This is a genomic window from Salinicola salarius, assembly GCF_003206135.1.
Lineage (GTDB): Bacteria > Pseudomonadota > Gammaproteobacteria > Pseudomonadales > Halomonadaceae > Salinicola > Salinicola salarius.
In genome coordinates this window covers 1-115,343 of record NZ_PZJT01000002.1, presented here as the reverse complement: position 1 = coordinate 115,343, position 115,343 = coordinate 1, and the positions used below count along the sequence as shown (strand labels likewise).

Sequence of the window (115,343 nt, the reverse complement as noted above, 5' to 3'; positions counted from 1 at the left end):
TGAAATTGTGACCACGCGCGGCATAGACCCAACTGGTACGAAAGATCACGTGGCGGCAGCCGCTGGCCAGGACTGCTTGATCGCCGGCAAGCTTGGAAGCCCCGTAGACGGAAAGTGGCCCGGGCGCACTACTCTCTTTCCACGCGGCGATACCATCGCCGGGATAGACATAGTCCGTGGAGTAATGCACCAGCGGAATCCCGGCCTGCCGGGCGTAAGTGGCCAGTTGAGCCGGTAGCTCGGCGTTCAGCCGGTTCGCCAGGGTGGGTTCGCTCTCGGCTTTGTCGACGGCTGTGTAAGCGGCGGCGTTGACGATCAGGTCAGGTTTCTGGCTTTGCAGCCAGGTCTCTACTGCGGTTCTCTCAATGAGATCCAACACGTCACGTGTAGGCGCCAACACCTCTCCGAAAATGCAGAGTTGACGTTGAAGCTCGAAACCGACCTGCCCGGAGCCTCCGGTGACGAGAATTTTCATACCAGCGTCCCCAAGCGTTCACCGCGATAGCTGCCATTCTGTACTCGCTGCCACCACTCGCGATTGGCCAGATACCAATCCACCGTTTTAGCCAGGCCGGACTCGAAGGTCTCCGCTGGCGTCCAGCCGAGCTCGCGCGCGATCTTACCGGCGTCAATGGCATAGCGAACGTCATGCCCAGGGCGGTCGGTAACGAAGGTAATCAGATCCGCGTAGCGATCGACACCCTTGGGTTTCTCGGGTACACGCTCTTCGAGCAGCGCACAGAGTGTTTGAACGACTTCAAGGTTAGCCTTTTCGTTGTGCCCGCCGATGTTGTAGGTCTCGCCGATCTTGCCTTCGGTCGCAACCTTGATCAGGGCGCGCGCGTGGTCTTCGACGTACAACCAGTCCCGAATCTGCTGACCGTCGCCATAAACCGGCAGCGGTTCGCCTGCCAGGGCGTTGAGTATCATCAGAGGGATCAACTTCTCAGGGAAGTGATACGGCCCGTAGTTGTTGGAGCAATTGGTAACCAACGTGGGCAGGCCGAAGGTACGTTGCCAGGCTCGGACCAGATGGTCCGATCCCGCCTTACTGGCAGAATAAGGGGAGCTGGGGGCGTATGGTGTCGTCTCGGTGAAGAGATCATCACTACCGTGAAGATCACCATAGACTTCATCGGTGGAGATGTGGTGAAACCGGAAGCCCGTCGCCTGGTCAGGGTCTCGCTGCTTCAACGCTTGCCAATATTCCCGGGCGACCTCAAGTAGCTGGCAAGTTCCTACCACATTGGTTTCGATGAATCTGGCCGGCCCGTCAATGGAGCGATCCACGTGGCTTTCCGCGGCCAGGTGCATCACGATGTCTGGCTGACAGTCGCGAAATATCCGGCGCATACCATCACCATCGACGATATCCGCTTGCACGAAGCGGTAACGTGGGTTGTCCGTGACTTCCGTCAGCGATTCCAGGTTCCCTGCGTAGGTCAATTTATCGACATTGACGACGGTGTGCCCAGTCGAGCGAATCAGCTCACGAACGACAGCGGAACCAATGAAGCCGGCGCCACCCGTGACAAGAAAGGTTTTTTTCATACTCAATACCCGGAGTGCTTTCCAAGCTTTAACACTGCTCAGACCAGGCCCAAAACACAGCCAGAAAGTCTTTACATCATTGAAAGTTACAACTTATTAATCATAAGTCGAATTATGCTCGGCACAAATTCAAGTGTTCACCAAGCACTAAAACCCTGATAACAACCATGCTTGCTTGGAACTAAAACATCGATGCGAATTGGCTTTTAATAGATGGCCTAACTGTTCGCCATTTTTAAAAAAGCCACGCTACCGCCAAGGCAGGTGCTACCAGATCACTGGCCAGCACCACCCGATTCATCTATTTGAATGTTGTCTAAGCCGCAGCATTTTGCCGCTACCGCGCCCTATGCTAGGACGAAAATATTACATTGCTCATGCTTCTGTAACAATGGGATACACTAAGAAATTTTTGTCGGCAATAGCCAATTTCCTACAACGCTTTAGTACAAAAGCCATTGACTCGCCGATAGGGGCAGGCGGTGCCTGTGTATAAGGAATAAGCATATGCAAGCCGGTTTAAAGCAAAAAGGTCGAACAGCAGACATAAAAAAAGCCTTTTCGACTCTTTGTCCGAAAAGGCTTTTGGCACCAGGTTCAGTTCATGCTATTACGTTATATTGCCGTAGCTTAAGCACCAGCTCCTTGACAGTATCTTCCACGCTCAGTTCGCCCGTATTGATCTCGATTTCCGGATTCGTGGGGGCTTCATAAGGCGAGCTGATTCCGGTGAAGTCTTCGATCTCTCCGGCACGGGCCTTTTGGTAGAGACCTTTGGGGTCGCGCTCTTCACAGACTGCCAACGACGTGTTCACGAACACTTCGATGAATTCGTCGCTGTCGACCATGTTGCGGACCAGGTCTCTATCACGCTGGAACGGCGAGATGAACGAGACCAGCGTGATCATGCCGGCATCGACCATCAGCTTGGCGACTTCGCCCACCCGACGAATGTTTTCCTGACGATGATCGTCGCTGAAGCCGAGATCGCCGCACAGGCCATGGCGCACGTTGTCGCCGTCCAGCAGGTAGGTGCTGTAGCCCATGCCGAACAGTTGGCGCTCGAGCGCGTTGGCAGAGGTTGACTTGCCTGCGCCGGAAAGCCCGGTGAACCAGATGATGCACGGCTTCTGATGATTGCGTTCGGCGCGACGCTGCTTGGTCACGGCCATGTCGTGCCAGACGATGTTGCTGGCGCTGAGCGTTTCCACCACCATGCCGGCGCCCACGGTGACGTTGGTCATGCGGTCGATGATGATGAAGTTGCCGGAGTGCGGTGAGCGCGTGTAAGGGTCGAGCCCCAGCGGCTGCTTCACTTCGATCTGGCAGCGCGCGATGCCGTTGAGCGGGATTTCTCTGGCCGGATGGCGCTCGAGCGTATTGACGTCGGTCTGGTGGATGATCCGCGCCACGCGACCGCTGACGACGCTGGTGCCCGCCTTGAGCTCGTACTCGCGTCCCACTTCCAGCGGCGTATCGTGCATCCAGACGATATCCGCGGTGAACGCCGTGGTCGGCTCCAGCTTGCTGTCCGCCGCGACAAGCATGTCGCCACGGGAGATATCGATCTCGTCGGCAAGCGTGACGGTGATTGCCTGATCGGGATAGGCAACCTCGAGTTCGCCATCGTAGGTTACGAGGCTTTCGACGGTGGATGTCCTGCCGGAACCGAGCACGCGAATGGCGTCGCCCGGGCGAAGAATGCCGGCCGCCAGCGTGCCGCAGTAGCCCCGGAAGTCGAGGTTCGGCCGGTTGACGTACTGTACCGGGAAGCGCAGATCCACAAGGTTGCTGTCGTGCTTGACGTCCACGCCTTCCAGCAGGCGCAGCAGCGGTTCGCCATCGCCTTGTGCGTACCAGCTCATGTTCTCGCTGTCGTTGACGACGTTGTCGCCTTCCAGTGCCGATATCGGCACGAAATGCAGATTGATGTCGTCGTTGAGATTCTTCGAGAATTCCTTGTAGTCGGCGACGATCTCGTCGAAGCGATCCTGGGAATAGTCGACCAGATCCATCTTGTTGACGGCGACGATCAGGTGACGGATGCCCAGCAGCGAGCAGATATAGCTGTGACGGCGAGTCTGGGTCTGAATGCCGTAGCGCGCATCGATCAGAATGATCGCCAGGCTCGCGGTCGACGCACCCGTAGCCATGTTGCGGGTGTACTGCTCGTGGCCCGGCGTATCGGCGATGATGAACTTGCGCTTGTCGGTGGAGAAAAACCGGTAGGCGACATCGATGGTGATGCCCTGTTCCCGCTCCGACTGCAAGCCATCGACCAGCAGCGCCAGATCGACCTTGTCGCCGGTCGTCCCGCTGGTCTTGGAAGCCTGGGTGATCGCCGCCAGCTGATCTTCGTAGATCATCTTGGAGTCGTGCAGCAGCCGACCGATCAGGGTCGACTTGCCGTCGTCGACGCTGCCGCAGGTGATGAAGCGCAGCAGATCTTTCTGCTCGTGCTCTTTCAGATACGCTTCGATGTTTTCTGAGATCTTCGGTGAGGCGTGTGACATTGGGCAAACCCCGCTAGCTTTGAGCTGTAAGCTGTAAGCTGTAAGTCACCCCACAGCCTGTCACTTCCAGCTCTAGATTCATTCGTTATCCAGAGTGACTATCAACCCGTTGAGCATCGAAGATATCTCTCGGGTTTCCTGTAACCATCGCTGGCCCTGCTGATGTTCGATATAGCCGATTTCCATGCCGATATAGACCTGAGTACGCAACTCGGCACAAGAGCCTCTGGCAACGATCAGGAAGTGGCGTTTGTCCTTGCTCGTATACCGGCTCATGCCCTCAGCAATATTGCTAGGAATGGAAAGTCCTGAGCGTGTGACCTGGTCTCGAAAGCCAAAATCACGCAGGGCGGAAAAGGTCTTATAGAGCTCAGCTGACAAGCGTGCCGAGCGTTTCCAAACCTGCAATCTTTCAAAATTCATGATTCCACTCCAAGCCGTAAGCCAAAAAACAAGCGCTTTTACCTGTAGAATCGAAAGGTTTTGGCTTTTGATTTTTCTTACAGCTTAAAGCTTATGGCTTACAGCTGGTTTCGCTTCCAGCTTCCCTCTTCCGTCTCGGGCTTCTAACGCTGCGCGTTAGAAGTACCCCTCCCGCTTCTTCTTCTCCATCGAGCCGACCTGGTCGCGGTCGATGGCGCGGCCGGAACGCTCACTGGTGCGGGTGAGCAGCATCTCCTGGATGATCTCGGGCAGCGTGGCGGCTTTCGATTCCACCGCGCCGGTGAGCGGGTAGCAGCCGAGCGTGCGGAAGCGGACCCATTTCTCTTCGGGGACTTCGCCGGGTTCCAGCGGCANNNGGTGCGGAGTAGTACAGCGGGACGATGGGGATCGATTCGAGATAGATGTACTGCCAGATATCCAGCTCGGTCCAGTTGGAGAGCGGGAAGACGCGGATCGATTCGCCCTTGTTGACCTTGCCGTTGTAGAGGTTCCACAGCTCGGGGCGCTGGTTCTTGGGGTCCCAGCGGTGGTGCTTGTCACGGAAGGAGTAGACGCGCTCCTTGGCGCGGGAGGCTTCCTCGTCGCGACGGGCGCCACCGAAGGCGGCATCGAAGCCGTACTTGTCCAGTGCCTGCTTGAGCGACTGGGTCTTCATGATGTCGGTGTACTTGGCGCTGCCGTGGTCGAACGGGTTGATGCCGGCGGCGCGGCCTTCCTCGTTGATATGCTCGATCAACTCCATCCCGACGTCCGCGGCCATCCGGTCGCGGAACTCGATCATTTCCTTGAACTTCCAGGTGGTGTTGACGTGCATCAGCGGGAACGGCGGCGGCCCGGGATAGAACGCCTTGCGTGCGAGGTGCAGCATCACCGAGGAGTCCTTGCCGATGGAGTAAAGCATCACCGGATTGCCGAACTCGGCGGCAACCTCGCGGATGATATGGATGGACTCGGCTTCGAGCTGCTTGAGATGGGTCTGGCGCTGAGCGCTGACGATAGGAGCTGTCATGGTCGATGTCTCACGGTCGCCCTCTGAAATCAGATGGCAAAACAGAATATGGGCTTCTCTGGGAGTCAACCCTAGCGAGACTTCGGTAATAACGTCAAAGAATCAAAGATGATCCAAAAAGCGTTTTTGGTTATAAACAGCTAGAGATCGACGCGTTCGATCCAGGTCGACAACGACTCGCCGCGCAGATCGACGACACGTAAACCGGGCCGCGCCGCCTCGTCGATCGCGAACTCGTGGCTCTTCGGCAGGAACTGATCCGAGGTCGACGGACACCCATAGACGGCCACGACGCCCTGCCAGGCGGCAAACGCCTGATGGATATGACCACAGATCAAGGCCTTGACCTGCGAATAGGGCGAGAGCGTTTGCCACAGCGCGTCCCGGTCCTTCAGACCGATGGCGTCCATCCACACCGAACCGATATCCAGCGGCGGATGATGCAGCGCGACCAGCGTCGGGCGATCGTCCGCCTCGAGCTGCCACGCCAGCCGCTGCAGCTGGTCCTGCCCCAATTCTCCGCCGGGTTGACCGCTGATCCGAGAGTTCAGCAACAACACCCGCCAACCGTCGAGATCGAGCTCTTCGTGAAAAGGCTGGCACTCTTCCATCAGCTCCGGCTGATCGTGGTTGCCGGGGATCCAGAACCACGGGCACCCCACGGCCGCGAAGGCCTGGCTGGCGTGGCGATAGGCAGCAGGTGTCTCATCCTCGGCAATATCGCCGGTGACCAGCAGAATATCGGGCCGCAGCGCCCTGGCGCGCTCGACGACCGCCTGCAACTGGCGCAGCGGAAACCCCTTGCGCGACGTGCCTCGAGGGTCGGCCAACAGGTGACAATCGGTGATCTGGATCAGGCGCATCAAGGCGTTTCCGGTACGTCGACGGCGTGACCGTGCGCCAGCCCATGCTGCAGCCACTCCCCCAGAAAGCGGTTGAGCTGCAATTTTTCATCGGGCTGATGCATCTGCGGGTTGGGATAGCGATAGCGACCCTGGAAATGGCGTTGACGCTGAAAGTCGGTCACTTCCGCCATGTCCGCATCGTGGTAGAGATGCACCGTCATCCGCGGCGAATCGACGAAGCTGTCCAGCACGCCGGTCTGGGAAACCCGCGCAACCGTGGTGTACGGCGCCTGCTCGAGCACCTCGAACCACAGAGTACCGAAGCGTGCGTGTTCGCCCGCCAGCGGCACTTCCTTGATGTCACCCGGCTCCATATCCATGACGAGACGGCACAGCCGCAGATAATTGCTGCTGCATTCCGCCTGAAGCGTCTTGAGATCGGTGACGTAAGCGGTCTTTCTCATGGTGTTCTCCTGGCGCATGACGGCCTCCAGTCAGCTCGAGTGTCCGGCGCAGCCGCAGGTGATCGTCGACGACTTGCCGCCACTGCTGCGCTACCGACTCTCGCTTCAGGCCTTGGCTCTCAGTGTGGCGCGCTCGCGTGCCAGCCAGTGAAAGCCAATCAACGCCATGGCATTGTCCAATTGTCCCGCCATCAGTCGATCCCATGCCTCGGGAAACGACATGACGTGAACCAGAATGTCTTCGTGTTCGTTTTCGACGCCGTGTATGCCGCCGAGCCCCGTGCTGTCGATCAGGCCACAGAACAGCGTGACCTGCTCGGTGCAGGCGCCAGGACTCGGATAATAGCGATGGAGCTCGATCAGTTCACCGATATCGCAACCCGCTTCTTCCTGCGCTTCGCGGCGCGCGACATCCGCCGGTGTCTCGCCGGGCTCCACCAGTCCGGCGACCGGCTCCAGCTTCCACGGCGAGATCGGATCGTCCAAAGCGCCGGCGCGGATCTGCTCGACCAGCACGACATGGTCATGAATCGGATCGTAGAGTAGTACGCCGACCGCATCCCGGCGAACGTGAACTTCTCGATCGATGGCCTCGCCCCACTCGCCATTGAACCGACGATGACGCAGGCGACGCTTCTCCAGGCCAAAGAAGCCCGAGTACAGCGATTGATCTTCGAGTCGCTCGATATCCTTGGCATCGAAACGATTGACCCGGTCGATCTCACGATCCATGTCGCGGCTCCTTGCCTGGGAACAGGAGCCTCATTATTGCGGCACCGCGAACCGATTCCAACCGCTGCCGTCCTGTTTCGCCGGCAGTTGGCATTTCCGGCAGCCATGATGGGGGCTTCAACACTTCCGTGCGATGCGGCAGGTTTCACGCGGAAGCCAGGCTAGCACCTGCTTCAATCAGAACTCACGGAAGTTCGCGCCAATCAGGCGGATCGGCGACGACACCATCGAACAGGAGACGCCACCAGACAGGATCGCTCGGATGAATAGATCAACGAAAGCGCGCGCTGGACTATCGGCCTGGGCCGCTTCTCAAGGCCGCTCTGCACTGGGTAGCGCTTACTGATGCTCGGCCAGCCAGCGCCCGGCCTCTTGCCGCAGCGCCTCGTCGGAGGGACGGCCGGCCCGAGGTTGGCCATCGACGGCGCGTTTGGCGTACGTCAACGCCTCGGCAGCCTCACCCTGCTCCTCGAGGAACTGGGCGTAATAGAAGTTGGTATCGATGCCATCGGGACGAATGCTGACCGCCTTGTGCAGGAGCTCCCGGGCCTTGTCCGAGTCTCCGAAAGCGATCGGCCAGCCCGGGGCATGCTGGTAGAGCGCGCCCAGCGTCACGTAAGCCGAGCCACTTTCCCCCTGTGGGTCGAGGGAGATCGCCTTTTCCAGCACCGTGCGAGCCCGCTTGGCCAGATCCAGCGCCCCCAGCCCGCCCTTCGCCTTGGCGAAAGAGGCCAGGACGACGCCCTGAGCCGTCAAGACATGGGGATTCTCAGGCTGGCTGCGGGCCAACGCATCGGCTTCGTCGGCAAGGTCCTCGAACGCCTTCAACTGCGCATCGCCCTGCATCTGATATTCGACGTTGCCCCACCGCTGCATCAGCGAAAACAGCGTTGAATCCGGCATTTGCGCGACCGCCACCGTTACCCAGATCAAACCGAGCAGCGGTGTCATGACCAGCCATCTCGAAAGCTTCGGGAAATGTCTCCATCGAGAACGAGGAAATAAGGACTGAGGGCCCTGCCGCCACGGCTGTCGCATCGACATCGCTCCATAAAGATCCGTAGCCGCAATCTAACGAACGTTTGAATTTATCTCTATAAGGTTTTAGTCGCAGAACGAAAGGTATGACTGGCACTTGGTTAGGGTTCCATTACAAACCGATGAAACCAAACCCGTGAAAAATCACCAGCGCTATGGATATCGAGACGATCGCCAGGAGAGCTGCCAATATGCTGCTGTGAAATGCGATATCCGAATCTCCATGCACCTGGCTGCTGACGCCATAGGTAATGAAGCCGACCGCCAAAGCAGGTAGGGTAATCGAACCAAGAATCATGGGGTACGAGAGTATCACCCTGTAATCTCCGTAGCCTGACTCTTGATAACCTACCACACCGCGTTATCGATTGGCGCTGCGCCATTCGTCATGGATCGGGTCTTATGAGGCATCAACAAAACATCGCCGAATTGCCGATGCTGGGATATTAGCCATCATGCCTCATAGCTAGTCGCGAGGAAGTTCCGAACCGTCGTAGTCCTGAGTATCGTCCGGCTGTGATCCAGGCTCGCTGGAAGTCTCGCGTTCGTAATTGCGAGCGGCTTCAATAGCTTGCGGCTCGGTCTCATGCCGAGAAATCTCGCGCTTCCCATTGGGATCCGTGACGTCTACCACGCGCCAGCCAGACACGATAATGCTCTCTTGTGTTTCTTCCTTGATGGGTTCGATACGTGCTGTACGAGTCATATGGCCTCCTGCCTGATAAGCAATCTGCCACTCTGTATAGCTCAATAGCTCACAAACTTCCTGGTTGCGATCTTACTTTCCGCGAGGATGGCTATTTCAATATAACCAGGGCAGCCAAGTAGCTCAGGAGGACTTTGGCAACTTCATGCGCGCGCTGAAGATGCTCAGCTCTTGCACAGAGATATGAAAAGAGCGGTTGAAGCCGGGTTCGGGAAAAGTCATCGGATGGGAAGAGAGAAATCTGAATGTGTCACAGTCGCGGCGAAGGAAGGCGAGCGTCACGATATGTGTCACTTCAGCCTACAGGTTCGAGTGCTCATATCGCTCTCATGAGGAAAGGATAAATAGAGAGCAATTGAAGGGTTGGAATGGTGCCGGCGGTCGGACTCGAACCGACACACTGTCTCCAGCGGCGGATTTTGAATCCGCTGCGTCTACCAATTCCGCCACGCCGGCAGCGGAGAGGCATTATACGGACGCTTGGCCCGGCGTCAATCACCACGCTGACTTAATCGGTCGGGTGCTTTATGATGGCGCCCTTTCGAACGCTACCCGACCATCCTGATTCGAGCCGATACGCGACCTACGCCATGCAGCGCGCCGATTTTCATTTTGATCTGCCCGACGAGCTGATCGCTCGTTACCCTTCCGAACAGCGAACCGACTGTCGCCTGCTGTGCGTCGACGGTGAATCCGGTGCGCTGGAACATGCTCGCTTCCCCGATCTGTTGTCGAGGCTCGAACCCGGCGATGTGGTGGTATTCAACGATACCCGCGTGATTCCGGCACGCCTGTTCGGCCAGAAGGCGAGCGGCGGCAAGGTCGAGATGCTGCTGGAACGCCCGCTGGACGCCCACCGCGGGTTGGCTCATCTGCGTTCGAGCAAATCGCCCAAGCCAGGCACGGAGCTGATCTTCGAGGGCGATATACATGCCGTCGTCGAGGGCCGCCGAGACGCCTTGTTCGAACTGCGTTTCCTGGGCGAGACACCATTGATCGCCCTGCTCGAGCAGCACGGCCACATGCCGTTGCCGCCATACATCACCCGCGAGGACGAGCTGGCGGACCGCGAGCGCTACCAGACCGTCTATGCCCGCCGCGAAGGCGCCGTGGCCGCCCCCACCGCCGGGCTGCACTTCGACGAGACGATGATGGAAGCCCTGCGCGCCAAAGGTGTCGAGACGGCCTTCGTCACGCTTCATGTCGGCGCCGGCACCTTTCAGCCGGTGCGCGTCGACGACATTCGCGAACATCACATGCACAGCGAGTGGCTGGAAGTCGATGAATCGGTCTGCGAACAGGTCAATCGCGCCCATGCCGCCGGCAACAAGGTCGTCGCCATCGGCACCACTAGCGTGCGTTGCCTGGAAACCGCCAGCCAGGGCGGCGATGGCGAGCTGGCGCCGTACCGTGGCGAGACCGATATCTTCATCTACCCCGGCTATCGCTGGCGCTGCGTGGATGCACTGGTCACCAACTTCCACCTGCCGGAATCGACGCTGTTGATGCTGGTCTCCTCGTTCGCCGGCTACGAGACCGTGATGCGCGCTTATCAGGAAGCCGTCGCCGAGCAGTACCGCTTCTTCAGCTATGGCGATGCGATGTTTTTGACTCGCCAGCCCAACTGATCCACAAACGCTTTGCACGCGGCTTCGGGCGCGTTGTCATAAGACGCAACTGAACCATACACGTTTTGCGCGCGATGTCAGGCGCGCCGATGTCACAGGCTTTGCGCGCGGCCTCGGGCGCGTCCATATAACAGGCTTTGCGCGCGGATTCGGGCGCGTTAAATCGCGCGGCTTCGGGCGCGTTAAATCAAGAGAGACACCATGCGAGACGAATGCTTCATGAAATTCGAGCGACTGGGCCAGGAAGGTCGCGCCCGTCGCGGCCGGCTGACCTTCCCGCGCGGCACGGTGGAAACGCCGGCCTTCATGCCGGTAGGTACCTACGGCACGGTCAAGGGCATGACGCCCAAGGATGTCGAGGCGATCGGCGCCGAGATCATCCTCGGCAACACTTTCCACCTGTGGCTACGGCCGGGCACCGAGGTGATCGAAGCCCACGGCGACCTGCATGACTTCTCCCAGTGGCAAAAGCCGATCCTGACCGACTCCGGCGGCTTCCAGGTGTTCTCGCTCGGGGCAATGCGCAAGATCACCGAGCAGGGCGTGCATTTTCGCTCGCCGGTGGACGGCGCCAAGGTCTTCATGGGGCCGGAAGAGTCGATGGCAGTGCAGCGCTCGCTGGGTTCCGACGTGGTGATGATCTTCGACGAGTGCACGCCCTACCCCGCCACTGAAGACGAGGCGCGAAAGTCGATGGAACTGTCGCTGCGCTGGGCGGCCCGCTCCCGCGCCGCGCACGGAGATTCCCCGTCGGCGCTGTTCGGCATCGTTCAGGGCGGCATGTACCCCGACCTGCGCAAGCGCTCGCTCGAAGGGCTGCTGGAGATCGGCTTCGATGGCCTGGCGATCGGCGGCCTCTCGGTGGGCGAGCCGAAGGAAGAGATGATCGGCGTACTGGATTATCTTCCGACCTGGATGCCGGAAGACAAGCCGCGCTACCTGATGGGCGTCGGCAAGCCGGAGGATCTGGTCGAAGGCGTACGTCGCGGTATCGACATGTTCGACTGCGTCATGCCGACCCGCAACGCCCGCAACGGCCACCTGTTCACCGCCGACGGCACCGTCAAGATTCGTAACGCGACCCATCGCCACGACACCAACCCGCTGGAAGCCGACTGCGACTGTTACACCTGCCAGCACTTTTCTCGCGGCTATCTACACCACCTGGATCGGTGCGGCGAAATGCTCGGCTCGATGCTCAATACGGTTCACAATCTCCGCTACTATCAGCGCCTGATGGCGGGTTTGCGCGGGGCTATCGAAGCGGGTACATTGGCCGACTTCGTAGCACAATTCTACCGGCGACGCGGACTGCCCGTGCCGCCCGGGGTCGATTGACAGGATTCAAACCGGCCGTCGGCCGGCATGTCGTTTCGTCAGTCTCATCCAGGTAACGGTTTCATTACACGACCATTTCCCTACACAACCTTCGGAGATACATCCATGCTGGACTTTTTCATCCCTGCGGCTCACGCCCAGGAGGCGGGCGGCCCTGCCGGCGGTGGTATTGCCCAGATCATCATGCTGGTCGGCTTCGTGCTGATCTTCTACTTCCTGCTGTGGCGCCCGCAGTCCAAGCGCGCCAAGGAACACAAGAAGTTGATCACCAACCTGTCCAAGGGTGACGAAATCGTGATCGGTGGCGGGCTGCTCGGCCGCATCACCAACGTGACCGACGATTTCATCAGCATGGAGATTGCCGAGGGCACCATCGTCAGCGTTCAGAAGAGCGCCGTGGCCTCCGTTCTCCCTAAAGGCACGTTGAAGTCGCTGTAACGCTCCTGGCTGCCGATGCTTCCCATCGGCAGCCATCTCTTTTTGCGACACTCTTCGCACGACGATCGTCGCCAGATCGTCATTGATTGAAAGGACAGGGCTTCCATGCTCAATCGTTACCCCCTGTGGAAGTATCTGCTGATACTCATCGTCTGTGTTGTCGGCGTCATCTACGCGTTACCCAATCTTTACCCACAGGACCCCGCCGTCCAGATCAGCACGACCAACGGTTCTCTCGGCGATCAGCAGCTCGACCGTGTTACCCGGGCGCTGGCCGAGGAAGATATCCAGGTCAAATCGGCAGCGATGACCGGTAACAATACCGCCCTGATTCGGCTCGCCGACGCCGAACAGCAGCTTCCCGCCCGCGATGTGGTCGACGAAACGCTCGACGACGACTACACCGTGGCGCTCAACCTCGCCGATTCCACGCCGTCCTGGCTGACCAGCCTCTCCGCGGCACCGATGAAACTCGGTCTCGATCTTCGGGGCGGGGTGCATTTCCTGCTCGAAGTCGACATGGATGCCGCCGTCGAACAGCGACTCGAGGCGACGGCGAGCGCCATCCGTGCCGATCTTCGCGACGAGCGCATCCGCTATCGGTCCACCGACATCGACGACAACGCCCTGCATCTCGAATTCGCCAACAGCGAAGACCGTGATGCCGCCCGCGAGCAGATCAGCCAGACGTTCAACGAGTTCCAGTTGGAGAATCGTGAAGAGGGCCGCCGCGCGTTCCTCGACATGACGCTGACCGAGCAGTCGATCCAGGACATTCAGGATTACGCGGTCCAGCAGAACCTGACCACGATCCGCAACCGCGTCAACGAACTCGGGGTTTCCGAGCCGCTGGTCCAGCGCCAGGGCCCGAGCCGCATCGTGGTGGAACTGCCCGGCGTGCAGGACACCGCCGAGGCCAAGCGCATCGTCGGCGCCACCGCCAACCTGGAGTTCCGCCTCGAGGCACGCCCGGACACGCCGGATGCCGAAACCGAGACGTTCCCGTTCCGCAACAGCCCGCAGCGCACCGCGGTACTGTCGCGTGACGTGATCATCACCGGCGACCGCGTATCCAGCGCCAGCCAGGGCTTCGACCAGAACGGCCGCCCGCAGGTCAACATCAACCTCGACGGCACCGGCGGCTCGTTGATGAACCAGGCGACCCGCACCAACATCGGCCGCAACATGGCGGTGCTGTATATCGATCACAGCACCGAAATGCGCACCGTCACCAAGGATGGGCAGCAGGTTCAGGAGCGTATTCCGACGACGAGCCGCAGCATCATCAGCCTGGCGACGGTACAGAGTGCGCTCAGCAACCGGTTCCGCATCACCGGCCTGGACTCGCCGACCGAAGCCAGCGAACTGGCGCTGCTGCTGCGCTCCGGCTCGCTCGCCGCCCCGATCTACTTCGTTCAGGAACGCACCATCGGGCCTAGCCTTGGCGCCCAGAACATCGAGCGCGGCATCTTCTCGGTGATCGTTGGCGGCCTGCTGGTCGTGGCGTTCATGCTGATCCGCTACAAGGCCTTCGGCGTCATCGCCAACGCCGCGCTGGCGGTCAACCTGGTGCTGCTGATCGCGGCCATGTCGCTGCTGGGCGCCACGCTGACGCTACCCGGCATTGCCGGCATCGTGCTGACGCTCGGCATGGCGGTGGATGCCAACGTGCTGATCTACGAGCGCATAAGAGAAGAACTCAGGCGCAAGACACCGGCGCAGCAGGCGATTCATGCCGGTTACGGCCGCGCCTTCACCTCGATCGTCGACGCCAACCTGACCACGCTACTGGTCGCGGTGGTGCTGTTCTCGATCGGCACCGGCCCGGTGAAAGGCTTCGCCGTGACGCTGTCGCTCGGCATCCTGACCTCGATGTTCACCGGCATTCTGGTGTCGCGTGCCCTCGTCAACCTCTCCATCGGCGGCAAGCCGGTGAAGAAACTGTGGATCTAGGAGACGCGAGCAATGCGCCAATTCGATTTCATGGGCAAGCGCCGCATCGCTTTCATCGTCTCGATCGTGCTGACGATCGTATCGATAGCGGCCCTGGCCCTGCTGAACCTCAATCTCGGTCTCGACTTCACCGGCGGTACGGTCGTCGAGCTCCACTATGCCGCGGTACCGTCGCTCGACGACATCCGTACGCTGCTGGCCAACAGCGGCTTCGAAAACTTCTCGGTACAGACGTTTGGTGCCGCCGACGAGATTCTGGTACGCCTGCAACAGACCTTTAGCAATGACGTCGGCAATCAGGTCGTTTCGGCACTGAGCAGTAGCGGCGCCCAGATCGATCTGGTTCGCGCCGAGTTCGTCGGCGCCCAGGTCGGCGACCAGCTACGCGACCAGAGTGGCCTGGGCATGCTGGTGGCGCTGGCCGGCGTGGCGGTCTACGTCGCCTTCCGCTTCCAGTACAAGTTCGCCCTGTGCGCGATCATCTCGCTGGGCCACGACGTGCTGATCGTGCTGGGACTGTTCGCGCTGTTCCAGTGGGAGTTCGATCTCACGGTGCTCGCGGGGATCATGGCGGTCATCGGCTACTCGCTCAACGACACCATCATCGTCTACGACCGGATTCGCGAGAACATCCGCCTGTCCCGTAGCGACAATCTGGCCCAGATCTTCAACGAAGCCATCAACCAGACGCTGTCGCGCACCCTGGCGACGTCCGGCACCACCTTGCTGGTGCTGTTCGCGCTATTCTTCCTCGGCGGCGACATGATCCACAACTTCGCGATCTCGCTGATCCTGGGGATCGTGGCCGGTACCTTCTCCTCGGTCTATGTCGCCGCGGCGCTGCTGATCGTGTTCAAGCTGGAACGCCAGGACCTGATTCCGGTGAAGAAGGAAGAGGTCGAAGAAGAGCTGCCCTGAGCCGGAAGGCCCGCAAAGCGCCTCATCGGCAACTCGGTAACAGCCTCGCAAACCCCTCTTCGGAGGGGTTTTTTACACCCACCCTATTGAAACCCTTCCTGAAACCTTGCCGGTCAAGGCGTTTAGTCAACTGCACCCATGGCTTCCCGGCACGCCGATAAGTGCGAATCGAATCCCGTGAGGTATGATGATTCGCTGCCGACTGGCATGCCGTTCGATTTCGCCCGGATAACCGGTTTCCTTCGTCACGTTCACGAGTCTTTCATGGCCCCCATCTTTGCCGACAGCAGCGTCGCCCGCTGGCTTCTCGTGCTGGTGATGATCGCCGGCGTCTACTTCTTCATCGACTTCCTGATTCCCGTGCTGGCCGCGCTGATCATCTGCGTCGCCAGTTGGCCGCTCTATCAGCGGCTGTTGGCGAGTTGCGGCCAGCGCCGGGCCCTGGCCGCCAGCATCGCGCTGGGCCTGATCATTCTCTGCCTGGTGATCCCCATGGTGCTTGCCTGCTCCTACGCCTTCCAGGAACTGAAGGGCTGGGTCGGCTGGCTGATGGTCGCCAACGAGCGCGGCATTCCGACGCCCTCCTGGGTTGCATCTCTTCCGGGCATCGGAACCTGGCTGGCCGAGCAGTGGCAAGCGTCCCTGGCCGAACCCCACGCGCCGGAGTCTCTGATTCAACTGGTAGGCGGCGAGCATATCGGCAACATTTCCCGCTGGGTGCTCGCTCTTGGCAGCAATGCGCTGCATCTGGCGCTGACCCTGCTGTTCATGCTGATCACGCTGTTCTTTCTCTACCGGGATGGCGCCGGCATGGCGCGCCAGTTGGACATCGTCGGCGAACGGGTACTGCCGGCGCGCTGGCAGCGCTTCTCGCGAGTGGTGCCGGCGACGATCAGTTCGACCGTGATGGGCATGGGCCTGATTGCCCTCGGCGAAGGCCTGGTGCTCGGTACCGCCTACTGGATCGCCGGCATTCAGTCCCCGGTCGTGCTCGGCGTCATCACCGCGTTCATGGCGCTGGTGCCCGGTGGCGCGCCGCTGACGTTCACGCTGGTCTCGCTCTATCTGCTGGCAACCGGACACATGGTCAACGGCATCGGACTGTTCATCTGGGGCGCTTTCGAACTCTTCGTCGTCGACAAGACATTGCGCCCGCGCCTGGTAGGCGGCCCGATCAAGCTCCCATTTCTGCCGACCTTCTTCGGTCTCGTGGGGGGCGTGAAAACCATGGGGATCGTCGGCCTGTTCGTCGGCCCGGTGCTGATGGCGCTGCTGGTCGCCAGCTGGCGGGAATGGTTGCATGACGACAGCGCCCCGGATGCCCCGTCGGAAGCCGAGCGCTGGGGCTACGGCAAGCGCAGACCGGCCGCCACGAGCCGCTCCTCCGCCACACGCCGAGACGATTCGAGGGGCATGCGAGCGGCGGCGAGCACGAACGCCGACGCCAATGCCGATATCAGCCGCTAGCCTCGTCACGGGCTCGTTGCCGCCGGTTCATCGTCGCGAGAACGACCGGGGCGCTACCGTTCGAGCCGAAGACCGTGACGTCTCAACTTGCGCACCACGCTAGGCTGACTGATACCCAGCCGTTCGGCGAGCGTGCGATCGGCTTCATGCTCAAGGATGGGTTGCTCGCCAACTCGCCGATCTATGCCGGGCTCGCCTTCGGCATGATCGCGTTCGTCGTGGGCAGTCTGCTTACCCGCCCCCATTCGATGGTGGCACCGACGCCCTGATTCGACCTGGATTCGCGACTCAACCCCAACGCAAAAGCGCCCTGCCGGGATAACCCGACAGAGCGCTTTCTGGTGATTCGCCGGACGGCGAATCTTGCCGACCGAGACCGCTAGCCTAGACGCTCGCCTTGAGCTGCTGTGCCAGTGCCTTGTAGAGGCGCGGGCCGGCGGCCATCAGGCTGCCGCCGTCTTCGACACTGGGCGAGCCGTCGATGGCGCCGGTCAACGCACCGGCTTCCTTCAGCAGCAGCGAGCCGACCAGGCGGTCCTGCTCTTCCAGCCCGAGAACGAAGATCGCGTCGGCACGGCCGGAGGCGAATTCGATCATGTCGAGCAGCGCGCAGCCCGTGCCGGTCAGGGTATCGATCTGGGGGCCGAGGCGTTCGACCACGGTGAGATATTGCGGCAGCCACTGGGAGCGCGCCTCGAGCGTCGGCCATGCCAGTGCCACTCGGGCACCATTGACGCTGATGGTCTTGGAGACACGCATACGCTTGCCGTTGCCCTGGGCGCCACGACCGCGGCTGATCAGGAACTCGTCGTCGCTGAACGGCGAGACGACCACCGCGTGTTCCGGACGCCCCTTGACCAGGCATACCATCGAGATCGCGAACTGGCGGCTCGCCACTCCAAGATTGGATTCACCGTGGATCGGCTCGATGTGCCAGACGGTGTCCTTGTCGGTACCCTTGCCTTCGCGGTAAGGCGTATAGCGACCGGAAATGCCGTGCTGCGGATAACCACGGGAGAGCTGATGCACGATCAGCGTTTCGGCGTTGCGTGCCGTATCCTCGAGCAGACCGGCAGTTACCTGCTCGTCATGGTTGACCTCGAGACGGTCACGGATACGTACGAATTGCTCAGCGGCACTGCGAGCGGCACGCAGCGCATATTGAACCATCGGATGCATGGATCTGGCCTTGGGGAAATCGAGAGCGGAGTCGAGAGCTGTTAAAGAACGCCGCGCAGTCTAACAGAAGCAGGCTTGCCGAGTCATGCTAGACTGCGCGCTTTCCCGATTGCCACAGCCCTGATAGCCGCCTTTATGCTCGACCGTATCCGTATCGTCCTCATCGGCACCAGCCATCCCGGAAACATCGGCGCCACTGCCCGCGCCATGCGCAACATGGGTCTCGAGGATCTCGCCCTGGTCACGCCCCGCTGCGATCCCAGGGACCAGGACGCCTATTCGCGCGCCTCCGGGGCCAACACGCTCGTCGACGCTGCGCGTCAATTCGACGCACTCGAAGAGGCCGTTGCCGACTGCACGCTGGTGGTCGGCGCCAGCGCGCGCTCGCGCCATCTGCCGTGGCCGATGGTCACTCCTCGAGCCCTGGCGGAGAGCCTGCCGGCGGCGTTGGCACCTGAAGGCACCCGGGTCGCACTGGTATTCGGCCGAGAGGATACCGGCCTGACCAATGCCGAACTGCAACGCTGCCATCAGCACGTGCATATTCCGACCAACCCGGACTTCAGCTCGCTGAATCTGGCCGCGGCCGTGCAAGTGCTCGCCTACGAATGTCGCCAGGCATTCCTCGCCCTGGACGACGCTTCGGCGACTCCTGCTGCCGAGCCGGACCGCGAGGCCGACCTGCCCTTCGGCGTGACGTGGGACAACCCGCCTGCCACCCATGCCGACCTGGAGCGCTTTTTCGCTCATCTCGAGAGTACGCTCACGGCGATCGAATTCCACGATCCGGACAACCCGCGCCAGTTGATGGCCCGCCTGCGCCGGCTCTTCATGCGCGCCCATCTCGATTCGATGGAGATGAATATCCTGCGCGGCATTCTCGGCACGATCGACAAGCGGCTGCGGGAGAAGCCCTGACTGTCGCGGGGCACCATCCACAACGTCAAGACGTCGACGTGGCGGCTCCGGCGTAACGCCGCTCGCCCCGGCAGACGCCAGTGGCCGAAACAGCGAGCGTCGATCGCCGGCAGAATGGTTGACCGTGTTACTGGGTTTTTCCATAATGCCGCTACCGATGCAGCGACAGCCGATACCCGCCGATGCGTTTGACTACCAAAGGGCGCTACGCCGTCACCGCGATGCTCGATCTGGCTCTCAACGCCGATCAGGGACCGGTCTGTCTGGCGGATATTTCCAAGCGTCAGGATATTTCGCTGTCCTATCTGGAACAGCTGTTCGCACGACTGCGGCGCGCCAAGCTCGTCAGTAGCGTGCGCGGCCCGGGCGGGGGTTACCTGCTGGGGAGAGCACCCGCCGATATTTCGGTAGCGGGCGTGATCGATGCGGTCAACGAGTCGGTGGATGCCACCCGCTGCCATGGCCAGGCGGACTGTCATCAGGGCAGCAAGTGCATCACGCATCACTTGTGGTGCGACCTCTCCGACGAAATCCAGCGCTTCCTGAGCGATATCAGCCTGCAGGAGCTGGTACGCCGGGAACAGGCCCGCGCCGCCGCCCGGCCCGAACCCGACGTACATTCGTTCGCCGACGACGCCGCCACGATCACGGTGTCGTCGCACTGAGCACGATGTCGGTGCACGGATCACCGAATCGCTACACATTCATCGTGTCGTTGCACCAGTCATCGTGTCGTTGCTCCGGGCGAGCTCGTAAACGACTACGCTTCGAGCTGACGCCGCCGAATCCATTTCGATCGATTGCCAGAGATCTACCGTGCCATGAGCGCTCCGATTTATCTCGATTACGCCGCCACCACCCCGACCGATCCACGTGTGGCCGAGCAGATGATGCGACACCTGACTCTGGATGGGGTCTACGCCAACCCGGCATCGCGCAGCCACATGCCCGGCTGGCTGGCCGAACAGGCGGTGGAAAACGCCCGCCGTCAGGTCGCCGATCTGATCGCGGCCGATCCGCGCGAAATCGTGTGGACCTCCGGCGCCACCGAGGCGGACAATCTGGCGCTGACCGGCTTCATGCGCGCCAATCGTGCCCGCGGGCGCCATCTGGTGACGTCGATCATCGAGCACAAGGCCATCGTCGATACCGCGCTGGCGCTGGAGACGGAAGGTTTCGAAGTGACCTGGCTGACCCCAGGGTCGGACGGCCGCATCTCGCCCGAGCAACTGCGCGGAGCGATGCGCCAGGACACCGTGCTGGTCTCGCTGATGGCGGTCAACAACGAGCTGGGCAGTGTCAACGATCTCACCGCGCTCTCTGCCGTGACCCATGAATTCGGCGCGCGCTTTCACGTCGACGCCGCCCAGGCCTCGGGCCGGCTGGCACTGGATGTCGAGGCCATGGGGATCGACTTGATGTCGCTTTCCGCCCACAAGGCCTACGGCCCCAAGGGTATCGGCGCCTTGTACGTTCGCCGCGATCCGGACCTGCGTATCGAGGCCTTGATCCACGGCGGCGGTCACGAACGCGGCATGCGGTCAGGGACGCTCCCGACGCACCAGATCGTCGGCATGGGCGAAGCGTTCGCGCTGGCACGCGACGAGTGCGAAGCCGACGGTGAGCGCGTTCGTGCGCTGCGCCAGCGCTTTCTCGACGGTCTGGCCGACTGCGGCGGCATACACAACCATTCGCCGCTGGAACAGTCGGTGCCCAATATCGTCAACCTCGCCTTTGATGGCGTGGATGGCGAGTCGCTGTTGATGGCGCTGCGTGGCCTGGCCGTCTCCACCGGCTCCGCCTGCAATTCGGCCAGCGTGGAACCCTCCTACGTTCTCAAGGGTATCGGCGTGCCTCATTTACAGGCGCTCGCCTCGATACGCTTTAGTTTTGGCCGCTTCACCACCATAGAAGAGATCGATGCGGCCGTGGCCGACATCCGCCGCGCCCTTGGCGGACTGCGTCAGCCATCGACAGCCGCCATGAATCATCGCTAGGTCGATGGCCCCGGCGCCATCGATTTTCGGCAAGGAGAAATGCCATGCAAAACATCACGATCAGTGAATCCGCCGCGACCCAGATTCGCCATGTCCTCGAGGAGCGCGGCGGCGGCCTGGGGCTGCGCGTGGCGGTCAAGCCGAGCGGCTGCTCCGGCTACAGCTATGTTCTGGACATCGCCGATGACCTGCGGGACGAAGACATCGCGTTCGAGGAGCGCGGCGTCAAGGTGCTGGTCGACCGGGAAGCCCTGGCCATTCTCGACGGCACCGAGGTCGACTACGTCAGCGAAGGACTCAATCGATTCTTCCGCTTCAACAACCCCAACGTGACCGACGAGTGCGGCTGCGGCGAAAGCTTCAACGTCTGAACGCCGCTTCGAAGCGCCCCGTCCGCGCCATGGCCGGGCGCCCCTTGCTGGTGCCGCCCAGGGTGCGCCGGCCGCGGGCTTGCGCTACAATGGCGCGATTTTACGGCTGGCACGACGGTGATCGAAACCGCTCATCGTGCCAGCCAACGAGAATTCCGGGCGACGCGCCACCTGCCGATGCGATCGATCTCGAAGCCAGGCTTCGAGACGAGGCGTCGGGGGCGCGTCGTCTCGCATCTCAGTCATTCATTTTCCGCTCGCGACAACCGCGATCGATTCACTAAAGCCAGGAGACCGAAGTCATGGCCACCGAGCGCACGCTTTCCATCATCAAGCCCGATGCCGTTGCCAAGAACGCAATCGGCGATATCTATAGCCGCTTCGAAAAAGCCGGCCTGCAGATCGTTGGTGCCAAGATGCTCCACCTCTCCAAGGAGCAGGCAGAAGGCTTCTACGCCGAGCACAAGGAGCGCGGTTTCTTCGCCGATCTGGTCGGTTTCATGACCTCCGGTCCGGTCATGGTCCAGGTGCTCGAAGGGGAAGGCGCGATCGCCAAGAACCGCGAGCTGATGGGCGCGACCAACCCGAAGGAAGCCGCACCGGGCACCATTCGCGCCGACTTTGCGTCCTCCATCGACGCCAACGCCGTGCACGGTTCCGATGCACCGGAATCCGCCGCCCGCGAAATCAGCTACTTCTTCAACGACGACGAACTCTGCTCGCGCAGCTGATTCGTCGACCGGCCGGCCATTCGTGCCGGCCGGTCATCCTCGTCTTCGGACGCCCTGCCACCCTCGAGCCGATTCCGTTGCTATGAGCGCTGCTACCGCTACTCCGCGCACCAATCTACTGGGGCTCTCTCGCGAACAGATGGAGGCGTTCTTCGTCTCTCTGGGCGAGAAGAAATTCCGCGCTGCCCAGGTCATGAAGTGGATCCATCAGGAAGGTTGCGACGACTTCGAGTCGATGACCAACCTCTCCAAGCCGCTGCGTGCCCGCCTGGCGGAACATGCCGAGATTCGTGGCCCGAGTGTGGTCTACGAAGGCACCTCCAGCGATGGCACTCGCAAGTGGGTACTGGAAGTCGAGGACGGCAGCTATGTCGAGACGGTACTGATCCCGGCCGACAACGGCAGCCGGCGTACTCTGTGCGTCTCGTCCCAGGTGGGCTGTTCGCTGGATTGCAGCTTCTGCTCCACCGGCAAGCAGGGCTTTCAGCGCAACCTGACCAGCGCCGAGATCATCGGCCAGGTCTGGGTGGCCCAGCAGCGCGCCGGCGGCCGCATGAGCGCACCGGATGGGCGCCGCGCGATCACCAACGTGGTAATGATGGGCATGGGCGAACCCCTGCTCAACTACGACAACGTAGTGCCGTCGATGAAGCTGATGCTCGACGACAACGCCTACGGCCTTTCCAAGCGCCGCGTGACGCTGTCCACGTCCGGCGTGGTGCCGATGATCGACAAGCTCGGCGACGATATCGACGTGAGCTTGGCGATCTCGCTGCATGCGGCGAACGATGAACTGCGCAACGAGCTGGTGCCGCTCAATCGCAAGTACAACATCGAGAAGCTGCTCGATGCCTGCAAGCGCTATCTTGCCAAGTGCGGCGACGCGCGCCATATCACCATCGAGTACACCCTGATCAAGGACGTCAACGACCAGCAGGCGCATGCGCAGGAGCTCATCGCGCTGCTCGACGACTTGCCCTGCAAGATCAACCTGATTCCCTTCAATCCGTTCCCCCATTCGGGATACGAGAAGCCGTCGCGCAACCAGGTCATGCGCTTCCAGAGCTGGCTCTACGAACTCGGCCACACGGCCATGGTGCGCACCACGCGTGGCGACGATATCGACGCCGCCTGCGGCCAGCTGGTCGGCCGGGTAAAGGATCGAACGCGCCGCCACGAGCGCTACATCCAGTCGATTCAACTGGATGCCGATTGAGACCTGGCTGCCGGGCCTCGCATCGGGCCGCCGAAATCGACGAGTCGAACCGCTATCGATGTCGAATCGGCCCGCTGTCGCCTTGACTTCGACTCGACGCGGCGCTTTGATGGGAACCCCAAAACCGCTTTGTTTTCAGCTGTTCGGGACGCGACCCGACTGTCGTCTTCTCGTAACGTGGGAGAGCCGCGCATGACCCACCAAACTCGCCCTGATTCGATACGGTCGTTCTGTATCGCCATGGGTGTGGTGTGTCTGTTGAGCGGCTGCGCCACGGCGGTCTCGACCAACGGGCCGAAGCAGGACAGCCCCGAAGATGCAGCGGCGGCCTACACGCGGCTGGGCAAGGCCTATCTCGCCGAGAACAACCTGCCCCGCGCGCAGCAGGCTCTGGAACATGCGCTCGACCTCGACGCCAACGATAGTGGCGCACTGGAAGGTCTGGCGCTGCTCTACCAACGTCAGCAGGAGTTCGAGCTGGCTGACCGTTTCTTCCAGCAGGCCTTGAAAGTCGATTCCGAGGCGACACGCATCCGCAACAACTATGCGGCGCTGCTATATCAGCGCGGTGAGTATGCCAAAGCATGCGAACAGCTGCGTATCGCCAGCCAGGACATTACCTATACCAACAGGGCCCAGCTTTTCGCGAACCTGGGCCAGTGCGAGATGACCCATGGCGATGCGACTGCCGCTCGCCAATATTACGAACGCGCACTCGACATCGATGCGCGCAATGGGCGTAGCCTGCTGGCATTGGCTCGCATCGATCACACGCAGGGTAACAACGAACGCGCCTGGGAACGCTTGCAGCGTTATTTCACCGTGGCCGGCACCAATGCCGAGAGCCTGAAGCTGGCAAGCGATATCGCCAGTGCCCAGGGCGACTCGACGCGTGCCGCCTTTTATCGTCAGCAGCTTGGCGGCTCCTGAGGCGAACAGACCCCGTACTCGAGTCCCGGCTCGAGAAGAGATCAGAAGGATTTTCGCCCATGAGCGAAATGAACGAATCATCGAACAAGCAACATGATGCTCTCAGCCCCTCCCGCGAGATGGCGGGAAACATGCTCCAGCGCGAGCGCGAGCGCCAGGGACTTAGCATCGAGGATGTCGCGCTGCAGTTGAACTTGCGTCCGATCGTCGTGACCGGCATCGAAGAGGATCAATTCGACCAGGTCCCGATCGCCGCCTATCGGCGAGGCTATGTGCGTGCCTACGCGCGCCTGCTGGGAATGGACGCGTCACGGGTCGTCGGCGCCTACGATGCCACCCACGGACGCGGCGACATGGAGCGCAAGCTATCGCCGGTCCATACCTCTCGCCCGCCCTCTCGCGTCGGGGCCTGGATATTCCGCCTGTTCACTCTGCTGGTGATCGTCGGCCTGATCGCGCTGACGCTGCTCTGGTGGCAGAGCCGGGAAGGCAACGAGATCTTCGGTGGCGGCAGCGACGACAGTCCGATTGCCGTCGATCGCCTGAACGGCAACGACGCCAATGCGGATGCCGCTGGTTCCGATAGCACCGTGATGACACCCAACACCGATACCCAGCTACCGCCGACGCCCACTCGGCAGGACACGCCTTCGTTCGACGCCGATGGTTCGATGTCATCGGACGCCAGCCTCGCGAGTGGCGACACCGAACCGACCGACTCCGGCGTCTCCGCATCCGCGGAGACGACGCCCCCGGATGCCGACGCTCGTCAGGCCGAGCAGGTCGGCTCGGTGGCGGACGACGTGACTTCGGCACCGTCCGAAGACGCCGCAGCGACAGATACAGCGACTCCGGTTGCGACGAACGACGACACGCTCTCCCTGACTTTCAACCAAGAGTCATGGACCGAGATCTATGATGCCAACGACGACCGGATCTTCAGCGGCCTGCAGTCCGCAGGCAGCCAGGCCAGCGCCGAGGGTGAACCGCCCTTCCGCCTGACCATCGGCAATGCCAGTGGCGTGACGCTCGAATACCGCGGAGAATCGGTCGACCTGAGTCAATACACGGGCGGCAACAACGTTGCCCGCTTCACCCTGGGAGACTGAGAAGCGCCATGCATACGCCATCTCCGATCACCCGCCGTCTTTCTCGACAAATCCATGTCGGCCATGTGCCTGTCGGCGGCGGCGCCCCTATCGCCGTACAGAGCATGACCAACACCGACACCAATGATGTCGCCGCCACCGTGGCGCAGATCCAGCGTCTGCAGCAGGCCGGTGCCGACATCGTGCGTGTCTCGGTGCCGGACATGGACGCCGCCGAAGCGTTCGGCAAGATCAAGCGTCAGGTCAGCGTTCCGCTGGTGGCCGACATTCACTTCGACTACAAGATCGCCCTGCGGGTGGCCGAGCTCGGTGTCGACTGTCTGCGCATCAACCCCGGTAACATCGGCCGCGAAGATCGCGTTCGAGCCGTGGTCGACGCCGCTCGCCATCACGGCATCCCGATCCGCATCGGCGTCAACGCCGGTTCGCTGGAAAAGGATCTGCAGAAGAAATACGGCGAACCGACCCCGGAAGCGCTGGTCGAGTCGGCCATGCGCCACATCGACCATCTCGACCGGCTCGATTTCCCCGACTTCAAGGTCAGCGTCAAGGCCAGCGACGTGTTCATGGCCGTGTCGGCCTACCGGCTGCTGGCCAAGCAGATCGAACAGCCGCTGCATCTGGGCATCACCGAAGCCGGCGGCCTGCGTTCCGGTACGGTGAAGTCCTCCATCGGCCTGGGAATGCTGCTGATGGATGGCATCGGCGACACGATTCGCGTCTCGCTGGCCGCCGATCCGGTCGAGGAGATCAAGGTCGGCTTCGATATGTTGAAGAGCCTGAAGCTGCGCGCCAAGGGCATCAACTTCATTGCTTGCCCCAGCTGCTCGCGCCAGAATTTCGACGTCATCGCGACCATGAACGCGCTCGAGGAGCGTCTCGAAGACATCATGACGCCGCTCGACGTCTCGGTGATCGGCTGCGTGGTCAACGGCCCCGGTGAAGCCAAGGAAACCGACATCGGCCTCACCGGCGGCAGCCCGGCCAATCTGGTCTACATCGATGGCAAGCCGGCCAGCAAGCTGCGCAACGATCATCTGGTCGACGATCTCGAAGCGTTGATCCGCGCCAAGGCCAAAGAGAAAGAGAACCGCGCCGGCGACCTGATTGCACGAGAAGCCTAGCAAGTGCGCGCGAAGCTTGAGTGTACGTGGAGCAAGAAAGCGCGCGCAGAGCGTAAAGGCACGCAGGCGAAGCGTGACGGAATTCCCGTGAGGCTTGGCACCTCGCGATCCACAAACAGAGAGTCACCGACGAACGCCCAGGCAGGCTGCCTGCCGCGTTCTGTTATAGGCAGGAGTATCAGTTGAGCAACAAAATACAAGCCATTCGCGGCATGAACGATCTGCTGCCGGATCAATCCCCCGCATGGCAGTACGTCGAGCGGCAGCTACGCTCGCTGGTGGACCGTTACGATTATCGCGAGATCCGCACGCCGATCGTCGAGCAGACCGCGCTCTTCGCCCGCTCCATCGGCGAAGCGACCGACGTGGTCGAGAAGGAGATGTACACCTTCGACGACCGCAATGGCGAAAGCCTGACACTGCGCCCGGAAAACACTGCCGCCGTCGTGCGCGCCGCCATGGAGCATGGCCTGCTGCACAACCAGACGCAGCGGCTGTGGTACATGGGGCCGATGTTCCGCTACGAGCGCCCGCAGAAAGGCCGCTATCGCCAGTTCCACCAGATTGGTATCGAGGCTTACGGCATGACCGGGCCCGATATCGACGCCGAGATCATTCTGCTGTCCGCACGCCTGTGGCGTCAGCTCGGCATGTCCGAGCACGTGACGCTCGAGCTCAATTCGCTGGGCTCGCCGGAAGCCCGGTCGAACTATCGAGACTCCCTGGTCGCCTACTTCGAGTCCCATCACGAGATTCTCGACGAAGATTCGCAACGGCGGCTGAAGACCAACCCGCTGCGGATCCTGGACTCCAAGAATCCGGACATGGCGGACATGCTCGCCGGGGCACCGCAACTGCTGGACCACCTCGACGAGGAGTCCCGGGTGCATTTCGAGCAGTTGAAGTCGACGCTGGATGCCGCCGGTATCGGCTACCGCATCAACCCTCGACTGGTACGCGGTCTCGACTACTACTCGCGTACCGTATTCGAGTGGACCACCACTGCACTTGGCAGCCAGGGCACGGTCTGCGGTGGCGGGCGCTACGACGGCCTGGTCGAACAGCTCGGCGGCAAGCCGACACCGGGCGTCGGCTTCGCTATCGGTCTCGAGCGCCTCATGCTGCTGCTGGAAACCCTCGACCTGATCCCCGAAGACGCCAAGGGCGGTGCCGATGCCTACCTGCTGGCGATGGGCGATGCCGCCGAGCGCGAGGCGCTGCTACTGGGCGAGCGCCTGCGTGACGCTCTGCCCGCGCTGCGGCTTCAGGTACACTGCGGCGGCGGTAGCTTCAAGAGCCAGATCCGGCGTGCCGATCGCAGCGGCGCCCGGGTAGCGCTGATTCTCGGCGAGGACGAAATCGCCAAGGGCCGGCTGACGCTGAAGCCACTGCGTGACGACAGCGAACAACAGACACTCGAGCTGGACGACGCCATCGCCTGGCTCGCACGGCTTTCATAGCGCCCCGACGCCGGCGCTAACCGTAGCTCGTAGCTCGTAGCTCGTAGCTCGTAGCTCGTAGCTCGTAGCTCGTAGCTCGTAGCTCGTAGCTCGTAGCTCGTAGCTCGTAGTCAATAGTGTAAGGAGACCGCCCGTGGCGGAGCTTAGGACCGAAGAAGAGCAGCTGGACGCGATCAAACAGTGGTGGAAGTCCAACGGAAGCGCCCTGCTGGTGGGCATCGTCATCGCCGCGGCCGGCGTGTTCGGCTGGCAGGCGTGGCAGCGTTACCAGGAAGGCCAATCCGCCGAGGCCTCCAATGCCTACCAGCAGCTGATCGCGATCGCCAGCAGCGACACCCTCGACGACAACGCCCGCACCCAGGCGTTCGACCTGGCCGACGGCCTGCAGAGCGACCACGGCGATACGCTCTACGCCGATCTGGCCGGCCTGCTGGAAGCCAAGATCGCGATCAATGCCGAAGACAACGAACGCGCCCGTCAGGCGCTGAACGATGTCGTCGCCAACAGTGACCGCCCCTACATGCAGAGCCTGGCGCGCATCGATCTCGCACGCCTGCAGATTGCCGGCGACGATGCAAAAACCGCCCTGACGACCCTCGAGGAGAGCGTGCCGAGCGCACTGGAAGCGCAGCGCCAGAATGTGCTCGGTGATGCCTACGTCGCGCTCGAACGCCCCGAGGATGCGCGTAACGCCTACCAGCAGGCGCAGAGTCTGGCGCAGGATGCCGACCAGACCCTTTACGGCCTGCAGCTCAAGCTAGACGATCTCGGTGCGGAGGACGCCACCTGATGAAATTGACTCACCTACTTCTGCCGCTGGGGTTGACCGCGACACTGCTGGCCGGCTGCGCCGGCAGCGTCGAGCCGCAGTATCCGCCCAAGGAACTCCAGGACTTCACGCCCAAGGTCAGCCTCGACGAACGCTGGGACCAGGGAATCGGCGAAGGCCTGGGCCGCGCCCGCTATCCGCTCACCCCCATCGTCGATAGCGGCACCCTTTACGCCGTCGACCAAACCGGTGACCTGCACGCCATCGACACCGACAGTGGCGAAACCCAGTGGGAGGTCGAGCTGGGCACGCCTATCTCCAGCGGCATCGGCGCCGACAGCAGCCGTCTCTATATCGGCACCCGCAACGGCGAAGTGCTGGCCATCGATCGCGGGGACGGCAGCATCGACTGGAAATCACGGGTCTCCAGCGAAGTGCTGGCCGCTCCCCAGGTCAACAGCGAACTGGTCGTGGTGCAGAGCGTCGATGGCGCCGTCACCGCGCTCGACCGCCTGAATGGCAACGAGCAGTGGGTCTACTCCAGCTCCCAGCCGGCATTGACCCTGCGCGGCACCGGCGCGCCCCGTGTCATCGAGCCGGTCTCCTTTGCCGGGTTCGCCAACGGCCGCCTGGTGACGCTGGACAACCGTAGCGGTCAGCCGCTGTGGGACATGCGCGTCGCCGTTCCCAAGGGCCGTACCGAAGTCGACCAGCTCGTCGATCTCGACGGCCAGCCGGTGCTGACCCAGGATGGGCGCCTGTTCGTGACCAGCTACAACGGCCGCCTGCTGGCGCTGGAAGCCACTTCCGGCAAGGTGCTGTGGGAGCATGAAGAGTCCAGCTACCTGACCCCGCTGGTGGTCGGCAACTATCTGTTCACGGTCAACGAAGCGAGCCACGTCATCGCGATCGAGGCCGACACCGGCCGGGTGATGTGGGATTCCGACACCCTCGAAGGCCGCTCGCTGACCGCGCCCTCGTTCGTCGACGGCAACATCGTGGTGGGCGACTACGAAGGCTATATCCATCTCATCGACGCCTCGACCGGCGAAATGAACGGACGGGTAGAGATCGGCGGCGATGGACTGACGCTGCCGCTGTTGACCGGCAATCAGCGCATCTACGCGCTGAGCAACGACGGCACCCTCGTCGCCTACGACCTCGAGACGCTTTCCGACAGGAATTGATCGCCATCGGGTGACAGCTCATCGGCCCCGCCTCGGCGGGGCCGATGGCGTTATGGAAGGCGATATCGAGAGGTTCGGACTTCGCGCTTCTCGCATGCTAGAATGCCGGGCTATTAGCATCGATCGTACCGGGTCACCCGACCCCTCCCTCCGATCGTCCACCTTGTCACCGCCCTTTTGCGAATCGCCATGAATCCCGTTATCGCCCTGGTTGGCCGACCCAACGTCGGCAAGTCGACGCTTTTCAACCGCCTGACACGCACCCGCGATGCACTGGTGGCCGATTTCCCCGGTCTGACCCGCGACCGCAAGTACGGCAGCGGCCAGCTCGGCGACAAGACCTACACCGTCATCGATACCGGCGGCATCAGCGGTGACGAACAAGGCATCGACGCGGCCATGGCGGAGCAGTCCCTGACCGCTATCGACGAGGCGGATATCGTGCTGTTCATGGTCGACGGGCGTGCGGGCTTGATGCCGGCCGATCAGGCGATCGCCAACCACCTGCGCGTAAACCAGAAGAAAACCTGGCTGGTAGTCAACAAGACCGACGGGCTCGAAGAGCAGACCGCAATGGCCGACTTCTGGGCGCTGGGTCTGGGCGACCCGCACCCGATCGCCGCAGCGCATGGACGTAACGTCACCACGCTGATCGACGAAGTGCTGGCGCCCTTCCCGGAGCGTGACCCGGACGCCGGCCCCGCCGGCAATCATCCCGGCATTCATATCGGCGTCATCGGTCGCCCCAATGTCGGCAAGTCGACACTGGTCAACCGGATGCTGGGAGAGGACCGCGTGGTCGTGTTCGACGAGGCCGGCACCACCCGCGACGCCATCGAGATCCCCTTCGAACGCCGCGGCAAACCCTACGTGCTGGTCGATACCGCTGGTGTCCGGCGTCGCAAGAACGTCAGCCTGATCGCCGAGAAGTTCTCGATCATCAAGACGCTGGAAGCGATCAAGGAGTGCCATGTCGCGATCATGGTGCTGGATGCGCGTACCGGCCTGGTGGAGCAGGATCTGCACCTGCTGGACTACGTCCTCAGCAGCGGCCGCGCGCTGGTGCTGGCGGTCAACAAGTGGGACGGGCTGGAAAGCGAAGCGCGGGACAAGATGCGCTCCGACATCAAGCGCCGGCTGGGATTCGCCGACTACGCCGAGCTGCACTTCATCTCGGCGCTGCACGGCACCGGCGTGGGCGATCTCTACAAGTCGGTCGACAAGGCGTTCGACAGCGCCAACAGCCACTGGTCGACCAACCGCCTGACCTCGATCCTGCAGGACGCGGTCAGCGAGCATCAGCCGCCGATGATCCATGGCCGTCGCCCCAAGCTGCGCATGGCGCACCAGGGCGGCAGCAACCCGCCGATCATCGTCGTTCATGGCAACCAGACCTCGTCCCTGCCGGAAGCCTACAGGCGCTATCTGACCAATACCTTCCGCAAGGTATTGAAGGTGCGTGGCACGCCGATTCGCTTCGAATTCCGTTCCGGCAACAACCCCTACGACAATCAAGCCGGCGCCAGCGATCGCGAAAAGGCGCGTGGACGGCAGCTGAGCCGGACCCGCGAGGCGCGCAAGAGCCGCCGCGGGCGCTGACGAACGTACCCGGCGGGAGCACCGTATTCCGTCGCACGGCGGCCAGCCGCGCAGGGTGTCAAGGCGTGGCTATCCGGGTCTGATTGCGTCCGGCCTGCTTGGCTTCGTACATCGCCTTGTCGGCAGCCTCGAGCAGCGCCTCGGCGTTCGGCCACTCCCGGGTGCTGGCAACGCCAGCGCTGAACGTCGCGTGAAAGACCTCGTCCGCCGCCACGCATTCGAGCTGGGAAAAGCTGATTCGAATGCGTTCGATAGTCTCTCGCGCGTTCTCCAATTGACAGGATGGCAGCACGGCAACGAACTCCTCGCCGCCGTAGCGTCCGACATGGTCTACCCGGCGCAGACGCTGGCGCAGCAGATTGGCCAGCAGGCGAATGACATAGTCGCCGGTGCCATGACCATAGGTATCATTGATCGATTTGAAGCGATCGATATCGATCATCACGACGCAGGCGCCCGCCTGCGTCCTCTGGCTGCGCGCCACCTCGAGTTCGATCAACTCCTTGATCGCCGGATGCTTGATCAGGCCGGTGAGCCCGTCGCGAGCCAGCGCCATGCTGAGCTGGCGGGATCGCTGTGCTCGCGCTGTGACCGCGGAAACCAGCGCCATGTCCCCAATGGGCTTGACCAGGAAATCGTCTCCCGCCTGGGCCAGTGCCTGGGCCTGGCGATGGACGTTCGACTCGGCCGAAAGGTAGATGAGCGGGATCTTCAGCCAGTCGTCATCGAAGCGAATGATACGAGCCAGTTCCGGCCCGGAGCAGCCCGGCATGTTGATATCGATCAGCACCAGATCCGGCACGATGTCCCGCAGCCCGATCAAGACATCGCGGGGATCGCTGATCACCCGGGACTCGATGCCGGCCTGTTTCAGCGTCAGCCGGAAATGCTCGGCCAGCTCGATGTCGTCGTCGACGATCAGGACCCGATAGGGATCCTGCTGGGGCAGGTTGATCAAATACCGCAAGCGGTGCTCCAGCGAGGGCACGTCCACCGGATGCATGAAGAATCCCTGCGCGCCATTGCGAACGGCGTCCAGGCGTGTCTCGAAGTCGCCGGCGGCGCTCAGCACGATCAACGCCGCCTCGGGAATCGCTCCAACGGCCGGCTTCCAGACGTCGTCTTCCACCTTGGCGGTGTCGACGATAGCGATATCCGGCCGCCAATCGGCGCCGATCTCCCGAGCGTCGAGATCGCGACACTCGTAACCGAACCCGCTCAACGAGCGAATCAGCTCACCGGTATCGCCATCGGCCAGCACGGCAACCCGTATCGCTCGCTCGCCGCTGGCCAGCGGATGGCTGTCGTCGGGCTCGGTCACACCCGCTATCTGCATGCGCTCCAGGTTTCGGTAGCTGTTCGACACACGGTCGTGGAGCGCCGTCAACATCTGGAGCGTCGGCTGGCTACTGCCCTCGATCAACGTCTGCAGCCATACCTCCATCTCGCGAGCGTCCTGGCTCAAAGCCGCATAGCCGAAGGTACCGGCGGAACCCGCCATACGATGCAGCCCCTGGCGCAGCGTTTCGAGAGAGTCGGCCTTGACCGCAGTCTGGTGTTCGCTCAGCTCCCGGGTCTGCGCCATCATCGTCTGCAGATCGTCCCGTAGCCGGCGGCCGTATTGCTCGCGCAGTGCCGCCAGCCGTGCCTGGACGTCGACATCAGTCATGCGAATGCTCCCAGATCTTGCGCAACTGTTCCGCCAGCGTCATCGGATCGAAGGGCTTGATCAAGACATCCAGCGCACCGATGGAAAGATAGTGCTCGATCTCGCTGGGCTGGACCTTGGCAGTCATGAACACTACCGGGATCGACTGCGTGGAGGGCTGTTCGCGGAGTTTTGCCAGGGTCGTGGGTCCGTCGATCCCCGGCATCATGACATCGAGCAGAACCAGATCCGGCTGCCACTCGTGGGCGCGGGCGATTGCCGTCTGACCATCGTCGCAGCTCGTGACTTCGAGTCCGCCGACGACCTCTAGCGCCAGCTTGGTCACTTCCTGAATCGAGATATCGTCCTCGACGTGCAGGATACGTTGTAGGGGTTTCATTTCAGCGAGCTTCCTCCTGATTCTCGTCCGGCGACGCTCCAGCGCCATGAAGCTGGCGCTCGAACGCTTCCCTCAATGCCTCGGCCGAAAGCCCCGGCTTGGCAATCGCCGTCTTCACGCGCCCCAGCAAGGTCGGCGCCAACGCTTCTTCGGACAGAATGACGACGGCCGGCTGCTGGACCAATTGACTCAACAGCGGAATGACCTCCCAACCCGGGCCCCGCGAGGCCGTCAGATCCAGCGAAATCAATCCGTACTCATTGCTGTCGAGCAGATAGCGGGCTTCCTGCAGTGAACGGGCCACATCCAGGGTCATGCTCGACGCGACCTGCCCGGCGACACGATGGGACAGTTCGGGGTCGCTTTCGATGTGCAGGATGCGTTCGCGTGGCGGTCGCAGACTCAGCGAACTGCGAAGCACGCTCGACAGGCGCTGCTCATCGAAAGGCTTGACCAGCCAGTTCACCGCTTCCAGCCGACCGCCAATCTCCAGTTGCCCCTCCTCCGCGGTCGCCGATACCACCAGCACGGGAATGTCCCGGGTCTGCGGCTGCTCCCGCAACTGGCGCAGCAGCGTCAAGCCGTTACCGTCGGGCAGCATCAGGTCGAGGGTGATGGCGTCGAAGCTACGGCGCTCGAGCCATTTCATCGCATCGTTCATGGTATGCGCAACCTCGGCCCGATATCCCCAGTGCCGCACCAGCGTGGCCAGCAGCGCCGCCGTGTCCGGGTCGTCTTCCACGATCAGCAGCCTTGAACCGGAGAAACTGGCTTCGGCCACTTCGTCGACCTCGGGGGTCGATACCTGATCCATGGCCTCTTGGGGCAGATCGAAACACGGCAGCTCGACGAAGAAGCAGGCGCCGTGTCCGGGCTCCGAGAAGAAGTTGATCGATCCACGCATGCGCTCGACGAGTTCGCGGGTAATCGCGAGCCCGAGCCCGGTACCGCCCTGCTTTCGCGTGCTCGAGGCGTCCGCCTGGGAAAATTTCTGGAAAATGCGCTCGTGGAACTCTTCGGGTATTCCCGGCCCGCTGTCGATCACGCTGATGCGAACGCGATCGGCGATTGACTCGACACGGACCTCGACCTGCATATCCGGCGGAGAGAATTTGGCAGCGTTGGAAAGCAGGTTGCTCATCACCTGCTGGAGACGCATGGCGTCGACATTGACCCCGGCGTCATCCAGCCGCTCGGTGATCACGAGCTGCGCGCGGAACTGAGCGGCGTACGCCTGATTGGATTCGATGGCCTGATCGATCAGCGGCATCAGCGGCTGCTCCTGCATCTGGAACGCCATCTTGCCCGCTACCAGCTTCTCCATGTCGAGCAGATCGTTGATCAGCAGAATCAGACGCTGCGCATTGTTGTGGGCCGTGGCGAGCATGCCTCGCATGGTTTCCGGCGGCGTTCCGAGGGCTCCGCCCTGGATCAGACCCAGCGCGCCGGAAATCGAGGTCAAGGGCGTGCGCAGCTCGTGGCTGACGGTGGAGATAAACTCTGTCTTCAACCGCTCGTCACGCTTGCGCTCGGAAATATCGTGCAGGAAGCCATGCCATATGGTGCCGCCATCCGCCTCGCGCTCGGGGATCGACTGGCCGGCCAGCCAGGTGATACGACCATCCGAATGCTGGACGCGATATTCACAATGCCAGGGGGTGAGTTCCTCCTTGGACTTGGCGATCGATTCGAGAACTCTGGGTCGATCTTCCTCGAGGATCATATCGATTGCCGCCAACGAGTCCTCGGCCGCCTGCTCGGGCGTCATCTCGTAAAATGTCTTGATGGCATCGCTGGCATAGGGAAACGAGGCCCGCCCTTCAGCGTCGATCCGGTACTGATAAATCATTCCCGGCGTCTGCGACGCAATCTTGCGTAACCGCTGGCTGAGCTCTTCACGCGACTGCGCTTCACGCCAGCGCATCAGGGTGGCGCCGATCCAGCGGGCCAGCAAACGCACGAACTCCTCGTCGACCTCATCGAACGGCCGCGAACGTGCCTGGTCGCTGCTGAAGGCCAGCGCACCATAGCGCTTTCCATGCACCCAGATGGGCGTCCCAATATAGCTCTTCAGGGCGTAACAGCGGCGGCTTGGATGATCGTCAAACCCCTCGGCGTCGGCATCGGCGATAGCCAGGATGTCATCCTTGGCCATCGTCAACTCGCAGAACGTCTCGCCGGTTATCAATTGTTGTCCCGATACGAAACGCCGATCCGAGGCGTAGGCGGCCTCGAGCAGGCAGTCGTTGCCTTCGATACGGTTGGCAATGGCAAAAGGCATGGAAAGGTGTTTGGCGGCGACCTCCAGCGCCTTTTCCACCAGATCGAGAAAGGAGGATTCCTGCAACGCCGCGATGTCGTTGAGCGTTTCCAGCGTCTCCTTCTGAGCCTCGAGCCGCTGATTCAGCGACTCCAGGGTCTTCTTCTGGCTCTCCAGGCGCTGCTGATGTCGCAGCATCGTGTCCCGCGTGGCGCGCCGCGTTCCCCACAGCAACAACACCAGGCAGGACTCGGCAATCAGCCACGCCACGCCCCAGCGCATCCAGGTATTGGCGATCAGGTCACGGCGATGTTCAAGCTGAGTGGTGACATCTTTCCAGATCGCGACGGCTGCTACCGGAGCTTCGCTCTCGCGCCCCGTCTGACTCAAAGGTAGCAGCGTCAGCAGGTAATGCCGGCCGTTGCCGCCTTCCAGCAGCGTATGATCGCCTTCCATCACTGGCAACCGCCGCTGCTGCAGCCAGCCCTCGAGCAGCGCCTGGGAACTCTGGTTCACCCACCAGCCTGGGTCCTCATCCGCGCCGCGAAAGAGAATGGCAACGTCGCTGTTTAGTTGCTGCGCCAGCCCGTCGACATTGGGCACGACCCCGAACTCCAGCTCAAGCAGGCCGACCACGCGAGGCATCGCGCCGTCGGCGACCGGCGCCAGTACGGGAGAGACGCCCACGGTGGTCGCCCGCTCGCCATTGTATTCGATGCCCACAGTAGGCCACTGAAGAGTCAGGCTCTGTTGCCGCAGGTAGCCGCTGTCATCCTGCCCCGCTCCCGGCACGTTCGACGGCGCCATGCTCAGCAGCAGCTGAAGCTCGTCACCGGTCATCGAGAAGACTTTCAGCTCCAGGGCGCTTCCCGCTTCGAGCGCCTGCCAGTAGGGCTTGATATCCTCACTTAGACGACGCCGCAGTGGCTCGAGCTCTTCTTCAGAATCGGCCTCGGCGACTCTTGCCAGCCTGGAACGAATCGCCGGGCTGGCGGCGAGAGTCGAAACCAGCATCTCTACACGCTGCTCCAGCCCGCCGCGCGCCGCACTGACTGTAATGCCCTGTTCCTGAGACTGAAATTCGAGATCCCGCTCGAACGCGACACGATCGTTGTGCAGCGCCTGGAACAGCATCCAGCCAAAGAACAGCGTCAACAGGGCACTGCCCAACAGAATCAGCAATATCGGCAAGCGCGAGAGTTTCACTGCTTCCTCCCCTCATGAAAGTCGGCATGGGTCGAGGAACTCATGCTTTTTCATGAAGGTAACCCATTCGACTATTCCGTGGTTAGCCGAATAGACTGCGAACCGACCCACTGACAGGCGAATTGCCACGCCGCTCGGCCGCTGCGCACGCCGCGCAGGGTGGCGTAGCGAACGGCTTCGGCGCGGGCCTCCTCGCTCCACGCGCCCTCGCCGGCCAGATGAGCGACCCAGTGCCGGCAGGTCTCGAGATAGGCCTGCTGACTGAACGGATGAAAGGCGAGCCACAGGCCGAAGCGATCCGACAGCGAGATCTTCTCTTCCACGGCATCGCCATGATGGAGTTCGCCATCGACCAGGTGGGTTTCCTGGTTGTCGGCCATGGATTCCGGCAGCAGGTGCCGGCGGTTGGAGGTCGCGTACAGCAGCACGTTTTCCGGCGGCCCGGTCAGCGTGCCATCGAGCACGCTCTTCAATGCCTTGTAGGCATCGTCGCTGCCTTCGAAAGAGAGATCGTCGCAATAGACGACAAAGCGCTCTGGCCGGTCGCGCAGGCGCTGCACCAGGATCGGCAACGCCACCAGGTCGTGACGATCGACCTGAATCAAGCGCAGCCCTTCACCGGCCAGCGTGTTGAGCAAGGCACGAACCATCGAGGACTTGCCGCTGCCGCGCGCGCCCCACAGCAAGGCGTGGTTGGCAGGATAGCCCTTGAGGAAGGCGCGGGTGTTGTCGAGCAGGGCACGTTTCTGACGCTCGACGCCGATCAGATCATCGAGCCGAACCCCGTCGCGGGGCGATACCGCCACCAGTTGCCCACCGAGCGGGTGAGACTGCCATAGCGCTGCGATATCGCGACTCCAGTCGACCGCTGGCGACTGCTCCGGCAACCACCCCTCGACACGGTCCAGCAGGCGGCTCAAACGTAGCGCCAGATCACCATCCATCTTCCACTCTCCTCATTGACATTCACGATCGAGACCATACCGGCAACCTCATGAAACAGCGCTGAAGATCGTCATTCGTGACGATTGCGGATTGCCGGAAACAGCGTATCTTGTGCCGGTTGGTTCCGTGGGTCCAGTCGCGGGGGCTCTTGCAGCACCCCGGACTCGACGCAGGATGTTTCCATGCACCGCCGCTTCACCACCCTTTCCCGACCGCCGCTAATTTCAAGGAGAGAGGCGATGCCGTCTCGTTCCCGCCCGTTCATCGCGCTGATGTTGGTGTCCTTGCTGGGCGGTTGCCTGGCGCTGCCGCAGGTCGGCTTCATGCTGGGGCGGATCGCCCTTTCCTCGATGGGTGTTGAAAACGTCCGTATCGGGAACTACCACTTTTCGCCCGGCCTGGAAGATATCGACGAACTCACGCTCTTGAGCTCCGGACTCGCGCTGGCCGGCCTGCCGGTCAATATCGATCTTCCCCTCGCCATGACATTGCCCGCCAGCGCGCCGCCGATCGAGCTGCAGGGCTTCGATTGGCAGTTGCAGGTGCCGGGCGCCGAACCCGCCAGCGGCGAAGTCGACGAGCCGATCCAGTTGCAGGGCGGTGAACCGGCCACCGTCACGCTTCCCGTGGCACTCGAACCGGCCGGTATCGATGCCCTGGCTTCCCGCGCCGAGCGCGTCTCGTCGCTGCTTTCGCTCGCCCGCCAGCTCAGTCGTCGCGGCGAACTGCCGGCAGGCAGCCAGCTATCGCTGACACCGACCTTGCCCGCAGCGCTCGACGGCATCGTCACCGCACCGACACTGATCCTCGACATCGGCGAGCAGACCACGTCCGCACCAGATACCGTGCCGGTGGACGATTGACCGCCCCGACAGGCCGGGTATCTTGTGCCAATCGATGACCCGTCTCGGCCAACCACCCCGACAACATACGATTCAGGCAGATCTTGGAGACCATCATGGAAGATTCGAAGCCTCTCATGTCAGGACAACCTTCGCGCCGGGTGATCGGCGCCCTCGGCCTTGCCGCGCTGCTCAGCGCCTGCAGCACGTCGCCGCTGGGGCGCAACCAGCTGGCGTTCTACTCCGACGATGAGTTGGCCCAGATGGGCGAGCAGAGTTTCGCGCAGTACGAGCAGGAGCTGCCCACGGTCAGCGGTGCCCAGGCAACCTACGTGCAGTGCGTGGCCAAGGCGATCACCGCCGAAGTACCCGCCAGCGCCGGCATCTCCGAGTGGGAAGTGAAGGTGTTCAAGGACGATACCGCCAACGCCTTCGCCTTGCCCGGCGGCTACATCGGCGTCAACACTGGCCTGCTCGATGTCGCCACCAACCAGGATCAACTCGCCGCGGTCATCGGCCATGAAGTCGGCCACGTGCTGGCACACCACGCCAACGAGCGGGTCTCCACCCAGGCTGCGACGCAGAGCGGGCTTTCGATACTGCAGACCGTTGCCGGCCTCGAAGGCGCCGGTGGCGAACAGATCATGGGGCTGCTGGGCGCCGGGGCGCAGTATGGCGTCATCCTGCCCTTCTCGCGCAAGCAGGAGTCGGAAGCGGATCTGGTAGGGCTGGACCTGATGGCCGATGCCGGCTTCGACCCCAGCGCCAGCCTCCAGCTGTGGCAGAACATGTCAGCCAACAGTCAGGGCGAACCGCCGGCCTGGATGTCCACCCACCCCAGCAACAGCCAGCGCATGGAAGGTTTGAATGAGCGGCTCAATGAAGCCCAGCCACGCTATGAGCAGGCCAGGGCCGAGGGCAAACGACCCAGCTGCAAGGTTTAACGTTCCACCTGTCGGCATTTGCGGGACAGGTTGCTGGCAGGTAGAACCGATAGGCTTGAATCAGCCACCCAATGACGCCTTCCAGATGGCGCTGGACGACGATCGCCCGTGCCGGGTCTTGCGTCATGGATGACGCAAGAGGCGCGTTGGGCAGGATGCCCTTTCGCGCCGACCCGAGCGCGGGCGATTGGCGTTCAGAGTTTCGCCGTCTGTGGCGTCACAAAAGGGGAGCGCGAGGGGCTTGCCCCTCGCAATCACGAGCAAGAGGGTCGTTAAGACTCGGACAGTAGTAAGCTGACTCTGCTGGAATTCGTTGCCTTGCCGAAACTCAAGTTACAGCTCGCGCCGCAGTAACTCCCGCAGCGGTACGGTATCCGGGCGCACCTGACGCCATAGCCAAAAGGATTCCGCAGCCTGCTCGATCAGCATGCCGAGCCCGTCGACCGACAGTGCGCCCTGCTCTGCCGCCCAGCGTAGAAACACGGTCGGCTCGGCGGCATACATCATGTCGTAGGCCAGCCCCTCGGCAGCGAAAAGCCCCGCGGGCAGCGGCGGCAGATCGCCGGCCAGGCTGGCGCTGGTGGCGTTGATCACCAGGTCGAACGGCCCCGCCACGTCATCGAAACCGCATCCGGACACCTCGCCCTTGCCGGCAAACAGCGCCGCCAGCGCCTCGGCTTTGGCCACGGTGCGGTTGGCGACCGTCAGCGACGCGACACCGGCTTCCAGCAGCGGCTCGATCACGCCACGCGACGCGCCCCCGGCGCCGAGCAGCAGCACGCGGGCGCCCGCCAGCGGCGCGGCATGAGCCTCGAGATCCCGAACCAGCCCTACGCCGTCGGTGGTGTCGCCGTAAATCTTGCCATCGCGACCGAGCATCAACGTATTCACCGCCCCGGCCAGTTGCGCTCGCGGCGAAAGCACTTCCGCCAGCGCGAAGGCTTCCTGCTTGAACGGCACTGTCACGTTGGCGCCCCGGCCGCCGGCCTCGACGAAGGCACCCCAGGCCGCCGCGAAATCCGCGATCGGCGCTTCGATCGCGGTGTAGGCGATGGCTTCGCCGGTCTGCTCGGCGAACGCGGCATGGATCCGCGGTGATCTGGAGTGCCCGATGGGATTGCCGAAAACGGCGTAGCGGTCGGTCATGTCGGCAGGTGTTCCTCCGGTGTATTCAGCCAGTCACGGGGCTGGAGATAGGCGAGCAGCCGCGCCTCTTCGGAACCGGGCTGCGGCGCCCACTGGTACTGCCAGCGGGCCAGTGGCGGCATCGACATCAGAATCGACTCGGTGCGCCCGCCGCTCTGCAGGCCGAACAGAGTACCGCGGTCCCACACCAGATTGAACTCGACGTAGCGACCGCGTCGATAAGACTGGAATTCCCGCTCGCGCTCGCCGAACGGCGTATCGCGCCGGCGCTGGGCGATCGGCGCGAAGGCGTCGATGAAACTGTCGCCGACCGAGCGCTGGAAGGCGAAGCACTCCTCGAACGGCCATTCATTGAGATCATCGAAGAACAGCCCGCCGACCCCACGGGTCTCGTCGCGATGCTTGAGGAAGAAATAGTCGTCGCACCAGGCCTTGAAGCGAGGATAGACCGCTTCGCCGAAGGGATCGCAGGCCGCCTTAGCGACGCGATGCCAATGCTGGACATCCTCGAGATAGGGATAGTAGGGCGTCAGGTCGTAGCCGCCGCCGAACCACCATACCGGCTCCTCGCCCGGCTTGTCGGCGATGAAGAAACGCACGTTGCCGTGGACGGTCGGCACGTGCGGATTGCGTGGGTGCAGCACCCAGGAGACGCCGACCGCATGGAAGCTCCGACCCGCCAGTTCGGGGCGCGCCGCGGTTGCCGAAGGCGGCAGTTTCTCGCCGTAGACGTGGGAAAAATTGACGCCCCCTTTCTCGAACAGCGCGCCCTCTTCGATCACCCGCGACCGTCCGCCACCGCCTTCGGGGCGATCCCAGGTCTCCTCGCGGAAGCGTTCCCCGCCATCGAGCTCGGCCAGCGATTCGCAGAGTGAGTCCTGCAGGGTGAGCAGATAGTCCTTGACGCGTTCGAGATGCGGATGTGCCACGGTCGTCGTTCCTTCAGGTCGGGAGAGTGAGCGTCCAGAGTCGTGAAAATCCGGAGCGTGAAGCGAGAAAATGTCGCTGGGTAAAGGCGAGCTCTCAGGCGCGCAGCACCTCGTTGGTCATCAGGTCGCGAATGGTGCTCGGCCGATCGCGCCCGCCAAGCGGGCCTTCCACCACCGCGTCCAGCGCCTCGCCGAACGTCTCGCGCACCTGTGACGCACTCATTGCCGGCGGTTCGCCGGCCCGGTTGGCCGACGTCGACACCAGCGGGCCGCCCCAGGCCGCGCACAGCGCCTGGACCAGCGGATGATCGCTGACGCGAACCGCCAGCGTGGAATGGCTTCCTCGCAGCAGCGGCGCGGCCCGGCCATTGTCGGGAATCAACCAGGTATTGGGGCCGGGCCAGCTAGCGGCGAGACGCGCCATCGCATCGTCGTCGACGCCTTCGAGCCACGCCGCGAGCTGACGGATGTCCCCGGCGATCAGGATCAGCCCCTTCTCGCTGGCACGCCCCTTGAGGGCGATCAACGCGTTCAGCGACCGTTCGTCATCCGGGTCGCACCCCAGCCCCCAGACACCCTCGGTGGGATAGGCGATGATGCCGCCGCGCCGGAGCGCCGCAACGGCTGCTGCAAAGTCCTGCATGATCTCGATCCTTCTTTCCGCGAGCCGACCTGTCGCTGGATATGGGCTAAATTCTACCATGCCCGAACGACGCCCGGCCGTGCCTCAACGTCGCACCCCGCCCCGCACCCCGCCCCGCATCCGGCGTGGCGAGTGCGGCTAACGCCGGCCCGGTCGAGCCGTCCGGAATACATGCCAACAAGACGAAGCCAACAAGACGACGAGGAACCGACCATGCCCCGTTCACCGCTCTCTTTAACGCTGCTCTCGCTGACGCTGGCCGGCGGCCTCACTGCCTGTGCCCAGCAACCCGCGCAACCGCCAGCCCCGAAGGTCTCCCTCTCCGACGAACTGGTGATGGCAACGGTGTGGATGCAATCTTCCGGCGAATACGCCGCGCTCAGCCATCAGGCCTTCAACCTGGCCCGCATGAATCTGGATCGCGCCCTTTCCGCCCCCGGAACGAGCGGGCAGCGCCCACCGGCGATCGTCGTCGATGTCGATGAAACCGTGCTCGACAACTCGCCCTACGAAGCGTGGCTGATTGCCAACGACGAGAACTACGCCAGCGACAGCTGGCACCAGTGGGTGGAGAAGGCCAGCGCGATCCCGATGCCGGGCGCCAAGCCGTTCCTGGACTACGCGGCATCGCGCGGGGTCGAGATCTTCTACGTCACCAACCGCCGCGACAGCGAAGCCGAGGCAACGCTGCGCAATCTGCAGCGGGTCGGCTTCCCCGACGCTGACGACGAGCATCTGCTGCCGCGCAGCGATTCCAGTGACAAGACGCCACGGCGTCAGCGCGTATCGCAGTCGCACTGGGTCGTGCTGCTGATGGGCGACAACCTCGGCGACTTCTCCGCCGGCTTCGACCGCGATACCGCCGCCGCCCGCCGGGCCGCCGTCAACGCCCAGGCCAATGCCTTCGGCAGCCGCTACATCATGCTGCCCAATCCGGCCTATGGTTCCTGGGAAGAAGCGATCTACGGCGGCGACTGGAGCCTGAGCGACGAGGAGAAATCGCGGGCTCGCCGCAATCATCTGGAAGTGTGGGGAGGGCCGGCCGGCGAGTAGGCGCATCCGCGCCGCGTGGCGGCCCCGATCCCGGTAGAGATGACGCGGGGCATCAGCCCCCTCTTCTGACCCAACCGCCGGTGGTCTGGGCCGCCCAGCCGTCGAGCTCGAGTTCAAGCAGCCCCAGCTGTATGTCGGCCACCGACTGCCCGGTCAGTTCGACCAGCAGATCCACTGGCGTCGGCGCGTCGCTGAGCGCTGCCAGCAAGGGAGAGTCCGGGGCGGCAGGCGCGACGGCAAGCGATGGCGGGTTCGTCGCGATCCGTGGCGATGACGGCGAGAATTGGCTCGACTCGGTATGCGCCTTCGGAAGAACGTCAGACGCCGGCACCTGCCAGGCGGCAAGATCGTCGAGGATATCGTCGACATGGCGAACCAGCGCCGCCTCGCCCTGGCGGATCAAGCGCAGACAGCCCGTCGATTGCGGGTTGTGGATCGATCCCGGTATCGCGAAGACCTCCCGGTCCTGCTCCAGCGCCAGGCGCGCGCTGACCAGAGAACCGCTCTTCTCGGCCGCCTCCACTACCAGCACGCCCTGAGAGAGCCCCGTGATCAGACGATTGCGCCGCGGGAAGAAACGGGGATGGGCTCGGGTCGTGGGCGGATGCTCGGACAGCAGCAAGCCCTGCCCCGCCAGCAGCTCCCGGTACAGCGAGGCATGGCGCGGCGGGTAGATCACATCCACGCCACAGCCAAGCACGCCGATGGTGGCGCCGCCGGCCTGCAATGCGGCTCGCTGGGCGGCGCCATCGATGCCCAGGGCCATGCCGCTGGCGATGCAGAATCCTTTCGCGACGAAATCCCGGGCGAAACGCGTGGCGTTGTCCTGGCCTTCCCGCGTGGGTCGCCGGGTGCCGACGACCGCCATGGCGGGGCGATTCAGCACCTCGAGATCACCCTTGGCCCACAGCACCGTCGGCGGGTCCGGCAGTTGAGTCAGCAGGTCGGGCCATGCCGGATGTCCGGGATGGAGAAGATGATGGCGGGCATCGGCCCGCTCCCACTCGAGCGCGGCATCGACCGCCGGCGTAAGCGGGCTGCGCGCGGGATGGTCCAGCCACAGGCGCAGCGGCTGGGCCAGATTCACGGGTAGCGCCGCCAGCCACCCCTGGGGCCAGTGCAGATCGTCGCCCTCGCGCCAGCGGCGCAGCAGCGGTGCCAGTCTGGCCGGCCCCAGTCCCGGCAGGGCATCCAGTGCCAGCCAGTCGCGTAGTCCCGGCGTCATGATCCCCCCTCATCCACGGCGTGACCGACCGCTCGCCAGACGGCTTCCATCCACGACGCCCCGATCCACGACGCCCGGATCGGCGTGGTACCGATCAAGACGCACCTCCGCTGGCTACGACTTCTCGGAGATCGCTCGGCACCACGAGTCGATCGCCCACCGCCAGCGCCTGCGAGGCGCGCATCACCAGGGCGTAGCTGAGATGCTCGAAGACCCGGAACACCATCACGGCGCCGGCCTCGGTATCCGGCAATGTCACCCACTCGTCGCGAACATCGTCGCGCACGCGCTCGCCCTGACGCATCACCTGCAGCACATGGCCCGTCTCGAGCCCGTCGGCACGGCCGCGATCGATCGCCACGACATCATGGCGGCCGATGAAGCGCACACCGTCCGGCACGGAAAGAATGGTTGCCATGATCGGTGTTTCAGGCGCCCTCGGCTGGAACTGCGTCGCGATGCCGCCTTCGTCCAGCGCCAGCAGATAGTCGCCATTGCGAATCTCCTGTACTGCATCCAGCACCTTCAGCTCGCCGACACCATCGACGTTCCGCCGCACCCGCGCATGGCCGAGGCGATGCAGCTCCAGCCCCAGCGACCTCGTCTCCGAGCCCTGCCCTTCCGACTCGGACGACATGGGCGCACGGTAATCGCTGCCCGGCCGATAGATGCCCAGCGTGGTGCCCGCCGCCGGCAGCCGGCCATGGGCATAGAGCGTATCGCCAGCGCCGCTCAACAATCGCTGGGCCTGGCCGGCGACCACCGTTGGCGCATCGGCCAGCACGCCGGGGTCGACGATCTGATAGGACTCGAGGAAGACCCGGATGCGATCCAGCGGCAGGCTGGGCACCGCCTCCCGGGCCGGGGCGCGGCGTACGCTGGGAGAGAGCCGAACCGTCTCGCCACGCCCGCGCTCCAGGGCAAGATGCGGCGCGCCATCGGTCGCCACCAGCCGGATCACGTCCCCCGGATAAAGCTGCCGTGGCGAGGCCACCTGCGGGTTGCGCTGCCATAGCGCCTGCCACTGCCACGGCGAATCGAGAAAGCGCGCCGCGATGCTCCACAGCGTATCCCCCTCGCGAACCGTGTAGCTGGCCGGCGCATCCGCTTTCAGCGACAACGGCTCCTGAGCCGACAGCGCCCACACCGGGGTCGGCGAAGCGGCCAGCAGACCCAGGCCACCAACCAACAGCAGCCGTCCCGCCACAGCGCGACAACGGGAGCGGCACGCTCGCCAACCATCCAGACTGATCATTGCAGTTATCATCCCCAAGGGTGGGTCATCGACATCTTCCACTATAGATCGGCGCCGGCAGGACGGACTTGAGGGCCAGCCCCGACCATGGATCACGGCATGGCCTCGGCACAGCGGTTTCCCCGTCGGCGCTGGCGCTCTACAATAGGCAGATCACGTCACTCATGCCGATAGGCACGCAAACGAATATGGCCATCAGAACCATTCTCCAATATCCCGATCCGCGCCTTCGCACCAAGGCAGCGCCGGTCGCCCAGGTCGACGACGAGATCCGCACGCTGGTCGACGACATGCTGGAAACCATGTACGACGCTTCCGGTATCGGCCTGGCCGCCACGCAGATCGATGTCCACCAGCGCGTGATCGTCATGGATGTCAGCGACGATCGCAACAACCCGCTGGTCTTGATCAACCCGACCTACGAGCCGCTGGACGACGAACGCGAGCCGCTGCAGGAAGGCTGCCTGTCGATCCCCGACTACTACGCCGAGGTACCGCGGGCACTGCGCGTCCATCTCAAGGCGACCGATCGCGACGGCAACGCCTACGAGCTGGATGCCGACGGCCTGCTGGCCCACTGCATCCAGCACGAGTGCGATCATCTCGAAGGCGTGCTGTTCGTCGACTACCTGTCGCCGCTGAAGCGCGACCGGGTTCTCAAGAAGATGCAGAAGCGCCAGAAGCAGGACGCCTGATCGCCCGTCGCGTCATCCTCAGGCTTTCGAAGGCCGGCCGTCCTCGCGACGCCGGCCTTTCGTCATTGCTCTTCAGGGTTTATCCACTGCAGGCATCACTCATCCTCAGGCATTCACTCGTCAGGAACGTATCGAATGAGTCACCGTGTTGAAGGGCAGCCGCTGCGTATCGTCTTTGCCGGCACGCCGGATTTCGCGGCCGAGAGCCTCAAGGCCCTGCTCGCCTCCCGCCATCAGGTCGTCGGGGTCTACACGCAGCCGGACCGCCCCGCCGGCCGTGGCCGCAAGCTCACGCCCGGCCCGGTCAAGCGCCTGGCGCTCGAGCACGAACTGCCGGTGGAACAGCCGCTCAGCCTCAAGGACGAAGCGGCCCAGCGACGGCTGGCCGAATTCGATGCCGACATCATGATCGTCGTCGCCTACGGCCTGCTGCTGCCGCAGGCGGTGCTCGACACTCCCCGGCTGGGCTGCCTCAACGTGCACGCCTCGCTGCTGCCGCGCTGGCGCGGCGCGGCGCCGATCCAGCGCGCCATCGAGGCGGGCGACAGCGAAAGCGGCATCACCCTGATGCAGATGGATGCCGGTCTCGATACCGGCGACATGCTGCTGATCAAGCGCACCCCGATCGACGACACCACCACCGGCGGCGACCTGCATGACCGCCTCGCCGCGCTGGGCGGCGAAACCCTGGTCGAGGGCCTCGACGCGCTGGCCGCACAAGGCCTGACCGCCACGCCGCAACCGCAGGACGGCGTGACCTACGCCAGCAAGCTCTCCAAGCCCGAAGCGGAGCTGGACTTCCGCCAGCCGGCGACGGCGCTGTCGCGACGGATTCGCGCCTTCAACCCCTGGCCGGTGGCCTGGACGCGCCTCGACGGCGAGCCGCTGCGACTGTGGTTCGCGGTGGCGGAAGCCGAAGCCAGCGACAGAGACATCGAGCCAGGCACGCTGCTCGAACCCGCCGCGGACGCCCTGCGGATCGCCTGTGGCGAGAATGGCCGCGAGGTCCTGCGGGTGACGAAGCTGCAACTGCCCGGCGGCAAGCCGCTCGCGGCGCGCGACCTGCTCAACGCCAACCATCCCCGTCTCGGCCCTGGCCAATGTTTCGGTCGAAGTTCCGACCAGCGCCTCGGCCGCGCCGCCGACCAGCCCTCCAAGGAAACCGACCAATGAATCCTGGCGATACCCGCGCCTTTGCCGCGCAACGGCTGGTGCCGGTCCTGAACGGCAAGGGCTCGCTGTCGAGCCTGGACGCCGAGCTGGCCTCCAGCGCGATCAAGGAGCGCGACCGTGGCTTCGTCAAGGCGCTCTGCTTCGGTGTCTGCCGCGCGCATCCGCGCCTGGACGCGCTCGCCAGCCAACTGCTGCGCCAACCGATGAAACAGCGCGATACCGACATCCAGGCGCTGCTGCTCATCGGCCTGTACCAGATTCTGCACATGCGCGTGCCGCCTCATGCCGCCGTCAGCGAAACGGCGGGCGCCGCCCGCGCCCTCGGCAAGCCGTGGGCGACTCGCGTGCTCAACGGCTGCCTTCGTCGGTTCCAGCGCGAATCGGTGGCGTTGCAGGCCAAGGTCGATCGGGATGCGCCGGTGGCGCTGTGGCACCCAAACTGGCTGCTGCTCGAATTCCGCGATGCCTGGCCGGACGCCTGGCGGGCGATCTGCGAGGCCAACAACGAAGCCGGACCGATGACCCTGCGCGTCAATCGCCGCCACGCTTCCCGCGAGGCGTATCTGCAGCGTCTCGAAACGGCGGGGCTCGACGCCGCGCCCTGCCGCTTCGCCGAGGACGGCATTCAACTGGAAACGCCCTGCGACGTGACCCAGCTGCCCGGCTTCGCCGAGGGTGACGTCAGCGTTCAGGACGAGTCCGCCCAGCTCTGCGCCGACCTGCTGACGCCGGCGCTGGCGGACAAGGATCGCCAGCGGGTCCTCGACGCCTGCGCCGCCCCCGGCGGCAAGACGGCGCATCTGCTCGAGCGTTTCGAGGCGGACCTCACCGCGCTGGACGTCGATCCGACGCGCCTGCAGCGTGTCTCGTCGACTCTCCAGCGCCTCGGGCTGGAAGCCACGCTCCAGGCGGCCGATGCCAGCGACCCGGCCGCCGACGAAAGCTGGTGGGACGGCCAGCCGTTCGATGCCATTCTGCTCGACGCGCCCTGCTCCGGTACCGGGGTCATCCGGCGTCACCCGGACATCAAGCTCGCCCGCCGCCACAGCGACGTCGCCGAACTGGCCGCGCTGCAGGCACGCCTGCTCGACGCATTGTGGCCCAAGCTCGCGCCGGGCGGCACGTTGCTGTACGCCACCTGTTCGGTGCTGCCGGCGGAAAACAGCGCCCAGATCGAGGCGTTTCTCTCGCGCACGCCGGATGCCGTCGCCGACATGCCCGACGATCTCGACTGGGGCCAGGCGGCGGGCCACGGCCGGCAGTTGCTGCCCACCCCGGCCGGCCACGACGGCTTCTTTTACGCCCGCCTCCGCAAGCGCGCCTGAGCCGTTCTCTCGCATCGGCACCGTTCCGTTCCACCCGCCCTCCGGCCGTTCCGATGGCCAGGCCAGGCGGATGACCAGCCATACCGGGGCTACGCAACGCCCCGGTGTGCGGTCCGGACAGCCCGATGCCGGGCCGGCTTGCGACATTCCCGCCAGCCTTCGATACTGAGAGAGAATTCGCCATGCAGGAAGCGCCAGCCGTGCCTGACAACGACGTTCTCGATAACCCTGCCAGCCCCGAGACCCAGCCCGCCGGACTCGCCGTCGGCGGCGTCGCCCCGCATAGCGCCCTGATCGTCGTCGATGTCCAGCCGGACTTCATGCCGGGCGGTGCGCTGGCCTGTGCCAAGGGTGACGAGATCCTGCTGGGGCTCGAATGGCTGCTGGCGCAACATGCCTTCGCTCATGTCGTGGCGACGCAGGACTGGCATCCGCCGGGGCACGTCTCGTTCGCCTCCCGGCATCCGCCCCATCAGCCATTCGAGTCGATCGAGCTCTATGGTCACGCCCAGACGCTATGGCCCGATCACTGCATCCAGCGCACCGAGGGCGCGGCGCTGCATCCGGCGATCGACTGGTCCGCCTGCGACGCGATCATTCGCAAGGGCACCGATCCCGGCATCGATTCCTACAGCGCCTTTCGCAACAACATCGGCCCCGACGGCCATCGCCCTGCCACCGGGCTCGCGGGCTGGCTGCGCGATCGCCGCGTCACCGATGTCTACGTCTGCGGGCTGGCGCGGGATGTCTGCGTACTGTGGACTGCCGAAGACGCCGTCGCCGCCGGCTTCAACACCCATTTCCTCTGGCCGCTGACGCGGCCGGTCACGTTCGAGACGGACGACGATACCCGCCAGCGCCTTTCGTCGCTGGGCATCGCCATCGTCGATGCCTGAGCCGACGGCGCGCCTGAATCGTCTTTCTTTTCCAGGCCCCAGGGAGCCCAGGGGCTTTCAGTCGTCGGCAACCGCCGGCGCTTTCAACCAAGGAGCTTTACCATGAGCGACCACGTCTACAAGCAGATCGAACTCACCGGTTCCTCGACCACCAGCATCGAGGATGCCGTCCAGAATGCGCTGACCAAGGCCAGCAAGACCCTGCACGGCATGCGCTGGTTCGAGGTCACCGAAACCCGCGGCCATCTGGAAGACAACAAGCTTTCCCACTGGCAGGTGACCATCAAGGTCGGCGTCACGCTGGATTGAATGACGCTGCACTGGATACGACTCGGGGCCGCCGGCGCGATGTCGCCCGCGGCCCTGTCATTCGGTCGTCCACCTCGTTATGCTACGCGCTGATTTCGGCGCCCGGCGGGTTTCGCCCCGGTTTTCCGGCGCCGGGTAAACTGGCAGGCGGTACGCCGTATTTCCGTGATGGTTTGGCATGAAAATTATTATTCTGGGTGCCGGTCAGGTCGGCGGCACGTTGGCCGAACATCTGGCCAATGAAGAGAACGACATCACGGTCGTGGATATCAACGAGGAGCGGCTGCGCGAATTGCAGAACCGTCTCGACATCCGGACGGTGATCGGTACCGCGTCCTACCCCAACATTCTGCGTCAGGCCGGCGGCGAAGACGCCGACATGCTGATCGCGGTGACCAGTTCCGACGAGATCAACATGGTCGCCTGCCAGGTCGCGCATACGCTGTTCCGCACGCCGACCAAGATCGGCCGCGTGCGCTCGACGGCTTACCTGACGCGCAAGAGCCTGTTCTCCAACGACGCCATTCCGGTGGACGTGCTGATCAGCCCGGAGCAGGTGGTGACAGACCATATCCGCCGTCTGATCGAATACCCCGGCGCGCTGCAGGTGCTCGACTTCGCCGGCGGCCTGGCCCAGCTGGTGGCGGTCAAGGCCTACTACGGCGGCCCGCTGGTGGGGCAGGAACTCGGCTTTCTGCGGCGCCACATGCCTGACATCGATACCCGCGTGGCGGCGATCTACCGCCGCGACCGGCCGATCATTCCCACCGGCGACACCGTCATCGAAGCGGACGACGAGGTCTTCTTCATCGCCGCGCGGCGCGATATCCGCACCGTGATGGGCGAGCTGCGCAAGGTCGACCGCGACTTCCGCCGCGTGCTGATCGCCGGGGGCGGCAACATCGGCGAGCGCCTGGCGGAAACGCTGGAACACAAGCACCAGGTCAAGATCATCGAGCATGATCTCGGCCGCTGCGGCACCCTCTCCGAAAAGCTCGACCGCACCGTGGTCCTGCACGGCAGCGCCACCAGCAAGCGGCTGATGCTCGAGGAGAACATCGAGGATTGCGACATCTACTGCGCGCTGACCAACGACGACGAGGTCAACATCATGTCGTCGATGCTGGCCAAGCGCCTCGGCGCCAAGAAGGTGCTGACGCTGATCAACAATGCCGCCTACGTGGATCTGGTCCAGGGCGGCGAGATCGATATCGCCATCTCGCCGCAGCAGACCACCATCGGCAGCCTGCTCACCCACGTGCGCCGAGGCGATATCGTCAACGTGCATTCGCTGCGTCGCGGCGCGGCGGAGGCGATCGAAGCCATCGCCCACGGTGACAAGCGCTCCTCTCGCGTGGTCGGCCGCACCATCGGCGAAGTCGACCTGCCCAGCGGGACCAGTATCGGCGCCATCGTACGGGGCAAGGAGGTCCTGATCGCTCATGACGACGTCATGATCGAGACCGGCGACCACCTGATCCTGTTCGTGATCGACAAGCGCCGCATTCGCGATGTCGAGCGGCTATTCCAAGTCGGCCTGACCTTTTTCTGATGTTCGACACCTTCGGCACAGCCCGCCCGCGTTGGCCGGTAGGGAGCGAGTTTCCGTGAGCCTGCTGGTCATTCTTCGCATCGTCGGCCTGCTGCTGATGCTGTTCAGCCTGACCATGGTACCGCCCATGGTCATCGCCCGGATCTACCACGATGGCAACTGGTATGCCTTCGGCGCCGGCATGGCGATCTCGATCGTCACTGGCGCGCTGCTCTACTGGCCCAACCGGAAGGCCAAGCGCGAGCTGCGCACCCGCGACGGTTTCCTCATCACGGTGCTGTTCTGGAGCGTTCTCGGACTGTTCGGGACGATTCCCTTCATGGTCTCCGAAGCGCCGTCGATGTCGTTCACCGATGCGGTGTTCGAGTCGTTTTCCGGGCTCACCACGACCGGGGCGACCGTTCTCAGCGGCATCGATCACCTGCCGGCGTCGATTCGCTTCTACCGCCAGCAGCTCCAGTGGCTGGGCGGGATGGGGATCGTCGTGCTCGCGGTGGCGATTCTGCCGACGCTGGGCATCGGCGGCATGCAGCTCTATCGGACCGAGATCCCCGGCCCGCTGAAGGACTCCAAGCTGACGCCGCGAATCACCGAGACGGCCAAGGCGCTGTGGTACATCTACGTGATCCTGACCGTGGGGTGCGCGCTGGCCTACTGGGCGGCCGGCATGAACTGGTTCGATGCCATCGGCCACAGCTTCGCCACCGTGGCCGTCGGCGGGTTCTCCACCTACGACGCCAGCATCGGCCACTTCGACAGCACCACCATCGAGATGATCTGCGTGTTCTTCATGACCGTCTCCTCGGTCAGCTTCGGCCTGCACTTCGCGGTGTGGCGCGAGCGGCGCCTGCTGCAGTACATCCGCGATCCGGAATTTCGCTTCTTCGTGACCTTCCTGGGCCTGCTGATCGCCATCACCGTCATCACGTTATTCGCCACCGGCACCTATCACGATGCCACCGGCATCCGCCACGGGCTGTTCGAGGCGGTCTCGGTGGCGACCACCTCGGGCTTCAGCGTGGCCGACTTCACGCTGTGGCCCGGCGTGTTGCCGATCTTGCTGTTCATGGCGGCTTTCGTCGGCGCCTGTTCGGGGTCCGCGGGCGGTGGCATGAAGGTGATTCGTATCCTGCTGATCCTGAAACAGGGTATTCGCGAGATTCACCGCCTGATCCACCCCAACGCCGTGTTCGCCGTCAAGGTCGGCAAGATGCGCATTTCCGAGGGGGTCGCCGAAGCCGTGTGGGGATTCTTCTCTGTCTACATGATGCTGTTTGTGGTGATGCTGCTGGCCCTGCTCGCCACCGGGCTCGATCAGGTGACGGCGTGGTCGGCGATCGGCTCGGCACTCAACAACCTGGGCCCGGGGCTCGGTGATGTCTCGACCGATTACGGCGACATCCCCAGTGCCGCCAAATGGATCCTGGTGCTGGCGATGATGCTGGGGCGCCTCGAGATCTTCACCATTCTGGTACTGTTCACGCCGGCCTTCTGGCGTCGCTGAGCGGCCGGCGCTCACTCCCCTCTTCTCGAATCCATTTCCCCGCTTCTCGAATCCATCGTTTCCCCGAAATCCATCGTTTTTTCACCACCAATCCGCTGCCGCGCTGGTCGATGCCACCAGGGATCGCGCGCCGGGCAGGGTTTCCGGCGAGTGTCGCGCCGGCAGCGATGATAGAATGCCGCCCTTCGTGGCTACGCTGCCATCCCATCTCGGTATCCTCAAGCAAGAGTCATAAGAGAGAGTCATGTCCGCCAGTTCCGACACCCGAACCGCTTCCTCGCGCCTGCCTCGCATCGGGCTCATTCCTCAGATCCTGATCGGCATCGTGGCGGGCCTGGTCCTGGCCTCGCTGGCGCCGTCGACCGCCGCGTCGTTCGCCATTCTGGGCGATCTCTTCATCGGCGCGCTCAAGGCGGTCGCGCCGATTCTGGTGTTCGTGCTGGTAATGGCGGCCATCGCCAGCCATCAGCGCGGCCAGCCGACCCAGGTGCGCGGGGTGCTGATGCTCTATCTGATCGGCACGCTGGTCGCTGCACTGGTCGCCGTGACGGCGAGTTTTCTCTTTCCGACCTCGCTGATCATCGACGCTCCCAGAGCCGATGGCACGCCGCCGACCGGCATTGCCGAGATCCTGCGCAACCTGGCCATGAGCGCGGTGGACAATCCGGTCCATGCGCTGATCGAGGCCAATTTCATCGGCATCCTGGCCTGGGCGGTAGGGCTCGGGCTGCTGCTGCGTAACGCCAGCGACACCACGCGCCGGGCGCTGGCCGACGTGTCGGATGCGATCTCCGGGCTGGTGCGCTGGGTGATTCGCCTCGCCCCGCTGGGCATCTTCGGGCTGGTCGCCAACACCTTCGCCTCGACCGGCATGAGCGCCCTGGCGGATTACGCCCAACTGCTGGCAGTGCTGCTCGGCTGCATGGTCTTCGTGGCGCTGGTGACCAACCCCCTGATCGTGTTCCTCTACACGCGCCGCAACCCCTATCCGCTGGTCTTCGCCTGCCTGCGCGGCAGTGCCATCACCGCGTTTTTCACCCGCAGCAGCGCGGCGAACATTCCGGTCAACATGGCGCTGTGCGAACGGCTCGACCTGCATCCGGACACCTACTCCGTCTCGATCCCGCTGGGCGCCACGATCAACATGTCCGGCGCGGCGATCACCATCACGGTGATGACGCTGGCTGCCGCCAACACCCTGGGCATCGGCGTGGACTTCGCCACGGCGTTCCTGCTGTGCATCGTCTCGGCACTGGCGGCGTGCGGCGTTTCCGGCGTGGCCGGCGGCTCCCTGCTGCTGATCCCGATGGCCGCCAGCCTGTTCGGCATCTCGGCGGACGTCGCCATGCAGGTCGTCGCGATCGGCTTCGTCATCAGCGTGATTCAGGACTCCACCGAGACCGCGCTCAACTCCTCCACCGACGTGCTGTTTACCGCCGCGGCCTGCCGTTCGCCCCGCGCCCGGGCACGCCTCGCCGGGAGCGATTGACCGGCAACCGGGCCAGCGCCGCCATCACCGAGCCGTTTTCGGTGTCCGCGATGGGTTTTCCGTGCCCACGGCTTGGAATTGGCGGCGTGACGTGCAATATGGGACGACTATCCTTCAGTCCTTTCAGTCTTGGAACGCCCCTAGATGTCTGACACCGCCGCCGGACCTCGCGAGACCGCCGAGCTCGCCGATCACCACCTGACGCTTCTGGGCACCGCCCACGTTTCCCAGGCCAGCGCCGACGAGGTTCGCGAACTGATTCGCTCCGGCGAATTCGACGCCGTCGCGATCGAACTCTGCACCTCCCGCCACCAGAGCCTGGTCCAGCCCAACGCCATGGCCAAGCTCGATCTGTTTCAGGTGCTCAAGCAGGGCAAGGCGGGCATGGTCGCCGCCAGCCTCGCGCTGGGCGCCTTCCAGCAGCGCGTGGCCGAACAGTCCGGGATCGAACCCGGCGCGGAAATGCGCACGGCGGTCAAGGAGACCCAGCGGGCGGGGCTGCCGCTCTACCTGATCGACCGCGAGATCGGCGTCACCCTCAAGCGCATCTACCAGAACGTGCCCTGGTACAAGCGCTTCAGCCTGATCTCCGGGCTGCTGGGCAGCGTGCTGTCGCGGCAGAAAGTCTCCAGCGAGGAGATCGAGAAACTCAAGCAGGGCGACGTGCTCGAATCCACCTTCGCCGAGTTCGCCGAACAGTCCCAGACGCTTTACGAACCCTTGATTACCGAGCGCGACCGCTACATGGCGCTCAAGCTGATCGAGGAACTGCCCGACGGCGAATCGAAGCGCGTGCTGGTGGTGATCGGCGCCGGCCATCTCAAGGGCATGAAGGATCACCTCGAGACCCTGAATCGCCATCCGCCGGCGCTGGATGCCGTGATCCAGGAACGCGCCAATCTGGAGTCGACCGCGCCCCGTTCGCGCTGGTGGAAAGCGATTCCCTGGGTGATCGTCGCGCTGGTGCTGACCGGCTTCGCCATCGGCTTCAGCCGCGATACCTCCCTCGGCTGGTCGCTGGTGGGCGAATGGGTGCTGATCAACGGCAGCTTCTCCGCCCTGGGCGCGCTGATCGCGCTGGGCCACCCGCTGACGATCGCCGCAGCCTTCGTCGGCGCGCCGCTGACCTCGCTCAACCCGACGATCGGCGTCGGCTTCGTGACCGCCGGGGTCGAGCTCTACCTGCGCCGCCCCACCGTCGGCGACTTCTCGCGGCTACGCAGCGACGTCAGCCACTGGCGCGGCTGGTGGCGCAACCGGGTCGCCCGTACGCTGCTGGTCTTCCTGCTCTCGAGCCTCGGCTCCGCCATCGCGACCTGGGTCGCCGGGCTGCGCATCGCCGGGCAGCTGTTCGGCTAGATCGAGTCGATCTCCCACCGACAGCGGACACTTGAAACCCGCTCCGGCATCTCCATATAGCGCTCGAGACCGGCAACCACGCCGGTTTCGGGCCTTATCGGTTTTTTGGCGGATTCGCTTTCACGAATTTTTGCATCGACCGCTTGAAAACGGATTCGACGGCCCTATTTAACATAATGTCGAGCGGGCAACTCAGGACGGCATCGTCGATGCGCCACTCCCCTCGACGGCAGATGCCGCCAAGCGGGTCTGCGTAGACCACGGAAATACCGCCATACCCCGCCGAGCGGGAGAAAGCGCAAGGCGTACATGTAATGACGTATTTCCGGACTTCGCTGTCAATCAGGAGGTTAGTACCATGAACACACTGTCACTCTCTCCGCTGTTCCGTCGCTCCGTGGGCTTCGACCGTCTCAACGATCTGTTCGAGTCCGCGATGCAGAACGACGTGCCCAGCTACCCGCCGTACAACGTCGAGAAACATGGCGAGAACGACTACCGTATCGCCGTGGCCACGGCGGGTTTCGCCGAGCAGGAGCTCGATGTCAACGTCGAGAAGCGCGTGCTGACGATTACCGCCGGCAAGGGCGAGCGCCAGGAGGACGACAAGGTGCAGTATCTGCATCAGGGCATCGCCCAGCGCGCCTTCAAGCTGTCGTTCCGGCTCGACGAGAATATCGAGGTCCAGGGCGCCCGGCTCGAGAACGGCCTGCTGATCGTCGATCTGCTCCGCGTCGTGCCCGAAGAGCAGCGCCCGCGGCAGATCCCGATCAACGGCAGCCAGCGCCGCCTGACCGAGACGTCATCGACCGCCGAGACGGTCACGGCCTGAACCGTGTGATCGTATAAGGCCGGCCGCCGAGCCAATGGCGGCCGAGTAGACCGCAACGCCCCCGACGGAGGCTCTCCGTCGGGGGCGTCGTCTTTTCCGGCATTGGAGACGGCGTCAGTGCGGTGCCGGCGCGCTGCGTGAGTCGTCCAGCACGCCCTGCGCTCTCGCCATCGCGTAGGCCGCCTTTGGCCCGTGCCACAGAGTCGGTATCAGCACCAGCGCGACCGGTACGGCGGGGATCACCACGAACTGCTGCAGCACGCTGACCTGCCCTTCGCCCATCCCCAGCAGAATCGCCGCCATCAGCGCGAAGACGATGCCCCAGAACGCCCGCAGCGCGGAGCCCGGATTGTCGTTACCGGCACACACCACGGAGACGGCATAGCTCATCGAATCTCCGGTCGTGGCGACGAAGATCGTCGTCAGCACCAGGATCGCCAGCGCCATCCACGCGCCGCCCGGCAGCGCCTGGGCCACCGTCAGGGTCGCCACGTCGAACTCGAAGTTCTGCAGCGGCTGGCTGAGATCGATCGCGCCCTGGAGCTCGTAGAAGATGCCCGAGCCGCCCAGCAGGGTGAACCAGACCGTGGTGACGATCGGCGCCAGCACGGCGGTGGCGATGATCATCTCGCGGATCGTGCGGCCTCGCGAGATCCGCGTGACGAAGATCGCCATGGGCGGCGCGAAGCCGATGAACCAGGCGAAAAAGAACACCGTCCACCACTTCATCCAGTCCGGCGACGCCGTCACCGTGGTCATCGCCGACATCTCGAAGAAACTGCCGAGATAGGTGCCGAATCCCTGGAACCAGCTGTCGACCAGGAACTGCGTCGGGCCGAACAGCAGGATGGCCGCACCGATCACCATGGCCAGAATCACGTTCAGGCGGCTCAGGAACTGAATGCCGCGATCGATCCCGGTCACCGCCGAGGTTACGTAGATCGCCCCCAGCCCGGCCAGGATGGCCAGTTGAACCTCGTAGCCGCCCGGAAAGCCGAACAGATCGTGCAGGCCGAAGCTGACCTGGGTCGCCAGAAAGCCCAGCGGCCCCACCGTGCCGGCAGTCACGGCGATGGCGCAGATCGCATCGACCACGCCCCCCAGAACGCCGCGCGCCAGCCGGTCGCCCAGCATCGGCGCCAGCAGGGTTCTCGGCTGCAGCGGCATGCCGCGCTGGTAGTGCTGATGCGACAGGATCGCCACCGGCAGCGTGCCGAGAATCGCCCAGCCGGTGAAGCCCCAGTGAAAGAACGCCTGCGCCAGCGCATCCGGCACGGCATCGGCGGTGCCGGGCTGGGAATCGAACGCCGGCGGCGTGACCACGAAATGATAGATCGGCTCGCCCGCGGCAAAGAACACGCCGCCGCCCGCCAGCAGCGTGCACAGGATGATCGACACCCACCGGAAGGTGCTCATGTCGGGCCGGTCCAGAGAGCCGATCCGCGCCCGCCCGGCCGGAGAGATCGCCACGCCGATGGCGATGAAAAACGTCAGCAACATCAGAAGCTGGATAAGACTGCCGAAGGTTTTCGCGGACCAGGTAAAGGCGACATCGATCACCTGAGCAACGGTCTCGGGGGCGATCGCCGATGCCGACAGAAATATCAGGATGAAACCGATGGTCAGAACAAGTACGACAGGATCGCCAAAACGGCCACCCTGCGTCGATGGCACGTTGGTGTCAGAGGTCATATCAAAGGGAGGGTTCTTTAGGCATGAAGCGCGCCACACTACAGATACACGAGTGCAGCGGCAAATCGAATCGATCGGTCGTCGGCGGCGAAGACGCTTTCACGCAAACGAGAAACGCCCCCGGAAAACGGACTGCCGGGGGCGATGCATCGATCGAACCGGGGTCGCGGTCAGCCCCGAGCGGCGCTCACCGTATCGCCCAGCAGGCCCTGCTCCCGCGCCATCGCGTAGGCGGATTTCGGCCCGTGCCACAGGGTCGGCAGCAACACCAGGGAAACGGGTATCGCCGAGATGACGATGAACTGCTGGAGCACGCTGATCTGGCCGGCGCCCATCTTCAGCAGGATCGCCGCCATCAACGCCATCGCCACGCCCCAGAAGGCGCGCAATGCCGGCGTGGGCTCATCGTGCCCCGCGCACACCACGGAAATGGCATAGCTCATCGAATCGCCCGTGGTCGCCACGAAGATCGTGGTCAGCAGCAGGATTGCCAGCGCCATGAACACCCCACCCGGCAGCGCCTGGGCCACCGTCAGCGTGGCGACATCGAAACGGAAATTCTGCAGCGGCTCGCTGAGATCGATGAGCCCCTGAAGCTGATAGAAGATGCCCGAACCCCCGAGCAGCGTGAACCACACCGTGGTCGCCAACGGCGCGAGGATCGCCACCGCGACGATCATCTCGCGAATGGTGCGGCCCTTGGAGATCCGCGCCACGAAGATCGCCATCAGCGGCGCATAACCGATGAACCAGGCAAAGAAGAACACCGTCCACCACTTCATCCACCAGCCCGGCGCGGTCTGGGCGGTCATCGACGCCATCTCGAAGAACGAGCCCAGATAGGAGCCGAATCCCTGGAACCAGGCATCGACCAGAAACTGGGTCGGCCCGAACAGCAGGATGACCGCGGCGATAGCCATCGCCAGAATCACGTTGAAGCGGCTGAGGATCTGGATGCCGCGATCGATGCCCGTGACCGCTGAGGTCACGTAGACGGCGCCCAGCACGGCCATGATGATCAGTTGGGTGCCGTAGCCGTCCGCCAGGCCGAAGAGCTCGTGAAAGCCGAAGCTCACCTGAGTGGCGAGAAAGCCGATCGGCCCGACCGTGCCCGCCACCAGCGCGATGACGCAGACCGCATCGACCACGCTGCCCAGCATGCCGCGAACACGACGCTCGCCAAGAACCGGCGCCAGCAGCGTGCGCGGCTGCAGCGGCAGGCCGCGATGATAATGCTGGTGTGCCAGCACGATGGCCGGCAGCGTGCCGAGCACGGCCCAGGCCAAAAAGCCCCAGTGCATGAACGACTGCGCCAGGGCATGGGGTACGGCAGCCGCGGAGTTGGGCTCGCTATCGAAGGCAGGGGGCGTGACCACGAAGTGGTAGACCGGCTCGCCCGCCGCAAAGAACACGCCGCCACCGGCCAGCAGCGTACACAGAATGATCGAGATCCACTTGAACGTGCTCATCTCGGGGCGATCCGTACCGCCAACTCGCGCCCGGCCGGCTGGCGAGAGCGCCACGCCGATGGCAATGAAGAACGTCAACAGCAGCAGCAACTGGAAAAAGCTGCCGAAGGTGCTCGCTGTCCAGGTGAAGCCCGCTCCGATGGCATCGGTCACGGCACCCGGCGAAATGGCTGAAAGCAGCACGAAGGCGACGATGAAACCGATGGTCAGCACCAGCACGACGGGATCGCCAAACCGGCCACGCGGCGTCGGCATGTTGTTATCGGGGGTCATATTCAGATCGGTTCGTTAGGCATGAAGGGCGAAACCCTACCGACCTTGGTCGAAGACCGCAAATTCGTTAACGCTAAAATCGACCCGCCAGCCCTTCTCTTTCAACGCCGGGAAAAGCCATGGCGCTGCCGTTGCCGCCCGCAAGACGGCATCGCATCTACACCAAAATGGCAATGGTGACGCTCTTCGAATCGGTTCTACTCTCAGGAGGAATTTCGCCGCCGAGGGGGTACGGTTCATGAAAAGCACACCATTCATCACCGAGAGTCTGCTGCAGCGCTGTCGTCGAGAACAGGCCAATCAGTTCCAGCGTGCGCGCCAGGGCTACGATCCGGCCTCGCTGCATGATCGCAAGGAACTTTCGCTACTGGTCGAAGAAGCCATTCGTGAAGGGGAAAACTACACCTCGATTGCTCGAGGCCACCAGGACATCGGGCTGACCGAAGCCGATCTTCAGAATCTCATCGGCCCCGAGAACGCGATTCGCGAACGCATCGACCGATTTCAGCAGATTTGAAAATTCTTCCTCAGTCACCGCAGTGACGCCGATACCGCTCGGATTCGGCGTCCAGCGTCACGCGCTCGTTGACCTTGCTATAGTAGAAAGGCGCGAAGGATTGGTCCTGATCGGCGATCTGGTAAAGGCCGCACACGCCATAGCCCTTCTGAACCTCTTTCATTGCCTGCAACTCGATCTCGCTGTCGACGCCAAGTTGCTTTGAAAGCAATGACTTGATGTCATCGTCGACGTGGCTATCCGAGATGGCCTGACCACCGAAGATAATGGCAAAAGCCGCCAGAATCGCAATGACGGGAATGTAGAGGTTATGCATGAACGATGGCTGTCTGGCTGCTGGGAGGAGACGCGATGATAGCGGATCACGCCCCGTTTCGCACAAACGCGCCCGACCGTGCCTACTGGTGAAACCGCCAATTTGCTCTAACGAATGTTATGTAATAACATTACCGAATCGATCGAAAGGAGAATTCCATGAAAGCAGGCATCCATCCCGACTATCGCCAGGTCATCTTCCACGACACCAGCGTCAATCAATACTTCAAGATTGGCTCGACCATGACATCGACGGAAACCATCGAGTGGGAAGATGGCAACACCTACCCTCTCGTTCACCTCGATATCTCCTCTGCCTCCCACCCGTTCTATACCGGCAAGCAGCGCGAAGTCGGCACCGAAGGCCGCGCCGCGCAGTTCAAGCGCCGGTTCGGCAGCATCGCATCGCGCCGCCAGAGCTGAGCCGAGCCTTCCCCAACGACAACGAGCCAGCCGAGTGATCGGCTGACTCGCTTCATGTGAATGCCACATTTCACGCACGCGAAAACACCAAGGCCCGCGTTAGCGGGCCTTGGTGCTGGAAGCTCTATCGCCCTAGGGCGAAGGATCTACCGGAAGTCTTAGAGCGGCTTGATGTTAGCAGCCTGAAGACCTTTCTTGCCCTGAGTGACGTCGAAAGAAACTTCCTGACCGTCCTGCAGAGACTTGAAGCCGTCAGCCTGGATCTCGGAGAAGTGTGCGAACAGGTCGTCGCCACCGTCTGCCGGAGAAATGAAGCCAAAGCCTTTAGTGTCGTTGAACCACTTAACTGTGCCAGTTGCCATGTTCCGAATTCCTTATGCGCTTAGCGCGTAATTACGATTGCCGGGTGCTACCCGAGATAGTGGGTAAAACAAGGGGATATAACCAGGCTACCGAATGATTCGAGTGCAACTGACAATATGCGACTTGCTAACCAACTGATCGCCAGTCTGCGCTCTCGTCAGGTGTTAGTCAACAGCTATGTTCATCGAAAACCAAAAAGATGCCATCGCAGCCTTTCGCCTAAGCCCGAATAAGCCCGGAGCCGGGGCGCGACGCTGAACCACAAGCGGCATACGGGCGCCGTTCGCCGCCATGGCCGGGCATCGAGAAGGCCGCAGGAGGCGATCTCAGCCAGCTGGCCGCTTCATCGCCAGCAAGCCGATGCTGAAGACGACCATCAGCGCACCACTGACGCGGTTGAACCACTGCATCGCCTTGCCATTGCGCAGATAACGGCCGATCTTGCTGCCCAGCACGGCATAGATCGCGATCGCCACGACTTCCATGACCAGAAACAGCGCACCTGTAATGATGAAGCTCAAGGCATAGTGTTCGGGCACCACGAACTGCGGCAGGAACGCAGTAAAGATCAGGATCGCCTTGGGATTGCCGGCCGCCACCAGAAATTCCTGACGGATCAGCGAACGCATCGACTGGGGCTGCCCGCCTTCGATGATCGCCGACTGCGGCTTGCTCATCAGCAGCTTGAGCCCGAGCCATGCCAGGTACAGCGCCCCCGCCCACTTCACGACGATGAAAAACCACATGGAAGTCGTCAGCAACGTGCCCAGGCCGACGCCCGCGATGGCAATCATGGGAGTGAACGCAGCGATCCGCCCCGACGAAGCGATGATCGCCTTCAGCGGCCCGACACGAGCCGCGTTCGTTGTCGCCAGCAAATTGTTGGGGCCGAACGCCATGTTCAGCGCGAAGCAGGCTGGCAGGAACACCAGCAGGAAATCCCACTCCATGTCGTTTCCTTGTAGGCGGTTATCGAAAGTAGATAGTCGTTCGTTAGGCAGCACATGGTAGCGTGGCCGGATTGTCGCCCGAAGCAGGATCATTAAAACTATATAACCTATTGATCTCAGAGGCATAGATCGCCACGAAAGCAAAGTTGTATACCATTCTCTATACCATCGGTTGCAATCGGCGGCTGCTTCCTCCTGCGGCACGGCAGCTGGCTTCGAGGCAGCTTACGATCAGTACCAGACGTGGAGTCGGCGCTGATCTAATAGCTAAATCAGGCGCGCCAAGGGCGTCACCTGAATTTACCTGTTACATGCCTGCACTTTCGATCTGACTGAATATCCAAGGTGAAACATGACCTCTTAAATCTGAGATTTTTTTCTGTATTTGACGGTGGTCAGGCTCTTCTTGATCAATATCTGCCAGGGCAGTTTGCTTAATATATATAGCAGTATCCCTTGGGATTCCTTTTGCGATAAGGTATTTAGTTACCTTAGTGTGAGCTCCATTCTCAATAACACTTAGTATGGAGTTCTCACCTTCAGACATATCCGATAATGGCTTAAGTAGCATAGGCAAACCAAAACACACTTTGGATGTGATGATTTTCACTGCATTATCTATTTGATCACTAGCATCATCGGTAAAATCACGTTCCCTTAATATATCTCTAAGGAGCTTTTCTCTCCCCCAATCTGTAGCATATTTACAAATGCTCCAGATATACTTACCTAGTTGCTCACTATCTTTCGTTGGATTGGAGATATACCGGTTAAAGTAATAAGGCATAATTTGAGAGAGTGTTATAGCTGCGCTTTTTAAAGAATTAAGAGTATTTCTATGCCATATATTGTCCGGCAACTTAACAATCATGTTATTTTTCAGCCTCTGATACATGACTTCAAGATCATATGGGTCCCAATACCTATTCTTATATACAACACTAGGTGGAACACTCAAGGAATCTAGAGTCTTTATATTTTTTTGTATTTGCTCTCTACTCATATTTATACCTACTTCTTGCAGGCGAGCATAACTGTTCTCCCCATGCCTATATATAGTTTGCCTTATATATGTGACGAGATACTTCTCTTTGCCATCTTCTACAAAAGCGTCGTTTCCAATCGCACTATCTATATTTTCTCTAAATCTCTCGTAGTACTCACTGTAGCCCGTACTTAGTTCTTTTTCGGTGAATTCAAAAAGAGCTTCGTTCTCTTGTTCTATTTCAAACGAAGATTCATCGAGCACGATTGTCCTACCAATAAACTCTTTAAGAAGCCTTCCTGCTCGCCCCCGTAAGTTTGAAAACTCATAGTTCGACAACTTAACATTTTCTCTATCTTTTATTCTCCTGGTAAAAAGATATGGGTTCCTTACAATTATGTTTGAAGCCGGGAAATTAACACCCTGCATCAATGTAGTAGTACAAACAATGTTATTTACAATACCACTTGAAAATGAGTCTTCGATAGCAGAGCGAATATGAAGTGGAAGTTTGCCAGTATGATAAGCGACTCCATGCCGCACTAGCCCAACCAAGTCATAGTCTTTATGAACGAACTCTGCAATATATTCAGCCAGCGACTCAACTTGCTCTCTATTTTCAACAGGTGCATTATTAGCCAAGTAAATGGCAGTCTTTCGTGCTTGGTTAGCGGTTGGTGAAAATATCAAATTACTTTTGTTTTTTATGCGGCCGATTATAAAATCTAGATAGCTGTGAAAATTGTCGTTATATAGTGTACCCCCTAAGCCTTTAATCTGTTCATTGTGCTGAATAATAATAGAACTTGGCTCTTCGGAAATATCACTGTATTGATTGAAATAGAACCTCCCCTTGCATTTTGACACTGAATAAGTAATGTTGACTACTGGTGGTACTTTCGTTTCTGCCTGATATGAGACTTGATCAAATATATCAAACCCGAGATTTCCTACGTTTTTTAGCCTAGGCCCACTTAGAATAATTCTTTTCGTATTGGTGTGATGCTTTATTTCCTTTAGAAAGTCATATAATATTTTTGATCTTTGATCACCATCATTCGCAACACGTTCAATATTTTGAACTTCATCTACAATTAGCATGTCTAGATTTTGGAAATGAGCTTCTTCACTGAACCCTGATATAGCTCTCTCTTGCGTTAACACATATATATACTTTTCTGGCTGTTTTTCTTGAATGTGAGTATATATTTCTACGTCACGAAAATTAAATTCTTTCACCAAGTTTGAAAGGTCTTTTGTTACTTGATTTACAAGACTTATTGTAGGAACAACATACACTACGCTTTTATATTCCTGCGTCAGCTTTTGGATAATTTTTAAGTATATTGAAAATGATTTTCCAGCTGACGTTGGAGCTGATATGCAAACAACTTTGTTGGTGTCAATAGAGTCCCAAACGTTCTTCTGGAAATCTGTTAACAGGTAAGTCTTGTCGTAAATATCAACTTCATATTTTAATTGATTTGCAATAACTGAAAGTTTACTGATGTAACTACCAAATGGACTGTAGATGCCTTCATTTTTGTAGCCTTCATCAACTAACACTGTTGATGGAGCTATACCCATCCGAGTCAATGCTGTGACAAATATTTCTCGTAAAGAGTCTTTGTAATCCTTGTTTGAGTATTCCCAAGATAAAGCAATCGTCAATATTGCAACTCGCTTTGCAAACTCTTGATCATTTCTCGATAGCCTATCAACGACCGATATGGCTTCTGCCAACTCCTTTCTCTCAAGATGAATTGTAGGAGCATCGACCAGCCCCAGGGTGGCTGCATAATTTTTATGCTCAACCTTTAAAAGATTATTTACAATCTCTTTTTGTGAGTAGGATATATTAGTCATGAATCAAAACCTTCCAACATCCCATCAAAATCCCAAAAAGGAAACACGATATAGTGAACTCTTTCAATCAATGTCCGACTTATATCTTTCGTTACATCCAAACCTAATGATGAAAATCTTTCATTAATTATGGTTTCTATCTTTTTTTTATTTCTTTTTCACATTTAGCAAGAGGACTTTTTAACTCATTATAAGAGATTAAGCAGACAAGTTCATATCTTACATTCTCTAGCTCGCCATCTTTAAGTTTCTCAGCGATATCTTGTAGTTGTGGGTCAATGAAGTCATCATATGTATATAATAACAACTCTTCCTGTAAAGAGCCGTAAGCGTCAACTATGCTGCTGAGAGATTCGGCAAATGCTTGTTTAAATCTATAATTTGACCTATATGCTTTGGATTCTCCGATGAAAATAATGTTTTCTCCATCGATTTTCCTGTAATGAATTGCATCGGCTCCAAAACGCTCGTGACCTCTACTAGTAGTCAAAGGCATTTTTCTTAACAAGGCAGGAGCTTTGAAAAAATATTGCAGAAAATTGAATAACAATAATTCACCAAATTGACCTTGTGGAATTCCCTTCCTGAATTTGTCTCGTGCCAAACTATCTATATGAGATGAAGCATTTTGATAGTCATGGCCTCTTTTCGCTAGTTCTTTTTGAAAAAGAGTGCTGTATTTTTCTTTGCCATAAACCCAACTACATACCGTGTTTTTCAACTCCCTTAGAAAATCATTTCTTCTTTCCTGCAAGTCTGTATAGTTTATGCATACGCCTTTGTGGGTTTTGCCCTCTGGCTTGGTTAAATCAAACGTGAAGTGACAAGTGTGATTTACTAAAGACTCAACATTGGTCAATAGATTTTTAATTGCTTCGTCATTCATAGCCAACACTTATTTAATTGGAACTGGATGTTTAAGGTTGTAATCATGTAACAATTATTAGGTAGAAGGCGCGTCTTTTCACTAGAACAAGCGCGCGCGTTTGACATTCTTCTGCCGCCACCTTAACCGCCTGATCTTAACGTGAATGCTGATTAAAGATTGCTGTTTAACATTACCAAACAATCCTGCGGCCTTTTCCTGCACGCCCCCTCGTGCGGAACCTGGTAGACCTCTCAACCCCTCTCAGGAATACCTTTCGTATCAATCTGACACATTTCGTTTCCCTTCTCTATCCAACGCCTCCCGCCTTTCGTCGAGTGGACTGCAAAACGCAACATTCCGCATGATTTTCTAGGGCTACAAAACTGCCCGCCGCCCCAGTGCTGGCGCGGCTTGGAGCCATCTGCAACGCTGCATCAAAACCGACCCATTTAGCGCGCAGGCGGGGCGGGGAGTCGACAGCGCGCCGGCGGTGAAGGGCGCAGCCGGGGGCATCCAGCGCCCTGGAGTGGCCACAACCGCCTAACCTGTGACGTTCTTGGAACATTCCGGCTTCCTCGGGTCGACTCGGGAACCTTTCTTTCCCTATCGGCTTATGGATGGCCATGCTTGAGCACTTCTCGCCCTACCCCGGCTTGGCCGATAGCGTCGAGCGTAGCGGGAATGGGATAGGCGTTTGCCTGCGCGCAGATGGGGAGCCTATGGCCGTCGGGGGCTATCGAGTCGATGTCGGCCCTCTAGAGCCAAGCACTAAGCTAGGGCGGTCTTGCTGACCAGCACCACGCCGAAGGCGATCAGCATCAGCAGGACCACTTGGCGGAACGTGGCGGCGTCCATCCGCTGGCGCACGATGCCGCCGATTCGGGTGCCGGCATAGACGGGTATCAGCCCCAGCAGCGAGATCCAGATCGATTCGACCGTCATGAGGCCGAGCTTCGCCAGGCCCACCGCCATGATGATGCTCGACAGGCTGAAGGAGATGTTGATCGCCTGGATGAACCGCTTGGGATCGAGCTGGAGCGCGAGCAGGAACGGCAGCACCGGCATTACTTGGGATCCGGTCATGCCATTGACCAGCCCCGTGAGAAAGCCCGAGACTGGCGCGAGCTTCCGGCCCAGGCTCTCCGACATCGGCCGCCCTGGGCGAAACAGCGTAAAAGCCCCGTAGCTGATCAGGACCACGCCCAGTACCGCTCCGGCAATGAGGCTGTCGATAAGATCCAGCACGGCGAGGCCCAGCAGCAAGCCCGGAATAGTAGCGAGGAACATGGGCCAGAAGCGCCGGATCGTCTCGCCGAAGTACCCTGCCTGCCGCATAACGAGGGCATTGCTGACCAGCGAGGGAATGATGACCAGCGGCATGGCGGATTTCAGGCCCAGGCCAAGCGCGAGGATGGGCAACGCGGATGTCGAGAACCCAAGGCCCGTCGCCCCTTTGACGAAGGCGGCCACGAAATAGGCACAGGCGATGATCAGAATCGTCTCGAAAGTCACGGGGTATCCATGCTGAAGGTGGGCTCGCGGGAACTCGAGAGTGTGCGGCGCTCACCTCAGGCTGACAAGATGACGAATGACTATCCCAGGCGCTGCATTACCGCATCGAGGGCCTCGGGTGTTTAGGCTTGCTATCCTCGTCAGCAATGCCAGCCCAAAGGAAGCCTCCGTGGAATTGAAAGAGATCGTACGAGACCAGATGAACGAAGCCGCCGACGTGCTTTCCCGCTTCAGTCAGGATGAAGCCCAGTTGGAAGCGGTCGCTCAGGCGGCGGAGCTGTTGGCGGCACGCTTCAAAGCCGGTGGCAAGGTTCTCGCCTGCGGCAATGGCGGTTCTCACTGCGACGCCATGCATTTCGCCGAAGAGCTCACCGGGCGCTTCCGTGATGACCGCCGGGGCCTGCCCGCCATCGCCATTTCCGATCCCAGCCACCTCTCCTGCGTTGCCAATGACTTCGGCTACGAATATGTGTTCTCGCGCTATGTCGAAGCCGTGGGCAGGCAAGGAGACGTGCTGTTCGGCCTTTCCACCTCGGGCAACTCCGAGACCATCATCAAGGCTGTCGAAGCCGCCCGAGCCCAGAACATGAACGTCATACTGCTGACCGGCAAGGATGGCGGCAAATTGGCGGGTCTCGCCGACGTGGAAATTCGGGTTCCTCACTTCGGCTACGCCGACCGTATCCAGGAGATCCATATCAAGGTGATTCACTCGATCATCTTGATGGTCGAGAAATTGGTAGCGTGAGTCGGGGAACCGATGACATGCGGAATTGGCTCTATAGGCCGAGCCGCAAGGATCAGTAGTGATGCACGGTTGAGTAAGGCGGGATATTCGAAATCAATCGAAATGGCGCCCGAAGCAGGACTCGAACCTGCAACCCACGGCTTCGAAGGCCGGTACTCTATCCAATTGAGCTATTCGGGCGCACGGCGCAGACGATAACATTACCGGGGCCGTTTATGCGAGGCCGTCGGCGCTGGGAATGCACCGGCGCTGAAATGCACCGGCGCCGAAATGCGGCGCACCAGACGGAAGAGATCGGCCCTTCATCGCTCCTACCCTGCCAGAAGCGGCCTCGCCGATGGGCGAGGCGTATCGGAAAGCGGCGATGGCAACCGGATTCAGGAGAAAGCGGCACCGAAGGCGCGACGTTCGAGCAGGCGCTGCATGGCGGCGTTGGGCTTCTCGATCTTGTGATAGAAGCGGCTCGCGGCGTAGCTCTCGTTGAAGGCGTCGAAGTAGTCGTCGAGCACGTTGGCGGCGGTGACGTCGCCGGTATTGCGCAGCAGCTCGGCGGCGACCTCGGCGGTACAGAGATGCGAGGCGGAGGCCGGCTTGCGCAGCCGGTAACGTGTCAGCCGATCCGTGTGGAGCGGCAGCACCGGCAGGTTTTCCAGGTACGGGCTCTTGCGGAAGATCCGCCGCGCCTGACGCCAGGTGCCGTCGATCAGGATGAAGACGGGAATGAAGCCATCCTGCTTGGCGACGATCACGGCACGCTCGTCGACCACGCGATGCTGGTAGTCCGGCTGGTCGTCGGGGAAGACCACGAACGGCACGTAACGTCGGTCCGCCAGCAGCTCGAGCAGCCGTGCCTCCGGCGCGGTGCGATACCAGGTGAAGGTCTGGGTCTGTGGCAGCACATCGGCGATCAGGCGCCCGGTGTTGGTGGGCTTGTTGTGCTCGTAGGGGTGCGTCAGCAGCCATACCCGGGCGTCGCTGGTCGCGGTCACGCGGAACGGGCAGAGGCAGTTGAGCACCGGCAGGCGGCAGCCGTCGCAGCGTTCGACGAAGCTGCCCCGAGCCTTGAATTCGCGGCGCGGCGGGGTCGCGTCTCCGCCAGCCATGTCGCGCAGGGCGTCAGCATTCGGGAATTCGGTCTCGCTCAGCGACCAGGATTCGGTCGTCAGTTCGGCATCATCACGCATGGATCGGCTCTCTCCGGCCTACGAAAAAGCGGGGCGCGCGCATTCTAGCACTCCGCCCCGCTTTCCTAGCCCCGGAATTAAGACAATATCTGTATCAATCTCAGCGGCTGGTGCTTTCGCTCGTTTCCGACGTGGCGCTGCGGGCGGGGATGCCGCGCTGTTTCCAGTAACCCGCAAGCAGGGAGCCGGAGACGTTGTGCCAGACCGAGAACAGCGCCCCCGGCAGCGCGGCGCCGGCGGTGAAGAACTGGTTGGCGAGCGTGACCGCCAGGCCGGAATTCTGCAGGCCGACCTCGAAGGCGATGGTGCGCGCAGTGCGAATGTCGAAGCCCAGCGCACGGCTCAGCCAGTAGCCGGCGGCGAGGCCGATACCGTTGTGGGCGATGACGGCGATCGCCACGATCGGCCCCAGCGTTGCCAGGTTGCCGGCGTTGAGCGCGACCACGATGGCGATGATCAGCACGATGGCGGCCATGGCGAGCGTCGCCAGTGCCGATTCGATCTTGCGGATGCGCGCGCCCAGCAGGTGATGGACGATGACACCCAGCGCGATCGGTGCGATGACCAGTTGCGCGATGCTCATCAGCATGCCGAGAACCGGCACGCCGATGCTCTGGCCGACCAGCAGCCAGGTGATGAACGGCGTGGCGACGACCGAGATCACGGTGGAAACCATGGTCATCGACACCGACAGTGCGACGTGGCCGCCGGCAAGCCAGGTCATGACGTTGGAAGAGGTGCCGCCCGCAGTGGCGCCGACCAGGATCATCCCGGTGGTCAGCTCCGGGCCCAGCCCCAGCACGCGCGAAACCAGCAGCGCGGCGACCGGCATGATCAGAAACTGCAGGATGACACCGACGGCGATCGGCTTGGGCGCCTTGATCACGCGGGCGAAGTCTTCGCGGGTCAATGTCAGGCCCATGGCGAACATGATCACCACGAGCAGTGTCTTGATATCCGCCTTCAGCCCGACGAAGAGCTCCGGCGCGAAGGCGGCGACGACGGCCAGCAAGACGGCCCAGACCGGGAACAACCGGTTGATGCGTTCAAACATGATGATGTGTCCTAGCGAGATAGTCTGGCTCGCCGACTGGCGAACCGGGGCCGCTCGAGCGGCTCTGTTGGGGTCGATCCGGAAACGGCAGCGGATCCGGCATCGACCGGGCGCGCTATTTTGCCGCAGCGTGTGCCGCGACTAAATAGGCAAAAGGAGGCAAAAGGAAACAAAAGGCAGAAAGCGACGCGGCGTCACAGAACATGGACACCACGGAACATGGACGTCGCGGGAAGATCAATCGGCAAAGCCGCCCTGCTCTCGCCAGCGCGCTACCAGCGCCGGCACGCCGCGGCTGGCCGGTTCGGCGATCGGGCTGACGCCCGGCGGCGCCAGATCGCGGGCGTGGGGGTCGACCAGCCAGCATGGCGCATCGAACGGTGCCTGCTCCAGCAGCAAGGCGGCGGGCATGACCGCCAGCGAGGTGCCGACGACCAGCAGCGCGTCGGCCCCGGCGACGATATCGCAGGCCTCGGCATAGCGCGGCACGGCTTCGCCGAACCAGACCACGTCCGGGCGCAGCTGGCTGCCCTTGTCGCACAGATCGCCCAGCGCGATCCGGCCCCGGGTCGCGGGGTCGCTCAACGGGTAGCGCAGATTGGCATCGACCGAGGAGCGCGCCAGCAGGATCTCGCCATGCAGGTGCAGCACGTGGCGCGAGCCGGCGCGTTCGTGCAGGTCGTCGATGTTCTGGGTGACCACGCTGACCCTGAATCCCGCGGCCTCTAGTTCGGCCAGCGCCTGATGCGCGGCGTTAGGCCGTGCCCGGCGGGTCTGCTCGCGGCGCTCGTCGTAGAAGCGCAGCACGGTTTCGGGGTCGCGCGCCCAGGCTTCCGGGGTGGCGACATCCTCGATGCGATGGTTTTCCCACAGGCCATCGCCATCGCGAAAGGTCTTGAGGCCGCTTTCGGCGCTGATGCCGGCGCCGGTCAGCACGACCAGATGCGGGGAACGGGTATCACTCATGGCGACAGGCTTCCTGATGTTCGCTGCTTCACTGTTTCCGAGGCTAGCATGCGTCGGACATCCGGGCACTCGGTCAGCCCCTTGAGATCGCCTTCGCCAGCCCCGACAATAGCGCCCTGTTCGTTTACCCAGGCCAGTGCCATGACCGTGCCGCTTACCCCAACCGAGCGCCTTGGGCCGCTGCCGGTGATCTACCGCGATGCGCGCCTGATCGCCGTCGCCAAGCCGCCCGGCATGCTGGTGCATCGCACGGCGCTGGCCCGCGGGGAAACCCGGTTCGTGATGCAGACGATGCGCGACCAGATCGGCCAGCATGTCTTTCCGGTGCATCGTCTGGACCGCCCCACCGGCGGCGTGCTGCTGTTCGCGCTGGACAGCGACGCCGCCGCCGCGCTGACCCGGGCGTTCACCGAACATCGGGTGAACAAGCGCTATCTGGCCGTGGTTCGCGGCTGGGGGCCGGAGACGGTGAGTGTCGATGCGCCCCTGCGCGAGGAAGATGGCATCCGGCCCAAGGCGGAGATGCCCGCCCACCCGGCGCTGACCCACTTCCGGCGGCTGGCGACGGCGGAGATTCCGGTGGCGATCGATCGCTATCCGCAGTCGCGCTATTCGCTGATGGAGGCACGGCCGGAGACGGGCCGGCGCCATCAGATCCGGCGTCATCTGGCGCGCTGCGGCCACCCGATCATCGGCGATGCCAAGCATGGCAAGGGCATTCACAATCGCTACTTTCGCGATCGTCTGGACTGCCCGCACCTGTTGCTGTCGGCGGTGGCGCTGGAGTTTCGCCACCCGTTCGAGGCCCGCCAGCTGAGACTGGAAGCCGCCCCCGACGACCATTTTTCCGCCTTGCTGGCCCGGTTCGGCTGGGAGGCGCATCTGACGCAGAATGGCGCCCGCTGGACGACACCCGCCGCGAGCGCGGCCCGGACCGAACCGATTGACGCCATTCCTTGATCGAGACTCCTTGATCGAGAGCCCTTGATCGAGAGCCCTTGATCGAGAGCCCTTGATCGAGAGCCCTTGATCGAGACTCCTTGATCGAGAGCCATGGTCGAAATCCAGTGATCAAAAACCGGTAATCGAAACCCGGCGATCGAAACCCATGAGCGAGGATTCCATGATCCACGACAGCTCTTCCGGCGCTGGCAGCGTTGATGCCGGCAGCGACGACTACGATTTCCGCTTTGGCGGCATCCGGCGTCTCTACGGCACCCGTGCGGCCAATGCGTTCCGCCGCGCGCATGTCGTGGTGATCGGCGTCGGCGGCGTCGGCAGCTGGAGCGCCGAGGCGCTGGCACGCTCCGGTATCGGCAAGCTGACCCTGATCGACCTGGACGATGTCTGCGTTTCCAACGTCAATCGACAGCTCCATGCGCTGGACGGCCAGATCGGCAGGCCCAAGGTCGAGGTACTGGCGGAGCGCTGCCGCGCCATCTGGCCGGGTATCGAGATCCACGCCGATGCGGCCTTCATCACGCCGACCAATCTGGCCGAGCGGATTCCGGCCGATGCCGATCATGTGATCGACGCCATCGACCACGTCGGCGCCAAGGCGGCGCTGATCCACTACTGCAACCGGCGCAAGCTGCCGATCACGGTAACCGGCGGCGCCGGCGGCCAGAGCGATCCGACCCGCGTGCGCGTGGCCGATCTCAGCCGCACCGAGCACGATCCGCTGCTGGCCAAGGTGCGCTCGAAGCTGCGCCGGGATCACGGCTTCTCGCGCAATCCCAAGCGCCGCTTCGGCGTCGAATGCGTCTACTCCGACGAACAGCTGGTCTACCCCGGCGACGATGGCGAGGTCTGCCTGCAGAAGCCGGCGCCGGGCCAGGCCACGCGGCTCGACTGCGCTGCCGGCTTCGGCGCGGTGAGCGTGGTCACCGGCACTTTCGGTTTCGTCGCGGCCGGCCGTGTGCTGACCCGGCTCGCCGATAAAGACAGACGCGCGGCCGACGACGCACAGACATCGGCCGCCACCTCGGCAACGACGTCAAAGGCATCGAACACAGCGACGACGACCTCAACGACGTCAACGCCAACGTCAACGCCAACAACATCAACGACAGCGCCGGCCGCTACCCGGGAGACCTCCTCATGAGTGAACAGCACAAGCCCGTGCCGGGCATCTATCGCCACTACAAGGGCCAGCTCTACGAGGTGCTGGACGTGGCCCAGCACAGCGAAACCGAGGAGTGGCTGGTGGTCTACCGGGCGCTCTACGGCGACTATGGCCTGTGGGTGCGCCCGCTCGCCATGTTCTGCGAGCAGGTCAGCGTCAGCGACGAGCCGGTGGCCCGGTTTGCCCTGGAAAAGGCGTTCCGCTGAATGCGGTCTGCAAGATTACCGTTTCCTGCAGGAAAGATTTTACGGCTGATCGATTAACCGTATTCCCGTACAATTCGCTGCTTTCCAAACGACGGTCCGATAACCCCCTACCAAGGACCGGCGAACCATTTCCCACGGGAGGAAGCATGAGCGTACGCGTCGGCGTGATCATGGGCTCGAAGTCGGACTGGTCGACTCTCTGCCATACCGTCGAGACCCTGGAAAAGCTGGGTATCGAGCATGAAACCAGGGTGGTCTCCGCCCACCGCACGCCGGATCTGCTGTTCGAGTACGCCGAAACCGCCGCCGACCGGGGCCTGGAAGTGATCATCGCCGGTGCCGGCGGCGCCGCCCACCTGCCGGGCATGTGCGCCGCCAAGACGCGGCTGCCGGTGCTCGGCGTGCCGGTGAAGTCGAGCACCCTTTCCGGGGTCGATTCGCTGCTTTCCATCGTGCAGATGCCGGCCGGCATTCCCACCGCGACGCTGGCGATCGGCCGTGCCGGCGCGATCAACGCCGCCCTGCTCGCCGCCGCCATGCTGGCCAACCACGACGAGCGCATCCGCGAGGCGTTGGAAGCCTTCCGCGCCGAGCAGACGCAGCAGGTGCTCGACAATCCCGACCCTCGACCCGAAGACCAGGAGTGACTATGCGTATCGGAATCGTCGGTGGCGGCCAACTGGGGCGCATGCTTGCCCAGGCGGGCGCGCCGCTGGATCTGCGTTTCACCTTTCTCGATCCGGGTAGCGAGCCGTGCGCGGCGGTTCACGGCGAGCATCTGCAGGCCGACTGGCAGGATGCCCAGGCGCTGAGTACGCTGACCGCGACCTGCGACGCGATCACCTTCGAATTCGAGAACGTCCCGGCCGAAGCCGTCGAGCGTCTGGCCGAACAACGCCCGGCCTATCCGCCCGCCTCGGCGCTGGCGACGGCACGGGATCGCTGGCTCGAGAAGTCGCTGTTCCGCTCGCTGGATATCGACGTGCCGCCGATTGCCCGGATCGACAGCCAGGCCGATATCGACACCGCGGTGGACGAGATCGGCCTGCCGGTGGTGATCAAGACCCGCACGATGGGCTACGACGGCAAGGGCCAGAAGGTGCTGCGCGCGCCGGAAGATGTCGCCGGGACGTTCGACGAGCTGGGCGGCGTGCCGCTGATTCTCGAGGGCTTCATCGATTTCGATCACGAGATCTCGGTGATCGCCGTGCGCGGCCGTGACGGCGAGATCCGCCACTGGCCGGTGGTGCGCAACGAGCATCGCCAGGGCATCCTGCACTGCTCGGTGCCGCAGGTTTCCCATCCGCTGCAGGCACAGGCGGAAGACTACGCCAGCCGGGTGATGAACGAGCTCGACTATGTCGGCGTGATGGCGTTCGAGTTCTTCGTCACCGCGGCGGGGCTGCTCGCCAACGAGATCGCCCCGCGAGTGCATAACTCCGGCCACTGGAGCATCGAAGGCGCGGTGACCAGCCAGTTCGAGAACCACGTCCGCGCGATCGCCGGGCTGCCGCTGGGCGAGACCGCACGCCTGGCGCCGTGTGCGATGCTCAACGTGATCGGCGCCTTCCCGGATCGCGACGCCGTGCTCGCCCTGCCCGGCACCCGCTGGCACGATTACGGCAAGGCGCCCCGCCCCGGCCGCAAGATCGGTCACATCACGGTGCTCGCGGCCGACGACGAGACGCTGACCCAGCGCATCGAGGCCGTCGAGGCACTGCTGGTCAACGAGCTGGGCTGAGCCGGAAAAATCGGCGGTCCACAGCAAAAAAGCCCCGATGTCCGGTGACATCGGGGCTTTTGCGTGGGTGCGTGCCTGATCAGGCGTCGCGCCTCACTCCTTGTCCGTCGTGAACATGTGCTTCTGCAGATAGTTCTGGATGCCGACCTTGTCGATCAGGCCCAGTTCCGCTTCGAGCTTGTCGATGTGCTCTTCTTCGTCGTCGAGGATCTTGATGAACAGATCGCGGCTGACGTAGTCGCGGACGGATTCGCAGTAGGGAATCGCTTCCTGCAGGTCGGCGCGAGCCTTGTGCTCGATCTTGAGATCGCTCTCGAGCATCTCCTGGCAGTTCTCGCCGATGTTCAGCTTGCCCAGATCCTGCAGGTTGGGAATGCCTTCCAGGAACAGGATGCGCTCGATCAGCCTGTCGGCGTGCTGCATCTCTTCGATGGATTCTTCGTACTCCCACTTGGCCAGCACGCTCAAGCCCCAGTCCTTGTACATCTTGCTGTGCAGAAAGTACTGGTTGATCGCGACCAGCTCGTTGCCGAGCACGGTGTTGAGATAGGAAATGACCTTGGCGTCGCCTTTCATTGTCGTATTCTCCTCATTGCCTCGAGCGATTCGCATCGAGTGATTGGTCTCTGGCGATGGGGAGGCACGTTCCGGCCACGCTCTCCCGTCTGGACCACGCTACCACAATCGGCAGCGTCGATCCGATAGAGGCAGTATCGCTCAGCGAGAGAATAAATGACAACTATTACAGTAGGTTACGACAAGATCTCATCTGCAAGCCGTTGGCAGATGGAAACGCGGCTGATAACGACTTGCGTCTGAAAGTTACGAGCTGCGAGCTGCGAGCTGCGAGCTGCAAAGACGAATATCGACCAACGCTCGGCGTTCACGATTATTTAGCCCGAAGCCAGCATAAGTAAGCACTCGTAATCCAGCTTATACCGCGTAGGCGAGATCGAGATCCATCGTCAGTTCCTGGCTGATGGCCTCGCGCATGACGCTCTTGCCCGTACAGGCGCACTTGCCACACTGGCCGGCACAGCCGGTCGCCTCGCGGACTTCGCGCCAGCTGCGGGCGCCGTCGGAAACGGCATTTTCGATATCGCGGTCGGTAACCCCTACACAGAGACAGACGTACACGGGCAGGCCTCACTGGTAATGTGATAGCAAATTTAAATGATTCGCATAGGCAATTTCAACCCGGAATCACAATCATCTCGCTTTCATCACCCGGCCCCCTTTTCTGCTTCGGCCAGCGTCTCCCGTACCTGGAGTCCAGGCGGTCTCTCCAGACGCAAAAACGCCGCGCCCTTTCGGGTCGCGGCGCTTCGGTGATCCGCACTGCTTACGAGGCCTGTCGGAATCCGTTTGCGATCCAGCGGGCCACAGCCAAACGAGGCGCAGCAGATCGCAGACAGGTTCTCAGCCGGTACGGCGCAATAGCCAGATGCCCAGCAGATAGCAGGTCACCGTCGGCACGACCACCGCCAGCGCGGGGGAAAAGCCGAACAGCACCGATGCCGGCGCCAGCAGATCCTGCAGGTACTTGAAGGTCAGCCCGACGATGACGCCGTAGAAGATTCGCGTCCCTGCCGCCACGCTGCGCAAGGGGCCAAACACGAACGAGGCGGCAAGCAGCACCAGACCGGCCAGCGTGACCGGCAGCAGGCTCTTCTGCCAGAAATAGAGCAACGGCTGGGTCGCTTCCTGCCCCTGGGACTGCAGGTAGTCGGCGTACCGCCACAGGCTGCTCATCGGCTGGCTGTCCAGCGGCCGCAGCAGGCGATTCAACTGCGATGGCGTCAGCGCCGTTTCCCAGGTCTGGGTGGGTAGCGTCTCGGCACGCGTCCTGCCGTCTTCGAAGTGGGTGATCTCGACGTCTTCCAGCGTCCAGGCCTCACCATTCCACACGGCCCGCGCCGCCTGGGTGGCATCGACCAGTCGCTGGCCATCGAAGCGGTAGCGGGTGACGTTGATCAGCGTATCGTCGGCGCGAATCGTGCCGAAGCGATAGAAGTTGTCGCCCTCGCGCTGCCAGCCACCGCGATGCGAAAGCACCGCTTCCGAGCCTTCGGACTGTTCCAGCCGCCACGCTTCGGCACGCTGCTCGGTCGCCGGGCCGACGAACTCGCCGATGGCCATGGTGACCAGAATCACCAGCGCCAGCGGCTTGAGCACGCCCAGCAGGATCCGGGCCAGCGAACGCCCGGAGGCCCGCATCACCGTCAGTTCGTTGTTGGAGGCCATGCCGCCCAGGCCGACCAGCGCGCCGATCAGCACGGCCACGGGTGCATATTCGTAGAATCGCCACGGCAGGCGCATGATCAGATAGAACAGCACGTCCAGCGCCGTGTAGTTGCCGGAGACATCCCCCAGGTCGTTGATATAGGAGATCACCAGATCCAGCCCCAGCACCATGACCTGGACGACCAGCATGGCGCCCAGCACGTTGCGGGCGATGTAACGGTCGAGACGATCGGTCAACATCAGCGGCGGCCTCCCTGCTTCTGGTCACGACGCAGCAGGAACAGGCCGAGGAGCAGATACACCACGTGAATCGGCCACATGCCGATACTCGCCGGCAGGCTTCCCCGTGCGATCGCGTCCTGGGCTGCCAGCAGCAGGCTGAGATAGCTGATATGCAAAAAAATCGCCGGCAGCAGCTTGGCGAAACGGCCCTGGCGCGGATTGACTCGCGACAACGGCAGCGCCAGCAGCGTCAGGATGGGAATCATCAGCGGCATCGAGAGGCGCCACTGCAGTTGCGCCATGGACTCGTCGCCCCCTTCGGCCACCAGTTCCGGCGTGCTCATCAGCTCGCTGTCCTGGTCGACCTCAGTCGTTTCATCGGTTGCCAGACGCACGCTGTAGCTGCCGAATGTCAGCTTGTCCGCCACCGCACTGCCGGGATCGACGCTGTAGCGCTCGCCGTTTTCCAGCACCAGGTAGCGGCTGCCGGTGTCGGGATCGGTGGTCTGATAACCGCCTTCGGCCCGCGTGACCACCTGTTGCGGCAGGCCATTGCCGCCGGTCTGGCGTTCGCTGATGAACACATCCTGCATTCGCGAGCGATCATCGGTGAGGGCCTGCGTATACGCCGTGCGATCGTCGCCGAAATCCTGGAAGCGCCCGGGCGTCAGCAGCGAAAAGTCGAGCCGGCTCTGCTGTTCGTCGATCAGGCGCTCGTTGTGGGCGGCGCCGGCCGGGGTCAGCCACAGGCTGCACAGCCCGACCAGCACGGCAATGAACGCCGCCGGCAGCAGCGTGACCTGCAATAGCCGATTGGGGCTGATGCCGCAGGCGACCAGCACGGTAATCTCGCTGTTGAGATAGAGCTGGCCATAGGCGAGCAGAATCGCCAGGAAGAACGAGAGCGGCAGCACCAGCTCGAGGAAGCTGGGCATGTGGTAGAGCATCAACGTGCCCAGTGCGCTGAGAGGCAATTCGCCCTGGGCGGCATCGGTAAAGTAACGGATGAAACGACTGCCCATGATCACCAGCAGCAGCACGCCCGCCACCGCCGACATCGTCAGCAGAATCTCGCGTGTCAAATAGCGGAATATGATCAATCTCGACTCCTGGCAACATCCACATCTGAATTGGCTTCCTGCCGCGGCCTGATTCGCCGGCCATCCTTGCCGGGCCAAGGGACGTCCTCGCCGTTGAGGCCGACGCCCTCACTGCGGATACGGCTTGTGCAACGCGCTTCGGCTTTGCGTAAACTGGCCGGATCGACGGGCCTTCGTCAGCGGCGACGGGGTCGGGTCCTCGAGTTGAATCTCGATATCGATTCAAGCGCCCGCTGCCATTGCCGCGCAGCTCGGTTTGGCGCCATTATCCTGAATCACCACTCGCTTGTCTTGTTACCGACAGGCTTGTCCGCTCAATCGTTCATTGGAGACGACATGGAATTTTCCGTACTGACCGTCAATCCGGCCAAGGTCGAGACAGCCTGCCTGGTGGTACCGCTGTTTCAGGATGGCGACCTGCTGTCCGCCGCCGCCAAGCTGGATGACGCCAGCGAACGCTTGATCGCGCAACTGGTAGAGCGCGGCGATTTCACCCCGGAACTCGCCAATGCCCAGTTGATTCCGTTCGCGCCGGGTCTCGCCGCCGAACGCCTGCTGCTGGTGGGGCTGGGCAAGCGGGAAACCTTCAATGAAGGCGCCCTGCGCAAGGCCCTCGATGCCGCCTTCACCGCACTGGCCAAACTGCCGGTCGACAGTGCCGCCGTCGCTTTCACGGATGCCGTGGTCGAAGATCGCGACGCGGCCTGGAACGCGCAGATGACGCTGGAGTCCGCTACCCGCGCCGTCTATCGCTTTACCGAGTGCAAGTCGACGCCAGCACCGGCGCCGCAGCTGCGCAATGTCGAGCTGCTGGTCAGCGATGCCAGCCAGGCGGATAACGCCAAGGCCGGCGCCCGTATCGGCGCGGCACTGGGCGATGGCGTCAATCTGGCCCGTACCCTGGGCAATCTACCAGGCAATATCTGTACCCCGACCTACCTGGCCAAGCAGGCCGAGACCCTGGCCGGAGAGTCCGCCGGCTCGCTGAGCGTCGAGATTCTCGACGAGGCCGAGCTGGAAGCGCTGGGCGCCCACTCGCTGCTGGCGGTGGGCCGCGGCAGCGCGGAACCCTCCAAGCTGATCGTGATGAAATATCAGGGTGCGGAGGATCCCGAAGAGTCGCCCCATGTGCTGGTCGGCAAGGGCATCACCTTCGATACCGGCGGTATCTCGCTCAAGCCGGGCGCCGGCATGGACGAGATGAAGTTCGACATGTGCGGCGCCGCCAGCGTCTTCGGCACCATGAAGAGCGTGATCGCGCTGCAGCCCAAGCTGAATGTCGTGGCGATCGTCGCCAGTGCCGAAAACATGCCGGATGGCCGTGCGATCAAGCCCGGCGATATCGTCACCACGCTCAAGGGGCTGACCGTCGAGATTCTCAACACCGACGCCGAAGGTCGCCTGGTGCTGTGCGACGCGCTGACCTACGCCGAGCGCTTCGAACCGGCCAGCGTCGTCGATATCGCCACCCTCACCGGCGCTTGCGTCATCGCGCTGGGCGATCATGCCAGCGGCCTGTTCTCCAACGACGACGACCTCGCGCTGGACCTGCTCGAAGCGGGCGAAGCGTCCTGGGATCGGGCGTGGCACATGCCGCTGTGGGACGACTACCAGCAACAGCTGGACTCCAACTTTGCCGATCTCGCCAACATCGGCGGCCGCCCGGCCGGCAGCATCACCGCCGCCTGCTTCCTGTCACGCTTCGCCGACAAGTATCCGTGGGCGCATCTCGACATCGCCGGCACCGGCTGGGACAGCGGCAAGCAGAAAGGCGCCAGCGGCCGCCCGGTAGGTTTGCTGACGCGCTATCTGCTGGACCGCGAGAGCGAGCTGGTGGTCACGCCGGAGGCCTGATCGGCGCAAGGCGTGCTCGCGGAGAGCGGCGAGGCATGAAGGCCCCGGTTGCCGACCGGTATCCGAAGCCTCTGCCCTCTTCGCAGCCAACGCTTTGCATGCTAATTTAAATGTTCCGCTGCCCGTCGAACGGGCAGTTCCCAACCGAGGTCATCGACCGCCTGCCGCCCCGCTCGCGTCGTCAGGCATCATGGACTGTCAGGAGAAGTCGCAGTGTCCACTCCAGGTTTCGAAGCCCACCTTTCATCCAATCCACTCGATGCTGCTCTGCGCAACGAGATTCTTGCCAACCCGGGCTTCGGCCGCTACTTCACCGACCACATGGTACACGTACGCTGGACCAAGTCGGGCGGCTGGCAGCGCGGCGAGATCCGTCCCTACGGGCCGCTGCTGATCGACCCGGCCTCTCCGGTGCTGCACTACGGTCAGGAGATCTTCGAAGGCATCAAGGCATATCGCCATGCCGACGGTTCGGTCTGGACCTTCCGCCCCGAGAAGAACGCGGCACGCTTCCGCGCCTCCGCTCGTCGCCTGGCGCTGCCGGAGCTCGATGACGAAACCTTCCTCGGCTCGCTCAAGACTCTGGTGGCGCAGGACGCCGCCTGGGTGCCGACGCCGAAGAACGATACCGAAGAGTGCAGCCTGTACCTGCGCCCGTTCATGATCGGCAACGGCAAGTCGCTGGGCGTCAAGCCGGCGGCCGAGGTCGATTACTACCTGATCGCCTCGCCGGCCGCTTCCTACTTCAAGGGCGGCGGCAAGCCGGTCTCGATCTGGCTCTCCCAGCATTACAATCGCGCCGCACCGGGCGGCACCGGCGCCGCCAAGTGTGGTGGCAACTATGCGGCATCGTTGCTGGCCCAGGCCGAGGCCGAAAGCCACGGCTGCGATCAGGTCGCGTTCCTCGACGCGGCAGAGAACAAGTGGATCGAAGAGCTGGGCGGCATGAACCTGTTCTTCGTCTACCGCGATGGCCGCCTGGTGACGCCGGCGCTGACCGGCACCATCCTGGAAGGCGTCACTCGCGACTCGATCCTGGAACTGGCTCGCGACGCCGGCCTGACGCCGGAAGAACGGCCGATCAGCATCGACGAATGGCGCGACGGCGTGGCCAGTGGCGAGATCGTCGAGGTGTTCGCCTGCGGCACCGCCGCCGTCATCACCCAGATCGGCCAGCTGGTGACCGAAAACGACCGTATCGTCACACCGGAGATCGAAGGCGAAGCGATCAGCGCCAAGCTGCGCAAGCGCCTGCTCGACATCCAGTACGGTCGCAGCGAAGACACTCGCGGCTGGCTGATGCGACTGGCCTGATGCGACTGCCCTGATGCCCTCAGGGTCTGAAGCACGGGGGCTCTGTACGACAGGGTCTGGATACGACAGGCTCTGATGCGCAGGCCCTGGTTCCGTCCTACGCTGAAACCGTGCAGGACGCTGAGCTCGGGATCGCACCCCGAGCCCGGAACGACCGCCCACCGGCGGTCGCTTCGTCTCGCGATTCTCGCGACCCATTCACGAAAGGATGATGTGATGAAACCCGTGATGATCATTACCGGTGCCGGACGCGGCATCGGCGCCGCCACCGCCCTCATGGCCGCCCAGAAAGGCTATGCCGTCGCCGTGAACTACCGCAGCGACAAGGCATCCGCGGACAAGGTCGTGGCCGAGATCGAAGCCGACGGCGGCCGCGCGATCGCGGTCCAGGCCGATGTCGTCGATGAAGCCGCCATCGTCGCCATGTTCGAGACTGTCGACCGCGAGCTGGGCCGGGTCGAAGTGCTGGTCAACAACGCCGGCGTGGTCGACCAGATCAGCCGCGTCGACGAAATGAGCTTCGAGCGCGTCGACCGGATGATGAAGATCAACGTCGTCGGCCCGTTCATCTGCGCCCGGGAAGCGATCAAGCGCATGTCGACCAAGCACGGCGGCAAGGGCGGCGTCATCGTCAATGTCGGTTCGGCCGCTTCGCATCTCGGTGGCGCGGGGGAATACATCGACTATGCCGCCTCCAAGGGCGCCATCGACGTAATGACCGAAGGGCTCTCGAAGGAAGTTGCCGGCGAAGGCATTCGCGTCAATACCGTCCGCCCCGGCGTCATCCGCACCACCATCCACGCCAGCGGCGGCAACCCGGACAAGCCCGACGTGGCCGGCTCGGTGATCCCCATGGGCCGCATCGGCGAGCCGGAAGAGATCGCCAATGGCATCCTGTGGCTGGCCGAGGCCGGGTTTACGACGGGGGCATTGGTCGACATCGACGGCGGCGTCTAGTTCTTCAACGATTGGCTGCGCGTCGCCCAGGCGGCGTTGAATCCAGCTTCGCGATGCTCATCGAAGAATCCTCGACTGCGCTCACTTAGCTGGATTCGCCTTGCCTGGGGCTAGCTCGCTCAATCGCTCGGGCGCACTGGGAAGTCGGCGCCTAGCCACTCGTCTCGCTCGGCGCCGACTCGAAATCGGGGCGATATCGAATCCCAAGTCGCGATGCTCATTGAAGAACCCTCGACTGCGCTCTGGTGTTGGGCTGCAAGACAAAGAACCAGGTACGCTACCTTTCGTAGTCCGTAGCTCGTAGCTCGTAGCTCGTAGCTCGTAGCTCGTAGCTCGTAGCCCGGATTGTCTTTCTTCCCGCTTCCAGGCGCGAAGCGCCGCTCTTACCGCTTACAGCTCCCCGAAGGGGATATTCATGACCCAAGTCGATTTCTACATTCTGCCCGATACCACCCTGGAAGCCCGGCTCGACTTCGCCTGCCGGCTGGCGGAGACGATCTATCGCAAGGGCTATCAGTTGCACATCCATACCCAGGATGAATCGATGGCGCGCGAGCTGGACGAGCTGCTGTGGACCTTTCGGGAAGAGAGCTACGTTCCGCACCGGGTGGCGGGCGATGCGATGGAGCCGCCACCGCCGGTGACGATCGGCTGGGAAACGGTGCCGGAACCGGGCGTGCAGGCCATGTTGAACCTGCACGACGAGATCCCCGAGTGGTTCTCGCGGGTGGAGCGGGTCGCCGAGATCATCAACCAGCATCAGGACGTGCTGCGTACCAAGCGCGCCTGCTGGAAGACCTACAAGGATCGGGGTTATCGCGTCGAGGCGCACAAGCTCTAGGGAAACACTGCATAAATGTCTGCGCGAACTCGGCGTCCCCGGCAAATCGCTTCGTTGTGCGATGCCGGGGCGCCGGTCCGATCGGAATCCTCACCTATACTCCATAGACTCCGGTTCCTGTGCTCCGTACGCCTTGAGCTTTACGCCGCTCGTCGATTTATTCAGCGTTTCCTGGCAAAAGTGGCTGCGCTCGCCAACTTTTCGCAACGGTGCCGTTAAATAGAGTCCGGCGGCCTCCCGCCATGACGCCGCCTGCCGCCAAAGGGTATAATCCCCGCCATTTTCGCTACGCCGTATCCCGCTTTCCCGCAAGTGCGAGCCGGGTGCGCCGCGTGTCGTCGCCACTCATTGCCGAGCCCGATAGCTGCCATGGACAAGACCTACCAACCCGATCAGATCGAAACCCGCTGGTATGAAAGCTGGGAAGCCGACAACCGCTTCGCGCCGAGCGGAGAAGGCGAGCCCTTCTCGATCATGATTCCGCCGCCCAACGTGACCGGCAGCCTGCACATGGGTCACGCGTTCCAGGACACGATCATGGACACGCTGGTGCGCTGGAAGCGCATGCGCGGCAACAACACGCTGTGGCAGGTCGGCACCGATCATGCCGGCATCGCCACGCAGATGCTGGTGGAGCGCAAGCTGGCTGCGGAAACCGGCCAGACGCGCCACGATCTGGGTCGCGAGGCGTTCATCGACAAGATCTGGGAGTGGAAGGAGGAGTCTGGCGGGCACATTACCCGCCAGCTGCGCCGCATGGGGGCCAGCGTCGACTGGAGCCGCGAGCGCTTCACCATGGACGACGGCTTCTACAAGGCGGTGCAGGAAGTCTTCGTTCGCCTGCATGACGAAGGGCTGATCTATCGCGGCAAGCGCCTGGTCAACTGGGACCCGACGCTGCACACCGCGATCTCCGATCTCGAGGTGGAAAACCGCGAGCAGCAGGGCCAGTTCTGGCACTTCCGCTATCCGCTGGCCGATGGCGCCAGGACCGCCGACGGCAAGGATTACCTGGTCGTCGCCACCACCCGCCCGGAGACACTGCTGGGCGACACTGGCGTGGCGGTCAATCCGGAAGACCCGCGCTACGCCTCGCTGATCGGCAAATTCATCGAGCTGCCGCTGGTCGGCCGGCGGATTCCGATCATCGCCGACGAACACGCCGACATGGAAAAGGGCTCGGGCTGCGTCAAGATCACCCCGGCCCACGACTTCAACGACTACGAGGTCGGCAAGCGCCACGATCATGCGCTGATCAACGTCTTCTCGAAAGACGCGACCATTCTCGAACGCGCCGAAGCGTTCGATCTGCAGGGGCGGCTGCTGCCCGATGTCGACGATACCCTGCCCGCCGCCTATGCCGGCCTGGATCGCTACGTCGCGCGGGAGCGCATCGTCGCCGACATGGAGGCCGCCGGCCTGCTCGAGCAGGTCGAGACGGTCACCAACACCCTGCCCTACGGCGATCGCTCCGGTGACGTCATCGAGCCGTTGCTCACCGATCAATGGTTCGTCGCCGTGGAGAAACTGGCCAAGCCGGCCATCGAAGCCGTCGAGAATGGCGATATCGAGTTCGTCCCCAAAAACTACGAGAACATGTACTTCGCCTGGATGCGCGACCTGCAGGACTGGTGCATCTCGCGCCAGCTGTGGTGGGGTCATCGCATTCCGGCCTGGTACGACGCCGACGGCAACGTGTTCGTGGCCCGCACCGAGCAGGAAGCGCGCGAGAAATACGACATTGCCGCCGATGTGACGCTGACCCAGGACGACGACGTGCTCGATACCTGGTTCAGCTCCGGACTGTGGACCTTCGGCACTCTGGGCTGGCCCGAGAAGACACCGGAACTCGAGACCTTCCACCCCACCAGCGTGCTGGTCACCGGTTTCGACATCATCTTCTTCTGGGTCGCGCGCATGATCATGCTGACCGGCCACTTCACCGGCGAAGTGCCGTTCAAGACCGTCTACGTCCACGGCCTGGTTCGAGACGCCCAGGGCCAGAAGATGTCGAAATCCAAGGGCAACGTGCTCGACCCGATCGACCTGATCGACGGCATCGACCTGGAAACGCTGGTGGCCAAGCGTACCGGCAACATGATGCAGCCGCAGAAGGCGCGCGCGATCGAGAAAGCGACCCGCAGCGAGTTCCCGGAAGGGATCGAGGCCCACGGCACCGACGCGCTGCGCTACACCTTCCTGTCGCTGGCGACCACCGGACGCGACATCAAGTTCGACATGGGCCGTCTCGACGGTTACCGCAACTTCTGCAACAAGCTGTGGAACGCTTCGCGCTACGTGCTGATGAATGCCGAGGGTCAGGATGTCGGACTCGGTGGCGAGCCCGTCGAGCTGTCGCTGGCGGATCGCTGGATCATCTCGCGCCTGCAGCAGACCGAAGCCCAGGTCACCAGGGCGCTGGAAGAGTACCGTTTCGACCACGCCTCACAGGCGCTCTATGACTTCGTCTGGAACGAGTATTGCGACTGGTATCTGGAGCTCTCCAAGCCGGTGCTGTGGGAGGATGACGTACAGGGAAGTACTAATGCCGCGGGAGACAGGATGTCGGGAGCGGCCGAGCTGGATAAAAGAAAGCGCGGCACCCGGCGCACGCTGGTCCGCGTGCTAGAGGTGATCCTGCGCCTGGCGCATCCGATGATGCCGTTCATCTCCGAGGAGATCTGGCAACGCGTCGCGCCGCTGGCCGGCACGCTTGCGCAAACGGCGGATGCCGGCAGCGCAAGCCTGATGAACCAGCCCTGGCCGGAAGCCGACGCATCACGCATCGACGAGCAGTCGATCCACGACATCGAATGGCTCAAGGGCGTGATCGTCGCGGTGCGCAACATCCGCGCCGAGATGAATATCGCGCCCGGCAAGCCGCTGGATGTGCTGCTGACCAAGGGTGACGCCGGCGATCGCGACCGCCTCGAGGCCAACCGCCTGTTCCTCTCCAAGCTGGCCAAGCTGCAAAGTGTCAGTTGGCTCGACGATCCGGCACAGGCACCGCTGTCGGCGACGCAACTGGTCGGCGACATGGAAGTGCTGGTGCCGATGGCAGATCTGATCGACAAGGAGGCCGAACTGCAGCGTCTGGCCAAGGAGATCGACAAGCAGGACAAGCTGATCGTCGGCATCGAGAAGAAGCTGGGCAACGAGAGCTTCACCGCCAAGGCACCGGAAGCGGTCGTCGAGAAGGAACGCGGCAAGCTCAAGGAGTATCTGGCGGCGCGTCAGGTGCTGGTCGAGCAGCGGACCAAGATCGCCGAACTCGACGGCTGACCTGTCGCTACCACCGCGCCTCGAGCCCTCGACAGTTCATCGAGGGCTTTTTTCATTCTAGCGAGACCAGAGTCGGCGCGGCGAAACGTCATAGCGGGATATTCACGGACAAGTTTTAGAACACTGTTCCTTATGTGATTCTTAAATTATACTCCTCGCAAACGAATTATCTGCGAGCGATCGATGAACATACAGTGGAAGCGCCTGTTAGGGCTCAATGTGACCGGCCTGCTCTTGCTGCTCAGTTGGGCGCTGCCCCACGGGCTACCCTGGACCGACCTGGACGACAGGATCTTCTGGGCCTTCAACCAGTGGATCACGCCGGAAAACGGGCTTTGGGACGATCTGCTGGCGCTGCTCAACACGCGCTTCTTCGACGCCGCCTCGTTCGGCGTCATGGGGGTGTTGTTCACCATCGCCATGCGTCGGGATCCGCATCCTGACCGCCTGCGTCGCTGGTTCAGCATCGGCGTGACGATGCTGCTGACCGCCGGCGTCATCGCGATCGTGACCAACAAGGCCATTACCTATGGGCACCCCAGCCCGACACGATTTTTCGCGCACGCCGCTCGCCTGACGGATATCGTCTCGATACCCACCAAGGATTCGGCATCGAACAGTTTCCCCGGCGACCATGGGCTGATGTTGATGATCTTCGCCGGATTCATGCTGCGCTTTGCCGATCGCCGCACCGCCGCCTGGAGCGGTGCCTTCGTGCTACTGCTGAGCGCACCCCGGATCATGGTCGGCGCGCACTGGTTCAGCGACGTCTATATGGGCGCGCTGAGCATCGCCCTGCTCGCGCTGCCCTGGGTGCTGTGCACGCCCGTCGCGAGCAAGGTCACCGCGCTGATCCAGCGCGGGCTATCGCGTCTGCCACTCGCCCGTTGAATCCGGTCAGTTAACCGACCCGTCGAATCGCTCAGGCATCGCCAGTTTCCAGCGCGCGCTCGACCCCTTGAACCAGCCGCTCCGCATTGTCCGATGCCGTCTTGTCCGTGAACCCTTCGGTCATCATCCGGTCGCGTCCCGCGTCCTTGGCGGCATAGAGCCGGCGATCGGCCAACTCGATCAGATCTCGCAAATGTAGCCCCTCGTCCGATGTCGCGATGCCCATCGAGAGTGTCACCGGCAGCTCGATACCATCGAACCGACAAGGATGAAGCGCTAGCCGTTTGCGGATCCGCGTGGCTGCCGTGAGGGCGTCGCGCTTGCTCGTATCGGGCAACAGCAACAGGAACTCTTCGCCTCCGACTCGGCCGACGCTATCTTCGTCACGCAGCGACTGCCGTAGCAGACGAGCCAGGTGACGGAGCACGGCGTCACCCGCAGTGTGGCCGTGATTGTCGTTGATATTCTTGAAGTGATCGGCGTCCACCAGCACGACGACGAAGTCACGCTGGGCTCGCCAGTAGAACGAAGCCCGCTCGAAGATGGCGCGTCGATTGAGCACGCGGGTCAGGGAGTCGTGCATGGCATCGCGCCGGTAGCGATATTCGTGGCGGTCGGTGATCGTCAACATGCGCAGGATCACCACGCACAGCATGACGAAGACCAGCCCCAGCCCCAAATCGGAGAGCAGCACATCGACCGTCGATAACGTCGCGCCCGTACCGTGCAGCGGAGGCAGGTGGAGTACGCCAAAAGATAGCGCAATCAAACAGCCGGTAGCCAAAATCTTGGTGCGTCTTCTGAGATCAGCAAGCATCAGCTCGACTTCGGCGAACAGCAGATAGTAGATCAAGCTGGATGAGTCAGCGGTGATGGCAATCCCGATGATGACGAAGACCAGGAAGGTAGATAGCTTGATCGTCAACGCCGTGGCCACGAAAAGCCGACGATGCAACACCAGGGCTACCACATAACCTGCCAGACAGAGTAGATTGAGCCCACCCAGCAGCGGACGATCGACGAGATACAACACAGGCGCTACCGCCAGTTGCAGACAGAAAGCCAGCAGATAGATTTCAGCCATGATCTCGAAGCTGCGCCGACGCTCGGCCGGGAGAGAATCAGGCGCCTCGGTACATTTCCGCCAGAACTCGGTACTTTTCTGCCGGATAGAAAGAAACAAGCTGCGCATTTGCGACTCATTATTGTGCTTGGGTATGACCCGTTTATGCAGGGGCTCTTCGTAGGCCTGGCTTGGTCGAAATGCCAATCACCCAAGCTGCGGGCTGATACAGTACCGGGAAGAGAGTGGCCGAGTATCACTGCTTTTGACAAAAATTAACATTGTCAAAATCACGTACAACATTGTAGTCCAGGACTTACAATTCGCTAACCATTTCCTATAGCCGTGAATCAGGGCGAGTTCTGGTAGCCTAGACACGCCGACACGGCACTGGACTTGGCTAATACGGAAATTTCCTATGCGTTTTCTGCACAACGACGATCTGGGCAAACTGCTGCTACGACTGTGTGTCGGTGCTCTGATCCTGCTTCACGGCATCAGCAAGCTAATGGACCCCACGAGTCTCAACGGCATTGCCCAGCAACTGGCGGGGATGGGCCTGCCGTCGTTCGTCGCCTATGGCGTGCTGATTGGCGAGATCGTCGCGCCGCTGATGGCCATCGTCGGTTGGCAGGCAAGAATTGGCGGGCTATTGATGGCAGTCAACATGGTCGTGGCGCTGATTCTCGTCCATACCTCCCAACTGTGGACTCTCAACAGCCAGGGCGGCTGGACGCTGGAACTGCAGGGCATGTTCCTGTTCGGTGCACTGGCGATCATGTTCCTGGGAAGCGGGCGCATGGCAGCCAGACCCGACTGACGAGTCGTGCCGGCAACCTCATTCGATCTTCAAGTCCGCCAGCCGCTGAGCCAGCAGCTCGGGGAAGCGCTTGAACCAGCGCTGGTTGAGCGGCGAAGGATGAGGCAACGGCGCGAGAACGAAGCGCTTGGTCTCCCCATCGTCCAGCGTCAGCTGGGTGACATGCGTCGCCGAGAAGCGGTCTTCTCGCGACCAGAAGGCCTCCAGCGCATCCCGGACCTCCCGGGGCTGCCCGATACCGAACCAGAGAAACGCCTCTCGCCCCAGCGTGATCACCCGGTCACCGTCCCATTGTCGAGTCAGCAGGGCCGCCACCAACGGCTGGAAGCGGCGCTTTACGGCCATGGACCAGGCCTTGTTGCCCACCGGCTTGTAGGGAACGGTATTGATCCAGAACAGGTCGTCCCCCACCGTCAATGACGCCTCGAAGTCCGGGAGCGGTTGTCCGTGGCGGTGACGATAGAGTGCCTCCCGCACTTTTTGCCCGCCAGCACCGACGAACGGCAACCCCACTTCGACTTCCTTCTTGCCGGGATCCCGCCCGAACACGGCGAGCTTGGCGTTTTTGGGCCCGAGGCCGACGATCGGTGCCAATGGATCGCGATCGAACTGGCGATAGACGTCGCCATCCAGCCGATCGAGTTCGGCGGCTTCCCGGCGCATGGCCTTGTCGATCTCGGCCGGCAGGGGTTGAGCTTGATGATTCATGCGCTGTCCTTAGCCATCAATAGTCCTTGGCCAAGAGTCCTTAACTAAGAGTTCTGGCCATTGACAGATCTTGGCCATCAACAGGGGCTGGCCATTAATAAATACTGGCCCTGAATAGACCGACCATCGAGCTGCCGGCCTTCAGTTCCATGGCGCGTTGAGTACCAGCACTCCGGCGTTCAGATAGGCCGCGAAACCGGCCCACACCAGATAAGGCAACAGCAAGCCGGCAGCGAGGCGTGAATAGCGCGAGAAGGTCACGATCGTCCAGACGATCAACCCCCACAGCAGGAGCAGGTCGAGCAGGCCGACCAGCATCCAGTGGACTGCGAAGAACAGCCACGACCAGAGGCCGTTGGCGATCAGTTGCAGCACGAAAGGCAACAGCGCCTTTCCGCGTTCGCCGCGCGGCGCGACCAGCGTCACCTTCCAGGCCGCCACGGCCATCATCAGATACAGCAGCGTCCAGGCGACAGGGAACAGCCAGTCAGGCGGCGTCAGTGGCGGTTTGGCAAGCGCGGCGTACCACTCGCCGGGCGGCGCCAGAATGCCGCTGCTGGCAGCGATTGCCACCAGCAGCAGCCAGCCGCAGAAAAGACGACTCGAGCGACTCACGGCAATTACCAGCTACCCGTGTTTTCCATCGAGGCCCACGGCTCCTGCGGCGCCAGGGCGTCGCCTTTTTGCAGCAGTTCGATGGAGATGCCGTCCGGCGAACGCACGAAGGCCATGTGGCCGTCTCGCGGCGGACGATTGATGGTGACGCCACCCGCCTGCAACTTCTCGCACAGCGCGTAGATATCGTCGACCCGATAGGCCAGATGGCCGAAGTTGCGCCCCCCGGTGTACTCTTCCGGGTCCCAGTTGTAGGTCAGTTCGACCATCGGCGACTGCTCGGCCTTGGCGCGCGGCGTATCGTTGGGCGTTGCCAGAAACACCAGCGTGAAGCGCCCTTTCTCGCTCTCCTTGCGCGAGACTTCCTGCAGTCCCAGCAGATCGCAGTAGAAGTGCAGCGAGGCGTCGAGATCGGCGACGCGAACCATCGTGTGCAAATATTCCATGACATCTTCCTGATTCGTCAAAACGTTGAACCATTCTATGGTAGACCACGACCGACGTTCGGTGAATCGTGGACCGGCCTACCGACTATCTCGCCATCGGCGAACGATCCGGAAGGCAGACGAAAAGGCCCGACATCATCGATATCGGGCCTTCGACGCCATGGCGACCGGAACACCAGGTGTTCAGAAACGCGTTGCCACGTACTGACCGATCGCCTGCTGAGCCTCTTTGAGCGACTGCTGCTTGCGATCCTCGCCCATATTCAAGCCTTCCGCGTAGATCGTGTGCACGTCTTCAATACCCATCAGGCGAAGCATGTGCTTGAGATGCGGAGTCTGGGAGTCCATCTCGGTGCCTGCGTACATGCCGCCGCGCGCCGCCAGGATCAGACCGGACTTGCCCTCGAGCAGCCCCACCGGCCCGTTGGCGGTGTACTGGAAGGTCTTGCCGGCACGCAGGATACGATCGAACCAGGACTTGAGCTGGCTGGGGATGCCCAGGTTGTAGAGCGGCACGGCCAGCACCAGCACGTCACTGGCTTCCACTTCCGCCAGCAGGTCGTCGGAGATCCGCGCCAGCGCCTGCTGATCGGCGCTGCGTTCGCCGGGCTCGGTCATCCAGCTCGTCATTTCGGCGCCGGTCAGGTGCGGCAGTGCCTGCTCGACCACGTTGCGCTCGACGAGCTCGACGTCACGGCCTTCCAAAGCCGACTTGAAGGATGCTGCCAGCGCGCTGGACTGGCCGCCTTCGCCGAACAGGGAACTGGTGATGAGAAGAATGCGCTGCGCCATGAAACTGCCTCCAATGTGGGTTGCACTACAGCGAGATGCCGCTACCTGACGGCTACATGGGAGGCATTATTCATTGAGGTTTTTGGAATGAAAACCGCGAAATATGGCATGAAACGTTCGATCGCATCGATTCTTTCCGATCTCCGCCATGACGGCCCCGCCGCCATCTGCCATCAACGGCTGGCTTCGACGCCCTGCCCGCAACCGTGAAACTCCCGGTCGCCGTAGCGCAGCGTCACCTTGACCGGCCACGGTTTGCCGCTCATGTCGTCGAAGCAGGCACCGGCTCGCAGATCCAGCTCCATGGGGTATCGGCCGCTGTCGCTGACCAGCACCATGCGCGCCTCGCTTCCGTTCTGCACCGAGGCGACCCGATAGTCGAAGGTATCCTCGGCCTGACCGTAGTCGGACACCAGCGTCAGCGAGTGGCTGTTGCGATCGAGGGAGAGATTCCAGCCGGGTTCGTTGCCGCTGGCGTAGAAAATGCTTTCGGGGTGTTCCTGCCGCGTGGTCGTCTTGCGTTCACTGGCCAGAGTGCAGACCAGCCGCCCGTTGTCGCTCTCGACACGGGCATCGCGCCCCTGGCGCCAGAACGATAGCCCGCCGAGCTGGTAGCGCGAACCGGTGCCGACCACGGCACTGGGCAGCTCGGTTTCCCCCAGCGCCGTCCACAGTCGCAGCCGCCGATCGTCGGGCGTGGTGGTCACCAGATCCTGAGACGGCGTGCAGCGCCAGGCGGTGAAGGTCTCGCCCCCATCAGCAAAGAAGGCGCTTGGCATCAGCGGCGACTTGAGCGCATCCAGCCCTGACGGCGGCGCGGCGGAAGACACTTCCTGCTGCCCGCCGCTGGCGCAGCCCGCGAGCATGAGCGCGCCGACCGACAGCGTCAGCCAGCGAACCGATGAACGATGACGATAGAGGACGCGGCGGTCTTTGCCAGCCTGAAGCGCTTTGGACATGAGCACGATTCCCGAGAGATGTCTGAACACGGATAGCCGTCACAAAAAATCGCCGGGCGCGATTTTTGACGTCGCGCAGCGACGGCCCGGAGGGTGACCGCCAGGGATGGCAGGTCACAAAAAAGCGCCGCGAGATCGTCTCGCGGCGCAACGCTCAGCCTAACATGTCAGCGCCATCGGCGGACCCAACTCACCGGAGGATCAACCTCTCCGGCGGACCGAACCCGACGGCGGACCCGAACACAGTCCGTTCATCGTTGGAAAATCGCTTCACGCATAGCGCTTGCGCAACTCGCGAGCCGCCTCGACCATGTTGGCCAGTGCCGGCTCCACTTCGGCCCAGCCCCGCGTCTTGAGACCGCAGTCCGGGTTGACCCAGAGCCGCTCGGCCGGGATCTTTTCCGCGGCCTTGACCATCAGATCGACCATCCAGGCGCACTCGGGAATGTTCGGCGAGTGGATATCGTAGACGCCTGGCCCGATCTCGTTGGGGTAATCGAAGTGCTGGAAGGCGTCCAGCAGCTCCATGTCGGAACGCGAGGTCTCGATGGTGATGACATCGGCATCCATGGCGGCGATGGCGCCGATGATGTCGTTGAACTCCGCATAGCACATGTGGGTATGGATCTGCGTCTCGTCGGCAACCACGGCAGCGCTCAGTTGGAAGCACTCCACCGCCCAGTCGAGATACGCCTGCCATTCGGCCTGCCGCAGCGGCAGCCCTTCCCGCAGCGCCGGTTCGTCGATCTGGATGATCGCGATACCGGCACGTTCCAGGTCGGCGACCTCGTCACGCAGCGCCAGGGCGATCTGGCGGCAGGTGGTGGCGCGGGGCTGATCGTCACGAACGAAGGACCACTGCAGGATCGTCACCGGCCCGGTGAGCATGCCTTTCATGGGCTTGTCGGTCAGCGACTGGGCGTACTCGCTCCAGCGCACCGTCATCGCTTCAGGCCGCGTCACGTCACCGAAGATCACCGGCGGCTTGACGCAGCGGGAGCCGTAGCTCTGCACCCACCCGTTCTGGGTGAAGGCGAAACCGTCGAGCTGCTCGCCGAAATATTCGACCATGTCGTTACGCTCGGCCTCGCCATGCACCGGCACATCGAGCCCCAGCTGTTGCTGGCGTTCGACCACCAGCGCGATCTCTTCGCGCATGCGGGCTTCGTAATCCGCCGCGTCAAGCTCGCCTCGCTTGAAGTCGCGGCGGGCCGCACGGATTTCCTGCGTCTGCGGAAAGGAGCCGATCGTGGTGGTCGGGAACAGCGGCAGATTCAGTCGCTCACGCTGTGCCGCGGCCCGAACCGTGTAGACGCTGGCGCGACGCGTGTCGGCATTGCCGACCTTCGACAGACGCTCGGCAACCTGCGGCTTGTGAATGCGCTGTGACTCGCGCCGCGCCGCCAGGGCTCGGCTGGCATCCTCGACGCGCTGGCGATCCGCCGCCGTTTCCGCGCCGTCGAGCACGTGCGACAGTGCCACGACTTCATCCAGCTTCTGACGCGCGAACGCCAGCCAGCTTTTCAGCTCCGGATCGAGCCTGGTTTCGTTGTCCAGATCCACCGGCACGTGGAGCAGCGAGCAGCTCGGGGCCAGCCAGAGCCGATCGCCCAGGCGAGATTTGGCATCCTTGAGTTCACCGGCGAGACGTTCGAGATCGGCGCGCCAGATGTTGCGGCCGTCGATGGCTCCGACGGAAAGCACCTTGTAGGGCGGCAGGCGATCGAGCACGGCCGTGAGCTGCTGCGGTGCCCGGGCCAGATCCACGTGCAGCCCCTCGACCGGCAGCGATAGCGCCAGCCCCAGGTTGTCGCCGAGGCCGCCGAAGTAGCTCGCCACCAGCAGCTTTACCGGGGCCGATTGCAGCTGGTTGTAGGCGAATTCCAACGCGCGCTGCCACTCGCTCGGCAGGTCCTGGACCAGCGCCGGCTCATCCAGCTGTACCCATTCGATGCCGGCGTCGGCGAGCCGAGCCAGAATCTGCCCATAAGTCGAGACCAGATCGTCGAGCAACGAAAGGCGTTCGAGCCCCTCGCTCTTGGACTTGGCCAGCCACAGCCAGGTGACGGGGCCGGTCAGCGCCACCTTGATCGGATGCCCTTGCGCCCTGGCTTCGGCGACCTCCTCGAACAGCCGCTCGCTGGCGATCCGGAACGTCTGCCCTTCGTACAACTCCGGCACCAGATAGTGATAGTTGGTGTCGAAATACTTGGTCATCTCGCAGGCCGGCGCCGGCTCGCCGGACGGCGCGCGACCCCGCGCCATGCGGAAACTGGTGTCGAGATCGACCTCTCCTTCGACGCTGCCGAAGCGGGGCGGCACTGCCCCCACCAGCACCGAAACATTGAGCACCTGATCGTAGAAAGCGAAGTCACCGACGGTGACGACATCCAGGCCGGCATCGATCTGGTCCTGCCAGTGCGCCTTGCGCAGCCGCGCGCCTTCCTGCTCGAGTCCATCTCGATCCAGCTCGCCCTTCCAGTAGGCTTCGACGGCTTTCTTCAATTCGCGATGCGCGCCGATGCGCGGATAGCCCAGAGTGTGCACCAGGGTGGTCATTTGTGGGGTCTCTCGGAGTTAGCGGTTAGAATGGAGAAGATCATGGCTTGGCGGGCAGTCTCTCCGGCAACGCACCTTGAATCAAACGCGTTTATCTAATCCTCAAAGTGAGCAAAATTCATCACATGCTCGAACTTCGCCATCTCCGCACGTTGATCGCTCTGCGTGACACCGGCTCGCTGGTCGAAGCGGCGGAGCGCGTCCACCTGACCCAGTCGGCGCTATCGCACCAGATCAAGGATCTCGAGTCGCGGCTCGGCATGCCGTTGTTTGCCCGCAAGACGCGCCCGGTGTCGTTCACCCGCGCCGGGGAACGCCTGCTGACCCTGGCCGAACAGGTGCTGCCCCAGCTGCGTCTGGCGGAACGCGACCTGGCACGGCTGGCCGGCCACGAACAGGGTCGCCTGCACATGGCGATCGAATGCCACAGCTGCTTCCAGTGGCTGATGCCGACCATCGACCATTTCCGCGATCACTGGCCGGAGGTGGAAGTCGACATTCCCAGTGGCCAGAATTTCGATCTGCTGCCGGGGCTGACGCGCGAAGCGCTCGATCTGGTCATCACGGACAACCCGGAGCCGCTGCCGGGCGTGCACTACGCCCCCCTGTTCCGCTACGAAGGCCTGCTCGCCGTTTCCAAGCAGCACGCGCTGGCGACCCGAAGCTGGGTCGAGCCCTCGGATCTCGCCACGGAAACGCTCATTGTCTATCCGGTGGATCACTCCCGCCTGGATGTCTTCACCCAGTTCCTGGATCCGGCCGGTGTACGCCCGCAGGAAATCCGCAGCGCCGAACTCACGGTGATGATGATGCAACTGGTGGCGAGTGGCCGCGGGGTGTGCGCCCTGCCCAACTGGGCGCTGACGGAGTATCTGGAGCGGGATTACGTCAAGGCGCTGCCGCTGGGCAAGGACGGGGTGTGGAGCACGCTCTACGCGGCAGTGCGGGAGGACAACCTGGAACTACCGTGGATGGAGGATTTCATCCGCACCGCGAGGGAGACCTCATTTGCGGTGCTCAGTGGCGTCAAGCCAGCCGGCACGCCTGACGACGCCTGACGATCGGGCGCTTACCGAAGCCGCGCACGGGGTAGCCGCGAACAGGTCAGCCGCGAAAGATCGTCAAACCGTCTCTTCGTCGAATGTCAGCGGCCGAATCGCCTCCCGGCCGTGTAGCGGCAGCAGCAGGCTGAAGCGAGCGCCGCCCAGGCTCTCGCTGCGATCGACCACGACGTTGCCGCCGTGCCAGGCCATGATCTTCTGGACGATGGAGAGCCCCAGGCCGTAGCCGCCCGAGCGCCGGGTGCGACTGTCGTCCAGCCGGGCGAATGGCTTGAAGATGGCGATGCGCTTCTCTTCCGGCACCCCCGGGCCATCGTCTTCGACGTCGATGCGCACGGCCCGGGGTTCGCGATGGACCTTCACCACGACCTGACTCTCCGCATGCCGGCAGGCATTGGCGACCAGGTTCTGGACCGCGCGCTGCAGGTAGCGTGGCTCCGCCTCCACCTCGAGCTCTTCGCCATCGGCAACGCGCAGTTCGAGGTGCGGGTGCAGCGGGCTCAACGTCTCCAGTACTCGCCAGGCCAGCGCACGACACTCCAGGCTTTCCGTCTGCAGCGTCACGCCCTGGGCATTCTCGCTGTCGAGCTTGGCGTAGGTGAGGATTTCATCGATCAGCCGGTCGAGTTCGGCGATATCCTCGTCGATGCCCGCCAACTGGCGCTGGGCGACCTCGTCCTTGCTGAGATCTTCCAGCATCTGTACCGCAAAGCGAATGCGTGCCACCGGCGTACGCAGTTCGTGGGAGACGGCCCGAATCATCTCCTGCTGGCTGCGCAGCAGCATCTGGACCTGCGCCGCCATGCCGTTGAGCGCCATGCCCAGACGGCCGATGAAGTCGTTGCTGTCGACCCGCACTCGCGAGTTGAGATGACCCGCCGCAATGCGCGTCGCGGCCCGTTCGAGCCGCCCCACCCGGCCTTCGACGCCCCACACGATGAGATAGATGGCGCCGGCCAGCGTCGTCAGCACCATGATCAGCAGCGCCAGCGCCAGCGACAGCGGCATCGACTCGAAACTGGGCAGCGGGCCGATTCGCAGCCAGCGATCCGGCCCGACCCGAGCATGAATATAGAGCGCACTCAGCCCCGTTTCGAGACGCACCACCACTTCGCCGGCGTCGAGGCGCGTCGCCTGGATAGGGTCGACATCCGTCGGCGGCGAAGTATAGAGACCAACCGGCATGTGGAACTGCTGTTGGACGCGCGCCAGCCGGCGAGCCTGGATCTCCTTCTCTTCGCCGCTCAGCCAGCTGCGCAGCACTTCGGTGATACCACGAAGCTGCATCTCGTTGAGACTGTTGATCCGCGCCGCCAGCACCCAGCTGGAACTGGGCAGCTGGTACAGCGAGCGCCAGCCATCATCGGTGGATTCGATCACCGGCCGGTTCTCACGCAGTCGCGCCCGCTCGAAATAATTCAGCGACAGGTCATCGAGCTGGAACAACCCCAACGGCATGCCCAGTGTCGACGCCATCGACGCCAGCCAGTCATCTCGCTGCGCCAACGGCTGGCGGGAGACGAGATCGGAAAGCAGTGCCAGCGGGCCGCTGACGAGATTTTCCCGATAGTGCTCCTGACGCACCTTGTCGACGACCAGGAAGCCGAACAGTACCAGCGCAAAGGTAATGACCAACGCCGCCAGCAGCGACACGTAGAATCGCAGGAAGGTGCTGTCGGTAAAGGAACGACGCATGTTGGATCTCGCGGGAAATGTCGGGCAAGTAACAGGGGGAGACGGCGACCGCGATCGCCGCCCTCCCTCAACTGTCTCTCACGAATAGATACCCTTTGCTCCGTACGGTCTTGATGCGATGAGGGTGGTTGGGATCGTCGCCGATCTTGGGGCGAATGCGCGAGACGCGCACGTCGATGGAACGATCCTGTCCGTCGTATTTGATCCCGCGCAGCTGGGAGAAGATCTCCTCACGCGTCAATACCCGGCCGGCGCTGTCGGCCAGTAGCCAGAGCAGATCGAATTCCGCGCTGGTGAGATCGATACGCTCATCTTCCAGCCACGCCTCGCGAGTGGCGCTGTCGATGACCAGATTGTCGAACGTCAGGCGCGTCGCCCCGCTCGAGGAAACCAGGGTATCGGCGCGACGCATCAGCGCGCGCATGCGCGCCAGCAGCACCCGTGGCTGAACCGGCTTGGGAACGTAATCGTCGGCTCCCATTTCCAGGCCCAGAACCTGATCCATGTCGTCGGTCCGTGCCGTCAACATCAGAATGGGGCCGGCATAATGCGGTCGTACCCGACGGCAGATCGATAGACCGTCCTCACCCGGCAGCATCAGGTCGAGGATCACCATATCCGGCTGTTCCTCGATGATGCGCTCCACCCCGTTGGCGCCATCGTGTTCGAGCCCGACCTGAAAACCGTTGGCCTCCAGATATTCGCGTGTCAGATGCGCCAGACGCTCGTCGTCTTCGATGATCAATACGCGATCTTGATGTGCAGTGCTGTCCAAGCTGTCATCCATCCCTTTGAGTTGGCCTCGAAACCCTGCATACCACGGTCTTGATTTATTATTGGCATTAACGGCATCAAGCGGCTTCAAGAGCCGAGCAGATATAATTTACCGTTACTGCGCTAATGTTCTGAATAATCAGCGCTACGCCTGAAGAGAGCCTAGCGGATTAAACAGTATCATACCCGAATTGTTCCCTGTGTAACCCGGTATCGGCAATGGACTACGCAGTTAATGGATAAATTCAGACAAGAGACCGATGAGTCTGGCTTACAAGAACGAAAGTGTCAGTCTCTCTTTGGCAAGCCATCTCGATGGTGCCAAGCGTAGTTGGCACTCATCGACATCACAGCCCGACATGACAGTCGATATGACGCCGGTCTTGGATATCGAACTCGGCGTCACGACAAAATGCTCCCGATCGGATGCCATTCTTCGGATGAACGGCATCATTTTGCCGACTTCGCCCTGGATTCAGCGGCTCAGGTCCACGTCTCGTGTCTGTCCGTCACCAAGTTCGATCTGCTTGATGATGATCGGGCTGCGTGATTCGCCACCGGGTAGCAGCACGCTTCCGGCAACGTAGAACACGCCCGCGGGTATGCCCCTGACGACGAAATAGCCATTGTCGTCCGTCTCGGCATAGTGCGTATATTCACGGGCACGGGGGTCGGCCGGTTCGATCTTGCGTCCCGAGAGCGCCACCTCGGCGGCTTCGGCCGCATAGCGCGTCGCGGGCGCCACCGAAATCGTCTCATCGGAGCCCACGAGCGTCTGTCCATCCGGCGTTCTGTAGGTCAACCGCCCCTGGATAGCCGAGGTTCCACGCTTTTCGAGCTGGGCATACTCCTCGGCCGGGAAGGGAATCTGGCGTTTGACCACGGCCTCGTCGCTGCCGGAGCGATCGAAGATATCGGGCATCTGAAACGACCCCGTCGATAGACTTTCGCAACCTGCCAACGCCATTACCATCAGCGCCAGCACGCCCAGCCGAAGTTTCCCCGCCATCATCCACTCTCTTCTGGCCACCAACTCTCTTCTGGCCACCAACTCTCTTCTGGCCACCCACTCTCTCCTCGCCACCGGCTCTCTCCTTGCCATCGACTCTGCTCGAAAGCTCCCCGCTGGCCATCAGCGGGGAAGCTCGTCATGCTGACAGCCAATCAGGCAACAATTTCGCAAAGAGCCAGGCCGCCGCTTCGCCTCGTGGCCTGGCGCCGTCATGAGGGATCAGCGCAGGTCCGGATTGAGGGTATAGGTTCCGGTGATGCTGGACTCGGCCAGCACGTGGCCTGCCATCGCCTCGCGAACCTGTTCGCCGGTAAATTCTCCCGACAGGCCCAGCGTGGGAATATCCAGCGCGAACACGCTGAAGGTATAGCGATGGACGATTTCATCGTTCCAGGGCGGGCAAGGCCCATCGTAGCCGCCGTAGACACCGGCCATGTCCGGATCGCCGGCCAGAAACCCGGTGTAGCCGTTGATCCCACTGATGCCCTTGGCGGTCTGTCCTGGCGTCTTGCCCTTCGGAACTACCCCATCGGCCATCTCGCCTTCCTCGATCAGGTTGACCTCGACGGGAATGTCCACCAGCACCCAATGGTAGAAATCGACGCGCGGCAGGTCCGCAGGGAGTGTCTTGCCTTCCTGATTGACGTCGTCCGCCACGCCCGGCACATCGGGATCGGTCACCAGCAGCACGAAGCTCTGCGTGCCTTGCGGCGCATCCAGCCAGCGCACTTCCGGATTGCGATTGTCGCTCAGGCGCATGTGCTGCTCGGGGTCGGGCACGGCGAAAGCGAACTGCGCCGGAATCGGCTTGCCTTCCTCGATACCCTTGATGGTCAAACGCATGGGCCACTCCTCGTCGATAGTGAAACAGGTATTGATGCTCGTCGGGCGCGCCACCGGAAACGGTTCTGGCGCGCCGACGATCCACCGATAACCTTAAGTGCCCTCGCGGCTTTTGTCATGATCGGGCGCGGCAACTATCCTTGGGCGCGCAAGCGCACGCACGACTCAGGATACCCGAGGAAGAAAATAGAGCCGGTCGGCGGTCATCTCTTCCAGCGAGTTGATACCCAGCATCCCCAGGTTACGGTGCACCTCGGTCGCGAGAAGCGAAATGGCGTGATCGACTCCGGCTTCTCCCGCCACCGCCGCGGCATAGTTGAACGGGCGGCCGACGAACACGAACTTCGCCCCCAGCGCGAGCGCTTTGAGCACATCGGAACCGCGCCGGAAGCCGCTATCGATCATCACGTCGAGACCCACCGCCGCGGCGATATCGGGCAGCACGCGCAGCGGCGAGACGTCGCCGTCCAGCTGCCGCCCGCCGTGGTTGGAAACGATGATGCCATCGACACCCAGGGACTCGGCTTTGCGCGCATCCTCCACGGCCATGATGCCCTTCAGCACCAGCTTGCCGCCCCACTGCTGACGAATGCGGCGGATGTCCTCCCAATCGAGGTGCTCCCGGCCGGAAAAGTCCCGCTCGACGTTCTTGGCGACGAGGGCAACACCGCGCTCAGCCCCGGCATGCTCGAAATGCGGCATGCCGTGACGACGGATCGTGCGCAGGAAGGTACACAGCGACCATTCGGGATGCGTTGCACCTTGCCACAGCAGGCGAAGATCGGGGCGGATCGGCGTCTTGTAGCCGGTGCGCACGTTGTTTTCACGGCTTGGCACCACGGCGGAGTCGACCGTTACGACCAGCGTCTGGATCCCGGCACGCGCCACGCGTTCGACCAGGGCATGAATGGATGCCGGGTCGGGTGGCATGTAGGCCTGGTACCAGACATCGGGATTGATCTCGGCAATCGCCTCCAGCGCGATCAGCCCGGAAGCGCTGATGACCATGGGAATACCGGCTCGCCGAGCGGCGCTGGCCAGACGAATGTCGCCACGGTAGGCGGTCAGCGCGCTGACGCCCATCGGCGCGATGCCGAACGGCAGCGCGTGCTCGCGCCCCATCAGCGAGGTGCGGGTCGTCCGCCCGCTGACATTGACCAGCGAGCGATGCACGAACCCGATCTCGCGAAAGGCCCGGAAATTGTCATCGTAGGAAGCGTTGGTTTCCGCCGCGCCGGCCACGTAACCGAAGATGGGCTTGGGCAGGACCCGCTTCGCGAAACGCTCGAAATCCGCCAGGCAGAGGATGTGTCGCAGACGCCGGCGAAACCACCAGCGCTCGAGCCGGGAAATGCCGAGATTCGACGTCGCCGCGTTTCGAAAACGGGGCTGGGGCTCCATCACGCTCATGACATCACCCTCTTCGATACCCGATGCGCGGTCGTGACCCTGACATCACGGATCGGCAGGGCAAGAGGGAGCATGGCGTATGAAAACCGCACTACAGTCGGGTCCGAGGGCATCGGCGTTCTCCGGGAACGTCAGAGGATAGCAATGGGCCGACTCGACCTGGAGAGGCAAGCAGTCGACGATCAGCCGCTAAATTGTCATACATCATATTTACAGGGACAGTCGACTTTCGATGTATACGCCTGGGTTCGATGACTCCCACTCCCGAGTTGCAGCGCGCCAGGTTTGTTTCTAGCCTGTAACCACACCTGAAAGGAGATAACTTATGTTAAGGACGACGTTTTTGACCCTGCTGCTTGCCCTCGGCCTCTCCGCATGCGGAACCTCGACCGGCGAGCGTGCGGCCAGCGGCGCGGGCGTCGGTGCCGCAGTCGGTGCGGGCGCGGCGGCTGCGACCGGAGGTGATGTCACTCAGGGTGCCGTGATCGGCGGCGGTGTCGGTGCAGCCACGGGCGCGGCAACCGACGAGGACGATATCGACCTCGACGACTGAGCCGTCGCAGCGACCTCCCTGCCTCGTTCCACCCTAGCGGCAGAACGACACGCCGCGCATGCCGAGATGAAAGTGGTTGGCATGCGCGGCGTTGTAGTCCGGGCCCAGGGTGGTACCGAAATAGTGACAGGCGCCCGCCTGGGCCGCTTCGAGAAACCGGCCACGATCGCTCTCATCCCCCCAATCCTCGAGCACGCTGATCCGGCGCCCATCCTCGAGCCGGAAGGCCGCGACATCGAGTGCCGACGCCGTGGCATGATCGCTGCGTCTGGCGTTCTCGCGGTGATAGATATTGCGGCATGCGAAAGAGCCGTAATGCTGGACGCGGGAGACACGCTCGCCGAAGACCTGCCGAGCCAACGGCTGCAGTTCGTGCTGTTCGTACATGGTCCAGGCCAGCGCCAACGGGCAACTGGCCACGAAGCTCGAACTGAACGAGACCTGCGTGCTCGAGAGCCGAACCACGTTCTCGAGCGGGCAACCGGCCGCCGCGGTGTAATCCCCCAGCGGGGTATAATCGATATCCGGCGCCGTCTCCAGCGCCGCAAGACACGCCTCCCGATCTCCGGATAGCGCTTTCAGCTTCCAGCGCGTGACCGGTGTCACGGGATCGCTCACGACCAGCGGCGCGAACGGGTTCCACTCCCGCGGGATCTGCCAGACTCCCTTGTCGAAGGCGACACCGACAGCAATCACCATCAGACAAATCAGAGTGCTTGAAGAGGGTCTTGAAGAAGGTTTCGAGGAAGGTTTCATGGACTCCGGCAGGCTGATAGCGGATTTCTGCGACGTCGGTAATCGGCGACGCATTGGATAGCGCGATTCACACTTTTCTGCTAAATCGGTGCTATTCGATCGTACTCTTATATTCTAAGCTTAGTTAACTTGCCGAAATGCTGACGAACGCATTTCAAGTCGAGCAGAAAACAATCATTACCGTGCATGTCGTCAAGGAGGACACAATGCCGGGTTGTGCCAGACACGAGAACGTTTGCGGTCGCTGCGACGTACCGCTGGACTTCGAATTCACCATGGCGTTTCAGCCATTGGTGAATATCGACGAGGGGCGAGTCTACGGATACGAAGCGCTGGTCAGAGGAACAGGTGGAGAATCCGCCGGCTCGATATTGGCACGGGTCGACGACGCCAATCTCTACCGCTTCGATCAGGCTTGCCGGGTCAAGGCGATCGAAATGGCCCACGATCTGGGGGCCGAAGGAATGCTTTCGATCAACTTCCTGCCCAACGCCGTCTACGAACCACAGGCATGCATTCAGGCCACGCTTGCCGCAGCCAGGCGGGTCGGCTGGCCGACGAGCCGGCTCTGTTTCGAAATCACCGAGTCTGAGAATGTCGGGGATCGGTGCCATCTACAGAATATCGTGACCAGCTATCACGAAATGGGGATGAAAACGGCGCTGGATGATTTCGGCACCGGATATGCCAATCTGGACCTGCTGGTCGACATCTCGCCAGACGTGCTGAAAATCGATCGCCATCTGGTCAGCGATATCCACCAGTCCCCCCGCCAGCAAAGAATTCTGGAACACATCATTACCCTGGCGCATCAGCTGGACATAATTCTGATCGCCGAAGGTATAGAAAAACTAGAAGAAGCTCGTTGGCTCTACCGCCACGGTATTGCCAGACAGCAGGGATACTGGTTTGCCAGACCGGCCGCAGGACAACTACCGGTTTGCCCCGAATCACGCTTCGCGCTGGTTCGTGGCGAACACTGACGACCGCGATACGACTGGCAACTCCTTCCACCGTTCGAATCACGGTACCCTGGCTTATGGTTGCTTCGAAAAATTCGCTACCTCATCAGACCGCCGAGGGTCCTTCCACGCCGGATGGGCTGGACACGTTGAATATCGCGGCGCTGATCTACCGGCTCGATGCCGGCGTTCCCCTGCTGGTCGATGCCAACGAGACGGCGAAACGTCAGTTGCACCTGGGTGATGGCTTCCCCATGGCCGACCCTTGGCAGTGGCTGGACGCTCGTCGCTATCCGGCGGCTGGCCTCGATCATCCGGCATTGCTGAATGTCTCGTCGGAAAACTCGAGTCAGTGGCAGTGCTTTCACATCCGCCAACATGCGCAGCCGCTGCAAGCGCTGAAACTCAAGATTTCTCCGCTGGAAACACTTGCCGACGAGGGTGCCACGCGTCACGTGCTCATCGCCATCGGCGAGATCACCGCTATCGACGATACCCCGGGCCTACTGCCACAGGCTCAACCGCATCTACGCCAGGTGCTCGGGAACTTGCCCATGGGCGTGTGCATCATCGATCTCGAAGGGTATCTGCGGCTGGTCAATCATGCCTTCTGCGAGTTCTTCGGCTATGCGGAAAGCGAGCTGCTCAATGCCCACTTCCGGAAGCTATTGCCCTCGCAGCATCACCAGACTGCCGAGAAGCAACACGCAGCCAGCTTCTTCGACGCACTGGATCAACGCCGTGCCGTGGAGGTTCAGTTGCATGACGGGTCATCGCGTACCGTCATCATCGAGGACACGATCAGCCACGACGAAGCAGGCCGCCCCCAACGGATCGCCTTTCTCGTGGATATCACCGAGCGATGCGATATCGAACGCCAACTGGAGGAAAAGAACCGTCGCCTCGAATATCTGGCAACGCGAGACGACCTGACCGGATTGCACAATCGCCGCTTCGGCCTGGAACTGCTCGAACAGACACTGGAACGAAGCCAGCGTTACGGCGAAAAGGTCACCATTGCCATGCTCGATCTGGATCACTTCAAGGAGATCAACGATCACTACGGCCATGCCGTTGGCGACGAAGTGTTAACGGAATTCAGCCATTTCATGATCGGCGCGCTGCGTTCGAGCGATACCCTGGTTCGCTGGGGCGGAGAGGAGTTCCTGGTGATCTTGCCCGGGGTCGATCGCTTCTCGGCACAGACCGCGATAGACCGTATCCTCAAGCAACTTCGCCAACGGACCTTGAGCACATCTCGCCTCCGGGTAAGCTTCTCCGCTGGCGTGGGCGAGTATCGTCACCAGATGCCGAAGGGGTTGCTGGAAGAGGTCGACCATGCGCTTTATCAGGCAAAATCGGCCGGCCGAGGCTGTGTCTCGATCGCTCCCGTTTCGAGCTCATTCCAAGAGCGCTGCCACGCTCGAATGTTTTCCTCGTTTCAGGGCTGACGACCGCCCCCGGGCGGTCGCCAGCGCCTGCCTCTCCGGAACGATCGCTCGGGTTTGCATCGTTCCGGAGAGGCCTTTCAGACAGATATTCAGAAAATCATCCGTACCGCCAGGAACAGCACCGTCGGCGCCAGCAGGATGCCGAGCCCGGTGTAGAACGTCGCGGTCATCGCACCGTAGGGCACCAGCCGCGCATCGGTGGCAGCGAGACCTGCCGCGACGCCGCTGGTCGTCCCGATCAGGCCGCCGAAGATCATCGCCGAGCGTGGGTTGTCCAGCCCGATGAGCTTCGCAGTCATCGGCGTCGCGATCATGGTCAGGATCGACTTGACCAGGCCGGCGGCGATCGACAGCGCAATCACTTCAGAACTCGCGCCCAGCGTGGCCCCGGTCACCGGCCCGACGATATAGGTCACCGCGCCGGCCGCGATCGTGGTGATGTCGACCGGGTCGGTATAGCCGAAACCGATCGCAACGACGGCCCCCGCCACGAACGAGACCAGCACGCCGAGGAACAGGGCGATCACGCCGCGCATGCCCGCTTTCTTGATCTCCTGCAGGCGTACGCCGTACGCGGTGGCGATGATCGCCAGATCCCGCAGCATGCCGCCACCCATCAACCCCAGGCCGGAAAACAGCGTGACATCCGAAAGCCCCTTGCTGCCGCCAGTGGATGCTCCACCGACATAGGCGAGTATCAAGCCGATGATGATCGCGATCGCAGAGCCATGCAGACGACCCGCAGTCAGATGGCGGCTGAGCCAGTACGCCACGTACATGGTCAGGCCGATCACGGCAAAGGCGGCGATCAGATGATACTTGTCGACCAGCGAAACAATGGAATCGTTCATGCGAGCCTCCCCCTTCAGTGGCCACTATGGGCTGTTGGCGTCGAATCGAGCGGGCTCGCATCGTCGACCTTCTTGCCGGTCAGCACGGGAACCAGCGCCAGCCCCAGCACGACGGCCAGTACGCCGGCCAGGATCGCCACCATGCCGCCGCTGAAGGCAGCCGCCACGTTCTGGCTGGCCGCCATGGCGACGACGATGGGAATGTACATCGCATTCCAGAAGTTGATGCCACTCTCGGTCGTCTCCGGCAGCTTGCCGCGATCCTTGAGATAGCCGGTCACGAAGATCAGCAGCAGCATGGCGATGCCCACACCGCCCAGATTGGCATCGATTCCCAGCAACTGGCCGAGTACGTCGCCGATGATTAGCCCGACCAGCATGCAGCCGGCCAGGAGTGCTACACCGTAGATCACCATCGTTGTCACCTCTTGGGCATTGTTATAGAACGTTTTACAAAGACATCGTCATGATTGGCCCGGTTATCGGAGCTTGGCGTGTATCGGAACCGCCACGCCCGGCGTGACGGCCGTGCCGCGTTACCCACGCGGCGAGGGTGAAAAACCTCCCGTAATGCTACGGATTTGCCGTTTCGGCACTCAGGTAGATATCGGCATAGCGTTCGCGCAGCGCGTTCTTCTGGACCTTGCCCATCACGTTGCGCGGCAGGCTATCGATGAAGAACACTCTCTTCGGCTGCTTGTAGCGCGCCACCTTGTCCTTCAGCGCCGCCAGCACGTCATATTCGTCCAGCGATTCCCCCGGCTTCAGCACCACCGCCGCGGTCACCCCCTCGCCCAGATCGGGATGGGCAACACCGATGACGGCCGACTCCACCACCTGAGGCAGCTCGTCGATCCACTGCTCGATCTCCTTGGGATAGACGTTGTAGCCACCGGAGATCACCAGATCCTTGTCGCGCCCGACGATATGCAGATAGCCGTCTTCGTCGATCAGCCCGAGATCGCCGGTGATGAAGAAGCCGTCGTCGCGAAACTCGGAGGCGGTCTTTTCCGGCATTCGCCAGTAGCCCTGGAAGACGTTCGGCCCGCGAACTTCCACCAGGCCGGTTTCCCCCGCCGGCAATGCCTTGCCGGTTTCGCGATCGGTAATGCGCACCTCGCTACCCGGCAGCGCGAAGCCGACCGTGCCCGGACGGCGCTCGCCGTCGTAGGGATTCGAGGTGTTCATGTTGGTCTCGGTCATGCCGTAGCGTTCGAGAATGGCGTGGCCGGTACGTTCGCTGAATTCCCGATGGGTTTCCGCCAGCAGCGGCGCGGAGCCGGACACGAACAAGCGCATGTTCGCGGTGGTCTCCCTGTTCAGCCGCGGGCTGGCCAGCAGGCGGGTATAGAACGTCGGCACCCCCATCAATGCCGTTGCCCGTGGCATCAGATCCAGCAGTTGCTCGGCATCGAGCCTGGGCAGAAAGGTCATCGAAGCGCCGACGGTCAGAACGATGTTGCACGCCACGAACAAGCCGTGGGTGTGAAAGATCGGCAAGGCGTGCAGCAGATGATCGTCGGCGCTGAAGCGCCAGGTCTGCGCCAGCGCCTGGCTGTTGGCAGCGAGATTGCCGTGGCTCAGCATGGCACCCTTGGAACGCCCGGTGGTGCCGGAGGTATACAGAATCGACGCCAGATCGTTGGCTTCCAGCTCGGCGATGTGCGGATCTTCCTCGGCCTCGGCGACCCGTTCCATCAACGAACCGTCGGCTTCCGCGCCCAGGCTTTCGACGACCGCCACCCCACAGCGCTGAGCCAATCGCCGCGCGGTGTCGATGTCGTCCGGGCGGCAGACATGGAATCGCGGCTCGGCGTCGGTGAGGAAATATTCGACTTCCGCCTCCGTGTAGGCGGTATTGAGCGGCAGGTAGACCGCTCCCGTCTGCAGGCAGGCCAGATAGAGCATGATCGCCTGCGGGCTCTTGTCGACCTGCACCACGACGCGGTCACCCGGCACTACGCCGCTGTCGCGAAGAACCCGCGCCATGCGACGCGAGGTGGAAAGCACGTCGCGATAGCGATACTGCTCGCCGCTCGGCGTATCGATCATCACCTTGTCCGGGCGGCGCTCGAAATTGCCCGAGAATTGCAGATACAGATTCTGATTCATCCCACCTCTCCTGCTTTGTTAAACGGTCACGCCTATTTTTTGAAAAGGCCAAGCCTGTTTTGTGAAACGGTCAGGCCTGTTTTATGAAACGGTCACGAACGATCAGGCATCGGTCCGGGAGCCATGACGGCAGCGCGAGCGCCCCTGCTTGGCATCGCGGCGGATCTCGCTGGTGCAGACCACCGTGCCCTCGCGGCTGAACGCTTCGTGGTTCTGCTCGATCCGACCGAGCTCGTAGAGATAATTGACCATCAGCCCATGAGACTGGCGGCGGCCGTTCTCGGAGGTATCACCAGGCCAGTTGAGCCGGTGCAGGCTGGCGCCGTTGCCCAGGTGGAAGCGGGCCACCGGGTCCAGCGGCAGGCCGCTGTCGCGCTTGACGTCGATCAGGTAATGCGCCGCCAGCCCCCGCAGTTCGGCATTCAGCTTGTCGCGCAGTTTGGGATCTTCCAGCCAGCGCCCGTCGTCGAGCCCCTCGGCAATCTCGTCGGCGAGCTGGCAGGTTCCACTTTCGCGTTCCGCTGCCAGCCACTTGGCAAAACCAGGAACCGGCGAGAGCGTCACGAAGTTTTCGAGATTCGGCAGATTACGCTTGAGTTCCTGCACCACCTGCTTGATCAGGAAGTTGCCGAACGAGATTCCCCGCAGGCCGGCCTGGCAGTTGCTGATGCTGTAGAAGGCGGCGGTATCGGCCTCCTCCGGGCGCACTTCGTCGCCACCTTCCAGAATCGTCTGGATGCTGTCGGGAATACCCCGGCACAGCGCCACTTCGACGAAGATCAGCGGCTCGTCACCCGTGGCCGGATGGAAGAAGGCATAGCAGTGGCGATCCTCGGGGTCGAGGCGCCGACGCAAGTCCGACCAGTCGCCGATGGCATGGACGGCTTCATAGTGGATGATCTTCTCGAGCACCGCCGCCGGCGTGTTCCAGTCGATGCTCTCCAGCACCAGAAAGCCGCGGTTGAACCAGGATGCGAAGAGATGATCGAAATCCGCATCCAGCGGCGCCAGCTCGGGGTTCGCCTTGAGGCAGCGCAACAGGTCCGCGCGCATCTTGACCAGCTCGTAGGTGCCGCCCGGGCACAGATTCAGCCGCCGCAGCAGGTGCTGACGACGAGGCTCGCAGGCCGCGAACAGCCGTTGCAGACTGGCGTTGTCCCCGTTGTCGCGATACGCCGCGTAAGCCTCGTGAATGGCGTCGGGCTCGGCGGCGTAGCGTTCCCCCAGCAACTGGAAGAAGGCGAGCCGATCGCTCTCGCCGAGCGAGGCGTAGCGCTCCAGTGCCTCCTGGGCGATCAGAATCTGCGACGCCTCACCACCGGGCTGCATCAGCGTCTCGCATACCGATGTCAGTCGCGCCAGACTGCTCGGCGTCCCGCCATCTTCGCTACCGGCAAGATGCTGGCCCCGTGTCCGGCGGCCGATGCTGGAGAGAAGATCCTGCAGAAAATTCATGTTGACGTTCATGCCGGCCCTCTCGGGTCTGTGGCTGGAGCTCGGGCTGTCACCAGCGGCGGCAGCGACGAGCGTTCGGCAGAGCGAAGCGGTCTGGCAGAAAAACGTCGGCATGAATTCCGAAACCGACTGTTAACATACATGTCATCGCTCTGTTATATATAACAGTTATGCCCCGGCCAGCCCGGTGTCAACATAGGAGAAAGTCTAATATGGCTCGCATCCCGCATGCCCAGCGGCTTCGCGACCTGCTTGAGGATGCCATCGTCGAAGGCCATTACGCGCCTGGAGACAAACTGGACCCGGCGGCACTGGCGCAGGAGTACGACTGCTCGCGCACGCCGATCCGCGAGGCGCTGCAGCAGCTCGCCGCATCCGGCATGGTGCGCGTGCTGCCCAAGCGCGGGACATTCGTCGCCCAGTTGAGCGTGACCGAACTGGTCGAGCGTTTCGAAGTGATGGCGGAGCTGGAGGGGATGTGCGCACGTCTGGCGGCGCGGCGCATGACACCGGAAGAACTGGCGGCGCTGCATCGCGCCCAGGCGGCTTGCCGCGAATGCATGGCTGCCGGCGATGCCGACGGTTACTACTACGAAAACGGGACCTTTCATCACCTGATCTACCAGGCAAGCCATAATGACTTCCTGGCGCAGGAAGCCTCGCGCCTGCACGCCATTCTGAAACCCTATCGCCGCCTGCAGCTGCATGCCCGCCGCCGTCTCGCCAGCAGTTTCGACGAGCACGAAGCGATCATGGCGGCGCTGGAGCGCGGCGACGCCGACGCTGCCGAAGCGGCGATCAAGGCTCACATCCAGATTCAGGGGGAACGGTTCAACGACCTGGTGGCATCGATGCAGCGATTGCAGCGTCGGCGCCGCGAAGAGCGATCGACGCCAGAAGGTTCGTCTTGAGATCGGCAGCCTTCGAGAACGAGGCTCACCGGATAACCACGATCGCGGCGATCAGTGGAACAGCAAGGTAACGACCAGCGCCACGCCGCCGACGAGCAGCGCCGTGACCACTGATACGCTGACCAGCAAATTGAGCCACCGGTCGACAGGCGCTTCGGCAGGCACCAGCGAACGCCGAGTCGCGCCTTGGCGTAGCTGGTGTCGGCCTGGTTGGTGTCGGCCTAGCTGGCTGGTGGGCTTCATGGCCGGGCGCATGGGCAAGTTCCGCAAGTCATATGATTATGTTAACGGCGGCACGCCTCTTGAATTGAGCTTCAAATTAGGTCTTTTCGCCGATCTTCGCCACTTTCCCCGCGCCCACTCGCCCCTCGCCCCTCGCCCCTCGACCCCCGCGCCCACTCGCCCCTCGCCCCTCGCCCCTCGACTTGATGCCGGCAGAACGATGCCACCAACGAAAACGGCCCCGATCCTGGCGGACCGGGGCCGTCGCGATATCACGCCCGACTATCGCGGATTGATGCGACGGTTCTTGATGTCCGGCGCGCGGCGGTAACGGTCTTCCTCCGCCAGCTCTTCGGCTTCGAATGCATCGGCGCCTACCGGCGTATCGCTATGGCGACGATAGAGCGCGGTCAGCATCGCCTTGCGGTCGGCGCGCAGCTCTTTCAGAGTCACGAATATCATGCCGTAGAGAATGAACGTGAATGGCAACGCCGCCAGCACCGATGCCGACTGCAACCCTTTCAGCCCGTTCTCGCCACCGGCAGAAAGCAGCGTGAGGCAGATCGCCGCGATCAGTACCCCCCAGATGATCCGCTTCATCAGCGGCGGATTGAGCGAGCCATTATCGGTCATCTGCGAGACGATGTAGGTCGCGGAATCCGCCGATGTCACCAGGAAGATGAAGATCAGGCAGAGCGCGACGATCGACAGCACGTTCGAGAACGGCATCAGATCGAACATCTGGAACAGCGCCGAGGTGATGTTGTCGGCCGTCGCCTGGGCGAGACCCGCATCGCTGTTCATTTCCATCTGGATGGCGGCGCCACCGAACACACCGATCCACAGGCAGGCCAGCAGCGGCGGCACGACGAGCACGCCGAAGACATACTGCTTGATGGTGCGCCCGCGCGAGATACGCGCCACGAAGGTGCCCACGAACGGTGACCAGGCGATGACCCAGGCCCAGTAGAAAATCGTCCAGTTGGACGCCCACTGGCTGTCATCGAAGGGAGACATTCGCAGGCTCATGCCGATGAAGTTCTGCAAGTAGTCGCCGATGCCCAGCGTGATGGTCTCGAGAATCGCGATGGTCGGTCCCGTGAACAGGATGTAGAACATCAGCGCGAAACAGATGATCAGATTGAGGTTGGACAGGTTCTTGATGCCCTTGTCCAGCCCCGACGTCGCCGAGAGCATGTAGCAGATGAACATCGCTCCCATGATGATGAACTGCCACATCATGTTTTCGGGCACGTCGAACACGAAATGCAGGCCGCCGTTGATCTGCAACACGGCCAGCCCGATAGAGGTCGCCACGCCCATCACCGTCGCGACGACGGCGAAGATATCGAGGATCGGTCCGAGACGGCGCAACTTCGGACGCTTGGCGGTGACCGACGACAGCACGTTGGAGACCATGCCCGCCTGGTTCTTGCGAAACTGATAGTAGGCGATGATCAGACCGACGACCGAGAAAGCCGCCCACTGATGGATGCCCCAATTGAAGAAAGCGTATTGAATCGCATAGCGTGCCGACTCGGCGGATTCCGGCGCTACGTCGCCGTAGGGCGGCGTCATGTAATGGGTCATCGGTTCCGCCATGCCGTAGAACACCAGGCCGACACCGAACCCTGCCGCCAACAGCATGCTCACCCAGGAAAAGAAACCATAGGTCGGCTTGCTATCCTGCGGCCCCAGGCGGATCTTCCCGTACTTGCTGAACGCCAGCCCCACCAGAAAAACCACGAATCCGAACACGGACAGCAGATAGAACCATCCAAAGTAGTGCGTGGTCGCACCCAATGCTGCGTTGGCGATATTCCCGAATCCAGTCGGGAAAATGGCGCCAACGGCTACGATCGCCGCTATCACCACCGCCGAGACGATGAATACGCCTTGTTTACCAAGCTTGGGCATGTCGTCCCCTTTTGATTGTGCTGATTTCCTTTGACATCACCAGTGTAGACGACGCCTTCTGCCTCTGCGGACGCTACTGCAAGCTGTCTCGAGTCACGCTTCGAGGAATTCCAACATATCATGTCAGGGTGGCCCCGGCGTAAGTCCCCTTTGGGCTAGCTGTGTAAACC

At 62.2% G+C, this 115,343-nt stretch carries 107 protein-coding genes, 2 tRNA genes and 1 pseudogene (1 of these 110 running past the window's edge); 53 read left to right on the top strand and 57 right to left on the bottom strand.

Annotated features, from left to right (window positions below):
- From rfbD to DOM32_RS01670, 12 genes and pseudogenes are all read right to left on the bottom strand, one after another.
- Positions 1-475: the 5' portion of a dTDP-4-dehydrorhamnose reductase gene (gene rfbD, locus DOM32_RS01725; RefSeq protein WP_110630626.1), read on the bottom strand. The gene continues 413 nt to the left of window position 1, outside the view; the window shows 475 of its 888 coding nt (coding positions 1-475); the start codon lies at positions 473-475; its stop codon lies beyond the left edge, outside the window.
- Positions 472-1,551 carry a dTDP-glucose 4,6-dehydratase gene (rfbB, locus tag DOM32_RS01720; protein ID WP_110630624.1) on the bottom strand — a complete coding sequence of 360 codons (1,080 nt, stop codon included), beginning with the start codon at positions 1,549-1,551 and terminating at the stop codon, positions 472-474. Before rfbB ends, rfbD begins: the two co-directional genes overlap by 4 nt.
- Before the next feature lie 602 nt (positions 1,552-2,153).
- Entirely contained in the window at positions 2,154-4,064 is a 1,911-nt protein-coding gene (gene cysN / locus DOM32_RS01715) for a sulfate adenylyltransferase subunit CysN (RefSeq protein ID WP_110630622.1), read from the bottom strand.
- 78 nt (positions 4,065-4,142) lie between these two features.
- Positions 4,143-4,487, bottom strand: a complete 345-nt coding sequence (locus DOM32_RS01710; RefSeq protein ID WP_110630620.1) for a four helix bundle protein — start codon at positions 4,485-4,487, stop codon at positions 4,143-4,145.
- A 156-nt stretch (positions 4,488-4,643) separates the two neighbouring features.
- Positions 4,644-5,517, bottom strand: a pseudogene (cysD, locus tag DOM32_RS01705) (sulfate adenylyltransferase subunit CysD).
- Positions 5,518-5,657: 140 nt separating this feature from the next.
- Entirely contained in the window at positions 5,658-6,380 is a 723-nt protein-coding gene (locus DOM32_RS01700) for a phosphodiesterase (RefSeq protein ID WP_071229899.1), read from the bottom strand.
- Positions 6,380-6,826 carry a DUF1249 domain-containing protein gene (locus tag DOM32_RS01695; protein ID WP_071230002.1) on the bottom strand — a complete coding sequence of 149 codons (447 nt, stop codon included), beginning with the start codon at positions 6,824-6,826 and terminating at the stop codon, positions 6,380-6,382. The genes DOM32_RS01700 and DOM32_RS01695 overlap by 1 nt, the downstream gene beginning before the upstream one ends.
- A gap of 105 nt (positions 6,827-6,931) precedes the next feature.
- Entirely contained in the window at positions 6,932-7,558 is a 627-nt protein-coding gene (locus DOM32_RS01690; protein WP_071229900.1) for an NUDIX domain-containing protein, read from the bottom strand.
- Between the two features lie 339 nt (positions 7,559-7,897).
- Entirely contained in the window at positions 7,898-8,509 is a 612-nt protein-coding gene (locus DOM32_RS01685) for a tetratricopeptide repeat protein (RefSeq protein ID WP_071229901.1), read from the bottom strand.
- Positions 8,510-8,708: 199 nt separating this feature from the next.
- Entirely contained in the window at positions 8,709-8,912 is a 204-nt protein-coding gene (locus DOM32_RS01680; protein ID WP_157957001.1) for a hypothetical protein, read from the bottom strand.
- A 150-nt stretch (positions 8,913-9,062) separates the two neighbouring features.
- Positions 9,063-9,302: a hypothetical protein gene (locus tag DOM32_RS01675; RefSeq protein ID WP_071229903.1), complete on the bottom strand. Its 240-nt coding sequence runs from the start codon at positions 9,300-9,302 to the stop codon at positions 9,063-9,065.
- A gap of 369 nt (positions 9,303-9,671) precedes the next feature.
- Positions 9,672-9,758: transfer RNA gene (locus tag DOM32_RS01670), tRNA-Leu, on the bottom strand.
- Positions 9,759-9,892: 134 nt separating this feature from the next.
- Between DOM32_RS01670 and queA the strand changes: the two genes are divergently transcribed.
- The 7 genes from queA (at position 9,893) to DOM32_RS17995 (ending at position 17,313) form a co-directional block, all read left to right on the top strand.
- On the top strand, positions 9,893-10,930 hold the full coding sequence (queA, locus tag DOM32_RS01665; protein WP_110630616.1) for a tRNA preQ1(34) S-adenosylmethionine ribosyltransferase-isomerase QueA: 1,038 nt from the start codon (positions 9,893-9,895) through the stop codon (positions 10,928-10,930).
- Positions 10,931-11,149: 219 nt separating this feature from the next.
- Entirely contained in the window at positions 11,150-12,268 is a 1,119-nt protein-coding gene (tgt, locus tag DOM32_RS01660; RefSeq protein WP_071230003.1) for a tRNA guanosine(34) transglycosylase Tgt, read from the top strand.
- A 105-nt stretch (positions 12,269-12,373) separates the two neighbouring features.
- Positions 12,374-12,706, top strand: a complete 333-nt coding sequence (gene yajC, locus DOM32_RS01655) for a preprotein translocase subunit YajC (protein ID WP_071229905.1) — start codon at positions 12,374-12,376, stop codon at positions 12,704-12,706.
- 105 nt (positions 12,707-12,811) lie between these two features.
- Positions 12,812-14,659 carry a protein translocase subunit SecD gene (secD, locus tag DOM32_RS01650; protein WP_071229906.1) on the top strand — a complete coding sequence of 616 codons (1,848 nt, stop codon included), beginning with the start codon at positions 12,812-12,814 and terminating at the stop codon, positions 14,657-14,659.
- Between the two features lie 12 nt (positions 14,660-14,671).
- Positions 14,672-15,577 carry a protein translocase subunit SecF gene (gene secF / locus DOM32_RS01645; protein ID WP_071229907.1) on the top strand — a complete coding sequence of 302 codons (906 nt, stop codon included), beginning with the start codon at positions 14,672-14,674 and terminating at the stop codon, positions 15,575-15,577.
- Positions 15,578-15,841: 264 nt separating this feature from the next.
- Positions 15,842-17,044, top strand: a complete 1,203-nt coding sequence (locus DOM32_RS01640; RefSeq protein ID WP_110630614.1) for an AI-2E family transporter — start codon at positions 15,842-15,844, stop codon at positions 17,042-17,044.
- Positions 17,045-17,118: 74 nt separating this feature from the next.
- Positions 17,119-17,313: a hypothetical protein gene (locus DOM32_RS17995; RefSeq protein ID WP_244179763.1), complete on the top strand. Its 195-nt coding sequence runs from the start codon at positions 17,119-17,121 to the stop codon at positions 17,311-17,313.
- A gap of 115 nt (positions 17,314-17,428) precedes the next feature.
- On the opposite strand, the gene DOM32_RS01630 is transcribed toward DOM32_RS17995, so the two are convergent.
- On the bottom strand, positions 17,429-18,223 hold the full coding sequence (locus DOM32_RS01630; protein ID WP_110630610.1) for an inositol monophosphatase family protein: 795 nt from the start codon (positions 18,221-18,223) through the stop codon (positions 17,429-17,431).
- 135 nt (positions 18,224-18,358) lie between these two features.
- Here DOM32_RS01630 and DOM32_RS01625 point away from each other — a divergent pair, with 135 nt between their 5' ends.
- From DOM32_RS01625 to der, 13 genes are all read left to right on the top strand, one after another.
- On the top strand, positions 18,359-19,141 hold the full coding sequence (locus DOM32_RS01625) for an RNA methyltransferase (protein ID WP_071229911.1): 783 nt from the start codon (positions 18,359-18,361) through the stop codon (positions 19,139-19,141).
- A gap of 182 nt (positions 19,142-19,323) precedes the next feature.
- Positions 19,324-19,806 carry a Fe-S cluster assembly transcriptional regulator IscR gene (iscR, locus tag DOM32_RS01620; protein WP_110630607.1) on the top strand — a complete coding sequence of 161 codons (483 nt, stop codon included), beginning with the start codon at positions 19,324-19,326 and terminating at the stop codon, positions 19,804-19,806.
- Positions 19,807-19,962: 156 nt separating this feature from the next.
- Positions 19,963-21,138, top strand: a complete 1,176-nt coding sequence (locus DOM32_RS01615) for an aminotransferase class V-fold PLP-dependent enzyme (protein ID WP_110630605.1) — start codon at positions 19,963-19,965, stop codon at positions 21,136-21,138.
- A gap of 44 nt (positions 21,139-21,182) precedes the next feature.
- Positions 21,183-21,509, top strand: coding sequence for a HesB/IscA family protein (locus DOM32_RS01610; RefSeq protein ID WP_071229914.1), 327 nt, complete (start codon positions 21,183-21,185; stop codon positions 21,507-21,509).
- A 302-nt stretch (positions 21,510-21,811) separates the two neighbouring features.
- The gene (ndk, locus tag DOM32_RS01605) at positions 21,812-22,240 is read left to right on the top strand and encodes a nucleoside-diphosphate kinase (RefSeq protein WP_071229915.1); all 429 of its coding nucleotides are present in this window, start codon (positions 21,812-21,814) and stop codon (positions 22,238-22,240) included.
- 82 nt (positions 22,241-22,322) lie between these two features.
- Positions 22,323-23,456, top strand: coding sequence for a dual-specificity RNA methyltransferase RlmN (gene rlmN, locus DOM32_RS01600; protein ID WP_087719994.1), 1,134 nt, complete (start codon positions 22,323-22,325; stop codon positions 23,454-23,456).
- Between the two features lie 192 nt (positions 23,457-23,648).
- Entirely contained in the window at positions 23,649-24,386 is a 738-nt protein-coding gene (gene pilW / locus DOM32_RS01595; RefSeq protein WP_110630603.1) for a type IV pilus biogenesis/stability protein PilW, read from the top strand.
- 59 nt (positions 24,387-24,445) lie between these two features.
- A complete protein-coding gene (locus DOM32_RS01590) occupies positions 24,446-25,495 on the top strand; it encodes a RodZ domain-containing protein (protein WP_244179762.1) in 1,050 nt (349 codons plus the stop codon).
- 8 nt (positions 25,496-25,503) lie between these two features.
- A complete protein-coding gene (gene ispG, locus DOM32_RS01585) occupies positions 25,504-26,619 on the top strand; it encodes a flavodoxin-dependent (E)-4-hydroxy-3-methylbut-2-enyl-diphosphate synthase (protein ID WP_110630601.1) in 1,116 nt (371 codons plus the stop codon).
- 182 nt (positions 26,620-26,801) lie between these two features.
- A complete protein-coding gene (gene hisS, locus DOM32_RS01580) occupies positions 26,802-28,079 on the top strand; it encodes a histidine--tRNA ligase (RefSeq protein ID WP_110630599.1) in 1,278 nt (425 codons plus the stop codon).
- A gap of 133 nt (positions 28,080-28,212) precedes the next feature.
- Positions 28,213-28,869, top strand: coding sequence for a YfgM family protein (locus DOM32_RS01575; RefSeq protein ID WP_071229919.1), 657 nt, complete (start codon positions 28,213-28,215; stop codon positions 28,867-28,869).
- Positions 28,869-30,035, top strand: coding sequence for an outer membrane protein assembly factor BamB (gene bamB, locus DOM32_RS01570; protein ID WP_110630597.1), 1,167 nt, complete (start codon positions 28,869-28,871; stop codon positions 30,033-30,035). The genes DOM32_RS01575 and bamB overlap by 1 nt, the downstream gene beginning before the upstream one ends.
- Before the next feature lie 189 nt (positions 30,036-30,224).
- Positions 30,225-31,634, top strand: a complete 1,410-nt coding sequence (gene der / locus DOM32_RS01565; RefSeq protein ID WP_087719989.1) for a ribosome biogenesis GTPase Der — start codon at positions 30,225-30,227, stop codon at positions 31,632-31,634.
- 58 nt (positions 31,635-31,692) lie between these two features.
- On the opposite strand, the gene DOM32_RS01560 is transcribed toward der, so the two are convergent.
- From DOM32_RS01560 to DOM32_RS01545, 4 genes are all read right to left on the bottom strand, one after another.
- Positions 31,693-33,303, bottom strand: coding sequence for a diguanylate cyclase (locus DOM32_RS01560; protein ID WP_110630595.1), 1,611 nt, complete (start codon positions 33,301-33,303; stop codon positions 31,693-31,695).
- On the bottom strand, positions 33,296-33,682 hold the full coding sequence (locus DOM32_RS01555) for a response regulator (protein ID WP_071229923.1): 387 nt from the start codon (positions 33,680-33,682) through the stop codon (positions 33,296-33,298). Before DOM32_RS01555 ends, DOM32_RS01560 begins: the two co-directional genes overlap by 8 nt.
- Position 33,683: 1 nt before the next feature.
- Complete coding sequence (locus DOM32_RS01550; RefSeq protein WP_110630593.1) at positions 33,684-37,148, bottom strand: ATP-binding protein; 3,465 nt, start codon at positions 37,146-37,148, stop codon at positions 33,684-33,686.
- A 71-nt stretch (positions 37,149-37,219) separates the two neighbouring features.
- Entirely contained in the window at positions 37,220-38,092 is an 873-nt protein-coding gene (locus tag DOM32_RS01545) for an ATP-binding protein (protein ID WP_110630591.1), read from the bottom strand.
- Positions 38,093-38,332: 240 nt separating this feature from the next.
- On the opposite strand from DOM32_RS01545, the gene DOM32_RS01540 reads away from it, so the two are divergent.
- On the top strand, positions 38,333-38,956 hold the full coding sequence (locus DOM32_RS01540; RefSeq protein ID WP_110630589.1) for a hypothetical protein: 624 nt from the start codon (positions 38,333-38,335) through the stop codon (positions 38,954-38,956).
- 116 nt (positions 38,957-39,072) lie between these two features.
- Positions 39,073-39,879, top strand: coding sequence for a M48 family metallopeptidase (locus DOM32_RS01535; protein WP_110631111.1), 807 nt, complete (start codon positions 39,073-39,075; stop codon positions 39,877-39,879).
- Positions 39,880-40,212: 333 nt separating this feature from the next.
- On the opposite strand, the gene aroE is transcribed toward DOM32_RS01535, so the two are convergent.
- The 3 genes from aroE to tsaC form a co-directional block, all read right to left on the bottom strand.
- Positions 40,213-41,025: a shikimate dehydrogenase gene (aroE, locus tag DOM32_RS01530; RefSeq protein ID WP_110630587.1), complete on the bottom strand. Its 813-nt coding sequence runs from the start codon at positions 41,023-41,025 to the stop codon at positions 40,213-40,215.
- On the bottom strand, positions 41,022-41,954 hold the full coding sequence (hemF, locus tag DOM32_RS01525; RefSeq protein WP_110630585.1) for an oxygen-dependent coproporphyrinogen oxidase: 933 nt from the start codon (positions 41,952-41,954) through the stop codon (positions 41,022-41,024). Before hemF ends, aroE begins: the two co-directional genes overlap by 4 nt.
- A 94-nt stretch (positions 41,955-42,048) precedes the next feature.
- Positions 42,049-42,597, bottom strand: a complete 549-nt coding sequence (gene tsaC / locus DOM32_RS01520; RefSeq protein ID WP_087719982.1) for an L-threonylcarbamoyladenylate synthase type 1 TsaC — start codon at positions 42,595-42,597, stop codon at positions 42,049-42,051.
- 213 nt (positions 42,598-42,810) lie between these two features.
- Between tsaC and DOM32_RS01515 the strand changes: the two genes are divergently transcribed.
- Positions 42,811-43,650, top strand: coding sequence for a 5'-nucleotidase, lipoprotein e(P4) family (locus DOM32_RS01515; RefSeq protein WP_157957000.1), 840 nt, complete (start codon positions 42,811-42,813; stop codon positions 43,648-43,650).
- 52 nt (positions 43,651-43,702) lie between these two features.
- Here the strand turns inward: DOM32_RS01515 and dprA are convergent, their stop codons facing one another.
- Both dprA and DOM32_RS01505 read right to left on the bottom strand, forming a co-directional pair.
- Positions 43,703-44,875 (bottom strand): DNA-processing protein DprA, encoded by a 1,173-nt coding sequence (gene dprA / locus DOM32_RS01510; RefSeq protein WP_110630581.1) that lies wholly within the window; start codon positions 44,873-44,875, stop codon positions 43,703-43,705.
- Positions 44,876-44,969: 94 nt separating this feature from the next.
- Positions 44,970-46,130 (bottom strand): LysM peptidoglycan-binding domain-containing protein, encoded by a 1,161-nt coding sequence (locus tag DOM32_RS01505; RefSeq protein WP_110630579.1) that lies wholly within the window; start codon positions 46,128-46,130, stop codon positions 44,970-44,972.
- A gap of 188 nt (positions 46,131-46,318) precedes the next feature.
- Between DOM32_RS01505 and def the strand changes: the two genes are divergently transcribed.
- The 10 genes from def to DOM32_RS01455 all read left to right on the top strand — a co-directional run bounded on the left by def (position 46,319) and on the right by DOM32_RS01455 (position 57,264).
- The gene (gene def / locus DOM32_RS01500; protein WP_071229932.1) at positions 46,319-46,825 is read left to right on the top strand and encodes a peptide deformylase; all 507 of its coding nucleotides are present in this window, start codon (positions 46,319-46,321) and stop codon (positions 46,823-46,825) included.
- A gap of 135 nt (positions 46,826-46,960) precedes the next feature.
- Positions 46,961-47,998 carry a methionyl-tRNA formyltransferase gene (gene fmt, locus DOM32_RS01495; RefSeq protein ID WP_110630577.1) on the top strand — a complete coding sequence of 346 codons (1,038 nt, stop codon included), beginning with the start codon at positions 46,961-46,963 and terminating at the stop codon, positions 47,996-47,998.
- Positions 47,995-49,323: a 16S rRNA (cytosine(967)-C(5))-methyltransferase RsmB gene (gene rsmB, locus DOM32_RS01490; RefSeq protein ID WP_110630575.1), complete on the top strand. Its 1,329-nt coding sequence runs from the start codon at positions 47,995-47,997 to the stop codon at positions 49,321-49,323. Before fmt ends, rsmB begins: the two co-directional genes overlap by 4 nt.
- Before the next feature lie 200 nt (positions 49,324-49,523).
- A complete protein-coding gene (gene pncA, locus DOM32_RS01485) occupies positions 49,524-50,219 on the top strand; it encodes a bifunctional nicotinamidase/pyrazinamidase (RefSeq protein WP_244179761.1) in 696 nt (231 codons plus the stop codon).
- Between the two features lie 102 nt (positions 50,220-50,321).
- Positions 50,322-50,528 carry a dodecin gene (locus DOM32_RS01480; RefSeq protein ID WP_071229935.1) on the top strand — a complete coding sequence of 69 codons (207 nt, stop codon included), beginning with the start codon at positions 50,322-50,324 and terminating at the stop codon, positions 50,526-50,528.
- Between the two features lie 178 nt (positions 50,529-50,706).
- Positions 50,707-52,080, top strand: coding sequence for a Trk system potassium transporter TrkA (gene trkA / locus DOM32_RS01475; protein WP_071229936.1), 1,374 nt, complete (start codon positions 50,707-50,709; stop codon positions 52,078-52,080).
- A 55-nt stretch (positions 52,081-52,135) separates the two neighbouring features.
- The gene (locus DOM32_RS01470; RefSeq protein ID WP_110630572.1) at positions 52,136-53,584 is read left to right on the top strand and encodes a TrkH family potassium uptake protein; all 1,449 of its coding nucleotides are present in this window, start codon (positions 52,136-52,138) and stop codon (positions 53,582-53,584) included.
- Between the two features lie 244 nt (positions 53,585-53,828).
- Positions 53,829-55,073: a serine/threonine transporter SstT gene (sstT, locus tag DOM32_RS01465; RefSeq protein ID WP_110630571.1), complete on the top strand. Its 1,245-nt coding sequence runs from the start codon at positions 53,829-53,831 to the stop codon at positions 55,071-55,073.
- A 144-nt stretch (positions 55,074-55,217) separates the two neighbouring features.
- Positions 55,218-56,432 (top strand): TraB/GumN family protein, encoded by a 1,215-nt coding sequence (locus tag DOM32_RS01460; protein ID WP_110630570.1) that lies wholly within the window; start codon positions 55,218-55,220, stop codon positions 56,430-56,432.
- A 358-nt stretch (positions 56,433-56,790) separates the two neighbouring features.
- A complete protein-coding gene (locus DOM32_RS01455) occupies positions 56,791-57,264 on the top strand; it encodes an Hsp20 family protein (protein ID WP_071229941.1) in 474 nt (157 codons plus the stop codon).
- 114 nt (positions 57,265-57,378) lie between these two features.
- Here the strand turns inward: DOM32_RS01455 and DOM32_RS01450 are convergent, their stop codons facing one another.
- Together DOM32_RS01450 and DOM32_RS01445 are read right to left on the bottom strand one after the other, a co-directional pair.
- Positions 57,379-58,956, bottom strand: coding sequence for a BCCT family transporter (locus DOM32_RS01450; protein WP_110630569.1), 1,578 nt, complete (start codon positions 58,954-58,956; stop codon positions 57,379-57,381).
- A 170-nt stretch (positions 58,957-59,126) separates the two neighbouring features.
- Positions 59,127-60,698, bottom strand: a complete 1,572-nt coding sequence (locus DOM32_RS01445) for a BCCT family transporter (RefSeq protein ID WP_110630567.1) — start codon at positions 60,696-60,698, stop codon at positions 59,127-59,129.
- A gap of 238 nt (positions 60,699-60,936) precedes the next feature.
- Between DOM32_RS01445 and DOM32_RS01440 the strand changes: the two genes are divergently transcribed.
- Positions 60,937-61,215: a hypothetical protein gene (locus DOM32_RS01440; protein WP_071229944.1), complete on the top strand. Its 279-nt coding sequence runs from the start codon at positions 60,937-60,939 to the stop codon at positions 61,213-61,215.
- A 10-nt stretch (positions 61,216-61,225) separates the two neighbouring features.
- On the opposite strand, the gene DOM32_RS01435 is transcribed toward DOM32_RS01440, so the two are convergent.
- A complete protein-coding gene (locus DOM32_RS01435) occupies positions 61,226-61,531 on the bottom strand; it encodes a hypothetical protein (RefSeq protein ID WP_110630565.1) in 306 nt (101 codons plus the stop codon).
- 158 nt (positions 61,532-61,689) lie between these two features.
- Here DOM32_RS01435 and DOM32_RS01430 point away from each other — a divergent pair, with 158 nt between their 5' ends.
- Positions 61,690-61,953 carry a type B 50S ribosomal protein L31 gene (locus tag DOM32_RS01430; protein WP_071229946.1) on the top strand — a complete coding sequence of 88 codons (264 nt, stop codon included), beginning with the start codon at positions 61,690-61,692 and terminating at the stop codon, positions 61,951-61,953.
- Positions 61,954-62,111: 158 nt separating this feature from the next.
- Here the strand turns inward: DOM32_RS01430 and DOM32_RS01425 are convergent, their stop codons facing one another.
- The 5 genes from DOM32_RS01425 to DOM32_RS01405 all read right to left on the bottom strand — a co-directional run bounded on the left by DOM32_RS01425 (position 62,112) and on the right by DOM32_RS01405 (position 68,497).
- Complete coding sequence (locus tag DOM32_RS01425) at positions 62,112-62,315, bottom strand: cold-shock protein (protein WP_071229947.1); 204 nt, start codon at positions 62,313-62,315, stop codon at positions 62,112-62,114.
- 327 nt (positions 62,316-62,642) lie between these two features.
- Positions 62,643-63,266 (bottom strand): LysE family translocator, encoded by a 624-nt coding sequence (locus tag DOM32_RS01420; protein ID WP_110630563.1) that lies wholly within the window; start codon positions 63,264-63,266, stop codon positions 62,643-62,645.
- A gap of 307 nt (positions 63,267-63,573) precedes the next feature.
- Positions 63,574-66,117 carry a DEAD/DEAH box helicase gene (locus DOM32_RS01415; protein ID WP_110630561.1) on the bottom strand — a complete coding sequence of 848 codons (2,544 nt, stop codon included), beginning with the start codon at positions 66,115-66,117 and terminating at the stop codon, positions 63,574-63,576.
- A gap of 136 nt (positions 66,118-66,253) precedes the next feature.
- Positions 66,254-67,003, bottom strand: a complete 750-nt coding sequence (locus tag DOM32_RS01410; RefSeq protein WP_157956999.1) for a HamA C-terminal domain-containing protein — start codon at positions 67,001-67,003, stop codon at positions 66,254-66,256.
- 750 nt (positions 67,004-67,753) lie between these two features.
- Positions 67,754-68,497 (bottom strand): sulfite exporter TauE/SafE family protein, encoded by a 744-nt coding sequence (locus tag DOM32_RS01405; RefSeq protein WP_110630556.1) that lies wholly within the window; start codon positions 68,495-68,497, stop codon positions 67,754-67,756.
- 118 nt (positions 68,498-68,615) lie between these two features.
- Between DOM32_RS01405 and lpcA the strand changes: the two genes are divergently transcribed.
- The gene (gene lpcA / locus DOM32_RS01400) at positions 68,616-69,245 is read left to right on the top strand and encodes a D-sedoheptulose 7-phosphate isomerase (RefSeq protein WP_338095093.1); all 630 of its coding nucleotides are present in this window, start codon (positions 68,616-68,618) and stop codon (positions 69,243-69,245) included.
- Between the two features lie 103 nt (positions 69,246-69,348).
- On the opposite strand, the gene DOM32_RS01395 is transcribed toward lpcA, so the two are convergent.
- The 4 genes from DOM32_RS01395 to DOM32_RS01380 all read right to left on the bottom strand — a co-directional run bounded on the left by DOM32_RS01395 (position 69,349) and on the right by DOM32_RS01380 (position 72,449).
- Positions 69,349-69,425 (bottom strand) — tRNA-Arg (locus DOM32_RS01395).
- A 197-nt stretch (positions 69,426-69,622) separates the two neighbouring features.
- Positions 69,623-70,348, bottom strand: a complete 726-nt coding sequence (locus tag DOM32_RS01390; RefSeq protein ID WP_110631108.1) for a tRNA-uridine aminocarboxypropyltransferase — start codon at positions 70,346-70,348, stop codon at positions 69,623-69,625.
- Between the two features lie 181 nt (positions 70,349-70,529).
- Positions 70,530-71,483: a bile acid:sodium symporter family protein gene (locus tag DOM32_RS01385; RefSeq protein ID WP_110630552.1), complete on the bottom strand. Its 954-nt coding sequence runs from the start codon at positions 71,481-71,483 to the stop codon at positions 70,530-70,532.
- A gap of 237 nt (positions 71,484-71,720) precedes the next feature.
- Positions 71,721-72,449, bottom strand: coding sequence for an SIR2 family NAD-dependent protein deacylase (locus DOM32_RS01380; RefSeq protein ID WP_110630550.1), 729 nt, complete (start codon positions 72,447-72,449; stop codon positions 71,721-71,723).
- A gap of 141 nt (positions 72,450-72,590) precedes the next feature.
- Between DOM32_RS01380 and DOM32_RS01375 the strand changes: the two genes are divergently transcribed.
- The 5 genes from DOM32_RS01375 to DOM32_RS01355 all read left to right on the top strand — a co-directional run bounded on the left by DOM32_RS01375 (position 72,591) and on the right by DOM32_RS01355 (position 76,521).
- Complete coding sequence (locus DOM32_RS01375; protein WP_110630548.1) at positions 72,591-73,409, top strand: pseudouridine synthase; 819 nt, start codon at positions 72,591-72,593, stop codon at positions 73,407-73,409.
- Between the two features lie 163 nt (positions 73,410-73,572).
- Complete coding sequence (tcdA, locus tag DOM32_RS01370) at positions 73,573-74,553, top strand: tRNA cyclic N6-threonylcarbamoyladenosine(37) synthase TcdA (RefSeq protein WP_110631105.1); 981 nt, start codon at positions 73,573-73,575, stop codon at positions 74,551-74,553.
- Complete coding sequence (locus DOM32_RS01365; protein ID WP_071229954.1) at positions 74,550-74,780, top strand: DUF1653 domain-containing protein; 231 nt, start codon at positions 74,550-74,552, stop codon at positions 74,778-74,780. The genes tcdA and DOM32_RS01365 overlap by 4 nt, the downstream gene beginning before the upstream one ends.
- Before the next feature lie 146 nt (positions 74,781-74,926).
- Positions 74,927-75,427: a 5-(carboxyamino)imidazole ribonucleotide mutase gene (purE, locus tag DOM32_RS01360; protein ID WP_087719950.1), complete on the top strand. Its 501-nt coding sequence runs from the start codon at positions 74,927-74,929 to the stop codon at positions 75,425-75,427.
- Between the two features lie 2 nt (positions 75,428-75,429).
- Entirely contained in the window at positions 75,430-76,521 is a 1,092-nt protein-coding gene (locus DOM32_RS01355) for a 5-(carboxyamino)imidazole ribonucleotide synthase (protein ID WP_110630547.1), read from the top strand.
- Between the two features lie 93 nt (positions 76,522-76,614).
- On the opposite strand, the gene bfr is transcribed toward DOM32_RS01355, so the two are convergent.
- The 4 genes from bfr to lptF form a co-directional block, all read right to left on the bottom strand.
- Positions 76,615-77,097 carry a bacterioferritin gene (gene bfr, locus DOM32_RS01350; RefSeq protein WP_071229957.1) on the bottom strand — a complete coding sequence of 161 codons (483 nt, stop codon included), beginning with the start codon at positions 77,095-77,097 and terminating at the stop codon, positions 76,615-76,617.
- 357 nt (positions 77,098-77,454) lie between these two features.
- Positions 77,455-77,658: a (2Fe-2S)-binding protein gene (locus DOM32_RS01345; protein WP_110630545.1), complete on the bottom strand. Its 204-nt coding sequence runs from the start codon at positions 77,656-77,658 to the stop codon at positions 77,455-77,457.
- A 282-nt stretch (positions 77,659-77,940) separates the two neighbouring features.
- Complete coding sequence (gene lptG / locus DOM32_RS01340; RefSeq protein ID WP_110630543.1) at positions 77,941-79,005, bottom strand: LPS export ABC transporter permease LptG; 1,065 nt, start codon at positions 79,003-79,005, stop codon at positions 77,941-77,943.
- Entirely contained in the window at positions 79,005-80,087 is a 1,083-nt protein-coding gene (gene lptF, locus DOM32_RS01335) for an LPS export ABC transporter permease LptF (RefSeq protein WP_110630541.1), read from the bottom strand. The genes lptG and lptF overlap by 1 nt, the downstream gene beginning before the upstream one ends.
- Before the next feature lie 336 nt (positions 80,088-80,423).
- Between lptF and DOM32_RS01330 the strand changes: the two genes are divergently transcribed.
- The 6 genes from DOM32_RS01330 (at position 80,424) to DOM32_RS01305 (ending at position 89,226) form a co-directional block, all read left to right on the top strand.
- Positions 80,424-81,941, top strand: coding sequence for a leucyl aminopeptidase (locus DOM32_RS01330; RefSeq protein ID WP_110630539.1), 1,518 nt, complete (start codon positions 80,424-80,426; stop codon positions 81,939-81,941).
- Positions 81,942-82,154: 213 nt separating this feature from the next.
- Positions 82,155-83,255 carry a branched-chain amino acid aminotransferase gene (locus DOM32_RS01325; protein WP_110630536.1) on the top strand — a complete coding sequence of 367 codons (1,101 nt, stop codon included), beginning with the start codon at positions 82,155-82,157 and terminating at the stop codon, positions 83,253-83,255.
- A gap of 216 nt (positions 83,256-83,471) precedes the next feature.
- Positions 83,472-84,212: an SDR family oxidoreductase gene (locus DOM32_RS01320; RefSeq protein ID WP_110630534.1), complete on the top strand. Its 741-nt coding sequence runs from the start codon at positions 83,472-83,474 to the stop codon at positions 84,210-84,212.
- 415 nt (positions 84,213-84,627) lie between these two features.
- A complete protein-coding gene (locus DOM32_RS01315; protein WP_110630532.1) occupies positions 84,628-85,053 on the top strand; it encodes a DNA polymerase III subunit chi in 426 nt (141 codons plus the stop codon).
- A 369-nt stretch (positions 85,054-85,422) separates the two neighbouring features.
- Positions 85,423-88,335 carry a valine--tRNA ligase gene (locus DOM32_RS01310; RefSeq protein ID WP_110630530.1) on the top strand — a complete coding sequence of 971 codons (2,913 nt, stop codon included), beginning with the start codon at positions 85,423-85,425 and terminating at the stop codon, positions 88,333-88,335.
- A 183-nt stretch (positions 88,336-88,518) separates the two neighbouring features.
- The gene (locus tag DOM32_RS01305) at positions 88,519-89,226 is read left to right on the top strand and encodes a phosphatase PAP2 family protein (RefSeq protein ID WP_110630528.1); all 708 of its coding nucleotides are present in this window, start codon (positions 88,519-88,521) and stop codon (positions 89,224-89,226) included.
- A gap of 31 nt (positions 89,227-89,257) precedes the next feature.
- On the opposite strand, the gene DOM32_RS01300 is transcribed toward DOM32_RS01305, so the two are convergent.
- Positions 89,258-90,310, bottom strand: coding sequence for a GGDEF domain-containing protein (locus DOM32_RS01300; RefSeq protein ID WP_157956998.1), 1,053 nt, complete (start codon positions 90,308-90,310; stop codon positions 89,258-89,260).
- Between the two features lie 397 nt (positions 90,311-90,707).
- On the opposite strand from DOM32_RS01300, the gene DOM32_RS01295 reads away from it, so the two are divergent.
- A complete protein-coding gene (locus tag DOM32_RS01295; protein WP_071229982.1) occupies positions 90,708-91,109 on the top strand; it encodes a DoxX family protein in 402 nt (133 codons plus the stop codon).
- Between the two features lie 18 nt (positions 91,110-91,127).
- Here DOM32_RS01295 and DOM32_RS01290 read toward each other — a convergent pair whose 3' ends face one another.
- From DOM32_RS01290 to metE, 6 genes are all read right to left on the bottom strand, one after another.
- Entirely contained in the window at positions 91,128-91,817 is a 690-nt protein-coding gene (locus DOM32_RS01290) for a uracil-DNA glycosylase family protein (protein WP_110630523.1), read from the bottom strand.
- Positions 91,818-91,958: 141 nt separating this feature from the next.
- The gene (locus DOM32_RS01285) at positions 91,959-92,432 is read right to left on the bottom strand and encodes a TspO/MBR family protein (RefSeq protein ID WP_244179759.1); all 474 of its coding nucleotides are present in this window, start codon (positions 92,430-92,432) and stop codon (positions 91,959-91,961) included.
- A gap of 5 nt (positions 92,433-92,437) precedes the next feature.
- Positions 92,438-92,878, bottom strand: coding sequence for a VOC family protein (locus tag DOM32_RS01280; RefSeq protein ID WP_087718466.1), 441 nt, complete (start codon positions 92,876-92,878; stop codon positions 92,438-92,440).
- A gap of 183 nt (positions 92,879-93,061) precedes the next feature.
- Positions 93,062-93,670, bottom strand: a complete 609-nt coding sequence (locus tag DOM32_RS01275) for an FMN-dependent NADH-azoreductase (RefSeq protein WP_110630519.1) — start codon at positions 93,668-93,670, stop codon at positions 93,062-93,064.
- 173 nt (positions 93,671-93,843) lie between these two features.
- A complete protein-coding gene (locus tag DOM32_RS01270) occupies positions 93,844-94,629 on the bottom strand; it encodes a C-type lysozyme, inhibitor (RefSeq protein WP_244179758.1) in 786 nt (261 codons plus the stop codon).
- A gap of 270 nt (positions 94,630-94,899) precedes the next feature.
- Positions 94,900-97,188, bottom strand: a complete 2,289-nt coding sequence (gene metE, locus DOM32_RS01265; protein WP_110630517.1) for a 5-methyltetrahydropteroyltriglutamate--homocysteine S-methyltransferase — start codon at positions 97,186-97,188, stop codon at positions 94,900-94,902.
- 125 nt (positions 97,189-97,313) lie between these two features.
- Between metE and DOM32_RS01260 the strand changes: the two genes are divergently transcribed.
- Positions 97,314-98,246, top strand: coding sequence for a LysR family transcriptional regulator (locus tag DOM32_RS01260; protein ID WP_110630515.1), 933 nt, complete (start codon positions 97,314-97,316; stop codon positions 98,244-98,246).
- A 63-nt stretch (positions 98,247-98,309) separates the two neighbouring features.
- Here DOM32_RS01260 and DOM32_RS01255 read toward each other — a convergent pair whose 3' ends face one another.
- The 5 genes from DOM32_RS01255 to DOM32_RS01235 all read right to left on the bottom strand — a co-directional run bounded on the left by DOM32_RS01255 (position 98,310) and on the right by DOM32_RS01235 (position 103,983).
- Positions 98,310-99,944 (bottom strand): ATP-binding protein, encoded by a 1,635-nt coding sequence (locus DOM32_RS01255; protein WP_071229989.1) that lies wholly within the window; start codon positions 99,942-99,944, stop codon positions 98,310-98,312.
- A gap of 67 nt (positions 99,945-100,011) precedes the next feature.
- Entirely contained in the window at positions 100,012-100,731 is a 720-nt protein-coding gene (locus DOM32_RS01250; RefSeq protein ID WP_071229990.1) for a response regulator, read from the bottom strand.
- 462 nt (positions 100,732-101,193) lie between these two features.
- A complete protein-coding gene (locus tag DOM32_RS01245; RefSeq protein WP_244179757.1) occupies positions 101,194-101,784 on the bottom strand; it encodes a carboxypeptidase-like regulatory domain-containing protein in 591 nt (196 codons plus the stop codon).
- A 165-nt stretch (positions 101,785-101,949) separates the two neighbouring features.
- Positions 101,950-102,573 carry a YbhB/YbcL family Raf kinase inhibitor-like protein gene (locus tag DOM32_RS01240; RefSeq protein WP_087718459.1) on the bottom strand — a complete coding sequence of 208 codons (624 nt, stop codon included), beginning with the start codon at positions 102,571-102,573 and terminating at the stop codon, positions 101,950-101,952.
- A gap of 165 nt (positions 102,574-102,738) precedes the next feature.
- A complete protein-coding gene (locus DOM32_RS01235) occupies positions 102,739-103,983 on the bottom strand; it encodes an alpha-hydroxy acid oxidase (RefSeq protein ID WP_244179756.1) in 1,245 nt (414 codons plus the stop codon).
- 325 nt (positions 103,984-104,308) lie between these two features.
- Here DOM32_RS01235 and DOM32_RS01230 point away from each other — a divergent pair, with 325 nt between their 5' ends.
- Entirely contained in the window at positions 104,309-104,536 is a 228-nt protein-coding gene (locus tag DOM32_RS01230) for a hypothetical protein (RefSeq protein ID WP_071229993.1), read from the top strand.
- A gap of 33 nt (positions 104,537-104,569) precedes the next feature.
- Here DOM32_RS01230 and DOM32_RS01225 read toward each other — a convergent pair whose 3' ends face one another.
- Complete coding sequence (locus DOM32_RS01225) at positions 104,570-105,235, bottom strand: extensin-like domain-containing protein (RefSeq protein WP_244179755.1); 666 nt, start codon at positions 105,233-105,235, stop codon at positions 104,570-104,572.
- A 263-nt stretch (positions 105,236-105,498) separates the two neighbouring features.
- On the opposite strand from DOM32_RS01225, the gene DOM32_RS01220 reads away from it, so the two are divergent.
- Together DOM32_RS01220 and DOM32_RS01215 are read left to right on the top strand one after the other, a co-directional pair.
- Positions 105,499-106,275, top strand: coding sequence for an EAL domain-containing protein (locus tag DOM32_RS01220; protein WP_110630511.1), 777 nt, complete (start codon positions 105,499-105,501; stop codon positions 106,273-106,275).
- Between the two features lie 56 nt (positions 106,276-106,331).
- Complete coding sequence (locus tag DOM32_RS01215) at positions 106,332-107,705, top strand: GGDEF domain-containing protein (protein WP_110630509.1); 1,374 nt, start codon at positions 106,332-106,334, stop codon at positions 107,703-107,705.
- An 89-nt stretch (positions 107,706-107,794) separates the two neighbouring features.
- Here the strand turns inward: DOM32_RS01215 and madM are convergent, their stop codons facing one another.
- The 4 genes from madM to DOM32_RS01195 form a co-directional block, all read right to left on the bottom strand.
- Complete coding sequence (madM, locus tag DOM32_RS01210) at positions 107,795-108,556, bottom strand: malonate transporter subunit MadM (RefSeq protein ID WP_110630507.1); 762 nt, start codon at positions 108,554-108,556, stop codon at positions 107,795-107,797.
- A gap of 14 nt (positions 108,557-108,570) precedes the next feature.
- Positions 108,571-108,972: a malonate transporter subunit MadL gene (madL, locus tag DOM32_RS01205; protein WP_110630505.1), complete on the bottom strand. Its 402-nt coding sequence runs from the start codon at positions 108,970-108,972 to the stop codon at positions 108,571-108,573.
- 157 nt (positions 108,973-109,129) lie between these two features.
- Positions 109,130-110,668, bottom strand: coding sequence for a malonate--CoA ligase (locus DOM32_RS01200; protein WP_110630503.1), 1,539 nt, complete (start codon positions 110,666-110,668; stop codon positions 109,130-109,132).
- A 102-nt stretch (positions 110,669-110,770) separates the two neighbouring features.
- The gene (locus tag DOM32_RS01195) at positions 110,771-112,135 is read right to left on the bottom strand and encodes a malonyl-CoA decarboxylase (protein WP_244179754.1); all 1,365 of its coding nucleotides are present in this window, start codon (positions 112,133-112,135) and stop codon (positions 110,771-110,773) included.
- 200 nt (positions 112,136-112,335) lie between these two features.
- On the opposite strand from DOM32_RS01195, the gene DOM32_RS01190 reads away from it, so the two are divergent.
- On the top strand, positions 112,336-113,034 hold the full coding sequence (locus tag DOM32_RS01190; RefSeq protein WP_071230000.1) for a GntR family transcriptional regulator: 699 nt from the start codon (positions 112,336-112,338) through the stop codon (positions 113,032-113,034).
- Positions 113,035-113,085: 51 nt separating this feature from the next.
- Here the strand turns inward: DOM32_RS01190 and DOM32_RS01185 are convergent, their stop codons facing one another.
- Together DOM32_RS01185 and DOM32_RS01180 are read right to left on the bottom strand one after the other, a co-directional pair.
- Positions 113,086-113,289 carry a hypothetical protein gene (locus tag DOM32_RS01185; RefSeq protein WP_071230001.1) on the bottom strand — a complete coding sequence of 68 codons (204 nt, stop codon included), beginning with the start codon at positions 113,287-113,289 and terminating at the stop codon, positions 113,086-113,088.
- 249 nt (positions 113,290-113,538) lie between these two features.
- Positions 113,539-115,173: a BCCT family transporter gene (locus tag DOM32_RS01180; protein WP_110630500.1), complete on the bottom strand. Its 1,635-nt coding sequence runs from the start codon at positions 115,171-115,173 to the stop codon at positions 113,539-113,541.
- Between the last annotated feature and the right edge of the window lie 170 nt (positions 115,174-115,343).

Bases quoted from the DNA above. Each gene is read 5' to 3' on its own strand.
- DOM32_RS01540 (WP_110630589.1), top strand. From the start codon at position 38,333: ATGCCGTCTCGTTCCCGCCCGTTCATCGCGCTGATGTTGGTGTCCTTG.
- DOM32_RS01195 (WP_244179754.1), bottom strand. From the start codon at position 112,135: ATGAACGTCAACATGAATTTTCTGCAGGATCTTCTCTCCAGCATCGGC.
- DOM32_RS01420 (WP_110630563.1), bottom strand. From the start codon at position 63,266: ATGGAGTGGGATTTCCTGCTGGTGTTCCTGCCAGCCTGCTTCGCGCTG.
- purE (WP_087719950.1), top strand. From the start codon at position 74,927: ATGAGCGTACGCGTCGGCGTGATCATGGGCTCGAAGTCGGACTGGTCG.
- madM (WP_110630507.1), bottom strand. From the start codon at position 108,556: ATGAACGATTCCATTGTTTCGCTGGTCGACAAGTATCATCTGATCGCC.
- DOM32_RS01445 (WP_110630567.1), bottom strand. From the start codon at position 60,698: ATGACCCCCGATAACAACATGCCGACGCCGCGTGGCCGGTTTGGCGAT.
- DOM32_RS01230 (WP_071229993.1), top strand. From the start codon at position 104,309: ATGTTAAGGACGACGTTTTTGACCCTGCTGCTTGCCCTCGGCCTCTCC.
- DOM32_RS01270 (WP_244179758.1), bottom strand. From the start codon at position 94,629: ATGTCCAAAGCGCTTCAGGCTGGCAAAGACCGCCGCGTCCTCTATCGT.
- tgt (WP_071230003.1), top strand. From the start codon at position 11,150: ATGAAATTCGAGCGACTGGGCCAGGAAGGTCGCGCCCGTCGCGGCCGG.
- DOM32_RS01415 (WP_110630561.1), bottom strand. From the start codon at position 66,117: ATGACTAATATATCCTACTCACAAAAAGAGATTGTAAATAATCTTTTA.
- DOM32_RS01430 (WP_071229946.1), top strand. From the start codon at position 61,690: ATGAAAGCAGGCATCCATCCCGACTATCGCCAGGTCATCTTCCACGAC.
- DOM32_RS01235 (WP_244179756.1), bottom strand. From the start codon at position 103,983: ATGAGCGTGATGGAGCCCCAGCCCCGTTTTCGAAACGCGGCGACGTCG.
- DOM32_RS01225 (WP_244179755.1), bottom strand. From the start codon at position 105,235: ATGGTGATTGCTGTCGGTGTCGCCTTCGACAAGGGAGTCTGGCAGATC.
- metE (WP_110630517.1), bottom strand. From the start codon at position 97,188: ATGACCACCCTGGTGCACACTCTGGGCTATCCGCGCATCGGCGCGCAT.
- yajC (WP_071229905.1), top strand. From the start codon at position 12,374: ATGCTGGACTTTTTCATCCCTGCGGCTCACGCCCAGGAGGCGGGCGGC.
- DOM32_RS01330 (WP_110630539.1), top strand. From the start codon at position 80,424: ATGGAATTTTCCGTACTGACCGTCAATCCGGCCAAGGTCGAGACAGCC.
- aroE (WP_110630587.1), bottom strand. From the start codon at position 41,025: ATGACCGACCGCTACGCCGTTTTCGGCAATCCCATCGGGCACTCCAGA.
- secD (WP_071229906.1), top strand. From the start codon at position 12,812: ATGCTCAATCGTTACCCCCTGTGGAAGTATCTGCTGATACTCATCGTC.
- DOM32_RS01630 (WP_110630610.1), bottom strand. From the start codon at position 18,223: ATGCATCCGATGGTTCAATATGCGCTGCGTGCCGCTCGCAGTGCCGCT.
- DOM32_RS01640 (WP_110630614.1), top strand. From the start codon at position 15,842: ATGGCCCCCATCTTTGCCGACAGCAGCGTCGCCCGCTGGCTTCTCGTG.
- DOM32_RS01365 (WP_071229954.1), top strand. From the start codon at position 74,550: ATGAGTGAACAGCACAAGCCCGTGCCGGGCATCTATCGCCACTACAAG.
- DOM32_RS01300 (WP_157956998.1), bottom strand. From the start codon at position 90,310: ATGGCTGAAATCTATCTGCTGGCTTTCTGTCTGCAACTGGCGGTAGCG.
- DOM32_RS01480 (WP_071229935.1), top strand. From the start codon at position 50,322: ATGAGCGACCACGTCTACAAGCAGATCGAACTCACCGGTTCCTCGACC.
- DOM32_RS01625 (WP_071229911.1), top strand. From the start codon at position 18,359: ATGCTCGACCGTATCCGTATCGTCCTCATCGGCACCAGCCATCCCGGA.
- ispG (WP_110630601.1), top strand. From the start codon at position 25,504: ATGCATACGCCATCTCCGATCACCCGCCGTCTTTCTCGACAAATCCAT.
- secF (WP_071229907.1), top strand. From the start codon at position 14,672: ATGCGCCAATTCGATTTCATGGGCAAGCGCCGCATCGCTTTCATCGTC.
- DOM32_RS01710 (WP_110630620.1), bottom strand. From the start codon at position 4,487: ATGAATTTTGAAAGATTGCAGGTTTGGAAACGCTCGGCACGCTTGTCA.
- iscR (WP_110630607.1), top strand. From the start codon at position 19,324: ATGCGTTTGACTACCAAAGGGCGCTACGCCGTCACCGCGATGCTCGAT.
- DOM32_RS01545 (WP_110630591.1), bottom strand. From the start codon at position 38,092: ATGGATGGTGATCTGGCGCTACGTTTGAGCCGCCTGCTGGACCGTGTC.
- DOM32_RS01380 (WP_110630550.1), bottom strand. From the start codon at position 72,449: ATGAGTGATACCCGTTCCCCGCATCTGGTCGTGCTGACCGGCGCCGGC.
- DOM32_RS01700 (WP_071229899.1), bottom strand. From the start codon at position 6,380: ATGCGCCTGATCCAGATCACCGATTGTCACCTGTTGGCCGACCCTCGA.
- DOM32_RS01240 (WP_087718459.1), bottom strand. From the start codon at position 102,573: ATGCGTTTGACCATCAAGGGTATCGAGGAAGGCAAGCCGATTCCGGCG.
- queA (WP_110630616.1), top strand. From the start codon at position 9,893: ATGCAGCGCGCCGATTTTCATTTTGATCTGCCCGACGAGCTGATCGCT.
- DOM32_RS01675 (WP_071229903.1), bottom strand. From the start codon at position 9,302: ATGACTCGTACAGCACGTATCGAACCCATCAAGGAAGAAACACAAGAG.
- ndk (WP_071229915.1), top strand. From the start codon at position 21,812: ATGGCCACCGAGCGCACGCTTTCCATCATCAAGCCCGATGCCGTTGCC.
- DOM32_RS01385 (WP_110630552.1), bottom strand. From the start codon at position 71,483: ATGTTTGAACGCATCAACCGGTTGTTCCCGGTCTGGGCCGTCTTGCTG.
- rsmB (WP_110630575.1), top strand. From the start codon at position 47,995: ATGAATCCTGGCGATACCCGCGCCTTTGCCGCGCAACGGCTGGTGCCG.
- DOM32_RS01560 (WP_110630595.1), bottom strand. From the start codon at position 33,303: ATGACTGATGTCGACGTCCAGGCACGGCTGGCGGCACTGCGCGAGCAA.
- DOM32_RS01555 (WP_071229923.1), bottom strand. From the start codon at position 33,682: ATGAAACCCCTACAACGTATCCTGCACGTCGAGGACGATATCTCGATT.
- DOM32_RS01390 (WP_110631108.1), bottom strand. From the start codon at position 70,348: ATGGCTGGCGGAGACGCGACCCCGCCGCGCCGCGAATTCAAGGCTCGG.
- DOM32_RS01690 (WP_071229900.1), bottom strand. From the start codon at position 7,558: ATGGATCGTGAGATCGACCGGGTCAATCGTTTCGATGCCAAGGATATC.
- dprA (WP_110630581.1), bottom strand. From the start codon at position 44,875: ATGACGCCGGGACTACGCGACTGGCTGGCACTGGATGCCCTGCCGGGA.
- DOM32_RS01515 (WP_157957000.1), top strand. From the start codon at position 42,811: ATGCCCCGTTCACCGCTCTCTTTAACGCTGCTCTCGCTGACGCTGGCC.
- DOM32_RS01455 (WP_071229941.1), top strand. From the start codon at position 56,791: ATGAACACACTGTCACTCTCTCCGCTGTTCCGTCGCTCCGTGGGCTTC.
- DOM32_RS01255 (WP_071229989.1), bottom strand. From the start codon at position 99,944: ATGCGTCGTTCCTTTACCGACAGCACCTTCCTGCGATTCTACGTGTCG.
- rlmN (WP_087719994.1), top strand. From the start codon at position 22,323: ATGAGCGCTGCTACCGCTACTCCGCGCACCAATCTACTGGGGCTCTCT.
- DOM32_RS01305 (WP_110630528.1), top strand. From the start codon at position 88,519: ATGAACATACAGTGGAAGCGCCTGTTAGGGCTCAATGTGACCGGCCTG.
- DOM32_RS01180 (WP_110630500.1), bottom strand. From the start codon at position 115,173: ATGCCCAAGCTTGGTAAACAAGGCGTATTCATCGTCTCGGCGGTGGTG.
- DOM32_RS01310 (WP_110630530.1), top strand. From the start codon at position 85,423: ATGGACAAGACCTACCAACCCGATCAGATCGAAACCCGCTGGTATGAA.
- der (WP_087719989.1), top strand. From the start codon at position 30,225: ATGAATCCCGTTATCGCCCTGGTTGGCCGACCCAACGTCGGCAAGTCG.
- rfbB (WP_110630624.1), bottom strand. From the start codon at position 1,551: ATGAAAAAAACCTTTCTTGTCACGGGTGGCGCCGGCTTCATTGGTTCC.
- cysN (WP_110630622.1), bottom strand. From the start codon at position 4,064: ATGTCACACGCCTCACCGAAGATCTCAGAAAACATCGAAGCGTATCTG.
- madL (WP_110630505.1), bottom strand. From the start codon at position 108,972: ATGGTGATCTACGGTGTAGCACTCCTGGCCGGCTGCATGCTGGTCGGG.
- DOM32_RS01280 (WP_087718466.1), bottom strand. From the start codon at position 92,878: ATGGAATATTTGCACACGATGGTTCGCGTCGCCGATCTCGACGCCTCG.
- def (WP_071229932.1), top strand. From the start codon at position 46,319: ATGGCCATCAGAACCATTCTCCAATATCCCGATCCGCGCCTTCGCACC.
- DOM32_RS01450 (WP_110630569.1), bottom strand. From the start codon at position 58,956: ATGACCTCTGACACCAACGTGCCATCGACGCAGGGTGGCCGTTTTGGC.
- DOM32_RS01590 (WP_244179762.1), top strand. From the start codon at position 24,446: ATGAGCGAAATGAACGAATCATCGAACAAGCAACATGATGCTCTCAGC.
- DOM32_RS01535 (WP_110631111.1), top strand. From the start codon at position 39,073: ATGTCAGGACAACCTTCGCGCCGGGTGATCGGCGCCCTCGGCCTTGCC.
- bamB (WP_110630597.1), top strand. From the start codon at position 28,869: ATGAAATTGACTCACCTACTTCTGCCGCTGGGGTTGACCGCGACACTG.
- trkA (WP_071229936.1), top strand. From the start codon at position 50,707: ATGAAAATTATTATTCTGGGTGCCGGTCAGGTCGGCGGCACGTTGGCC.
- sstT (WP_110630571.1), top strand. From the start codon at position 53,829: ATGTCCGCCAGTTCCGACACCCGAACCGCTTCCTCGCGCCTGCCTCGC.
- DOM32_RS01215 (WP_110630509.1), top strand. From the start codon at position 106,332: ATGGTTGCTTCGAAAAATTCGCTACCTCATCAGACCGCCGAGGGTCCT.
- DOM32_RS01250 (WP_071229990.1), bottom strand. From the start codon at position 100,731: ATGGATGACAGCTTGGACAGCACTGCACATCAAGATCGCGTATTGATC.
- tsaC (WP_087719982.1), bottom strand. From the start codon at position 42,597: ATGCAGGACTTTGCAGCAGCCGTTGCGGCGCTCCGGCGCGGCGGCATC.
- DOM32_RS01320 (WP_110630534.1), top strand. From the start codon at position 83,472: ATGAAACCCGTGATGATCATTACCGGTGCCGGACGCGGCATCGGCGCC.
- DOM32_RS01440 (WP_071229944.1), top strand. From the start codon at position 60,937: ATGAAAAGCACACCATTCATCACCGAGAGTCTGCTGCAGCGCTGTCGT.
- DOM32_RS01295 (WP_071229982.1), top strand. From the start codon at position 90,708: ATGCGTTTTCTGCACAACGACGATCTGGGCAAACTGCTGCTACGACTG.
- DOM32_RS01685 (WP_071229901.1), bottom strand. From the start codon at position 8,509: ATGACACCGCTGCTCGGTTTGATCTGGGTAACGGTGGCGGTCGCGCAA.
- DOM32_RS01435 (WP_110630565.1), bottom strand. From the start codon at position 61,531: ATGCATAACCTCTACATTCCCGTCATTGCGATTCTGGCGGCTTTTGCC.
- DOM32_RS01460 (WP_110630570.1), top strand. From the start codon at position 55,218: ATGTCTGACACCGCCGCCGGACCTCGCGAGACCGCCGAGCTCGCCGAT.
- DOM32_RS01290 (WP_110630523.1), bottom strand. From the start codon at position 91,817: ATGAATCATCAAGCTCAACCCCTGCCGGCCGAGATCGACAAGGCCATG.
- DOM32_RS01200 (WP_110630503.1), bottom strand. From the start codon at position 110,668: ATGAATCAGAATCTGTATCTGCAATTCTCGGGCAATTTCGAGCGCCGC.
- DOM32_RS01190 (WP_071230000.1), top strand. From the start codon at position 112,336: ATGGCTCGCATCCCGCATGCCCAGCGGCTTCGCGACCTGCTTGAGGAT.
- DOM32_RS01275 (WP_110630519.1), bottom strand. From the start codon at position 93,670: ATGGCGCAGCGCATTCTTCTCATCACCAGTTCCCTGTTCGGCGAAGGC.
- tcdA (WP_110631105.1), top strand. From the start codon at position 73,573: ATGATCCACGACAGCTCTTCCGGCGCTGGCAGCGTTGATGCCGGCAGC.
- DOM32_RS01505 (WP_110630579.1), bottom strand. From the start codon at position 46,130: ATGATCAGTCTGGATGGTTGGCGAGCGTGCCGCTCCCGTTGTCGCGCT.
- DOM32_RS01185 (WP_071230001.1), bottom strand. From the start codon at position 113,289: ATGCGCCCGGCCATGAAGCCCACCAGCCAGCTAGGCCGACACCAACCA.
- DOM32_RS01410 (WP_157956999.1), bottom strand. From the start codon at position 67,003: ATGAATGACGAAGCAATTAAAAATCTATTGACCAATGTTGAGTCTTTA.
- DOM32_RS01260 (WP_110630515.1), top strand. From the start codon at position 97,314: ATGCTCGAACTTCGCCATCTCCGCACGTTGATCGCTCTGCGTGACACC.
- lptG (WP_110630543.1), bottom strand. From the start codon at position 79,005: ATGTTGACCGATCGTCTCGACCGTTACATCGCCCGCAACGTGCTGGGC.
- DOM32_RS01355 (WP_110630547.1), top strand. From the start codon at position 75,430: ATGCGTATCGGAATCGTCGGTGGCGGCCAACTGGGGCGCATGCTTGCC.
- DOM32_RS01610 (WP_071229914.1), top strand. From the start codon at position 21,183: ATGCAAAACATCACGATCAGTGAATCCGCCGCGACCCAGATTCGCCAT.
- DOM32_RS01425 (WP_071229947.1), bottom strand. From the start codon at position 62,315: ATGGCAACTGGCACAGTTAAGTGGTTCAACGACACTAAAGGCTTTGGC.
- DOM32_RS01220 (WP_110630511.1), top strand. From the start codon at position 105,499: ATGCCGGGTTGTGCCAGACACGAGAACGTTTGCGGTCGCTGCGACGTA.
- DOM32_RS01315 (WP_110630532.1), top strand. From the start codon at position 84,628: ATGACCCAAGTCGATTTCTACATTCTGCCCGATACCACCCTGGAAGCC.
- DOM32_RS01615 (WP_110630605.1), top strand. From the start codon at position 19,963: ATGAGCGCTCCGATTTATCTCGATTACGCCGCCACCACCCCGACCGAT.
- fmt (WP_110630577.1), top strand. From the start codon at position 46,961: ATGAGTCACCGTGTTGAAGGGCAGCCGCTGCGTATCGTCTTTGCCGGC.
- bfr (WP_071229957.1), bottom strand. From the start codon at position 77,097: ATGAAAGGCGACGCCAAGGTCATTTCCTATCTCAACACCGTGCTCGGC.
- pilW (WP_110630603.1), top strand. From the start codon at position 23,649: ATGACCCACCAAACTCGCCCTGATTCGATACGGTCGTTCTGTATCGCC.
- DOM32_RS01695 (WP_071230002.1), bottom strand. From the start codon at position 6,826: ATGAGAAAGACCGCTTACGTCACCGATCTCAAGACGCTTCAGGCGGAA.
- DOM32_RS01375 (WP_110630548.1), top strand. From the start codon at position 72,591: ATGACCGTGCCGCTTACCCCAACCGAGCGCCTTGGGCCGCTGCCGGTG.